The organism is Streptomyces sp. PTL18 (assembly GCF_059510295.1).
In genome coordinates, this window is record NZ_JCAJZO010000011.1 from 1 (window position 1) to 114825 (window position 114825).

The following is a 114825-nucleotide window of genomic DNA, read 5'->3' on the forward strand; positions in this document are numbered from 1 at the left end:
ATGGATCGGGGCCGGGGGGGGCGGTCCGCACCCCCCCCCCGGGCCCGGACGGACGACCGGGTTCGGACGGCTTCCGGTAGGTTCGAAGTATGAAGGCCGTGCTCCACCGAGGACTTGTCGTGGCGCTGGTCGGCCTGCTCCTGTCCGCGTTCACGGTGCTGTCCGCCGGTGCGCCCCGCGCCGAGGCCGCCACGGACGTCTCGGCCATCGCGCAGGCGCTCCGCAGCGGCCCCGTGTACGTCGATCCGGCCGCCTCCGGGCAGCTGTCCGCCGCGGACGCCGACGCGCTCGCCAAGAAGATCGAGGACGCGGGCAAGCCGGTCTTCGTCGTGGTCCTGCCCGCCGGCTACCCGACCCGGAACCTCTTCGTCGACCTGCGCACGGCCACCGGCATCACCGGCCTGTACGGGGTCCGCCTCGGCGACCGCTTCGACGCCCGCGCCGACTCCTCGGTCCTCGGGCACAGCGCCGTGCGGAACCTGGTCACCAGCGTCCAGGGAGAGACCGCCAAGGCCCAGCTGAACGACTTCACCGACCGTGCCCTGGCCAACGTCGGCGGCCACGCCCCGTCGAGCTGGGGCACCTCCGGCAGCAGCCACCGGGTGTCGTCCACCGCGCTGATCACGCTGGCCGTGGTGCTGGTGCTGGTCGGCACCGGCGCCTACGTGCTCGTACGCCGCACCCGGCGCCGGAGCGCGGAGGAGCAGCAGGCGGCTCTGGAGAAGCTGCGGGTCGTGGTGGACGAGGACATCACCGCCTTCGGCGAGGAACTGGACCGCCTCGACTTCCAGCCGGGGGAGCCGGGCGCCGACGACGCGATGCGCAGGGACTACGCACGCGCCCTGGACGCGTACGAGGAGGCGAAGTCGGCCATGGCGGCGGCGCGGCGCCCCGAGGACGTGAAGGCCGTGACCCAGGCCCTGGAGGACGGCCGCTTCTCACTGGCGACGCTCGCCGCCCGCCGCGAGGGCCGGCCGCTGCCCGAGCGCCGGGCGCCCTGCTTCTTCGACCCGCGCCACGGCCCGTCCGTCGCCGACGCGACCTGGACCCCTCCGGGCGGCGCCCCGCGCGAGGTCCCGGTCTGCGCGGCCGACCGGGCCCGTCTGGCCGACGGCCGCGACCCCGTGATCCGCGAGGTGGACACGGAGTACGGCCGCCGCCCCTACTGGGACGCCGGCCCCGCCTACGGCCCCTGGGCGGGCGGCTACTTCGGTGGCGGCATGCTGCCCGGTCTGCTCGTCGGCACGTTGCTGGGCAGCATGATGGCCACCCCGTCGTACGCCGACGACTACGGCACCGGCTTCGGCGACTTCGGCGGATACCAGGGCGGCGACGTCTCGGGCGCCGACTTCGACCCCGGGGACTTCGGCGGCGGCTTCGGCGACGGCGGGGGAGGGGACTTCGGTGGCGGCGGGGACTTCGGCGGAGGCTTCTGACCGTCTGCCCCAGGGCGCACAGGCCGCCTTGTTCCCGCCCTGCGGGCTACGCCTGCTTGATCGCCGAGATGTCGAAGACCAGCTTGACCCTGTCGGAGACCAGGACGCCGCCCGTCTCCAGGGCCGCGTTCCAGGTCAGGCCCCACTCGGAGCGCAGGATCTCCGCCGTGCCCTCGAAACCGACGCGTTCGTTGCCGAACGGGTCCTTGGCAGCGCCGTTGAACTCCAACTCGATGGTGAGCGGCTTGGTGGTGCCGAGGATCGTGAGGTCGCCGGTGATCCGGTAGTCGTCGCCACCGAGCGCCTCCGCGTGGGTGGAACGGAAGGTCATCGCCGGGTGCTCGTCGATCCGGAAGAAGTCGGAGCTCTTGAGGTGGTTGTCGCGGTCGGCGGACCCGGTGTCGATGCTGTCCGTCCTCACGTCGAGGGAGGCCGTGGACTTCGACGGGTCCGAGCCGTCCAGGTGCAGTGTGCCGGTGAAGTCCTTGAAGCTGCCCTTGACGTTGGTGACCATCGCGTGCCGGGCCACGAACCCGATGGTGCTGTGCGCCGGGTCCAGTGTGTACTCACCGGTGAGAGCGGCGAGGTCCGGGTTCACGCCCGCGTCCGGGGCGGTCTCGGTGCTGTTCTTGCGGCTGAAGAGGTTCATGACGTGCTCCTTCGAGGGGACGGGAATGCGCGGTCGCGGGCGGAGGCCGCGGACCCGAAGCTGTTCAATGTTCAACTAGCTCAACGAGGTCGACGGTAGACCTATTCCGTTCAGGTTTCAACATCTTGCGGGGGCGGTGGGGTCCCGAGGAGGTCTCGCCCTGCGGCCGTTCGAGGCGCCCCGTCACTCCGGAGGCGGCATGTGCGAGCCCCCAAGGTGTGATCACTCGCGGGGGCCGCTTTGTGGGGGCCCGACAACGCCGGGGCCGTCCGGGCAGTCAGAACGGCTGCATCCGGGCTCTGTTCTGTTCAGGGTTACCAGGAAAACGGCCTTGAGACTGTACGGAGTCGACGGCGAGCTTTCCTTGGTGGCTTTCGTAAGGTCGCTACATGACCGTTTTGGACGAGGCTGTGGAGTCCGGAGGCGAGCCCGCGGACGCGCGCGGACGGGTCGCCGAACTGCACGAGATCCGCAAGCAGGCCCTCGCGGGACCGAGCGAGAAGGCGACCGAGGCGCAGCACGCCAAGGGCAAGCTGACCGCCCGGGAGCGCATCGAACTGCTTCTGGACCCCGGTTCCTTCCAGGAGGTCGAGCAGCTGCGCCGGCACCGGGCGAGCGGGTTCGGTCTGGAGGCGAAGAAGCCGTACACGGACGGTGTGATCACCGGCTGGGGCACGGTGGAGGGGCGCACGGTCTTCGTCTACGCCCATGACTTCCGCATCTTCGGCGGCGCGCTGGGCGAGGCCCACGCCACGAAGATCCACAAGATCATGGACATGGCCATCGCGGCCGGGGCGCCGCTGGTCTCCCTGAACGACGGCGCGGGCGCCCGTATCCAGGAGGGGGTCTCCGCCCTCGCCGGTTACGGCGGCATCTTCCAGCGCAACACCAAGGCCTCCGGCGTCATCCCGCAGATCTCGGTGATGCTGGGCCCCTGCGCGGGCGGCGCCGCCTACAGCCCCGCGCTGACGGACTTCGTGTTCATGGTCCGCGAGACCTCGCAGATGTTCATCACCGGCCCGGACGTGGTCAAGGCGGTGACCGGCGAGGAGATCACGCAGAACGGCCTCGGCGGCGCGGACGTCCACGCCGAGACGAGCGGTGTCTGCCACTTCGCGTACGACGACGAGGAGACGTGCATCGCCGAGGTGCGCTACCTCCTCTCCCTGCTCCCGCAGAACAACCGGGAGAACCCGCCCCCGGTGGAGTGCGGCGACCCCGTCGACCGCCGCTCGGAGGTCCTCCTGGACCTGGTCCCCGCGGACGGCAACCGGCCGTACGACATGGCGAAGGTGATCGAGGAGATCGTCGACGACGGCGATTACCTCGAGGTCCACGAGCGCTGGGCGCGCAACATCATCTGTGCGCTGGCCCGGCTGGACGGCCAGGTGGTGGGCATCATCGCCAACCAGCCCCAGACCCTCGCCGGTGTACTCGACATCGAAGCCTCTGAAAAAGCTGCGCGTTTTGTGCAGATGTGTGACGCTTTTAACATTCCGTTGGTGACGTTCCTGGACGTTCCCGGGTTCCTTCCGGGTGTCGACCAGGAGCACGGAGGCATCATCCGGCACGGGGCGAAGCTGCTGTACGCGTACTGCAACGCGACCGTGCCGCGGATCTCGCTGATCCTGCGCAAGGCCTACGGAGGTGCGTACATCGTGATGGACAGCCAGTCCATCGGGGCGGACCTCACCTACGCCTGGCCGACCAACGAGATCGCCGTGATGGGCGCGGAGGGCGCGGCCAACGTGATCTTCCGCCGCCAGATCGCCGGTGCGGAGGACCCCGAGGCCATGCGGGCGCGGATGGTCAAGGAGTACAAGTCCGAGCTGATGCACCCGTACTACGCCGCCGAGCGGGGCCTGGTGGACGACGTGATCGACCCGGCCGAGACGCGCGAGGTCCTGATCAGGTCCCTGGCGATGCTGCACGCCAAGCACGCCGACCTGCCCTCCCGCAAGCACGGCAACCCGCCGCAGTAACCGGGCGGACCCACCGCGGCAACCCCGCGGACCCCTCTCTCACGGAGACTGACACCCATGAGCAACCCTGACATCCGCGTCGAGAAGGGCCACGCCGAGCCCGAGGAAGTCGCCGCGATCACGGCCGTCCTCCTGGCCCGCGCGGCGGCTCAGCCCCCCGTCCCCGCCGCGTCCCACCGAGGCCGCGCCAAGGCGGGCTGGCGCCGCCTGGAGCGCGAACCGGGCTTCCGCGCCCCGCACAGCTGGCACGGCTAGGCTGCGCCGCCCCACCGCTCGCGAAGGGTCCCTCCGCTCGGAGGGGCCCTTCTTGCTGCGCGGGCAAAGGTGGGTTCCCGCCGGTTCGGCACCGCCGGACTGGCCGTCGGGGGCGGAAAAGGGTGAGGGCCCCTCCGCAGGAAGGGGCCCGGGGTGCGCTCCTCAAGGGGCGCGGGGGAACCGTCCGACCAGCCAGGTAACGGCCCGCGGACGGAGTGCGGCACAGGGGACGACCCGGTGGCCGCGACCTCGCCTAACGGAGCCGAGCCATCAGCGCGTGCTCCACAAGAGTGATCAGCGCGGACTTCGCGTCAGCGCGATGTCTCGCGTCCGTCGTGATGATCGGCGTGTCCGGCCCGATCTGCAGGGCCTCCCGGACCTCGTCCGGCGTGTACGGCTGCTGGCCGTCGAAGCCGTTCAGCGCGATCACGAACGGCAGGCCGCTGTTCTCGAAGTAGTCGACCGCGGGGAAGCAGTCGGCCAGGCGCCGGGTGTCCACGAGGACGATCGCGCCGATCGCACCGCGGACCAGGTCGTCCCACATGAACCAGAAGCGGTCCTGGCCCGGCGTGCCGAACAGGTAGAGGATCAGGTCCTGGTCGAGGGTGATGCGGCCGAAGTCCATGGCCACCGTGGTGGTGGTCTTGTCCCCGGTGTGGGTGAGGTCGTCGATGCCCGCCGAAGCAGACGTCATGACGGCCTCCGTGCGCAGCGGGTTGATCTCCGAGACGGCGCCGACGAACGTGGTCTTGCCCACGCCGAAGCCGCCCGCCACCACGATCTTCGCGGAGGTGGTGGAGCGGGAAGGACCGCCGCTAGAGCTTGCGAAGTCCACTGAGCACCCTTTCGAGCAGTGTCACGTCTGGCTGGCCGCCGGCGTTCTCGTCGCCGCCGGGCTGATGGATGGCGACCAGGCCCGCCTCCGCCAAGTCGGCGACGAGGATCCTGGCCACGCCGAGAGGGATCGTGAGGAGGGCCGAGATCTCGGCCACCGACTTGATTTCCCGGCACAGGTTGCAGATCCGCTGATGCTCGGGCAGCTGGCCCTGCATCTGGTGCGGTTGCGCGGTGGTGTGCACCAGCGCCTCGATGGCGAGCTGGTAGCGGGGCCTGGTGCGGCCGCCCGTCATGGCGTACGGGCGCACCAGAGGGTTGTTCGAGGACCCGGCGGGCGCCGGCTCGGGGGAGCGGCGCTGCGGTTGCACGGGCTGGATACGCGGTGCCGGCGGCTGGTCGTACGGCGACGGTCCCGGACCCTGGGGCGCGTACGGCTGGCGCCACTGGCCCGGCGCGGAGGGGAAGTCGTACCGGTTCTGGTCACCCTGGCCCTGGCCCTGACCAGGGCCGTAGGACCAGTTGCCGGTGGGCGAACCGCCTGGGGGTGTTGCCACGTTCTCTCCTCCTCCGACTGCGCCGGGCACCCATCCCTGTGGAAGCCGCGTCCCGAAACCTTACGGCCCCGGGACGCTCAAACGCACCGTCCGTCTTCTAGTTGAGAAGGCTCCCCTGGAGCTCCGCACGAAGGTCCGGGGTCAGGACCGTACCGGCACGGTCGACCAGGAGGGCCATCTCGTACCCGATGAGGCCGATGTCCGCCTCCGGGTGTGCGAGAACCGCGAGCGATGAACCGTCGGAAATGGACATGATGAAGAGGAATCCCCGCTCCATCTCCACAACCGTCTGGTTCACGTTGCCGCCCTCGAAGATGCGGGAGGCACCCGCGGTCAGCGAGGTCAGACCGGAGGCGACGGCCGCCAGCTGGTCGGCGCGATCGCGGGGAAAGCCTTCGGACATCGCCAGAAGGAGTCCGTCGGCGGAGACCACCACCGTGTGGGACACCCCGGGGGTGTTGTCCACGAAGTTGGTGATCAACCAGTTCAGGTTCTGTGCCGCCTGGCTCATCGGGCTCACACTAACGCTCCTGGTTGTAGGTGCTGTCAGGACCGAAGCCCTGGCCGTTCGTTTCACTGCCTGCTCGGCGTCCCCGCTGGACGCCTCGGCGCAGGTTGCTCAGCCTGCCCCTGACGTCCTCGGGGGCACGGGAGACCTGGGGGCCTCCCTGCGGGGTCGTCTCCGCGGCGCCCTCGATCAGGTTCGCCTTGGGTACCCGTCGGGGCAGACCGGAAGCGGTGACCCCGCCCGCCTTGGGCTTCCGGAGCTGCGCTGCCTGCTGCCACCGCTCGTCGTTCGCGGAGCGCCAGTCGCCGCCCGTCTCCATGGCCGCCGGCGGATCCTGCGTCACGGGCTGGGGCCGGCCGGCGGTGCCGTTCGCGGTGGGGCCGCGGCGGGGCAGTCCGGCGTCGGTCAGCTCGTGGACGGCGGAGGGGGTCGGTCCCGGACGGTCGAAGCCTACGCGGTCCCGCTCGCCCACGTCACCGGCCTGCGCGGATTCCGGTTCGGGAGCGTACTCGGAGCGGTAGCCGTTCTGGAAGTCGTCCGGCGCCGGCCAGTCGTCGTGGTGCGACGACTCCTCGAAGGACGAGTAGCCCTCCGCCGGGCCGGACCGGTCCGCCGCACGGCTCTCCGGCACCTGCTCCGCATACGCGGGCTCCGGGTAGCCGCCACCGGACGGGAAGCCGTCGTCCTGCGGCAGTCCGCCGTTCTGGGAGAAGTACGGGTCCTGGTACGCCGTCTGCTGGGGCTCCGCGTACGCCGTCTGCTGGTCGTACGCGGCCCGCTGCTCGTCGTACGCGTGCTGTCCGGTGTCGTACCGCGGCTGCCGGTCGTCGTATGCGTGCTGTCCGTCGCCGTACGCGGGCTGCGGGGTGTCGAAGCCGTCCTGGTACGACGGAGCGGACTCGGCGCTCTCCTGCGGATCCTGCTCCCGGTCCGTGCCGTGGACCTGGGCCTCCAGGGCCGCACGGCGCTCCTCGCGCATCAGCGAGCGGCCGACCGGGTCCAACTCCCGGATGTCGTTCGGCACCTCTGTGTAGCGGCTGTCGTCGAAGCCCAGCTCCGCGGCCGTCCGCAGCGGCTGTGCGTCGAAGCTCTCGCCCTGGTAGGGCATCTGCTCCGGGATGATCTGCGAGACGGTGAACTCGTCGCGCTCCAGCGGCTGCTCGCCGCCACCGCCGTGGGTGATGGCGTCGGGAAGCATGACCAGCGAGGTGGTACCGGCCTGCTCGCCCGAGGGGCGCAGCTGGACCCGGATGCCGTGCCGGTCGGACAGCCGGCCGACCACGAACAGGCCCATGCGCTGCGAGATCGCGGCGTCCACGGTCGGCGGGTTGGCCAGCTTGTGGTTGATGTCCGCGAAGTCCTCGGCCGTGAGGCCGATGCCCTTGTCATGGATCTCGATCATGATCCGGCCGTCGGGCAGCCGGGTGGCGGTCACCCGGACCTTGGTCTGCGGCGAGGAGAACGTCGTGGCGTTCTCCAGCAGCTCCGCGAGCAGGTGCACGAGGTCGGTCACGGCGCGGCCGTGGATCTCGGCCTCCGGGACGCCGGAGAGCTCGATGCGCTCGTACTGCTCCACCTCGGAGGAGGCGGCGCGCAGCACGTCGATCAGCGGGACCGGCTGGTCCCAGCGGCGGCCGGGCTCCTCGCCGGCGAGGACGAGGAGGTTCTCGCCGTTGCGGCGCATACGGGTCGCGAGGTGGTCCAGCTTGAACAGGTTCTCCAGCTGGTCCGGGTCGGCCTCGTTGTTCTCCAGTTCGGTGATCAGGGTCAGCTGGCCCTCGATCAGCGACTGGTTGCGGCGCGAGAGGTTGGTGAAGATCGCGTTGATGTTGCCCCGCAGCAGGGCCTGCTCGGCGGCGAGCCGGACGGCCTCGCGGTGGACCTGGTCGAAGGCGCGGGCGACCTCGCCGATCTCGTCCGTGGAGGAGATCGGGATGGGCGCGACCCGGGTGTCGACACGGCCGGGGTCGGTGCGCGAGAGCTGGTCGACCAGCATCGGCAGGCGCTGCTCGGCGACCCCGAAGGCCGCGTTGCGCAGCTGGCGCATCGAGCGGCTCATCTGGCGGGCCATGAGGCCGGCGATGATGAACGCGGCGAGCAGGGCGACGACGACGATCGCGCCGGTGACGAACGCGGACTGCTTGGCGTCGTCGGCGATGGCGGAGGCGTCCGCCACGGCCTTGTCGGCCATGTCCGACTCGATCTGCCGGTACGCGTTGAACTTGAGGGTGTTGACCGCCCACCAGTTCTGCGGCGAGATGCCCTGCTGGGCGAGCGCGGCGCGGGCGGTGGTTTCGGTGGACTGCAGCGAGGCGAGAGCCGAGACCATCTTGGTCGGGTCGGACGGCGGGGGCACGTAGTTGGGGTCCTTGGCCTTGGCCTGCTGGGCCATCGCCGCGCCCTCGGACTGGATCCTCTTCTGGAGGACCGTGAGCTTGTCGGCGTCGCCCTGGGTGCCGCCGCCGATGTACTCCTCGACGGCGATGCCCTCGAGGTAGGCGTACGAGGAGAGCGCGACGCGCTGCTTGGCGAGGCTGGTGTCCGAGGGCCCGGGCTTGATCAGCATGTGCATGCCGATCGAGCGCTCGAGGGACAGGGCGGCCTTGGTCAGCGAGATGGCGTAGACGGTCCGGCCGTAGCTGGTGATGTTGCCGGTGCCCAGACCGAGTTCGTTGGCGAACTCCATCAGCGGGTGCTGGACCTGGACGTAGCCCTCTTCGGTCTGCACGCCGGACAGGGCGGAGGTGTAGGCGGCCTGGCGAAGCCTCGGCAGCTTGGTCTCGGCCTTGCGGAAGATGGAGAGGCGGCGCTCCAGGCCCGACTTGTGGGGCATGTTCCGGGCCGCCTGGTCGAAGGCCTGGGCGGCCTGGTCGGTGGCCTTGCGCACCTGGACGACCGTCGAGTCGTTCTGGCCCTTGCCCTGGAGGAGGGGTGCGGCGCTGACGTCGCGCTCGGTGATGAGTGCGTTGGCGTAGGTCAGGGACGCCTGTACCAGACGGGCCGTGTTCTCCGCGTCCCGGGCCTGCCGCCAGGTGTCGATCGAGCTCTTCACCTGGAAGCCGCCCATCACCAGGCCGACCAGCACGGGTATGAGCAGGATCGCGTTCAGCCTGGTCGGTACGCGCCAGTTGCGCGGGGAGAAGCGGCTGCCACCGGGCGGGAGAGCCGTCGGCTCCTGGCCGGGCACATGTGCGGGTGCCGCTGCGCGCGGCGGCGGGGTGAAGTTGCCCCGTGCCGACGGCTCGGGACCGTTCTTGCTTCGCCTCACTCGACCAACAACCTCTCGGCGACGGCACCTACGTCGTGCCGCGGTGTCTCCAGAGCCCTGTCTGAGACTTGTACGTCCTTGACCAATGGGCAGTTCAGGCATTCCAGCACGTCGGCCTGCGCGATTCCAAACACTCGGAATCCGGGATTCCGAACACCGGATGCCCTAGATAAAACGGTCATAAAGAGCGAGCCCCGCCAAAAGGCGGGGCTTTTGTGAGCGCAGCGATACCGACCGACCGCGCGGTGTGTCGGTACCACCGGATTTCTCTGTCGAAACGTTATGAACACCGGGGCCGACCGTGTCAAAAACCACAGCCGGCACCCGGTGATCCACGGCAACTGCCGTGTGGTGCCGCCGACTTGATCTACCGCAGGCGGGCCATGAGCGCATGTTCCACCAGCGTGATCAGCGCACTCTTCGCGTCCGCCCGGTGCCGGGCGTCCGTCGTGATGATCGGGGTGTCAGGGCCGATCTGCAGAGCTTCGCGCACCTCGTCGGGCGTGTACGGCTGGTGCCCGTCGAAGCCGTTCAGCGCGATCACGAACGGCAGGCCGCTGTTCTCGAAGTAGTCGACCGCGGGGAAGCAGTCGGCCAGGCGCCGGGTGTCCACGAGCACCACCGCGCCGATCGCACCGCGGACCAGGTCGTCCCACATGAACCAGAAGCGGTCCTGGCCCGGCGTGCCGAACAGGTAGAGGATCAGGTCCTGGTCGAGGGTGATGCGGCCGAAGTCCATGGCCACCGTGGTGGTGGTCTTGTCCCCGGTGTGGGTGAGGTCGTCGATGCCCGCGGACGCGGAGGTCATGACGGCCTCCGTGCGCAGCGGGTTGATCTCCGAGACGGCGCCCACGAACGTGGTCTTGCCGACGCCGAAGCCGCCCGCCACCACGATCTTCGCGGAGGTGGTCGCCCGCCCTCCGTCAGAGCTTGCGAAGTCCACTGAGCACCCTTTCGAGCAGTGTCACGTCCGGTGCGCCGCCGTTGCTCTCGTCGCCACCCGGCTGGTGGATCGCGACGAGTCCGGCCTCGGCGAGGTCCGCGACGAGAATCCGGGCCACACCGAGCGGCATGGCCAGCAGCGCCGACACCTCGGCCACCGACTTCACCTCACGGCACAGGTGGCAGATCCGCTGGTGCTCCGGCAGCAGTCCCATCAGCTGAGCCGGGTCGGCCGTGGTGCTGATCAGCGCCTCGATCGCGAGCTGATAGCGCGGCCGGGTCCGGCCGCCCGTCATCGCGTACGGACGGACCAGCGGCTGGTCGCCCTCGTCCCCGTACGGCTCGGCGTACGGATCGTGAGAGGCGGTGGGCGGGGTCATGAATCCTCCGGGCGGGACAGCAAGTCGGTCGGGCTAGCCGTCTGACGGGGCCGGTGGGGGGACTGTGGCGGCCTGACGGTGATTTCGTGAGGTGGGTGGTACCGGGGCCGGTCAGTGGAGAAGACTGCCCTGGAGCTCGGCGCGCAGGTCGGGCGTGAGGACCGCGCCCGCGCGGTCGACCAGCAGCGCCATCTCGTAGCCGACCAGGCCGATGTCGCACTCCGGGTGGGCGAGCACGGCGAGGGACGAGCCGTCCGAGATGGACATCAGGAACAGGAAGCCGCGTTCCATCTCGACGACGGTCTGTGCCACCGTGCCGCCCTCGAAGATCCGGGAGGCTCCCGCTGTCAGCGACGTGAGCCCGGAGGCCACGGCCGCCAGCTGGTCGGCGCGGTCACGAGGGAAGCCCTCGGACAGTGCCAGCAGGAGACCGTCGGCGGACACGACGACGGTGTGGGACACCCCGGGGGTGTTGTCCACGAAGTTGGTGATCAACCAGTTGAGGTTCTGTGCCGCCTGGCTCATCGGACTCAACTAACGCTCCTGCTGGTGAGTGGGGCTGGGGAAGCTGCCGGTCTGGGGGCCGGTACCGGCCTGGCGACCCTGTGCGATGCCCCGTCGGAGATTGGTCAGCCGCCCGCGCACTTCGTCGGGCGCACGCGAGACCTGCGGACCGCTGTGGTGCTGTTGCTGCTGGGCCGTGCCCGGCACGAGGTTCGCGCGCGGGACCCGGCGCGGCAGGCCGGAGGTGGTGACCCCGCCGGAGGCGGGCTGACGCGCGCGCTCGGCCTGGCGGACGAGCTCGTCGTTCGGTGAGGAACGCCAGGCCGACCCGGCCGGACGCTGGGGGCCCGGGGCGGACTGCTGCTGCGCGGCCGGCTGCGGCGCGGGGTCGTTGCCGTGCCGCCGCTCGCGGAACCAGTTGGTCTCGAGCGTGTCGTACAGCGGCGTACGCCCGTCGCCGGGACCCGCTGCCGGCGGCAGGGCCTCGGGGTCCTGGCGACGCTGAGGCTGCTGCTGCTGGGCCGGCGGCCGGGAGGCGCCGTAGGCGTCACCGCCCGGCTGCGGACGCTGGAACTGCCCGGTGGAGGACGGGTCCTGGCGGTTGCCGAAGTCCGGAGCCGCGAACTGGCCGGTTCCGGAGCCGTCGTAGCCCTGCGGGGCGAACTGGCCGGTCCTGGCCGGGTCCTGGGCACGGCCGGGCGCCGGGAAACGGCCCGCGTCCTGACCGTGCCCCGACGTCGGGAACCGGCCCGTGGCGCCCGGGTCGGCGGCGCCGAAGACGTCGGAGCGGACGAACCGCCCGTTGTCCGGCGCACCGGTGCCCGGACGCGGGGCGTTGAAGTCCGGCCGAGGGAAATCGGAGGTGGATCCGGAGCCCTGGCGGTCGTCGATCCGCGGGAACTCCTGGCGGTCGTCCACGCGCGGGATCTCCGCCGTCGCCCCGGGGCCCTGGCGGTCGTCGATCCGCGGCATGGGCGAGGTCGAGGTCAGCGCGTCCGGCTCCTCGTGGCCGCGCGGGGCGTCCAGCGAGGCACGCGGCACCGGCGGCTGCGCGTTCTCGTCGCTCCAGCTCGGCGTGCGCTGCTGCGGGCCGGCACCGGGCAGCTCCGCCCGCGGGCCGCCACGCCCGGGCAGCTGCGGACGGCGACGGCCACCGCGCTCCTTGGGCTGCGGCGACTGCTGCTGAGGCTGCTGCGGCGGTACGGGGGCACTGTCACCGAAGCCGGCCGGGCGCAGGCCCGGGCCGCCGTCGCCGAAGCCGCCCTGCCGGGAACCGGGCTCCTGGAAGGGCTGTGCCGCCTGCGGGCCCTGCGGTCCGCCCTGTCCGAAGCCACCGGCGCCCGCGCCCGCCGGGGCCGGACGGCCCTGCGGGGAGAGGGGGGCCTGCGGTGCTCCGGGACCGCCGGGACGGCCACCGGGGAAGGCACCGGGCAGCGCCGCCCGCGGGCCCTGGCCGGCCTCCACCTGTCCACGCTGCGAGGAGGCGTCGAGCCCCGGGCCCCCGGCGGACCGGTTGCCCTGCTGTGCCTGGCGACGGGCCGCGGCCGCGCCGGCGGCCGCCTGCGCGGCCGCGGGGCCACCGGAGTGCGGGGCGCCCTGGCCCGGCTTGCCCGGGGCCGGCTTCTTGCCGCCCTGGGCGACGTCGACCGGGAGCATGACCAGCGCGGTCGTACCACCGGAGTCGGACGGGCGCAGCTGGATGCGGATGCCGTGGCGCTGCGACAGACGGCCGACCACGAACAGGCCCATGCGGCGGGAGACCGAGACGTCCACGGTGGGCGGCGAGGCGAGCCGCTCGTTGATCGCCGCGAGGTCCTCGGGCGACAGACCGATACCGGTGTCGTGGATCTCGATCAGCACGCGGCCGTCGGGCAGCGCGTGACCGGTGACCTTGACCTTGGTCTGCGGCGAGGAGAACGAGGTGGCGTTCTCGAGCAGCTCGGCGAGCAGGTGCACGAGGTCGTTGACGACCCGGCCGGCGACCTCGGTGGCCGGGACCGCGGCCAGCTCGATGCGCTCGTACTGCTCCACCTCGGACGCGGCGGCGCGGAGCACGTCGACCAGCGGGACCGGGCGGGTCCACCGGCGGCCCGGCTCCTCACCGGCGAGGACGAGGAGGTTCTCACCGTTACGGCGCATACGCGTCGCGAGGTGGTCCAGCTTGAACAGCGAGGACAGCTGGTCCGGGTCGGCCTCGCGGGACTCCAGCTCGGAGATCAGCGACAGCTGGCGCTGGATCAGACCCTGGGAGCGGCGCGAGAGGTTGGTGAACATCGCGTTGACGTTGCCCCGCAGCAGGGCCTGCTCGGCGGCGAGGCGGACCGCCTCGCGGTGCACGTCGTCGAAGGCCGAGGCCACCCGGCCGATCTCGTCCCGGGAGTGCACACCGACCGACTCCACGGACGTGTCGACGTCCTGCGGGTCGGACTCGGACAGCTGCTTGACCAGCTCGGGCAGGCGTTCCTGGGCGACCTTGGTCGCGGTCTCCTGCAGCCGGCGCAGCGAGCGGATCATGGAGCGGGCCACGACGAAGGCGCCGACGAGGGAGACACCGAGGACGAGGAGGATCAGAGCACCGGAGATGATCGCCTCGCGCTGCGAGGCGTTCTTCAGCTCGCGGGCCTTCTGCTCCATCTGCTCCAGGAGCGTGCCCTCGATGCTCTTCATCTGCTGGATCTTCGTCGAGTCGTCGTCGACCCAGTCCTTGTACGAGCGCTTGTCCTGCGACTCCAGGCCGTTGGCGCTCTTCAGCACGCGCCCGGCGTACTGGTCGGCGGCCTCGATGGTCGGACTGCCCTGGTCGATCGGCTTCGTCAGGTCCTCGGCGCCGTCGCCGTAGATGCTGCGGAAGCTGTCCAGCTCGGAGTCCTGGCTCTCCAGGGCCGACAGGGCGTACTGACGGTCGTTCTCGGAGAGCTGGCCGAACGTGGTGTTGCTCGCGGGCAGCGCCGCCGCGATGACCGCGCGCTGCTCGGAGGCGTACTCCTTGGCGGTGGAGAAGGCCGCCAGGGCGCGGGTGCGCTGGATCATCTCCGGGTTGCTGGTGGCTTCCGCCATGTCCTGGGACAGGCTGAGCAGTCCGGTGATCAGGCGGTGGTACGCCTCGACCGTCTGGGTGGAGTTCTTCGGGTCCTTGTAGGCGTTGGCGCGTATCGCGCTCAGGTTGTTCAGCTCGCTCGCGATGCCGACGATGCTGTCGCGCACGCCCGAGAGCTGGCCGTTGCTGGAGGCGTCGCCGATCTCCTGGGTGCCCTCCAGGAAGGCGGTGCGGGCGCGGTTGGTCTTGTCGCGGACGCCCTTGACCGTGTAGTCGGTCGCGCTCGCGCCGTGGGCGAGGGGTCCGGCGGACTGGTCGCGCTCCTCCTGGAGCGCCTCCGCGAGCTGCGTCGCCTGCCTGGTCATGTCCGTCAGCAGCTTCATGTTGTCCAGCTGCTGGATCTGGTCCACGTTCTCGCTGATGCGCAGGGCACCGAGCGAGGTCGCCGCGACGACGGGGAGCGCCAGCAGCGACACCAGACGCGTGGAGATGCGCCAGTTGCGCAGCGCCAGACGTGAACCGGGATCGCCCGGGGGAGTGCTGCTCTTGGGCGCCGGGGACGGAGTGGGCGACGGGCCGGGCGTGGGAGCGCCGGTGCGCCCGGGCCGCTCGGGGCCGCCGGCGGCCGGTGCCGGTCCCTGGTTCTGGGCGTGCTGGGGCGAGGAACCGCGGTCGGTCCCGCCATGCGGCTCCGGCTCCGCCGAAGCGCTGCCATCCCTCTTGAAACGTCCCTGCACTAGCGTCGCAACCTCTGGACCAGGCGTCCCCCCGCGAGCGGTGGGACGGTGTCGGCGTTGTGGGGGGCGCCCTGAATACGCTCCCCGGGTGGTCGTGAGTGACCGGCGCTGGCTCCCCCTTCCCGCCGCTGTTCGGCGCTGCGTCGCGCCCCCTGTGCGCCGGTGCGATCCCGCGGCGGTCCGTGGAATTCCAGCACAGTGCCGGATCTCCAACAAGGCCAAACGGCAGGCGTGTGACCACCGTGACACCTTGTGAGGGGTGCGTCACCAGACGTAGAAAGAGATCTCGTACATAACGGGCGTATGCGGGCGAGGAGTCGACCGGTAAGCGGTGTCCCAGTCGCCATGATCAGGAGCGGAATGCGGGCTTCAGTGGAGCAATGTCCGTTTCGTTGAAGCGCGGTGACGGTGTCGATTGCCCGTTTTGTCTATCGGTAAGTGAGCAAACTCACACGGTGATCAGACCCTCTTCGGGGCTTTGCGCGGGAATTGGATGTTTAGCCTGACGCTTTACAGGGATGGCGAATCCGACAACCCGCGCCCCGACGGCGGCCCTTGTGGCCGCCCGGCGCCCGCAACGACGAGGTCAACGACAACAGTGAAGACCACGATGATGTTCCGCACCATAGCCAACCCGCGGCGGACGACGCTGACGCACATCGCCGACGCCGACGAGCTGCAGGCGCCGGTGACCCCGGAACACTCCGTCGACCTTCCCACCCAGACCGCCAATCCCAAGCGCACCGTCCTCATGGAGGCCCCGGTCCAGGTCTCCGTCGCGCAGTAGTACGCGCGGCGGGCGCCGCCTGCTCAACGGGCGAGGACATCGGGGACACCGGTTTCCGGGCGGCCCGCGGCCTCCTCGGCCGCAGCCCGCCGGGCTCGGTGGCGCACGGGTCCGGTGGTGGGCACGAGGCGTCGTCCCGCCGATCACGCGCCGGGCCCGGTGGCACCCGTGCGGCGCGAGGCGTGCGCCCCTTACCGCGTTAGCCTGGAGCGTCAGACTCCAGCCAGCTCAGTTAAGGGGCGCAAGGATCCCGTGCGCATCGCCAGATTCTCCATCGACGGGAACGTCGCCTTCGGCGCGGTCGAGGGCGGCAAGCCGGACGAGCTCGTCCTCGACATCATCAAGGGCATCCCGTTCGCGGACTTCGAGCTCTCCGGAACCAAGGTCCCGCTGAGCAAGGTGAGGCTGCTGCCGCCGGTGCTCCCCAACAAGGTCGTGGCCTTCGGCCGGAACTACGCCGAACACGCGCGGGAACTGGGCAACGAGGTCCCCGAGGCCCCGTTCGCCTTCTTCAAGCCGTCCACCTCGGTGATCGGCCCCGGCGACGAGATCGCCTACCCGTCCTTCTCCCAGGAGCTGCACCACGAGGCCGAGCTCGCCGTGGTGATCGGCCGCATGTGCCGCGAGGTCCCGCGCGACCGTGTCAAGGACGTGATCCTCGGCTACACCTGCGCCAACGACGTGACCGCGCGCGACGTCCAGCGCCGTGAGAAGCAGTGGGCGCGGGCCAAGGGGTTCGACACCTCCTGCCCGCTCGGCCCCTGGGTGGAGACCGACGTCGACCCGAGCGATCTGACCATCCAGCTCACGGTCAACGGCGAGCAGCGCCAGCTCGGCCGTACGAGCGAGATGATCCACCCGATCGAGGATCTGATCGTGAACATCTCCGAGGCCATGACGCTGCTCCCCGGCGACGTGATCCTCACGGGCACCCCCGCGGGGGTCGGCCCCCTCAACGTCGGCGACGAGGTCGCCGTCACCATCGAAGGCATCGGCACTCTCACCAACAGGGTGATCAAGCGTGGCTAACGCGAACGTCCGCGTACGTTTCTGTCCGTCCCCGACCGGCAACCCCCATGTGGGCCTGGTCCGCACCGCCCTGTTCAACTGGGCGTTCGCCCGCCACACCGGCGGCACGTTCGTCTTCCGCATCGAGGACACGGACGCGGCCCGCGACTCCGAGGAGTCGTACGTCCAGCTTCTGGACTCGCTGCGCTGGCTTGGCTTCGACTGGGACGAGGGCCCGGAGGTCGGCGGCCCGCACGCGCCGTACCGCCAGTCCCAGCGGATGGACCTCTACAAGGACGTCGCCCACAGGCTCCTGGACGGTGGCTACGCCTACCCCTGCTACTGCACGACCGAGGAGCTGGACACCCGCCGTGAGGCCGCCCGCGCCGCCGGGAAGCCGTCCGGGTACGACGGGCACTGCCGCGACCTGGCCGCGGAGCAGGTGGCGGCCTACGAGGCCGAGGGCCGCACGCCGATCGTCCGCTTCCGCATGCCCGACGAGCCGATCACCTTCACCGACCTGGTCCGCGGTGAGCTGACGTTCACACCCGAGAACGTGCCGGACTACGGCATCGTCCGGGCCAACGGCGCCCCCCTGTACACCCTGGTGAACCCGGTCGACGACGCCCTGATGGAGATCACCCACGTCCTGCGCGGCGAGGACCTGCTCTCCTCCACGCCGCGGCAGATCGCCCTGTACAAGGCGCTGATCGAGCTGGGCATCGCCAAGGCCGTGCCCGAGTTCGGCCACCTGCCGTACGTGATGGGCGAGGGCAACAAGAAGCTGTCGAAGCGCGACCCGCAGTCGTCGCTGAACCTCTACCGCGAGCAGGGCTTCCTGCCCGAGGGCCTGCTCAACTACCTCTCCCTGCTGGGCTGGTCGCTCGCGCCCGACCGCGACATCTTCTCGATCGACGAGATGGTCGCCGCCTTCGACATCGCGAACGTGAACCCCAACCCGGCCCGCTTCGACCTGAAGAAGGCCGAGTCGATCAACGCCGACCACATCCGGCTGCTGGACGTGAAGGACTTCACCGAGCGCTGCCGGCCGTGGCTGAAGGCCCCGGTCGCTCCGTGGGCGCCCGAGGACTTCGACGAGGCGAAGTGGCAGGCGATCGCGCCGCACGCGCAGACCCGCGTCAAGGTCCTGTCCGAGATCACGGACAACGTCGACTTCCTGTTCCTCCCGGAGCCGGTGTCCGACGAGGCGAGCTGGACCAAGGCGATGAAGGAGGGCTCGGCCGAACTGCTGGCCACGGCCCGCGCCAAGCTGTTCCAGGCCGACTTCGCCGACGCGGAGTCGCTGAAGGACGCCGTGCTGGCGGCCGGTGAGGAGCACGGCCTCAAGCTCGGCAAGGCCCAGGCCCCGGTCCGCGTGGCCGTCACCGGCCGCACGGTCGGCCTTCCCCTCTTCGAGTCCCTGCAGGTTCTCGGCAAGGAGAAGACGATCGCCCGCATCGACGCGGCGCTGGCGAAGCTCGCGGCCTGACGCCTCCGCGCGTATATAGGGGCGGCCACCCGGTACGGGTGCCGCCCCTCGGCGTGTCCGGGGCCCCGGCGCCGCACGCCGCAGCCCGGGACCCCCGACCGGTCTGCCGGTACCGTCCTGTCATGGCCATCAGAGCTGTCGTATGGGACGTCGACGACACCCTTTTCGACTACACCACCGCCGACCGTGCCGGCATGCGGACGCACCTCACGGCCGAGGACCTGCTGGACGGTTTCGCGACCGTCGAGCAGGCCCTCGGCCGCTGGCGGGAGATCACCGACGCCCAGTGGGCGCGGTACGCGGCCGGGGAGGTCTCCTTCGAGGGGCAGCGCCGCGACCGGGTCCGGGTCTTCCTGGGGAGGGACCTGACCGACGACCAGGCCGACGCCTGGTTCCGGCGCTATCTGGCCCACTACGAGGCCGCCTGGGCGCTCTTCCCGGACGTCCTGCCCGTCCTCGACGTCCTCGCCGCCAGCCACCGACACGCCGTGCTGTCCAACTCCAGCGTCCACGTCCAGGAGCGCAAGCTCCGCGCCCTCGGCGTCCGCGACCGCTTCGAGGCCGTGTTGTGCGCCGCCGAGCTGGGCGTCTCCAAACCGGACGCCCGGGCCTTCCGCGCCGCCTGCGACGCCCTCGGGCTCGCCCCCCACCAGGTGGCGTACGTCGGCGACCATCCGGAGATCGACGGGCGCGGCGCCGCCGAGGCGGGTCTGCTGTCGGTCTGGATCTGCCGAGACACCGCGCTCATCAGCGGCGATGCCACCGACGGCCCCCACCGCATCTCGTCCCTCGCCGAACTCCCCGCCATCCTCCGCGCCGATACCCGTTTTGGAGCGCCGTCCACCTTCAGGTAATGTTCTTCCTGCGCCGCGGGGAGCGGGCCGGAAGGCCGGAACCCTCCAAGCGCAGAACTAGAACAAGATCCCCTCAGGGGCTTGCGTTCCAGTGGCCTATGGTGTAATTGGCAGCACGACTGATTCTGGTTCAGTTAGTCTTGGTTCGAGTCCAGGTAGGCCAGCTCGCAGAGCTCATCTGCACCTGCGGATTCCATCCGCAAGCCCCCGTTGTGTAGCGGCCTAGCACGCTGCCCTCTCAAGGCAGTAGCGCCGGTTCGAATCCGGTCGGGGGTACGGATCCTCTCCAGGATCACATGGGCCCCCGTTGTGTAGCGGCCTAGCACGCCGCCCTCTCAAGGCGGTAGCGCCGGTTCGAATCCGGTCGGGGGTACGGAAAGGTCTAAACCTTTGGTCTATGGTGTAATTGGCAGCACGACTGATTCTGGTTCAGTTAGTCTTGGTTCGAGTCCAGGTAGACCAGCTGATCTGCGGAAACGCATGATCTACGCCCCCGTTGTGTAGCGGCCTAGCACGCCGCCCTCTCAAGGCGGTAGCGCCGGTTCGAATCCGGTCGGGGGTACGCAGTCGGAAGGGCCCTCCCTCGGGAGGGCCCTTCCGCGTCGGGTCATCTCCCCGCCGAAGCGGCGGCGTGACTCCGCCGCCTCCGCCGGCCGACGCGGGCTCAGCAGCACCGGCTCCCACGGCACGGTCAGCGCGACGGCGACCTCCGCCTGCTCGTCCGGCGTCCCGTACCGCTCCATGAGGTCCGGGCCGGTGCCCGCGATCCGCTCCATGGGGCGGGCGTTGGGCTCCAAGTCCTCGACGGTGCAGGGACGGCCGAGGCGGGACAGCGCGGTGAACGCGGTCACCGGCATCCCGTGCGCCGGTCCCGTCGGCACGTCGCCGGCCGGGGCGCCGTACTTCCGGCCGAGCCGCTCCAGGAACTCGTCGGGCGGTGCGGCACCCCGCCCCGGCGGCGGGGTCGCCCTCGTCCGGGGCCGGACCGTGCGGCAGCACCCGTACGGCGGCACCCGGGCGCCCGTTCCCATCCAGCTCCTGGTCCTGCGGGGCGGCGAGCACCTCCCGGGCGGAGGCCACCGGGATCCGGCCGGCACGATGAGGCGATCTTCACGAACATGCCGGCGTACGTGCCTGGCCGAGGCCCGGGGCGTCGTGGCGGCCGGCCGCCGGGGCGAGCGGGCGGCGATCCGGCTCCGGGCTTCCTGATACCTGCCGGGGAGGGCCTGCCGCGGCGTTGAGGCCGGCCCTCTTCCGGTGGTCAGCCCGAGCGGCGCAGAGCCTCGGAGAGGCGGGCGGCTGCGTCGATGACCGCCTGGGCGTGCATACGGCCCGGGTGGCGGGTGAGGCGCTCGATGGGGCCGGAGACGGACACCGCCGCCACCACGCGGTTGGAGGGGCCGCGCACCGGTGCCGAGACGGACGCCACGCCCGGCTCGCGTTCACCGATGGACTGCGCCCAGCCGCGGCGCCGCACGCCCGACAGTGCCGTCGCCGTGAAGCGGGCGCCCTGCAGACCGCGGTGCAGCCGCTCGGGCTCCTCCCACGCCAGCAGGATCTGGGCCGAGGAGCCCGCCTTCATCGTGAGCGTGGAGCCGACCGGCACCGTGTCCCTCAGTCCCGAGAGGCGTTCCGCCGCGGCCACACAGATGCGCATGTCACCCTGGCGCCGGTAGAGCTGCGCGCTCTCGCCCGTGACGTCGCGGAGGTGGGTCAGCACCGGACCCGCCGTCGCCAGCAGTCGGTCCTCGCCCGCCGCCGCGGCCAGCTCGGCCAGCCGGGGACCGAGAATGAAACGGCCCTGCATGTCGCGCGCCACCATGCGGTGGTGTTCAAGCGCCACGGCGAGGCGGTGCGCCGTGGGTCGTGCGAGTCCGGTGGCGCCGACCAGGCCCGCGAGGGTGGCCGGACCGGACTCCAGAGCGCTCAGGACGAGGGCCGCCTTGTCCAGAACGCCGACGCCGCTACTGTTGTCCATGCAACGATACTCACGTCTCACTCTGTGAAACGCAAGTTCAATTTTTCGCGGAACGCGCCACCCTTGATGTCACGGCGGCCCCCAAGACCGACGGGCCCGGCGGTGGACGCCCGGAAAACCAGGGGTACGGGCGCGGCCACTCCCCAAGATCTCTAGTTGGGCCGGTGCAGTCTTCGCCGGCCGGAGGGAAAGCGATGGGTAGGACACTCGCGGAGAAGGTCTGGGACGACCATGTCGTCCGGCGCGCCGAGGGCGAGCCCGACCTCCTCTACATCGATCTGCACCTGCTGCACGAGGTGACCAGCCCGCAGGCCTTCGACGGGCTGCGCAAGAGCGGCCGCCGGGTGCGCAGGCTCGACCTCACCATCGCGACCGAGGACCACAACACCCCCACCCTCGACATCGACAAGCCCGTCGCGGACCCCGTCTCCCGTGCCCAGCTGGAGACGCTGCGCAAGAACTGCGCGGAGTTCGGCGTCCGCCTGCACCCGCTGGGCGACGTCGAGCAGGGTGTGGTGCACGTCGTCGGCCCGCAGCTGGGGCTGACCCAGCCCGGCACGACGGTCGTCTGCGGCGACTCGCACACCTCCACGCACGGCGCCTTCGGCGCGCTGGCGTTCGGCATCGGCACCTCGCAGGTCGAGCATGTGCTGGCCACCCAGACGCTTCCGCTGGCCCGCCCGAGGACCATGGCGATCACGGTCGACGGCGAGCTGCCCGAGGGCGTCACCGCCAAGGACCTGATCCTGGCGATCATCGCGAAGATCGGCACCGGCGGCGGTCAGGGCTACATCCTGGAGTACCGGGGCTCGGCCATCGAGAAGCTCTCGATGGAGGCCCGCATGACCATCTGCAACATGTCGATCGAGGCCGGCGCCCGCGCCGGCATGATCGCTCCCGACGAGACCACCTTCGCCTATCTCAAGGGCCGCCCGCACGCCCCCGAGGGCGCCGACTGGGACGCCGCGGTCGAGTACTGGAAGACGCTGCGGACCGACGACGACGCGGAATTCGACGCCGAGGTCCACATCGACGCCGGCGAGCTCTCGCCGTTCGTCACCTGGGGCACCAACCCGGGCCAGGGAGCGCCGCTTTCGGCCTCCGTCCCCGATCCCGCTTCGTACGAGGACGCTTCGGAGCGCCTGGCCGCCGAAAAGGCGCTGGAGTACATGGGGTTGGAGGCCGGACAGCCGCTGCGCTCCATCACGGTGGACACCGTCTTCGTAGGCTCCTGCACCAACGGCCGTATCGAGGACCTGCGCGCCGCCGCGGACATCCTGCGGGGCCGCAAAGTCGCCGACGGCGTACGGATGCTGGTCGTCCCCGGCTCCGCGCGCGTGGGTCTGCAGGCCGTCTCGGAGGGCCTCGATGTGGTCTTCAAGGAGGCCGGCGCCGAATGGCGGCACGCGGGCTGCTCGATGTGTCTCGGCATGAACCCCGACCAGCTGGCCCCGGGTGAGCGCTCCGCGTCCACCTCCAACCGCAACTTCGAGGGCAGGCAGGGCAAGGGCGGCCGCACCCACCTGGTCTCGCCGCAGGTCGCCGCGTCCACCGCGGTCCTCGGCCACCTCGCCTCCCCGGCCGACCTGTCCGACGCCCCCGCGCCCGCTGGAGTCTGAGAGTCATGGAAGCGTTCACCACCCACACCGGCCGGGCCGTCCCGCTGCGCCGCAGCAACGTCGACACCGACCAGATCATCCCCGCCCACTGGCTCAAGAAGGTCACGCGCGACGGGTTCGAGGACGGGCTGTTCGAGGCCTGGCGCAAGGACCCGGAGTTCGTGCTGAACCGCCCCGAGCGGCAGGGCGCCACGGTGCTGGTCGCCGGCCCCGACTTCGGCACCGGCTCCTCCCGTGAGCACGCCGTCTGGGCGCTGCAGAACTACGGCTTCAAGGCGGTCATCTCCTCCCGCTTCGCTGATATCTTCCGCGGCAACTCGCTCAAGAACGGACTGCTGACGGTCGTCCTCGAGCAGAAGATCGTCGACGCGCTGTGGGAGCTCACGGAGAAGGACCCCACTGCTGAGGTCACTGTGGACCTTGAGGCTCGTGAGGTGCGCGCCGAGGGCATCACCGCCGCCTTCGAACTGGACGAGAACTCCCGCTGGCGGCTGCTGAACGGCCTCGACGACATCTCCATCACGCTGCAGAACGAGGCCGACATCGCCGCGTACGAGTCGCGCCGCGCCTCGTACAAGCCCAAGACCCTGCAGGTCTGACACCTGACCTCGGCGCAAGGCTGATTTCGGCCATCGCAACACCGCTCTGTACCCCCAATCGTGGACGGTTGGGGGTACAGCCGTATCCGGCCCCGGAAGGTCCCGCGGGCCGCCGTCAAGGTCGTCAACTACCGCAGTTACAGAGGTCATTGCCTGGGTACCCGAAACTCGACCCCGCGATGGGCCGCGATGCCCGGACGGCTTCCGGGGCGCGGCAGTTGCCCCCAGCGGGGGCGACAACTCGCCCCAGATGGCACAATCTGTGCATGGACAACGACGGCCAACTCCAGCTCTATACGGCGGTCGCGGGCCAACTCAAGGAAGCGCACGCAAGGGTGCGCACACTGCAAGTCCCGGAGGGCGTACGGATGGCGCTGACCCGGAAGCTGCTGGTCATCACGGCCGCAGCCAAGCACGATCCCGCCGAAGCGGCACGGCGTCTGGAGCGGTTCATGGGCGACCTCGACGAGGAGCGCACCCCCGAAGAGGAAGTCTGAGGCGGCCGAGTCTGTTGCGGCACAAGGGTGATAAGCCCGTTTCGTGTTTGATTTGCGGTATATATCTGCCTAACGTGCGAAAAAGCTTGAACACTTTCGTTCCGGCGATGTCTCCGAAGGGGAAGACGTGAACAAGGCGCAGCTCGTAGAAGCGATTGCCGACAAGTTGGGTGGCCGCCAGCAGGCCGCCGATGCTGTGGATCATGTCCTGGACGCCATCGTCCGCGCCGTCGTCGCGGGCGAGCGGGTCTCGGTCACCGGCTTCGGTTCGTTCGAGAAGGTCGAGCGTCCGGCCCGTTACGCCCGCAACCCCCAGACCGGCGAGAGGGTTCGGGTCAGGAAGACCTCCGTGCCGCGCTTCCGCGCGGGCCAGGGCTTCAAGGACCTGGTGAGCGGCACGAAGAAGCTTCCGCGCGGTGGCGAGGTCGCCGTCAAGAAGGCGCCCAAGGGCAGCCTGTCCGGCGCGCCGCCCACCATCGCCAAGGCTGCCGGCAAGAAGGCCGCCACGAAGAAGACCACGGCGGCGGCGAAGAAGGCCGCGGCCAAGAAGGCCCCCGCCAAGACCACGGCGGCGGCGAAGAAGACCGCGGCCAAGAAGGCCCCCGCCAAGACCACGGCGGCGGCGAAGAAGACGGCGGCCAAGAAGACCACGGCGAAGAAGACCACCACGAAGAAGACGGCGGCCAAGAAGGCCCCGGCCAAGAAGGCCCCGGCCAAGAAGTCGACGGGACGGAAGACCACCGCCAAGAAGACCACCGCCCGCAGGTAACCGGGGCGCACGGGCACTCACGCGCCGGGCCGGGCTCCAGCAGGAGCCCGGCCCGCGGTGTGTTCAGAACGTGTGCAGGGTGACCAGCGTGATCCGGCGGCCCTCGCCCTCCATCTCGACCCGCACCCGCTGCCCGGGGCGCAGCAGCCGCAAGCCGCCCGCGTCGAACGCCGCCGCGTCGAAGGGGACGGGGGTGCCGTCGTCGAGCAGCACCTGCCCGGTGCGGGTGTCGGGATCGTAGGTGTACGCGGTCGCCTGCATGACGGCAGCCTAGCGGCGCCGGTGGGCGGTGAGCCCGGCGGCGGGGGCCGGCGAGGCGGCCCGGAGCCGTGCCCCGGCGACGGCCGGACGCAGGTCGAGGCGGCGTCACGGCCACCCGGAGCGGCACGGCGGCGGTCCGGCCGCGGTGCCCGCCCGGGGAGAGAGGGGGCCGCCGGCTCCTCTCCGGCCCGCCCTCCGCGTCCGTACGGCGCACGAGGTCCGGCCGCGGGCGGCGCACGGTGGCCCCCCGGCACAGGCTCCCGGGGGACCGTCCTGCCGTGAGGCCGTCGAAGGTCCCCGTCAGCCCCCCGGCTGCCCGGTCATCAGCAGCCGGGCCGTCGCCGCCGTCGTGTGCGGGCCCACGCCCAGGGACAGGGCCGCGCGCAGATCGCCGCCCGTGTCCACGTCCTGGCGCACCGAAGGCACCTCGGCGAGCGTGAGTTCCACGGCTCCCGACGCGTGGTGCCGCGCCCGGGAATCGGGGCCGAAGGCCGGCCGCAATTCCGCGCCGGGTGCTGCGGCCAGCAGCGTCGTACCGATTCCGGCGGCGTCCGGCAGAAAAGCGCGCGGGAATTCCGTGGCCGCGTCCAGGACCCGGGTCAGTTCGACGGGCCGCAGCGCCGGGAGATCCGCGTTGAGCGCCGCCACCGCACCGCGCGGACGCAGCGCCCGTACGGCGGCCGCACCGTGCGCCAGCGCGGCGTTCAGCCCGCCCGCCGGCCCCTCCGGCACGATCCGGGCGCCCAGGGCCGCCAGCTCCCGCCCCGCCACCTGGTCGTCCGTGACGACCGCCACATCACGCACCGCGGCACACGCCAGCGCCGCGGCCACCGTGTCCTGCGCGAAGGCGAGCGCCAGCCCCGGCCGCAGCGTGTCCGCGGCGGCGTCCGAGAGTCTGCTCTTGGCCCGCGCCAGGGCCTTGACGGGTACGACCACAGTCCACTGCACGAGCGCTCCGTCCCTGTCCTTGTCGCGTCCATTGTCACCCGGCCCCCTGGAGAACATGTCCGAAGCCCGACGCGGCGCGGTTCGCGGAGACAGGCGGGCGTACGGTGTTCTCGACAGACGGGCGGCCCGGGGCGACACTTGTGCGGCCCACAGCCAAGCGCCAGGCCCCCGTGCCGGGTCCCTAAAGGAAGGTGTCCGCGTGCCCCGCCGCAGAATCGGCTTCTGGTACCGCTTCGCAGCGGTCCTCTGCAAACCGCCACTGGTGGTTCTGCTCAAGCGGGACTGGCGCGGAATGGAGAACATTCCGGCCGAGGGCGGATTTATCACCGTGGTGAACCACAATTCCCATGTGGACCCCTTCGCCTACGCCCACTTCCAGTACAACACCGGGCGCGTTCCCCGATTCCTCGCGAAGAGCGGCCTTTTCAAGAAGGGATTCGTCGGCGCCGCGATGCGCGGCACCGGCCAGATCCCCGTCTACCGCGAGTCCACCGACGCGCTCAGCGCCTTCCGGGCCGCCATCGACGCCGTGGAGCGCGGCGAGTGCGTCGCCTTCTACCCCGAGGGCACCCTCACCCGCGACCCGAACGGCTGGCCCATGACCGGCAAGACCGGCGCCGCCCGCGTCGCCCTGCAGACCAGGTGCCCGGTCATCCCCGTCGCCCAGTGGGGCGCCAACGAGCTGCTCCCGCCCTACGCCAAGAAGCCCGACCTCTTCCCGCGCAAGACGCACCACGTGCTCGCCGGGCCGCCCGTGGACCTCACGCGCTTCTACGGCAAGGAGATGTCCCCCGACCTCCTGAAGGAGGCGACGGAGGTCATCATGGCCGCCATCACCCGCCAGCTGGAGGAGATCCGCGGCGAGAAGGCGCCCGAGAGGCCGTACGACCCGCGCGAGGTGCGCATCGAACAGCGCCGCCGGTCCGCCGCACAGCACAAGGCACGGGAGAAGGAGGGGCAGGGCCAGTGAGCAAGCCGGTCAAGGCGGCCGTGTTCGGAACGGGGTCGTGGGGGACGGCGTTCGGCATGGTGCTCGCCGACGCCGGGTGCGAGGTCACCCTCTGCGCGCGCCGCGCCGAACTCGTCGAGGCGGTCAACTCCACCCGGACGAACCCGGACTACCTGCCGGGTGTGGAACTCCCCGCGAACCTGCGCGCCACCACGGACCCCGCCGAGGCCGCCCGCGACGCGGACTTCGCGATACTCGCGATCCCCTCCCAGACCCTGCGCGGGAACCTCGCCGAATGGGCGCCGCTGTTCGCGCCCCACACGATCCTGGTCTCCCTGATGAAGGGCGTCGAACTCGGCTCCGCCATGCGAATGAGCGAGGTCATCGAGGACGTCGCCAAGGTCGTTCCGGAACGTGTCGCCGTGGTCACCGGGCCCAACCTGGCCCGCGAGATCGCCGCGCGCATGCCCGCCGCCGCCGTGGTCGCCTGCACCGACGAGGCCGTCGCACAGCGGCTGCAGACCGTGTGCCACACGCCGTACTTCCGCCCGTACACCAACACGGACGTCGTCGGCTGCGAACTGGGCGGCGCGGTCAAGAACGTCATCGGCCTGGCGGTCGGCATCGCGGACGGGATGGGTCTCGGCGACAACGCCAAGGGCTCGCTCATCACCCGCGGGCTCGCCGAGACGACCCGGCTCGGTCTCGCCATGGGCGCCGACCCGCTGACGTTCTCGGGCCTGGCCGGACTGGGCGACCTGGTCGCGACCTGCTCCTCGCCGCTGTCGCGCAACCACACCTTCGGCACCAACCTCGGCAAGGGCATGACCCTGGAGGAGACCATCGCGGTCACCCGGCAGACCGCCGAGGGAGTCAAGTCCTGCGAGTCCGTGCTGGATCTGGCCCGCCGGCACGGTGTCGACATGCCGATCACGGAGACGGTCGTCGGCATCGTCCACGAGGGCAAGCCCCCGGTGGTCGCCCTGAAGGAACTGATGTCGCGCAGCGCGAAGCCCGAACGACGCTGAGCGATCCCTCCCCGTTTTTGATCGTTCGCCTGCGGGGCGCACGCTGACCCAGGGCACAACCTACGGGTACTCTCATCGCGATATGAGCACCGAGAACCTCCCCCAGAGCCCTGGGCAGCCACCCCGCAAGCCGCGCGTCGCCGTCGTCTTCGGCGGCCGCAGCTCCGAACACGGGATCTCCGTGGTCACCGCCGGCGCGGTGCTGCGCGCCATCGACCGGACGACGTACGACGTCCTGCCGATCGGTATCACGCAGGACGGCCGTTGGGCGCTCACCGCCGACGAGCCGGAGCGCATGGCGATCACCGACCGCCGTACGCCGAGCGTCGAGGATCTCGCGGAGTCCCAGGAGGGCGGCGTCGTCCTGCCCGTCGACCCGGCGAGCCGCGAAGTCGTCTACAGCGAGCCCGGATCGGTGCCCAAGGCCCTGGGCGAGGTCGACGTGGTCTTCCCCGTGCTGCACGGCCCCTACGGCGAGGACGGTACCCTCCAGGGCCTGCTGGAGCTGTCCGGCGTCCCGTACGTGGGTTCGGGCGTGCTCGCCTCGGCCGTCGGCCAGGACAAGGAGTACATGAAGCGGGTGTTCGTCTCGTTCGGGCTCGAGGTGGGCCCGTACATGGTGATCCGGCCGCGTGAGTGGCGGCACGACGAGTCCGCCGCCCGCAAGAAGATCGTCGACTTCGCCGGCGAACACGGCTGGCCGCTGTTCGTGAAGCCCGCGCGCGCGGGTTCCTCGATCGGCATCACCAAGGTCGAGGACCTCTCCGGCCTCGACGAGGCCATCGCCGAGGCCCAGCGGCACGACCCGAAGATCCTGGTCGAGGCGGCGGTGCGGGGCCGCGAGATCGAGTGCGGCGTGCTGGAGTTCGAGGACGGCCCGCGCGCCTCCGTACCGGCCGAGATCCCGCCGCCGGACACGCACGCCTACTACGACTTCGAGGCGAAGTACATCGACTCCACGCCCGGTGTCGTGCCCGCCCCGCTGACCGGCGAGCAGACCGCCGAGGTGCAGCGCCTCGCGGTGGCGGCGTTCGAGGCCGCGTCCTGCGAGGGGCTGGTCCGCGCGGACTTCTTCCTGACGGAGGAGGGCGAGTTCGTGATCAACGAGATCAACACGATGCCCGGGTTCACACCCATCTCCATGTACCCGCAGATGTGGCAGGCGAGCGGGATCTCCTACCCGGAGCTGGTGGACCGCCTGATCCGGGCGGCGCTGAACCGTCCGACCGGGCTGCGCTGAGAGCAGACCGCACGGCTCAGGAGGCGATCCCCTCGGGGATCGCCTCCTTGATGGCCGGCGCCACGTCGACGAGGGGCGCCACACCCTCGGCGGTACGCGCCTTCGGGATGCTCACCTCGACGTATGCCTGCCGCAGTGTCGTCGTGAACCGGAACGACCCGTCGTTCTCCTTCTGCAGCAGCCAGCCCACCCCGTTCACGTCCGCCCCGTCGGCCTCCGGGTCCGACATCTCCGCGGGCCGGGGCACCCCGCAGCGCAGTATGATCGCCGGGCTTCCCCAGCCCGCCGTCAGCGCGGACCGGGGCTCGGGGTCGTTCCGGCCCTGGCCGCCGACCTTGCGCGGCAGCACCTTGTCCAGGTTCCGGCACAGCTTCGCGACCTTCGCGTCCGGACTGGGAACCGCCGCCGAGGGGTGCGCGTCGCTCGAGGTGCAGCCCACGGCGGCGATCAGCAGGGCGAGGGCGGGCAGAGGGAGCAGCCGGTGACGCAGGATGTTCACCGGGCAAGCGTAGACGGGGGCTACAGATGCACCACCGGGCAGGTCAGGGTGCGGGTGATGCCGTCCACTTGCTGGACCTTCGCGACCACCATGCGGCCGAGTTCGTCGACGGTGTCGGCCTGGGCGCGCACGATGACGTCGTACGGACCTGTCACGTCCTCGGCCTGGAGCACTCCAGGGATCTTGCTGATCGTCTCGGCGACGGTCGACGCCTTGCCGACCTCCGTCTGGATCAGGATGTACGCCTGTACCACGGAACCTCCAGGGCGGCCACGAGGATCATGTGGAGAGAAGGGACGCCACGGTACCGCGTCGCCGCTCGCCGGGGGGAGACCCGCGGCGACTGTGGCGTGAGCGCCGGGCGACACCGGCGACACAGGGTGACGGTCGACACGACCGTACCGGGGACGACGAGGGCTCGCGACCGGGCGCGGAAGGCAAGAGAAGGGGACGTACGACGATGAAGGGCACCGTGGGCGAGCTGGGCGAGTTCGGGCTCATCAGGGAGCTCACCTCCCGGCTCACCACCACCCCGGCGGTCCGGGTCGGCCCCGGCGACGACGCCGCGGTGGTCGCCGCGCCCGACCGCAGGGTGGTGGCGAGCACCGACATCCTGCTGGAGGGCCGGCACTTCCGCCGCGACTGGTCGACGGCGTACGACGTCGGCCGCAAGGCGGCCGCGCAGAACCTCGCGGACATCGCCGCCATGGGCGCCGTGCCGACCGCGCTGCTGCTCGGTCTGGTCGTCCCCGCCGAACTGCCCGCCACCTGGCCGACCGAGATGATGGACGGGCTGCGCGACGAGTGCCAGGTCGCCGGAGCGGCGGTGGTCGGCGGCGACGTCGTCCGCGGCGACAGCATCATGATCTCGATCACCGCGCTCGGCGACCTGCGCAACCACGAGCCGGTCACCCGGGCCGGCGCCCAGCCCGGCGACGTGGTCGCCGTCACCGGCTGGCTCGGCTGGTCCGCGGCCGGGTACGCGGTGCTCTCCCGGGGCTTCCGCTCGCCCCGTGCGTTCGTGGAGGCGCACCGGCGCCCGGAGCCGCCCTACCACGCGGGTCCGGCCGCCGCCGGGCTCGGCGCCACCGCGATGTGCGACGTCAGCGACGGGCTCATCGCCGACCTCGGCCACATCGCGGAGGCGAGCAAGGTGCGGATCGACGTCCGCTCCGGCGCCATCGACATCCCGTCCCAGATGAACGACATCGGGCAGGCCGTGGGCGTGGACCCCCTGCAGTGGGTGCTCACCGGCGGCGAGGACCACGCGATCGTCGCCACCTTCCCGCCGGACGTGAAGCTGCCGGCCCGCTGGAAGGTGATCGGCGAGGTCCTCAACCCGTCGGCGCTGCCCCAGGTGACGGTGGACGGGGCGCCGTGGACCAGCAAGGGGGGCTGGGACCACTTCGCGGACATCGAAGCGTAGACCGGGCCTCACACCGGGTACTCCGGCAGATCGACGGCCGTCGCCGCCTTCTCCGTCAGCCGCCTGAAGAAGCCCGCGAGGAGCCGGGAGCTCAGCAGCCGGTACATCCGGTCCCGGCTGCGGATCCGCCGCTCGGTGGCCGGGGCGAAGAACGGACCCGCGTTTCCGGATATCTTCTGGCAGCCCTTGGCGAAGTCCCGGATCCGCGCCTCGTACGCGGCCAGGGCGGTTCGGTGGTCGCCGCCCGCGAGGGCGAGTTCACCGGCCAGGACGTACGCGCCGACGACCGCCACGCCGGTGCCCATCCCGCCCATCGTGGCGCCGTACCCGGCGTCCCCGAGCAGCGCCACGCGTCCCTTGGTGAGGCGCTCGGCATGGATCTGGGCGATCGCGTCGAAGTACAGGTCGTCGGCGTTCTCGAGGGCCTTGAGGACCGCCGGGGTCTCCCAGCCCATGCCCGCGAACCGCTCGGCGATGATCCGTTTCTGCGCGGCCGTGTCCCGGCGGTCGTAGGCGAGCCGCTCGGAGCGGAAGACCAGCAGAGCGCCCGCGCGGTCCGGATCGCCGTCGTAGTTGCCGATGACGACCGCCCGGCCGGGCTCGCTGTACAGGCGGCCCGTGCGGTCGAGGCCCAGGTGGTTGGGGATCTCGAAGCCGGCCACGTAGTGGTCGAAGAAGCGCAGGTACCGGGACTCGTCGCCGAAGACGAGCCGACGGGTGTGCGAGTGCAGACCGTCGGCGGCGACGACGAGGTCGAAGCGGCGGGGCGCGCCGCGCTCGAAGGTGACGTCGACGCCGTCGGGGGTGTCGGTGAGCGTGGCGATGGAGTCGCCGAACACGTACTCCGCCCGGTCCCTGGTGTGTTCGTACATGATCCGGGCGAGGTCGCCGCGGAAGATCTCCACATCGCCGCTCATCATCTGGGACGGCAGATCGACGCGCGGGTTCCCGTCGGGGCCGACGACGGTCTGGACGCCCATGTGGGTCTGGTGGGCCCGGATGTCGTCCCAGATGCCCATCGCGGTCAGCACCCTGCGGTGCACAGGGCCGCGGAAGTCGACCGCGAAGCCGCCGCCGCGCAGGGCGGGCGCCTTCTCCACGACGGTGACGCGGGCGCCGTACCGGGCGAGGTTCAGCGCGATCGCGGGTCCGGCGACGCTCGCGCCGGAGACGAGGACCTTCAGGTGGCCGAGGCGGTGTGTGTTCGTCATGGCGAGGAGCGTCGCCGGGGCCGCTGACCGGGCCCCTACCGTTCGCTGACCGCCGCTGACCGCAGCCGCCGGCCCTCGTCGAAGGCCTTGCCGTACGCCTGAGGGGACAGCCTCGCGCGGGTGGCCCGGCGGACGTCCTCGACATCGGGGTCGCCCAGCAGCGGTGCGCCCCGCAGGGCCGTGGCCGCGCCGAGGAGCACGGCCGCATGCTCGGGCGACTCGGCGACCGACGCCAACGCCTCGGCGCTCTCCGCGAGTTCCAGCACGCCCGGCTGCCCGGCGGCGAGATCGGCGGCCTGCGCCAGCCAGCCGCGGGCCTCCTCCAGGCCCCCCTCGGCGGCGGCCGTGCGGCCGATGCCGATGAGGATGCGGACGGTCTCCCCGGCGCTGAACCAGTTGGCCGCGCAGGTCTGAAGGGCCTTCTCGTACCGCACGCGCGCGTGCGCCGTGTCGCCGGACCGCCGGGCCAGGTCGCCCAGCCCGCGCCGGGCGCCCGCCACCTTGTCCGGGGCGCCGGCGGAGTGCGCCAGCGCGGCCGACTGCTCGAAATGGGCGGCCGCCTCCGCGAAGTCGCCGCGGTGCAGCAGCACGGTCGCCCGGGAGCGCAGCAGGTCCGCGGTCTCCTCCGGCGCCTGGAGCTCCCGGGCGTGCGCCAAGCCCTCGTCGAACAGTTCCAGGGCCCGCCCGTACTCGCCGCGCCAGTCGGCGAAGGCACCGAGGGGATCGAGGCAGTTGGCCATGCCCCAGCGGTCGCCGGTGGCCCGGAAGCCGGCCAGGGCACGGACGAAGGCGGCCTCCGAGGCGGTTGCACGGCCGGAGAAGAGCGCCTGGTAGGCGAGGCCCAGGTCCAGCACCGCGCGGCCCCAGGGATCGTCGCCGACCTGGACGGCGTGGACTTCCGTGTCGGGGGACAGCAGCGGGCCCCCGGCGAGCGCCCACAGGACCATCGCGGACGGCCGCCGCAGCGGCTTGTCGAGAGCACGCATGATCGTGGACGCCCGCGCGATGCGGTCGGGTTCGGCCGGGTCGTCGCCGCGTCCGGTGATCGTGCTCATCACGCACAGGGCGTACTCCTCGGCCAGCCCCCCGGGCGGTTCGTCACCCGCCGACGCCAGCAGCGCCCGGGCCAGGGGAACCTGCTCGCCGTGCGGGCCGCGCAGCCGGCGGAACCAGGCGAGGTCGGCCATCAGGCGCAGGGCGTCCCCGGGAGCGGTGGACACGAGGTGGCGCAGCGCCGCCTCCAGGTTGCCGTGCTCGGCGGTGAGCAGGGCCAGCCAGGGCAGCTGTTCCCCGCTGCGGAGGTACGGCTCCGCCCGCTCGGCCAGCCGCAGGCAGTACGCGGCGTGCGCCTCCCTGAGCCGCTCCCGCTCTCCGGACCGGTCGAGGTGCTCGGCGGTGAACGCGCGGATGGTCTCCAGCATCCGGTAGCGCCCCTCGGCCACCTCCAGGAACGACTTCTCGGCGAGCGACGCCATGAGGTCCTCCGGAAACGGCACTCCGCACACCGCCTCCACGGCCTCCAGGGTCGCGCCGCCGGAGAACACGGACAGCCGCCGGGCCAGCTCCCGCTCCTCGTCGTCCAGCAGGTCCCAGCTCCACTCCACGACCGCGCGCAGGGTCCGGTGCCGGGGCGCCTTGGTGCGATCGCCCCGGGACAGCAGCCGGAACCGGTCGTCCAGACGGTCGGCCAGCTCCTCCGGGGTCAGCGTGCGCAGCCGGGCCGCGGCCAGCTCGATGGCCAGCGGCAGACCGTCGAGCGCGGCACAGACGTCCGCCACGCGCGCGTGCCCCTCGAAGCCGGGCCGCACCGCCCGGGCCCGGTCCACGAACAGCCGCTCGGCGTGCTCCGGCGGCAGCGGCGGCACCGGGCACAGCACCTCGCCGGTGATGCCCAGCGCCTCCCGTCCGGTGGCCAGGACGCGTACGCCGGGGCAGGCGCCCAGCAGCAGTGCGGCGACGCGTGCGGCCTCCTCGACGAGGTGCTCGCAGTTGTCGAGCACCAGCAGCACCTCACGGTCCTCCAGGGCGGCCAGCAGCCGTTCCGTGGCGTCCACGGCCGGCCCGCGGAAGCCGTCGCGCACACCGAGCGCGGTGAGGACGGCGTACGGGACGGCGGAGCCGTCGGTGAGCGGGGCCAGCTCGACGAAGTGGACGTCGGGGTGTCTGCGCGCCGCCTCCGTGGCCAGCCGCGTCTTGCCGGCGCCGCCCGGGCCGGTCAGCGTGACCAGACGGGTGCCGGGCGCGGTGAGGAGAGCGCGGATGCGGGCGAGCTCCGGGGCGCGGCCGACGAAGCCGGTCAGCTGGGCCGGCAACCGGGGGGCCGGGGAGGGGCCCGTGCCGCGCAGCAGCTCCCGGTGGAGGGCGGACAGTCCGGGCGAGGGGTCGGTGCCGAGTTCGTCGGCGAGCGTGCGACGCGCCTGCTCGTAGACCTTGAGGGCCTCGGCGGGCCGCCCGGCCGCGTGCAGGGCCCGCATCAGCAGCTCGTACAGACGCTCGCTCAGGGGATGCGCGGCGAGCAGGGCACGCAGTTCCGGCACCAGGGCGGAGCCTGCCCCGAGGGCGAGTTCCGCCTCGGCGCGGTCCTGCAGGGCGCCCAGCCGCAGCTCCTCGAGACGGGTGTGCTCGGCCCGCGCTTCGGGAAGGTCGGGGAGCGCCGGGCCGCGCCACAGGGCGAGCGCCTCCCGCAGCGTCGTGGCCGCCGCGCGGTGGTCGCCGACGGCCAGGGCCGCGGAGCCTTCGCGGCTGAGCCGTTCGAAACGGTACGCGTCGACCGTGTCGGGCAGGACGGCGAGACGGTAGCCGGTGGGAGCCGCCTCGATCTCCGCGTGGGAGCCCAGCCGCCTGCGCAGGCGGGAGATCTGCGACTGGAGGGCGTTCGCGGCTCCGGCGGGCGGCTCGTCGCCGTACAGGCCGTCGGTGAGCCGCTCGGTGGACACGGTCCGCCCGGCGCCGAGCAGAAGCAGGGTCAGCAGCGCGCGGGGGCGGGGGCCTCCGGTGTCGAGCGGGGTGCCGTCATCGGTGCGGACGTCGAGGGGGCCGAGGATGCCGAAGCGCATGCGGCGGATTCTGGCAGGCCCTGCCTGCGCGGGCACAGCAAAAAGCCGGCCCATCGGGATGGACCGGCTCAGTGCAGCGAACCACCGGTGGCCGCGCGCTTAACTGGCGTCAGCGCGAGACCTTGCCGGCCTTGATGCACGAGGTGCAAGCGTTCACGCGCTTCGGCGTCCCGCCCACCACGGTACGCACACGCTGGATGTTCGGGTTCCAGCGACGGGACGTACGGCGGTGCGAGTGCGAGATGTTGTTGCCGAAGCCCGGCCCCTTGCCGCAGACGTCGCAGTTGGCAGCCACGGGTCACTCCAAAGACTTCAGATGCACTTACGGTTTGGTCCCGGCATGCCGGGATCGAGATCGCAGGATCTGAGTGGCGCTGCCAGGGGAAACGCCCGACCTGGATCGGGCAACCGGAGCAGCATACATCCGCTGCGCCCGTAGAACGAAACTACCACGGGTCCGCCGGGCCCTGCGCGGCCCTGTGGGACGGCCCGCGCCCGGCCCACGTACCGGACCGGACCCCCCGGGGTCTACGCTGCCTCCACGTCCAGCAGCTGAAGGAGGCGCGGGTGGCGCAGGTGCCGCAGCCCTTGGATGCTCTCGCGGTGCGCACCTGGTGCTCTCTCGCCCTCCAGGCCCTGGGGCGGGCGCGCGAGGAGATCGACGCGATCAACGTCTATCCGGTGGCCGACGGGGACACCGGCACCAACCTGTATCTGACCGTGGAGTCGGCCGCGGCGGCCGTCGAGGCCGTCTTCGCCGGCTACGAGACGGGCGCCGCCGGGGGAGAGGGGCGGCCGGCGCTCGCCGACGCCGTACGGGCCATGGCGCACGGCGCGCTCATCGGGGCCCGCGGCAACTCCGGGACGATCCTCGCGCAGTTGCTGCGCGGCATGGCGCAGGTGCTCGCCGCCGACGGCGAGACGGCCCACGCCGACGCGCAGGGCCTGCGGCTCGCCCTCAGGCAGGCCGCCGACTCCGCGCGCCAGGCCGTCGCTCACCCCGTGGAGGGCACCGTACTGAGCGTCGCCTCGGCCGCCGCGGACGCGGTCACCGGCGCCGAGGGCGACTGCGGCAGCGTGGCACGGGCGGCGTACGAGGGAGCGTGGACCGCCCTGGCGGCGACGCCCGGACAACTGGCGGTCCTGGAGCGCGCCGGAGTCGTCGACGCGGGCGGCCGGGGGCTGGTGGCGGTGCTCGCTGCCCTGGTGGAGACGCTGACCGGCGAGGCGCCCCGGGTGGCCGTGGAGGCGTCGGCCACCGCTTCCGGCGGCCACGCGCGCGTACCGGATGCCAGGATCACCGTGCCCCGCCAGGGCTCCGGGGACTGCTCCGCCGACGGGGGCGGGCCCGCGTACGAGGTGATCTACCTCCTGGAGGCCGGCGACGCGGCCGTGGCGCGGCTGCGGGAGCGGCTCGACGCGCTCGGGGAGTCGCTCGTCGTGGTCGGCGGGGACGGGCTGTGGAACGTCCATGTGCACGCCGACGACCCGGGTGCCGCCGTGGAGGCGGGCATCGAGGCCGGGCGGCCGCACCGGATCCGGATCACCCACTTCGGCTCCGGCGACGCGCACACCGCGGGCGCCGGGCGGCCGCCGCGCGAGCGGGTGCAGCGGGCGGTGGTGGCCGTGGTACCGGGCGAGGGCCTGGCCGGGCTCTACCAGGAGGCCGGGGCGACCACCGTGCTCGCCCGCCCGGGGGAGCCACCGGCGAGCGGGGAGCTGGTGGAGGCGGTGCGGCGGGCGCACGCGCGCGAGGTCGTGCTGCTGCCCAACGACGCCGACCTGCGCCACACGGCGGCAGCCGCGGCCGAGCAGGCCCGCACCGAGGGCGTCCGCGTGGCGCTGATCCCCACCCGGTCCGCGGTGCAGGGCATCGCGGCGCTGGCCGTGCACGAGCCGGAGCGGCGCTTCGACGAGGACGTCGTGGCGATGACGTCGGCGGCCGGGGCCACCCGGTACGCCGAGGTGACCGTGGCGGCGGAGCGGTCCTGGACGATGGCCGGGATCTGCCAGGCCGGGGACGTCCTCGGCCTGATCGACGGCGATGTCGCGGTCATCGGCTCCGACGTCCCGGCGACGGCCGAAACGGTCCTCGACCGCATGCTGGCGGCGGGCGGCGAGATGGTCACCCTGGTCCTGGGCGACGAGGCCCCGGACGCCGTCGCGGAGCACCTTCAGGCGCGGGTGCGCGAGGCGTACCTGGCGGTCGACACGGTGGTGTACCGGGGCGGCCGCCAGGGGCCGCTGCTGCTGATCGGCGTGGAGTGATCCGGAACGCCGCCGGGCGCCCCTCCCCACGGAGGCGGACGCCCGGCGGCGTCCGTCACCGCTGCTGCCGGGTGGCCAGGAGGTCCAGCAGGCGTTCCGCCTCCGCCCGCCGGGCCTCGGCCGTATCGGCGTCGGCGCCCGCGTCCTGGCAGGCCGCCAGCACCGCACGCGCGCGTGCCGACGCCTCGTCCGGGCGCCCGAGGTCGGCCTCCAGCCATCCCGCGGCCAGTTCCGTGCCGGTCCGCGGGCCGAGGGCGCCCGCGCCGAGGGAGGCGAAGGCTGCGATCGCCTCCGTGAAGTGCGTCAGGGCCTCCTCGAACACCGCGTGCGTCGCCTCCTCGTCCGCGCCCTCGCCTGCCGACCGGGCGACCAGCTCGCCCAACTGGCGGTGCGTGTGCCCGAACTCGGTGACGAGCAGGGCCCGCGCGTCGTCGTCCGTCGCGGCGTCCGCCGCGGTGGAGCACTCCCGCGCCGCCTCGGCCATCAGCTCCCGCCCCGCGTCCAGGCCCTTCTCCCCGCCCGCCGCAAGCCACGCGCGGGCCCGCAGCGCGCGCACCAGGCCCGGTGTGTTGCCCAGCTCGCGCCACAGCTCACCGGCGCGCGCGTACGCCCTCTCCGCCTCCGCCGGCAGGTCCGCGCGGCCCAGCGCCTCGGCGGCCAGGTGCGCCAGCACGGCGTGATCCCGCTGGTCCGGCCAGTGCCGCGCGATCTCCGCGGCCCGCAGCCATCGCTCGGCCGCCTCCCGGTGCTCGCCCAGCTGCGTGTGGCAGTCGCCGAGCCACCACCGGGTCTGCACGATCGCCCCGTCACCGTGCGTCTCGGCGGTCAGATCGGGCAGCGCCGACTCCAGCACCTCCGCCGCCTCCGCGAACCGCCCCTGCCGCAGCAGGAGCCCGCCCAGCTGGTGCCGCGCCCACGCGCCCAGCGTCGGGCCCTCGCCCGCCTCGTCGGCCCAGTGCGCCGCTTCCAGGGCGTGCCCGGCGGCCTCCGGGATCCGCTCCGACGCCGCCAGCACCTCCGCCACCTGAAGGTGCAGCTGTGCCTGTCCGACCGGCTCCAGGTGACCCCGGCCGTGCTCCAGCGCCGCACGGGCCGCCCGCTCGGCCGTCTCCGCCTCGCCGAGCTGCCGGGCGACGCCGGCCAGCCGTGCCTCGTACTCCACCGCGAACCACGGCAGGCCCGCCGCCACGTACTCCTCCGCCGCCCGCGCCAGCAGCTCCGCCCCGGCCCGCGGGTCCCCGGCGTGCAGCGCCAGCCCGCCGAGCATGGCCTTGGCCTCGGCGGCCCGCGACGCCAGGTGCCGGTCGGCGGTGTTCGGCCCGGCGAACGCCAGCAGCTCCCTGGCGGCCTCCTCGGCGGCTTCGGCGTCGCCGCCGCCCTCGTGCAGCCGGTTCATCAGGACGCGGGCCCGCCCGACGAGGACGGACGCCGTCTGCCGCACTCCCGTACCACCGGCCTCGAACAGGGCGAGGGCCTCCCCGCGCAGCGCGGTGACCGTCTGAAGCGCCTCGTCCGGCCGGCCCGTCAGGGACCGTACGAAGGCCGCACGCGCGCGTGCCGCCAGCGCCTCACCGGGGTCACCGGCGGCCAGGTACAACCCGGCCGCCCGCTCGAACAGTTCGACGCCGTCCGGGCCCCGGCTCATCGCCTCGTGGTCGACGAGGTCCGCCTGGTCCCGGGGATCCAGCTCCCGGCCCTCGGCGGCGCGCGCCACGGCCGCCCAGGCGTCCATGGCGGCCGGGTCCAGGGCGTCCGCCAGCCGCCGCGCCTCGGCGAGGAGGTCCGCGAGGTCCCGCTCCTCGTCCTGCGGGGCGGGCGGGGGCGGCGCCACCGGCGCCGGGCGCGTCGTGCGCACGCCCAGCGGCAGCCGGTCCACCAGCGGGCGGCGGTCCATGCGCTCCCGGGTGCGCTCGCCGACGTACGGGGTGCCGTTGCGCGCGTCGAACCGGGCGGCCAGCGCGAGCGCCTCACCGCGCGCGTGGGCGGCCAGTTCCCGGGCCGCCCACTCACGTCCCGCCGGGCCGGGCACCACCTGGTCGCCGAGCCCGCGCTCGACCAGCCGGTCCATCAGCAGCGCCACCACGGCGAGGAAGTCCAGCTTGCTGCGCGGCTCCCCGGAGTCCGTGAAGTACGCCGGCCGCTCGGCCAGCAGTTCGAGGCCGCGGGCCTCGTTGCCGGTCAGCGCGCAGAACTCCACATGGTCCGCGTACGAGGACCGCATGCTCTCCATGGCCCGCACCAGCCGCAGCCCGCGCAGGTGGTGCGCCCGTGCCTCGTCCGGACGGCCCAGACGCAGCAGCGGCAGCAGGGAGGAGGCAAGGACGGCGTGCGGTTCGTGCGCGCAGACGTGCTCGCCCCGAAGGACCGGCCGCCACAGCTCCAGCGCCCGCTCGTCCTCGCCCCTGCGGGACTGCCACCAGCCCTGGTCGTGCAGCTCGCACGCGTGGCAGTCGGCCATCGCGTCCCGGTCGGCGGCCAGCCACGCGGCGTACGCACGCTCGGCCCGCCCCAGGTCCCCGATGTGCGCGGCGATGTTGAACTCGGCGCTGCGCACGGCCCGTTCGGAGTACCCGGCCAGCCGGTAGCGGTGCTCCATCTCGCCGAGCCACTTCTCCATGGAGGCGAGCGGGATGTGCGGCTGGCCCAGCATGCCCGACGACATCCACTTGAACACCCAGTGCAGCGAATGGGACTCGTACTCGTCGAAGTCCTCCGGACGCTCGTCCCACATGCGCAGCAGCCGCGCGAACGGGACGAACATCTTGTCCTTCTCGGAGCTGTAGTTGTAGACCTTCAGCTGGTGACCGAGCGCCTCGATCACGGCCAGCGGTACGCCCAGCCTCTCCGCCTCCACCAGCAGCTGCTCCGCACGCGCGTTGCGGGCCGGGCCCTCCGGCTGCTCGTAGTTCTCCGCCATCGCCCGGCGCAGCGAGTCGAAGTCCATGACCTGGCTCATCGGAGGCCGTCCTTGGGCGAGTCGGTGTGGGTGGCCCATTCCAGAAGGCCGATGAAGGCACGGTTCAGCAGCGCGGAGTCCGCGGGCCTGAGCGGCCGCTGGGCCATCAGCAGGGCCTGCCCGTACAGCGACTCCGTCGCGGTGCCGATCAGCTCCGGGTCGCCGAGCGAACTGATCCTGCGGACCAGCGGGTTGAGGTGGTTGAGCACCAGACGCGCGCGTGGAGCGCTGCCCCGCAGCGAGCCCAGGATGCCCGCCCACAGCTCGTCGGACTGCTCCTCGGCCTCCGCCCGCGCCTGCTCGTGGCGCGCCTCACGGTCGTCCAGGTGCAGCGCGGGCACGGACAGCGGGTGGAACGCGCGCAGCACGACATCGCAGCCCAGCGGGTCGAGCCTGGCGCGCGCCGCCGCCAGGAAGGCGGCGAGGGCCAGCTCCTCGGCCGGGTCGACCGCGTCCAGGTGCGCGGTCACCGTGTCCGCGTCCAGTTCGGCGACCGGCGTGCCCGGACGCACCGACGGCAGCGCCTCGATCAGCTCGCTGTCGTAGGTGTAGCCGCCGTTGACCACACCGACGCCCTGCGCGGACGCGATCGGAGCGACCTGGCGGTACTCCTCCACCGTACGCGTGAAGTGCACGACGGGGTGCCGCTGCGCGAACTCCTCCAGGGACAGCCGCCCGTCGGTCGTCTCGAAGGGGAGCCACGGCAGCATCGTGCGCAGCATCTCCTTGTCGTGCCGCGCCAGCGACTTCACGCCCAGGTGGTGCACCGACAGGAAGGCGGCGAGCCGCTCGGGGTCACCGGCGGCCAGAGAGGTCAGCCAGGACCGGATGCGCTCCCCGAGGGCCTCCCGGACGGCGGCGAGCGTCTCGTCCTCGTACAGCGACTCGCGCGACGCCGTGGGCCTCAGGCTGTCCGTGTCGAGCACACAGCGCACGAAGAACGCCCAGTCCGGCAGCAGCTGTTCGGCCCGCTCCGTCAGCAGCATGCCCTTCAGGTGCACCCGGTGACCCGCCCGCTGGGCCGGGCTGACGGCGGTCGGCAGCACGTAGGCCACCCCTCGGACGCCGGCGAGCGGCACGCCCAGGTCGATGGAGTCCAGCGGGGTGAAACCGAACAGGTCGTGACAGTGGCGCGCCAGGGCCACCCTGCGGGTGGCGGGGGAGGGGTGGGCGCGGTCCCAGGGCGCGGGCAGGTCCGTGACCGGCTCGTCGCCGACCCGGACGTCGTACGGCAGCAGCGACCCGAAGTCCCGTGCCAGGGACCGCACCCGGTCCGCGGAGAGCCAGTCGGCGGCACCCGGGCGCGCCACCAGGTGCACGGTGGTGCCGGGTTCGGGCCGCGCCTCGGGCGGCAGCGTGCGCACGACGTACGAACCGTCGTCGGCGGCCGTCCACTCCACGGGCGCCGCGTCCGGTGTGCGGGCGCTGCGGCTGACGACCCGGATGCGCTCGGCGACGACGAAACACGCGAGCAGCCCGATGCCGAACTGCCCGAGGAAGTCGGAGCGCGCCTCCTGCAGGTCGTCGGCGCGTTTGGAGCTGCGCCCGATGGTGGCGAGGAGGTTGTGCACATCGGACTCGGTGAGCCCGATGCCCGAGTCCTCCACGCGCAGCGCGCCGCCGTCCGCGTACAGCCGGACCGTGGCGGGCGCGTCCGGCTGCTCGGCGCGGCGGGCGGTGATCGCGTCCACCGCGTTCTGCAGCAGCTCGCGCAGATAGACCTTGGGGCTGGAGTAGAGGTGATGGGAGAGCAGGTCCACCAGACCGCGCAGGTCGACCTGGAAGGTGTGGGCTGACGTAGGCGACTGTGGGGCCGGTGAGGACTGTGAGGTCTGGGAATCCATCGTCACGGCGCCGCGGGTGGGGGACGTTCGACGGCGCGGGGTCGGGCGGTCCCGGTGGGGCGGTGACCGCGAAGCGAGCCGGGGGTGGGTCATCGTAGGCCCGAAACCACCCCGCTGACCAGCGGTTTTACAACACCTGTGCAGTGTTGTCAGCGGGGTGGTGTGCAATGGATCTCGTGCCCGCACTGGAAGAACCACTGAAACAACCACTGAAGTCAGTGCTCGGCCCCGCCACCGCGAAGGTGATGGCCGAGCATCTCGGCCTGCACACCGTCGGTGACCTCCTCCACCACTACCCGCGCAGATACGAGGAGCGCGGACAGCTCACCCACCTGGCCGACCTCCCCATGGACGAGCACGTCACGGTGGTCGCCCAGGTCGCCGACGCCCGCCTGCACACCTTCGCCTCGGCCAAGGCTCCCCGCGGCAAGGGCCAGCGCCTGGAGGTGACCATCACCGACGGCAGCGGCCGCATCCAACTGGTCTTCTTCGGCAACGGCGTGCACAAGCCCCACAAGGAACTCCTGCCCGGCACCCGCGCGCTGTTCGCCGGCAAGGTCTCGATGTTCAACCGCAGACTCCAACTCGCCCACCCCGCCTACGAACTGCTGCGCGGCGACGACGCGGCCGAGACCGTGGACAGCTGGGCGGGCGCCCTGATCCCGCTCTACCCGGCCACGGCCAAGCTGGAGTCCTGGAAGATCGCCAAAGCGGTGCAGACGGTGCTGCCCAGCGCCCAGGAGGCCGTCGACCCCCTCCCGGAGTCGCTCCGCGCGGGCCGCGGCCTGGTCTCCCTCCCCGAAGCCCTGCTGAAGATCCACCGCCCGCACACGAAGGCGGACATCGCCGACGCCCGCTCCCGTCTGAAGTGGGACGAGGCGTTCGTCCTCCAGGTGGCCCTGGCACGCCGTCGCCACGCGGACACCCAACTCCCGGCGGTGGCCCGCAAGCCGAAGCCGGACGGCCTCCTCGCGGCCTTCGACGCCCGTCTGCCCTTCACCCTCACGGAGGGCCAGCGGAAGGTCTCGAAGGAGATCTTCGACGACCTGGCGACCGAGCACCCGATGCACCGGCTGCTCCAGGGGGAGGTCGGCAGCGGCAAGACCATGGTGGCACTGCGCGCCATGCTCGCCGTCGTGGACGCGGGCGGGCAGGCCGCCATGCTCGCGCCCACCGAGGTGCTCGCCCAGCAGCACCATCGGTCGATCGTGGAGATGATGGGCGAACTGGCCGAGGGGGGGATGCTCGGCGGGGCCGAGCAGGCCACCAAGGTGGTGCTGCTCACCGGCTCCATGGGGGCCGCCGCGCGACGTCGGGCGCTGCTCGACCTGGCCACCGGGGAGGCCGGGATCGTGATCGGCACCCATGCCCTGATCGAGGACAAGGTGCAGTTCCACGATCTGGGGCTGGTGGTGGTGGACGAGCAGCACCGGTTCGGGGTGGAGCAGCGGGACGCACTGCGCGGCAAGGGCAGGCAGCCGCCGCACCTGCTGGTCATGACGGCCACCCCGATTCCCCGGACCGTCGCCATGACCGTCTTCGGCGACCTGGAGACCTCCGTCCTCGACCAGCTTCCGGCCGGTCGGTCGCCGATCGCCAGCCATGTCGTTCCGGCCGCGGACAAGCCGCACTTCCTGGCGCGCGCCTGGGAGCGGGTGCGGGAGGAGGTGGCGGGCGGGCATCAGGCGTACGTCGTGTGTCCCCGGATCGGCGACGAGGAGGACGACCCGAAGAAGGCGAGGAAGTCGCCCGAGGACGAGGCCGAGAAGCGTCCGCCGCTCGCGGTGCTCGACGTCGCGGACCAGCTCGCCAAGGGGCCGCTGGAGGGCCTTCGGGTCGAGGTGCTGCACGGCAGGATGCAGCCGGACGACAAGGACGCGGTGATGCGCCGGTTCGCGGCCGGCGAGGTCGACGTCCTGGTCGCGACGACGGTCATCGAGGTCGGTGTCAACGTCCCGAACGCCACCGTGGTGGTGATCATGGACGCCGACCGCTTCGGGGTCTCACAGCTGCACCAGCTGCGCGGCCGGGTCGGGCGGGGCTCGGCGCCCGGTCTGTGCCTCCTGGTCACCGAGATGCCGGAGGCCGGCGCGGCCCGCCGGCGGCTGAACGCGGTCGCCTCCACACTCGACGGATTCGAACTCTCCCGGCTCGACCTCGAGCAGCGCCGCGAGGGAGACGTCCTCGGCCAGGCCCAGTCCGGCGCCCGCACCAGCTTGCGCATGCTCGCCGTCATTGACGACGAGGAGATCATCGCCCAGGCCCGCGAGGAGGCCGCGGCGGTCGTCGCGGCCGACCCGGACCTGGAACACCTGCCGGGACTGCACACGGCGCTTCAGGCCCTGCTGGACGACGAGAGGGAGCAGTACCTGGAGAAGGGCTGATCCCGTCCGGTCCCGTCACCGGGGCCGGGCAGGCGTGAGGGGCGGGCGCGCCCAGGGCCAGGCGTGGCTGAGAGACTGAAGACGTCACCGCACCAGACGTCACCCACCGCAGACCGACAAGGACCGAAGAGATGACCCGCGTGATCGCCGGTCGCGCCGGCGGGCGCCGCCTCGCCGTTCCCCCCGGACACGGGACCCGCCCCACCTCCGACCGCGCGCGCGAGGGCCTCTTCTCCACCTGGCAGGCCCTCCTCGGCGGCCCGCTGGACGGCGAACGCGTCCTCGACCTGTACGCCGGCTCCGGCGCCGTGGGCCTGGAGGCCCTGTCCCGCGGAGCCGGCCACACCCTCCTGGTGGAGGCCGACGCCCGCGCCGCCCGCACCGTCCGCGAGAACGTCCGGGCGCTCGGTCTGCCCGGCGCCGAAGTCAGGGCGGGCAAAGCGGAACAGGTCATCCGGACATCGGCGCCGGCGGACCCGTACGACATCGTCTTCCTCGATCCGCCGTACGCCGTGTCCGACGACGATCTTCGCGAGATCCTGCTCACACTCCGCTCGGGGGGCTGGCTCGCGGCCGACGTCCTCGTCACCGTGGAGCGCAGCACCAGAGGCGGGGAATTCAGGTGGCCGGACGGCTTCGACGCGATCCGGGCCCGTCGCTACGGCGAGGGAACGTTTTGGTACGGTCGCGCCGCCTCTACGTGCGAAGACGTACGATGACCGGACCGGAGAGCGAGGGATCACAAGTGCGCCGCGCCGTCTGTCCCGGGTCGTTCGACCCGATCACCAACGGACACCTCGACATCATCGCCCGCGCCTCCAGGCTGTACGACGAGGTGTACGTCGCGGTGATGATCAACAAGGCCAAGAAGGGCCTGTTCGAGATCGACGAGCGGATCGACCTGATCCGCCAGGTCACCAGCGAGTTCGGGAACGTGACGGTGGAGGCGTTCCACGGACTGCTCGTCGACTTCTGCAAGCAGCGCGACATCCCCGCGATCGTCAAGGGCCTGCGCGCCGTCAGCGACTTCGACTACGAGCTGCAGATGGCCCAGATGAACAACGGCCTCTCCGGTGTCGAGACCCTCTTCGTCCCCACCAACCCCACCTACAGCTTCCTGTCCTCCTCGCTCGTCAAGGAAGTCGCGGCCTGGGGCGGGGACGTCTCCCACCTGGTCCCCCCGGTCGTCCTCGAAGCCCTCACCCGGCGCCTGAAGAAGGACTGAGCGGTCCCCGGCGGGACCTCCAAGAAATCTGACAGCCCGTCACTCGGTGTCGGGCGGGGCGGCAGTGGCCGTACAGTCGATCCGTCCGTCTCCAACACATCCGTAGAGAGTGGCGAGCACACGGTGGACGTGCAGAAGAAGCTCGACGAGATCGTCGCGGTGGTCTCCAGCGCCCGGTCCATGCCCATGTCGGCGTCGTGCGTGGTCAACCGCGCCCAGCTGCTCTCGATGCTGGAGGAGCTGCGCCAGGCGCTGCCCGACTCGCTGGCCGAGGCCCAGGAGCTCATCGGCGACCGCGAGCAGATGGTCGAACGGGCCCGCCAGGAGGCCGAGCGGATCATCGAGAGCGCCCACGCCCAGCGCGGCTCCCTGATCTCCGACACCGAGGTCGCCCGCCGCTCCCAGGCCGAGGCCGACCGGATCCTCGCCGAGGCACGTCAGGAGGCCGAGGAGATCCGCGCCGAGGCCGACGACTACGTCGACTCCAAGCTCGCCAACTTCGAGGTCGTCCTCACCAAGACCCTCGGCTCGGTCGGCCGCGGCCGCGAGAAGCTCCTCGGCACCGGTCCCGGCCTCGACGAGAACGGCTACGAGGACGAGGACGCCCCCGAGCGCAGCCACGACCCGGAGACCCTGCGCCGCGACGCGGACTCCTACGTGGACGCCAAGCTCGGCGCCTTCGAGGCCGTCCTCGCCAAGACGCTGGAGGCCGTCGGCAAAGGCCGCCAGAAGCTGCACGGCCGGATCGCCACCGACGACCTCGGCGCCCTTGCCGGTGACACCACCACCGTCCAGCACACCAGCGACGCCGACTACCTCGCCGACCTCGCGGCCCTCGCCGACACCCCGGACCCGGCGCCCGCCGTCCCGGCCCAGCAGAGCGAGCCGGCCTACGCGCAGGCGCAGGACCCGTACGGGTACCAGCAGCCCGACCAGTACGGTTACCAGCACACGTACGCCCAGCAGGACGCCTACGGCTACCAGCAGGCCGACCCCTACGCCGCCTACCCCGCCGCGCAGGGCTACGACCAGCAGGTCGCGTACGACCAGGGCCGGAGCGGACAGGGGTACGCGCAGGGGAACGCCCTCGACGAGACCAGTCTCTTCGACACCAGCATGATCAGCGCCGAGCAGCTGCGGGCCTACGAGCAGGAACGCGGCGGTCACTGAGCGCAACCGTCGCAGGCGTCCCAGGACCCCTTCGGCGCACCGGATTGGGCCGAGAGCGGAAGGTCCAGTATCCTGGCTCTTCGGTCGCGCGTACGCACACGCTGTTTCGTAGACGTCCGCGATCAACGCTGCCCGGGAACACCGGAGGGCAGCGTTCCCCCGAGCTCGGAAGACCGAAAGCAGGAATGGCCCTGAACGCCCGCCTCGACCACCGCAACCCCCTCGTGTTCGACACGCACGAGCTGGGTCGGCGGCCTGGTGCGCTGCAGCGCCTGACCCGCACGGTCGACGCCCCCAAGGACTTCGGTATCCGCGGGGTCATCGGAGTGCCGGAAGGCGCCCCGGTGGAGCTCGAGCTCCGGCTGGAGTCGGTCATGGAGGGGGTGCTCGTCACGGGCACCGCCCGTGCCAGGGCCGAGGGGGAGTGCGTAAGGTGTCTGGAGTCGGTCGAGCTGGAGCTCGAAGCGGACTTCCAGGAACTGTTCTCGTACCCTGACGCCGACGACCGGGGCCGCGTGATCGCGGAACCGGGCGACGACGCCGAGGACGACGAGGACAGGTTCTTCCTCGAGGACGGCCTGTTCGACCTCGAACCTCTGCTGCGCGATGCGGTGGTGCTCGCACTGCCGATGCAGCCGGTGTGCCAGGAAGACTGCCCGGGCCTGTGCTCCGCATGCGGGGCGCGGCTCGCGGACGACCCGGACCACCACCATGACGCCGTCGACATCCGTTGGGCGGCACTGCAGGGAGTCGCCGACTCACTCCAGAGTGGCGACAAGGACGACACGAGCGGCGCCGAAGCGGGCGTCGACGAGAAGCAGGAGAAGTAGCCGTGGCTGTTCCGAAGCGGAAGATGTCGCGCAGCAACACGCGCCACCGCCGGTCGCAGTGGAAGGCTGCGGTCCCCACCCTGGTCGCGTGCGAGCGCTGCCACGAGCCCAAGCAGCAGCACATCGCGTGCCCGTCGTGCGGCACCTACAACAAGCGCCAGGTCCTCGAGGTCTGAGCGGCTGGTGAGAGGTCTGATGTCTGACGCCAAGGCGGACCCACACGCCAGGAAGAAGGCGGACAACACAGCCTCGTCCCACACGCTTCTGGAAGGGCGGCTCGGCTACAAGGTCGAGTCCGCCCTTCTGGTGCGTGCGCTGACCCACCGCTCCTACGCGTACGAGAACGGCGGTCTGCCGACGAACGAGCGCCTGGAGTTCCTCGGGGACTCCGTGCTCGGCCTCGTCGTCACCGACACGCTGTACCGCACCCACCCCGACCTGCCCGAGGGCCAGCTGGCCAAGCTGCGGGCCGCGGTGGTCAACTCGCGTGCGCTGGCGGAAGTGGGTCGCGGGCTCGATCTGGGCTCCTTCATCCGGCTCGGCCGGGGTGAAGAGGGCACGGGCGGCCGGGACAAGGCGTCCATCCTCGCCGACACCCTCGAAGCGGTGATCGGTGCTGTGTACCTGGATCAGGGGCTGGACTCGGCGGCGGAGCTGGTGCACCGCCTGTTCGACCCGCTGATCGAGAAGTCCTCGAATCTCGGTGCCGGCCTGGACTGGAAGACCAGCCTCCAGGAGCTGACCGCGACCGAGGGGCTCGGCGTGCCCGAGTACCTGGTCACGGAGACCGGCCCGGACCACGAGAAGACCTTTACTGCTGCCGCCCGCGTCGGAGGCGTCTCGTACGGCACCGGCACCGGCCGCAGCAAGAAGGAGGCGGAGCAGCAGGCCGCGGAGTCGGCCTGGCGTTCCATCCGCGCCGCCGCGGACGCACGCGCGAAGGCGGCGGCCGAGGCGGGGGCCCCCGACGGGGCCGTCGAGTCCGCCGCCACGGCCCCGGCGAGCGACACGGCCACGGCCTGATTCCTTCATCACGGAACCGCCCCGGCACTGCCGGGGCGGTTCCGTTTTCCCGGGCCGCGTCCGCCCGTGTGCGCGCCGCGCCGGTCTTCCGTGCCGGTACCCACCGGCCGCCGCGCGCCTCGTCCCGCCGCTGCGGACGGGGCGTCACCCCTTCCTGGCCAAGAGGTACGCTGCGGACGTCGTCCCCTGCTCACCCCTCCGGAGGAGTCCGTGCCCGAGCTGCCCGAGGTCGAAGTCGTGCGGCGGGGGCTGGGGCGCTGGGTGGCCCACCGGACGGTCGCCGACGTCGAGGTGCTGCACCCGCGGGCCGTACGTCGCCACCCGGCCGGCGGGGACGACTTCGCGCACCGCCTGAAGGGGCAGCGGATCGGCACCCCGAGCCGCCGCGGCAAATACCTCTGGGTCCCCCTCGAGACCACCGGCACGGCGATCCTGGCCCACCTCGGCATGAGCGGTCAGCTTCTCGTCCAGCCGCACGGGGCGCCGGACGAGAAGCACCTCAGGATCCGGTTCCGCTTCGACGACGCCCTCGGCACCGAGCTGCGCTTCGTCGACCAGCGCACCTTCGGCGGCCTCTCGCTGCACGACACCGCCCCCGACGGGCTGCCCGACGTCATCGCGCACATCGCCCGCGACCCGCTCGACCCGCTCTTCGACGACGAGGCCTTCCACCAGGCGCTGCGCCGCAAGCGCACCACCGTCAAACGGGCCCTGCTCGACCAGTCGCTGATCAGCGGCGTCGGCAACATCTACGCCGACGAGGCGCTGTGGCGCTCCCGCATCCACTACGAGCGCCCCACCGCCGGCCTCACCCGCCCCCGTACCGCGGAACTCCTGGGCCACATCAGGGACGTGATGAACGCGGCGCTCGCCGTCGGCGGCACGAGCTTCGACAGCCTCTACGTCAACGTGAACGGGGAGTCGGGCTACTTCGACCGGTCGCTGGACGCGTACGGCCGTGAAGGCGAGCCCTGCCGGCGCTGCACCACGCCCCTGCGCCGCCGCGCCTGGATGAACCGCTCCAGCTACTTCTGCCCGAGCTGTCAGAGGGCGCCGCGCATCTCGTCGTAACGCTCGCGGGCCGCCAGGACGTCGTGCATACGGCCCTCCACGCAGTGGATGAGGGCCAGCAGGCGCTCGGCGACCTCGCGGCCGAGAGGGGTCAGTTCGTAGTCGACCCGGGGCGGGTTGGTGGGCTGGGCCTCGCGGTGCACCAGGCCGTCCCGCTCCAGTGCGTGCAGGGTCTGGGACAGCATCTTCTCGCTGACGCCGTCGACCCGGCGGCGCAGCTCGTTGAAGCGCATCGATCCCTCGTACAGGGCGCCGAGCGTGAGTCCGCCCCAGCGGCCCGTGACGTGCTCCAGAGTGCCGCGGGACGGGCAGGCCTTGGCGAACACGTCGTACGCGAGGTCCTGTTCCCCTGTGCACTCCCCGGTGTGGGTGCTGTTCATGTTCCAAGCGTACGCGAGCACAGCGCTAACCACGAGGTTGCACTAACTATTGGTTAGTGCTTTCCTTTTCTCGCCGCCGGTGAGCTGCGAACCTCTTCGCGGCCGCCGTTTCGTGATGTTCTGAGGAGAGCGAATCGTGACCAGCCCTGTTGTCTCCATCGCCTACCACTCCGGATACGGCCACACCGCCGTCCTCGCCGAGGCCGTACGGGACGGCGCCGCCGAGGCCGGCGCCCAGGCCCACCTGATCAAGGTCGACGAGATCACCGAGGAGCAGTGGGCGGCCCTCGACGCCTCGGACGCGATCGTCTTCGGCTCGCCGACCTACATGGGCACCGCGTCCGGCGCCTTCCACGTCTTCGCCGAGGCCACCTCCAAGCGCTGGTTCGGGCGGGCCTGGCAGGACAAGCTGGCCGCCGGCTTCACCAACTCCGCCTCCAAGAGCGGCGACAAGCTGCACACCCTGCAGTTCTTCCAGATCCTGGCCGCACAGCACGGCATGCACTGGGTCAACCTCGGGCTCCACCCCGGCTGGAACGCCAGCACCGGCTCCGAGAACGACCTCAACCGCCTCGGCGTCTTCGCCGGGGCGGCCGCCCAGACCAACAGCGACGAGGGCCCGGAGGCCGTCCACAAGGCCGACATCGCCACCGCCCGGCACCTCGGCCGCCGCGTCGCGGAGGCGGCACGCGTCTTCACGCTCGGCCGCGCCGCCGCCTGAGCCGACCGCCCGCACGCGACCGTGCCCCCCACCCGGGACGGGTGGGGGGCACGGTCGTACGACTGTGGTGGTGCAGGAGCGCGTCAGTGGCCGAAGAAGTGAAGGGCCGGGTCCCTGACCTGCGGCCGTGTGATTGATCAACGCTGCGACCTGCGACTCGGCTGTCGGCGGTTGTCGGCGTCGGTGGTCGGCGTTGGTTGTCGTTGAGCACCCTCGCACGGCCCGGAGACGGCCCGGGGGACGTCGCGGTGCCCCCTCGATGCGAACCATGGGCACGGCGGTCGTTGAGGTCTGCTGGGCACATCAAACGGGGGCCGGGGGCCGCCTGTGGTCGGAAGGGGTTGCGGTGGTTGCTGTACTTCCCTGCTGTACAGCACTCCGCTGGCGCCGCTTCCGCAGTTCATTCACAGCTGCATGCGCGCTGCCGCGTTGCTGCTCCAAAGGCTCAGGACAGTCCCACTACTACCGCCTGGGTCCGCGTACGGTTCCGTTGCCGTCGTCCTCTGCCGTCAGGATCCGCCGGCTACGGCCGACCGGACATGCGTGATTCGATGACGCCACACTCATCACAGGTCCATTCGGCAACCGATGTGGGTGTGTCGTCAGCGGGCTGACGTTCGATGGCGACCAAGGCGGCGTCGTCGTCGAGCCGGCCGCCGACGTGGTTGAGAAGGTCGCTGCGGAGGTGGTTGAGGAGTGCCGTGGGATGGCGGTGGTTCTGGGGGGTGAGTCGTTTGGCGAGCGGGTAGAACGCGCCGTCGGCATTGCGGGCCTCGATGGCACCGTCGGTGTAGAGGAGGAGGGTGTCTCTGGCCCCCAGGGCGAAGGTGTCGAGGTGGTAGGTGGTTTGCGTCAATGCGCCCAGGCCCAGCGGAGGCGCGGGTTGGCCGGCTTCCAGGCGCACGACGTCGTTCGCGCGTAGCAGTAGCGGTGGGGGGTGTCCGCAGGTGACGCTCCGCACGAGGGGCTCGGCGTCGGGGATTTCGAGGAGGGTGGCGGTGACGAACGCCTCTTCGGTCTGCTCGGGGCACACCGCTTCGGATGCGTTGCTGCGGACACTTGAATCCAGGTAGGCGGCGAGTTCCGGCAGCGTGGTCAGCCGGCGGGCGGCGTCGCGGAACGTGCTGATGGTGTGGGCGGCGGTGCCGACCGCCGGCAGGCCCTTGCCTCGAACATCGCCGATGATCAACCGTGTCCCCGTGGGCGTGCGCACGGCGGCGTAGAGATCTCCGCCGATGCGTGCTTCGTCCTCTGCCGCCAGGTACGTCGAGGCCAGGCGAAGAGGGCCGAGTCGGTGGGGGAGGGGAGGCAGTATGGCGCGTTGCGCGGCCTCGGCGACTGCGCGCAACTGGACCAGCTTCCGCTGTCCGTGTTCCGTCAGGTGCCGGGCGATCGTGATGGCCACCGAGGTCGCAAGGAGGGCAGCCGCCTGTGGTGGGTTCGCCGATTTGTGGACCAGGAAGATGGCTGTCAAAGCCGACACGGCCATGGCGGCGACAAGTGAGGTCACCCGGGAGCTCGCGTACCAGGAAGTCAGTACCGGCACCATGATCAGCAGGTCGGCGAGATGAATTGAGCCAGGCACCTGGAGATCGATGAGTGTGATCGCGAGAATGAGCAGCAAGGCGATGGCCAGCACGGATCGTGGTTGCGGCAAGGTATGCCGGTGAACGAGTGCCGGCCCAGCTCGGTGATCCACCAGGCGTAGGTCCTGCATGCTACGCGGAGCCGTACACGCAGGATTACGGAAAGTGAACGCCAATGTGCTACTCCATTACTAAAAGATCGTATCCTCGATTCTGATCAGAATATCAATGGATATGGGTCATATAGGGCAATGTGGAGCAAGTCACGAACATTGTTGAGGCCTGCGGGGCTTGATCATGGCGACTCTCCGCCGCAGAGCCAGAACATTCGCGGCGCCATCAACCTGCACTCGATGTGCTCAATCGGACCCACGCGCTGTGGAGCGGGCGTGGTCCCAGCTTCCGTCGGCCGCCGGACGAGCGAGCGCAGCGGGCCTTGACGGTCCGCCCGTCACCGCGTCCTTGATCTTCACTGGTTCCATGGGGCCGGCTCTGGACCGGAACCGCTTCAACGACCGCGTGTGGCGGCCGGCACTTCGAACTGCGGGCGTCGAAACGGGTCGGGAGAACGGCATGCACGCGCTGAGGCACTTCTGCGCCTCGGTGCTCCTCGATGCGGGGGAGAGCATCAAAGCCCCATCAAAGCCCTCAGCGAGTACCTGGGCCACCACGAGCCCGGCTTCACGCTTCGCACCTACACGCACCTGATGCCGTCGAGTGGGACCCGGACCCGGGCCGCCGTTGATCACGTCTTCCGGGAGGACGAACCTGCGGGGGGATGACGGCCCAGCGACGGCCCAGGAAGGTTCCCAGGGCTCTGACCTGCGGTTATCTCAGTAGCCGAAGTCCTGCGTCCACCAGGGGCCGCCGGAGCCGAAGTGCACTCCGACGCCCAGCGTCGTGAAGTCGCAGTTCAGTATGTTCGCCCGGTGGCCGGGGCTGTTCATCCAGGCGTCCATGACGTCCTGCGGGGTCGCCTGGCCGCGGGCTATGTTCTCGCCGCCCAGGTCCGTTATGCCGAGTACGGCCGCCCGCTGCCAGGGGTCCTTGCCGTCGGGGTCGGTGTGGTCGAAGAAGTTCCGCGCGGCCATGTCCGCGCTGAACGCCTCCGCCAGCTTGCGCAGCGGGCCGTTCGGGGTCACCGGGGAGCAGCCCACCTTGGCCCGCTCCTGGTTGACCAGCTTGATCACCTCGGCCGCGGCGGCGGCCTCGGAGGTCGCCTTCTGCGACGGGATCGTCACCTGCGGCTTCGCGGGCTGCTGTGACGGCGGCGCGGCCGTCGCCGTGGTTCCCGTCGCCGAGGGGGACGGCGTCCGCGCGGGCTGGGTCGTCGGCGCCGGAGAGGACGCCGAGGGGGTGGAGGGGGTCGCGGTCGTCGCAGGCGTGGGCGAGCGGTCGGCGTCGCGGCTGGTCGAGCTGGACCCGCGGTCGTTCGCGGGACCGCTCGTACCGCCCTGCTGGGTGGCGAAGCCCGACGGCGTGGTGCTGCCGCCGGCCTGCACATCGCCGGGGTCACCGCTCACCGAGAAGTGGTTGCCGCCCGGCAGCACCCCGGCGGCGACCGCCACGGTGCCCAGCGCCACGGCGGCGGAGACGCCCAGCAGGCCCGTGCGCACCGGCGTCGGGGCCTTCTTCCTGCGATGCGATCGGGTCGCGCGCCGCTCGGCCTCCAGGACCGCGGCGAAGCCGTAGAGGTTCTCCGGGCCGTAGCGCTCCGGCGAAGTGGAGTGGCTCTCGGTGACCCTCTTGGCGCGGCCCCCCGTGGCGGCGCGTCCGGCGGCGGAGCGTCGGTGGCGTCCCATTGCTGGCCTTCCTGGTCTTGCGGTCGGCGCAACTCACACGATCGTGTGAGTTTCACGTGAGAGTTATGGGTGGGGACGGTACCGCATCGCGCACGGGGCGGATGTGCCGGGAGGGACATTGGCCGGTTAGCGTGCACCCATGAACGACGACGCACGGCTGGTCGCGTGGGTGCGCGGACGTGTCCAGGGGGTGGGTTTCCGCTGGTTCACCCGGGCCAAGGCGCTGGAGATCGGCGGCCTGAATGGTTTTGCCCTCAATCTGGACGACGGACGGGTCCAGGTGGTGGCCGAGGGGCCACGGAAGGGCTGCGAGGGGCTGCTGGAGTGGCTCCGGGGCGACGACACACCCGGGCGTGTGGACGGAGTCACTGAGATTTGGGACACGCCCCGCGGCGGCTACGACGGCTTCGCGATCCGCTGAGCCGGAGCCCGCGGACCCCCGCTTCTCGGCGGAGGGGCATGCCGACGGCATCTGCCCTGGAGGGAAAGGTGCTGGTGGTTGCCAAGAACCGCTTGCCGTGGCAGGCTCCGCGGGTAAGGATGATCTCCACGCCCGCAGGGCCCCGCAGGAGCCGCAGCGCCGCCCGTTCAGGGCCGCGCCCCCGGGTCGCCCTCCATCGCAGGGCGTGATCGTGTTGACCGTCAAACTTTTTGGTGAGACGCTGAAAGCCCCGCGCACCTTAGCTGTTTGGCATGGAAGAACGGCGTAGAACTCACCATGCCGGGCACCGCGGGTGCGAATCCCTCACGACCCACACCGCATCGGTCGGTCACTCAGTGTGGAGGACCATCCATCATGGCAAAGGCGCTTCTCGGTTACGTCGGCGGCTCCGACCCGCGACTCCTCGCCGAGATGCGACGGCTTCAGCAGCGCGTCCAGGAACTCGAAGCCGAGCTCGTACGAATCCAGGCGGAGAACGACGCGCTGTCTACGGCTACCGCTTCTCACGACAGGCTCATGGAGAGCGTCGACGCACACCAGGCGGAGCCTGCGCTCACCTGATCACTGCATCACGCCACGGCACCAGCAGTGGTCGGGGTGCCCGTACCCACCGCTGGAGTTGTCAGAGTTGCAAGGGACGCTTCGGCGTCCCTTCTTTCTTGCCCCCGCGAACCTCGTCGCCCCCGCGCACCCCTTCGCTGTCTTCAACGGATGATGTGCCCTGCGCGTTCAGGGGTGAAACCGCGGGTTCATGGAGTGAGACAGGGCCGGGCGGTAGAGTCCGGCGGCGTGCACCTCAAGGCCCTGACCCTCCGCGGCTTCAAGTCGTTCGCCTCGGCGACCACGCTCCGGTTCGAGCCGGGGATCACGTGTGTGGTCGGCCCGAACGGCTCGGGCAAGTCCAATGTCGTGGACGCGCTCAGCTGGGTCATGGGCGAGCAGGGAGCCAAGTCGCTGCGCGGCGGCAAGATGGAGGACGTCATCTTCGCCGGTACCACCGGCCGCCCGCCGCTCGGCCGCGCCGAGGTGTCGCTGACCATCGACAACAGCGACGGCGCCCTCCCCATCGAGTACTCAGAGGTCACCATCACGCGGATCATGTTCCGCAACGGCGGCAGCGAGTACCAGATCAACGGCGATACCTGCCGTCTCCTCGACATCCAGGAACTCCTCTCCGACTCCGGCATCGGCCGCGAGATGCACGTGATCGTCGGCCAGGGCCAGCTCGACTCCGTCCTGCACGCCGACCCCATGGGCCGCCGCGCCTTCATCGAGGAGGCCGCGGGCGTCCTCAAACACCGCAAGCGCAAGGAGAAGGCGCTCAGGAAGCTGGACGCCATGCAGGCGAACCTAGCCCGCGTCCAGGACCTCACCGACGAGTTGCGCCGCCAGCTGAAACCGCTGGGCCGGCAGGCGGCGGTGGCCCGCCGGGCGGCCGTGATCCAGGCGGACCTGCGCGATGCCCGGCTGCGCCTGCTCGCCGACGACCTCGTACGGTTCCGGGAGGCCCTCAAGGCCGAGATCGCCGACGAGGCCGCGCTGAAGGAACGCAAGGAGGCCGCCGAGGCCGAGCTGAAGAGGGCCCTGCAGCGCGAGGCGCTCCTGGAGGACGAGGCACGGCAGCTGACGCCGCGTCTGCACCGGGCCCAGCAGACCTGGTACGAGCTCTCGCAGCTGGCGGAGCGGGTGCGCGGCACCGTCTCGCTGGCCGACGCCCGGGTCAAGAGCGCCACCTCCCAGCCGCCGGAGGAGCGGCGCGGACGCGACCCCGAGGACATGGAGCGCGAGGCCGCCCGCATCCGCGAGCAGGAGGCCGAGCTGGAGGCGGCCCTGGAGGCCGCCGAGCGCGCCCTGGAGGACACGGTCGCGCACCGGGCCGAGCTGGAGCGCGAACTGGCGCTCGAGGAACGGCGCCTGAAGGACGTGGCGCGCGCCATCGCGGACCGGCGCGAAGGGCTCGCCCGGCTCAGCGGCCAGGTGGGCGCCGCCCGTTCACGCGCGGCCGCAGCCCAGGCCGAGATCGACCGGCTCGCCGCCTCGCGCGACGAGGCACAGCAGCGCGCCGTCGCCGCCCAGGAGGAGTACGAGGCCCTGAAGGCCGAGGTCGACGGGCTGGACGCGGGCGACGCGGACCTGGCCGAGCGGCACGAGAGGTCCAAGGCCGCGCTCACCGACGCGGAGGCCGCGCTCACGGCCGCACGCGAGGCGGCCACGGCGGCGGAACGGGCGCGCGCCGCGACCCAGGCCCGGCATGACGCCCTGGCCATGGGCCTGCGCCGCAAGGACGGCACCGGCGCCCTGCTGGAGGCGAAGGACCGCCTGGCCGGCCTGCTCGGCCCGGCCGCGGAACTGCTGACGGTGACCCCGGGCCATGAGGTCGCCCTCGCGGCGGCCTTCGGCGCGGCGGCGGACGCCCTGGCGGTGGCGGACCCGGCCTCGGCGGCCGACGCCCTGCGCCTGCTGCGCAAGCAGGACGGGGGACGGGCGGCGCTGCTGGTGGCCGGGGCACCCCAGGAGCCGGCGGCCCCGGACAGCAGCGGCGGTTCCGGTGGGAACCCCTTCGCCGCCGATCTCCTCCGCGGCCCCGCCGACCTCATGCCCGCCGTACGCCGGCTGCTGCGCGGCATCGTCGTCGTGAGCACGTTGGAGGACGCAGAGGAACTGGTCCGGGCACGGCCCGAGCTGACCGCCGTCACCGCCGAGGGCGATCTCCTCGGGGCATACTTCGCGCACGGGGGGTCCGCCGGGGCGCCCAGCCTGCTGGAGGTGCAGGCCTCTGTCGCCGAGGCCGCCGCCGAGCTGGAGGAACTCGCCGTGCGGTACGAGGAGTTGGCCGAGGCGCAGCGACTCGCGGGGGAGCGGCGCACGGAGTGTGCCGCGCTCGTGGAGGAGCTGGGGGAGCGGCGGCGGGCGGCCGAGCGGGAGAAGTCCCAGGTCGCCCAGCAGCTGGGCCGGCTGGCCGGGCAGGCCCGCGGGGCCGCCGGGGAGGCCGAGCGCAGTGCCGCCGCCGCCACGCGCGCCCAGGAGGCGCTCGACAAGGCCCTGCAGGAGGTCGAGGAACTGGCAGAGCGGCTCGCCGTCGCCGAGGAGATGCCGGTCGAGGAGGAGCCCGACACCTCCGTACGCGACCGCCTCGCGGCCGACGGCGCCAACGCGCGGCAGACCGAGATGGAGGCCCGCCTCCAGGTCCGCACCCACGAGGAACGCGTCAAGGGCCTGGCCGGACGCGCCGACTCCCTGGACCGGGCCGCCCGCGCCGAACGCGAGGCACGCGCACGTGCCGAGCAGCGGCGGGCCCGGCTGCGCCATGAGGCGGCCGTCGCGGAGGCCGTCGCCTCCGGTGCCCGGCAGCTCCTCGCCCATGTCGAGGTCTCCCTGAGCCGGGCGGAGGCCGAGCGCGCCGCCGCCGAGGCGGTCAAGGCACGCCGGGAGGAGGAACTGGCGGCGGCCCGCGCACACGGCCGCGACCTCAAGGCCGAACTGGACAAGCTCACCGACTCCGTCCACCGCGGCGAGGTGCTCGGCGCCGAGAAGCGGCTGCGCATAGAGCAGCTGGAGACCAGGGCGCTGGAGGAACTGGGCATCGAGCCGGCGGTCCTGGTCGCCGAGTACGGCCCCGACCAGCTCGTACCGCCCTCCCTGCCCGCCGAGGGCGAAGAGCTGCCCGAGGACCCGGAGCATCCGCGCAACCGGCCGAAGCCGTTCGTGCGCGCCGAGCAGGAGAAGCGGCTCAAGGCCGCCGAACGCGCCTACCAGCAGCTCGGCAAGGTCAACCCGCTCGCCCTGGAGGAGTTCGCCGCGCTGGAGGAGCGCCACAAGTTCCTCAGCGAGCAGCTCGACGACCTCAAGAAGACCCGCGCCGACCTGCTCCAGGTGGTCAAGGAGGTCGACGAGCGCGTCGAGCAGGTGTTCACCGAGGCCTACCGCGACACGGCCCGGGAGTTCGAGGGCGTCTTCGGCCGGCTGTTCCCCGGCGGGGAGGGCCGGCTGGTCCTGACCGACCCGGACAACATGCTCACCACCGGCGTGGACGTCGAGGCGCGGCCCCCGGGCAAGAAGGTCAAGCGGCTCTCGCTGCTCTCCGGCGGCGAGCGGTCGCTGACGGCCGTCGCCCTGCTGGTGTCGATCTTCAAGGCCCGCCCCAGCCCGTTCTACGTGATGGACGAGGTCGAGGCGGCCCTCGACGACACCAACCTGCAGCGGCTGATCCGCATCATGCAGGAGCTGCAGGAGGCCTCGCAGCTGATCGTGATCACGCACCAGAAGCGGACGATGGAGGTCGCCGACGCGCTGTACGGCGTCTCCATGCAGGGCGACGGTGTGTCCAAAGTCATCTCGCAGCGGCTGCGCTAGACGACTGCTCGCTACACCGGTTGCAGCCTGCATGTTTCACAACTTCAACACTTGAACACAACGCTTCGGTCGCATGCCGGAAAGCTCACAGTGACTGCCCTATTGACTTCGAAAGTTGAAGGCATAGTCTCTGCACCGTTGCTTTTACCTTCAGATATGAGTGGCGTTAACGAGTGCTTCCCGGGTACTTGCAACGCCACCCCTACCCGAAAGGGCCCAGCCCACCCCCGGCAGCGCTGCCGGTGGCCCGAGGAGTACACGTTGACCAGCACAGCGCACGCATCCAGGACAGGAGCCGGCACGGCTCACCCCGATCATCTGGGGCACGTCATCTTCATCGCGGCGGCCGCCGCGATGGGCGGCTTCCTCTTCGGCTACGACAGCTCCGTGATCAACGGCGCCGTCGAGGCCATCCGGGACCGCTACGACATCGGCTCCGCAGCGCTGGCGCAGGTCATCGCCGTCGCCCTGATCGGCTGTGCCGTCGGTGCCGCCACCGCCGGTCGCATAGCGGACCGCCTCGGCCGTATCCGGGTGATGCAGATCGCGGCCGTCCTCTTCGTCGCCAGCGCCGTCGGCTCCGCCCTGCCTTTCGCCCTGTGGGACTTCGCCCTGTGGCGCATCATCGGCGGCTTCGCCATCGGCATGGCCTCCGTGATCGGTCCCGCCTACATCGCCGAGGTCGCCCCGCCCGCCTACCGCGGCCGGCTCGGCTCCTTCCAGCAGGCCGCGATCGTCGTCGGCATCGCCGTCTCGCAGCTGGTCAACTGGGGCCTGCTCAACGCCGCCGGCGGCCACCAGCGCGGCAAGCTGATGGGCCTGGAGGCCTGGCAGGTCATGCTCGGCGTCATGGTCGTCCCGGCCCTCCTGTACGGCCTGCTCTCCTTCGCCATCCCCGAGTCCCCCCGCTTCCTGCTCTCCGTCGGCAAGCGGGAGCGCGCGCGGGAGATCCTCGCCGAGGTCGAGGGCCAGGGCGCCGATCTGGACGCCCGCGTGGCCGAGATCGAGCAGGCCATGAAGAGCGAGCACAAGTCCACCTTCAAGGACCTGCTCGGAGGCGGCTTCTTCTTCAAGCCGATCGTCTGGATCGGCATCGGCCTGTCGGTCTTCCAGCAGTTCGTCGGTATCAACGTCGCGTTCTACTACTCCTCGACGCTGTGGCAGTCGGTCGGCGTCGACCCGACGGACTCGTTCTTCTACTCCTTCACCACCTCGATCATCAACATCGTCGGCACCGTGATCGCGATGATCTTCGTGGACCGCATCGGCCGCAGGCCGCTCGCGCTCATCGGATCCGTCGGCATGGCCGTCGGCCTCGCACTGGAGGCCTGGGCGTTCTCGTACCACCTGGTCGACGGCAAGCTGCCCAGCACCCCGGGCTGGGTCGCCCTGATAGCCGCCCACGTGTTCGTCCTCTTCTTCGCCCTGTCCTGGGGTGTGGTCGTCTGGGTCATGCTCGGCGAGATGTTCCCGAACCGGATCCGCGCCGCCGCCCTGGGCGTGGCCGCCGCCGCGCAGTGGATCGCCAACTGGGCCATCACCGCGAGCTTCCCCTCGCTCGCCGACTGGAACCTGTCCGGCACCTACGTGATCTACGCGGCCTTCGCCGCGCTCTCCATCCCGTTCGTCCTGAAGTTCGTGAAGGAGACGAAGGGCAAGGCGCTGGAGGAGATGGGCTGAGCCTGACGGAAAGGCTCCTCGCACTCGAGGAGAAGGGCCAAGTCCCCGCTGCCCCTCTCCTCGGACCCCGTCGCCGCCCGGCTCGGCCACTGCCCGAGCCGGGCGGCGGTCCTCCGCCCGCCACCCCGTACGGAAGGCCGAGCTCTCCAGCCGGGTGAGCACCCGCTCGCGGAACAGCTGCGGGCTGCGTCGGGCCGCGTCCGCGCGGCGCCGACGGCGGCCCGTCGGCCACCGGGACGGTGACCGAGCGCCGTCGGGTCGCACCGAGCACGTTTCAGCGGCGAAGACGAAGGGCGACGGCAGCCGGTTGGTCGCCGTCCCGTGGTGCTCCTCCGTCTGCACCGTGGTGATCCCCGGCCGTCGGCGTACCCGGCCGTCGCCGCGGCCGTGCGGTAGCGGTGCCCCGTGGGGCCGGGGTGGCCCCGGGTTCGACCAGGTCGAACCATACGGCCGCGACGGCCGTGACAAGGTCCCCCTTCGCCTGCGCCGGGCGGGTGTACGGGGGGACGTCAGCCGATGGCCCGTCAGGAGACCAGGGGTGTGGGGCCCCGGAGCCGCCGCCGAACGGGGCGGTGCCCGGTCGCGCATACTGGACCCGTTATGGAAACCGTCATCCTTGCTGTAGTCATCGCCGTGGTCGTGCTCGGCGCGCTCGGCGGGCTCATCGTCGGCAGCCGGCGCCGCAGGCCGCTGCCCCCGGCGCCCCCCAAGACGCCCGACATCACCGCCCCTCCGGTCGAGCCGCACGTCGGCGAAGAGGCCGAGACCCCGCGCGACGAGGATCGCCGGACGATAGAGGAGGTGGATCTTCCGGGCGGTGGGGCTCCCGTCGCCGTCGAGGAGCCGCCCGTCATCGAGGCGCCCCCGATCGAGATCCCGGAGCCCACCGCCGGCCGTCTGGTCCGTCTGCGGGCCCGTCTGTCACGTTCGCAGAATGCGCTCGGCAAGGGGCTCCTCACCCTCCTGTCCCGCGAGCACCTCGACGACGAGACCTGGGAGGAGATCGAGGACACGCTGCTCACCGCCGACGTCGGCGTGCAGCCCACCCAGGAGCTGGTCGAGCGGCTGCGCGAGCGCGTGAAGGTGCTCGGCACCCGCATGCCCCAGGAGCTGCGCGGCCTGCTGCGCGAGGAGCTGCTCACGCTGGTCGGCCCCGAGATGGACCGCACCGTCCACACCGAGCCCGAGACCAGCAAGCCCGGCATCGTGATGGTCGTCGGCGTCAACGGCACCGGCAAGACCACCACCACCGGCAAGCTGGCCCGGGTCCTGGTGGCCGACGGCCGCACCGTCGTCCTCGGCGCCGCCGACACCTTCCGTGCCGCCGCCGCCGACCAGTTGCAGACCTGGGGCGAGCGGGTCGGCGCCTACACCGTGCGCGGGCCGGAGGGCGGCGACCCCGCCTCCGTGGCCTTCGACGCGGTCAAGGAGGGCAAGGAGATGGGCGCCGACGTGGTGCTGATCGACACCGCCGGCCGGCTGCACACCAAGACCGGGCTCATGGACGAGCTGGGCAAGGTCAAGCGCGTCGTGGAGAAGCACGCCCCGCTCGACGAGGTGCTGCTCGTCCTGGACGCCACGACCGGGCAGAACGGTCTCATCCAGGCCCGTGTCTTCGCCGAGGTCGTGGACATCACGGGCATCGTGCTCACCAAGCTCGACGGCACGGCCAAGGGCGGCATCGTGGTGGCGGTCCAGCGGGAGCTGGGGGTGCCGGTGAAGCTGGTCGGTCTCGGCGAGGGTGCGGACGACCTGGCGCCGTTCGAGCCGGAAGCGTTCGTGGATGCGCTTATCGGGGACTGAGCGCGCCGGCGCACGCCGTGCGTGCGGGATCGTACGGAGGAAGGGCCCTGTTCCACGGTGCAACTGGAACGGGGCCCTTCGGTATCGGTGGAGCCGGCCCTTCTCGTGTCGGCCGACCCGGTGCCCACCAGTGCCACGGCAGGCCACGTTTGCCCGTCGAGGAGCGGCGTGCGGTGCGTGCTCTCCAGGGGCACCCCCTGCTCGCAGAGCTCGGGGGAGCCTGCCGGGCGTCGCGACGTGGCGAACGTTGCCTGCCGGGGTGGGCCACAGCACTAGACGCCTGAGCGATGCGCCACATGCGCCAGCGTGCCGATCAGCAGGCGGGCCGCCGGGGGCTTGGTCGCCGAGTCCAGGGCGGGGGAGCGGAGCCAGCGGACCGGGCCCAGGCCGCCGCGGTCCGAGGGCGGGGCCGTGACGTACGCGCCGGGGCCCAGGGCGTGCAGATCCAGGGCGGTGTCGTCCCACGCCATCCGGTACAGCAGCTCGGGCAGCTCGGCGGCGGACCCGGCGGCGACGAAGAAGTGGGCGCGGCCCTCCGGGGTCGCCGTCACCGGGCCGAGCGGCAGGCCCATGCGCTCCAGCCGGACCAGGGCGCGCCGCCCGGCCGCCTCGGCGACCTCGATCACGTCGAACGCCCGGCCGACCGGCAGCATCACCGCGGCGCCCGGTACCTCGGCCCAGGTCTCGGTCACCTCGTCGAGTGTCGCGCCGGCACGCATGACGGGCGCGAAGTCCAGCGGGTGCGCGCCGGGCGCACCGCAGTCCGCCTTCCCGCAGGAGCACTGCCCGGCGACCGCCCGTGCGCCGGGCACCACGTCCCAGCCCCACAGCCCGGTGTACTCGGCCACGGCCGTGCACTCCGACGAGCGGCCCCGGCGCCGCGCACCGGAGCGGATGTCGCGGATGCCCCGCGTGCCGCCGATCGTGAAGCCCATGCCCCCTCCAACGGGTCCAGCGCGCCGGTGGTTACGCCTTGGAAGCGGAACGTGACTTTCTGTTCCCGGTCCTGAGTCGTCTCCACGGGGCCCCGGGCAGCGCCCGGTTGCATCCCGGGGTGGTGCGCGGTCGGTGCGCGCCGCTGAGTGCACGTATCCATCCGCTTCCGGCTGTCATGTGTCAAGTGAATCGTGCGGGGCCCGCCCTTGGTTCATTCGAAGGGGTGGCGAATGGTGGCGTTTCTGTGTACGCCATGGCTGGCCGAGTGATCGTGGGACTACTTTGAGTGCACGGCTCCTGGGGTGTGTGCGCTCGCGGGTATGCCGGAGGCAAGTCGGTTCCCGTCCGACGGGTGAGAACCACCGACGCGAGGCCGTGCGCACCGGCATTCTGGTAGTGCTTGGCGCGCACAGCGACAAGTGGTCTGAGGGATGGGGGCGTTCCAGTGGGCGGCAGTGACGGAAGCGCGACGAACGCCGACAAGCGCCCCAACGAGCTGCTCACCTCGTGGTTCGTGCGCAGCGGCTGGTCGAAGGGCGAGCTGGCGCGCCAAGTGAACCGCAGAGCGCGCCAGTTGGGGGCGAACCACATCTCCACGGACACCTCCCGGGTGCGCCGCTGGCTCGACGGGGAGAACCCGCGCGAGCCGATCCCGCGAATCCTGTCGGAGCTGTTCTCCGAGCGTTTCGGCTGTGTGGTCGCCGTCGAGGACCTCGGGCTGCGCCCCGCACACCAGTCACCCTCCGTGTCCGGGATCGACCTGCCCTGGACGGGCCCGCAGACCGTGGCCATGATCAGCGAGTTCTCGCGCAGCGACCTGATGCTGGCGCGGCGCGGCTTCCTCGGGACCTCGCTGGCCCTGTCCGCGGGCCCGTCCCTCATCGAGCCCGTGCAGCGCTGGCTGGTGCCGAGCCCCGCCTCCCCGCGCGAGGAGCCCCTGACCGCCGCGCCCTCCGGGCGTGCCCGCGGCCGGCTCTCCCAGCCCGAGCTCGACCTCCTCGAGGCCACCACCGTGATGTTCCGCAAGTGGGACGCCCAGTGCGGCGGCGGACTGCGCCGCAAGGCGGTCGTCGGCCAGCTGCACGAGGTGACCGACCTCCTGCAGGAACCGCAGCCCGAGGCCACCACCAGGCGCCTGTTCAAGGTCGCCGCCGAGCTCGCCGAACTGGCCGGCTGGATGAGCTATGACGTCGGACTGCAGCCCACCGCGCAGAAGTACTTCGTGCTCGCCCTGCACGCCGCCAAGGAGGCGGGTGACAAGCCGCTCGGCTCGTACATCCTCTCCAGCATGAGCCGCCAGATGATCCACCTCGGCCGTCCCGAGGACGCCCTGGAGCTCATCCATCTCGCCCAGTACGGCAGCCGCGACTGCGCGAGCCCCCGCACCCAGGCGATGCTGTATGCGATGGAGGCCCGCGCGTACGCGAACATGGGACAACCCGGCAGGTGCAAGCGCGCCGTCCGGATGGCCGAGGACACCTTCGCCGACGCCGAGGACTGGGACCGGCCCGACCCCGACTGGATCCGCTTCTTCTCCGAGGCCGAGCTGTACGCGGAGAACTCCCACTCCTTCCGCGACCTCGCCTATGTCGCGGGCCGCAGCCCCACCTACGCCTCCCTCGCCGAGCCGCTGATGCACAGCGCCGTCGACCGGTTCGCCGCGGATCCCGAGCACCAGCGGTCGTACGCGCTCAACCTGATCGGCATGGCCACCGTGCATCTCCTCCAGCGCGAACCCGAGCAGAGCGCTGTGCTCACCAAGCGGGCCCTGGAGGTCGCCAAAAAGGTGCGCTCGGAACGGGTCAACACTCGTATTCGAAAAACCGTCGACACCGCTGTACGCGATTTCGGTGAGCTCTCGGAGATCGTCGAACTCGCCGATCATCTCGCCGCCCATCTGCCCGAGACCGCCGAAGCGGGCTGACCCCTCGCGGGCCCCGGGATCCAAGGGCCCAAGGACTCCGGCCGCGGCCGCCATCCCAACCGCCCGACTCGGCTCCCCCCATGCCAGGTCATCGGATGGCCGTCGCGGCCGGGCTCTCTTTTGCGCCCGAGTCGGCGCCGCTCTCGCGGAGACGGTTGCTCGCCGTGGGGGCTGAACAATTGATGGTTGCCGGGTGATTCGGCCGATGGTCGTGCTGCCCGCCATCGAAGGTTGCGCCACGATAACGATCAGCGCTGCCGGTATCCGGCAGTTCATCAACGCGTAACACGCCGGGCGCCTTCGTCACTGCGGTGAAACATCGAGGGGCTTCCACCGAAACGGCGCTGCGTCAATCTCGTGGCCCATAACCCCCACGCCCTCATGACCGGACCGCTCTCCGGCTTCGCCCGCACGGGGCCGTACCAACCGACTAGGAGACGCCGATGGCACCAGCCGCCATCACGCTTGCGGCGGACGCACCCAAGCTGTCGTCCGCCAACACAGGTTTCATGCTCATCGCTTCCGCCCTGGTGCTGATCATGACCCCGGGCCTGGCCTTCTTCTACGGAGGCATGGTCCGCGTCAAGAGCACCCTGAACATGCTGATGATGAGCTTCATCAGCATGGGCATCATCACCATTCTGTGGGTGCTCTACGGCTTCTCCCTCGCCTTCGGCACGAGCAACGGCTTCATCGGCTGGGACTCCGACTGGTTCGGCCTCCGCAAGATCGGTCTGACGGAGCTCTGGCCCGGCTACACGATCCCGATCTTCGTGTTCATGGTCTTCCAGATGATGTTCGCGATCATCACGCCGGCCCTGATAAGCGGCGCCCTCGCGGACCGTGTGAAGTTCTCGGCCTGGTCGCTCTTCATCGCGCTGTGGCTCACGGTCGTCTACGTCCCGGTCGCCCACTGGGTCTGGGGTTCCGACGGCTGGGCCTTCAAGCTCGGCGTGATCGACTTCGCGGGTGGAACGGCGGTCCACATCAACGCCGGTGCGGCCGCGCTCGGAGTGATCCTCGTCATCGGCAAGCGCGTCGGCTTCAAGAAGGACCCGATGCGTCCGCACAGCCTTCCGCTGGTCATGCTCGGCGCGGGTCTGCTGTGGTTCGGCTGGTTCGGCTTCAACGCGGGCTCCTGGCTCGGCAACGACGACGGCGTCGGTGCGCTGATGTTCGTCAACACGCAGGTCGCCACAGGTGCCGCCATGCTGGCCTGGCTCGCCTACGAGAAGATCCGCCACGGCGCGTTCACCACGCTGGGAGCGGCCTCCGGCGCGGTCGCCGGTCTGGTCGCGATCACCCCGTCCGGTGGTGCGGTCTCCCCGCTCGGCGCGATCGCCGTCGGTGCCATCGCCGGTGTCGCCTGCGCCGCGGCCGTGGGCCTGAAGTTCAAGTTCGGCTACGACGACTCCCTCGACGTCGTCGGCGTCCACATGGTCGGCGGCATCATCGGCTCCCTGCTGATCGGCTTCTTCGCCACCGGCAAGGGCCAGTCCACCGCCACGGGCGTCTTCTACGGGGACCACAGCTTCACCCAGCTGTGGAAGCAGTGCGCCGGTGTCGGCGCGGTCCTCGCCTACTCCCTGGTCGTCTCCGCGGTCCTCGCCTTCCTCCTCGACAAGACGATCGGCATGCGGGTCACCGAGGACGAGGAGGTCTCGGGCATCGACCAGGCCGAGCACGCCGAGACCGCATACGACTTCAGCGGCGCGGGCGGTGGTGTCATCGGGACCGCGGCCTCGGCCCTGACGGCCACGGAGACCAGGAAGGTGGACGCATGAGGCTCATCACCGCCGTCGTCAAGCCGCACCGGCTCGACGAGATCAAGGAGGCCCTCCAGGCCTTCGGGGTCCACGGACTCACGGTCACGGAAGCGAGCGGCTACGGTCGGCAGCGGGGACACACGGAGGTCTACCGCGGCGCCGAGTACACGGTCGACCTGGTCCCCAAGATCCGTATCGAGGTGCTGGCCGAGGACGACGACGCCGAACAGCTCATCGAGGTGATCGTCAAGGCGGCCCGCACCGGCAAGATCGGTGACGGCAAGGTCTGGTCCATCCCGGTCGAGACGGCCGTACGGGTCCGGACCGGCGAGCGCGGACCCGACGCGCTCTAGGACACGCAACGAACAGGAGTCGCTGGGTGACGAGTACGGACGCACGTACGGAAGCAGAGAGCTCGGGACCCAGCGGCTACGCGGCGGCCCGGCTGAGCCTCCTCACGGAGGGGGCGCAGTCCGGGCCGCCGCGCCGTGCCGCCCTGTCCGACCTGACGGACGGCTGGCTCGCGGAGCTGTTCGCCGCGGGCGCCGAGGGAGTACGGGGCGTGTCCCTGGTCGCCGTCGGAGGGTACGGCCGGGGCGAGCTGTCCCCGCGCAGCGACCTCGACCTGCTCCTGCTCCACGACGGCGGTGACAGCAAGGCCGTCGCCGCCCTCGCCGACCGCATCTGGTACCCCGTGTGGGACCTCGGTCTGGCCCTCGACCACTCCGTGCGCACCCCCGCGGAGGCCCGCAAGACCGCCGGCGAGGACCTCAAGGTACAGCTCGGCCTGCTGGACGCCCGGCACCTGGCGGGCGACCTCGGGCTCACCGCGGGCCTGCGGACGGCCGTGCTGGCCGACTGGCGCAACCAGGCGCCGAAACGTCTCCCCGAACTGCAGGAGCTGTGCGCCGAGCGGGCCGAGCGGCAGGGCGAGCTGCAGTACCTGCTGGAGCCGGACCTCAAGGAGGCCAGGGGCGGACTGCGCGACGCCACGGCCCTGCGGGCGGTCGCCGCCTCCTGGCTCGCGGACGCCCCGCGCGAGGGACTGGCCGACGCCCGGCGCAGGCTCCTCGACGTGCGCGACGCGCTGCATCTGACCACCGGGCGCGCCACCGACCGGCTGGCGCTGCAGGAGCAGGACCAGGTCGCCACCGAGCTGGGCCTGCTGGACGCCGACACCCTGCTGCGGCAGGTGTACGAGGCGGCGCGCGTGATCTCGTACGCCAGTGACGTCACCTGGCGTGAAGTGGGGCGCGTGCTGCGTTCGCGCGCCGTGCGGCCGAGACTGCGCGCCATGCTCGGAGGTGGGAAACCGGTCACCGAGCGATCCCCCCTGGCCGAGGGCGTGGTGGAGCAGGACGGCGAAGTCGTCCTCGCGCGCGCCGCGCGTCCCGAACGCGATCCCGTGCTCCCGCTGCGCGCCGCCGCTGCCGCCGCCCAGGCGGGCCTCCCGCTCTCCCTGCACGCCGTACGGCGCATGGCCGGCTCCGTGCGCCCCCTGCCCACGCCGTGGCCCGCCGAGGCGCGCGAACAGCTCGTGACCCTGCTGGGCTCCGGCCGTCCCACCGTCGAGGTCTGGGAGGCCCTGGAGGCCGAGGGCCTGATCACCCGCCTGCTGCCGGACTGGGAACGGGTGCGCTGCCGCCCGCAGCGCAACGCGGTGCACCTGTGGACCGTCGACCGTCACCTGATCGAGACGGCCGTGCGCGCCTCCGAACTGACCCGCCGCGTGGGCCGCCCCGACCTCCTCCTGGTCGCCGCGCTCCTGCACGACATCGGCAAGGGCTGGCCCGGCGACCACTCCGTCGCCGGCGAGATCATCGCTCGGGACGTGGCCGGGCGCATCGGCTTCGACCGCGACGACGTCGCCGTCCTCGCCACCCTCGTACGCCACCACCTGCTCCTCGTGGAGACCGCGACCCGGCGCGATCTGGAGGACCCGGCCACCGTCCGCTCGGTCGCCGAGGCCGTCGGTTCGCAGAACACGCTGGAACTGCTGCACGCCCTCACCGAGGCCGACGCGCTCGCCACCGGACCCGCGGCCTGGTCGACCTGGCGCAGCGCTCTCGTGACCGACCTGGTGAAACGGGTCTCCGCGGTGCTGGCCGGCGACGAGCCAGCCGACCCCGAGGCCGCCGCGCCCACCGCCGAGCAGGAACGGCTCGCCGTCGAGGCCTACCGCACCGGCGGCCCGGTTCTGGCCCTGCGCGCCCAGACCGAGCCGCCCGCCGAGGAACCGTCCGGCGAACCGGAACCCCTCGGTGTGGAGCTCCTCATCGCCGTACCGGACCAGCCCGGGGTACTGCCCGCCGTGGCCGGCGTGCTCGCCGTGCACCGCCTCACCGTCCGCACCGCCGAGCTGCGCGCCCTGGACCTGCCCGACGGCATGCACGACGGCTCGGTGCTGCTGCTCGACTGGCGGGTCGCGGCGGAGTACGGCTCCCTGCCCCAGGCCGCCCGGCTGCGCGCCGACCTCGTACGGGCCCTGGACGGCTCCCTGGACATCTCGGCCCGCCTGGCGGAACGCGACGCGGCCTACCCGCGCCGCCGGGGCGTGCTGCCCCCGCCGCCGCGCGTGACGGTCGCCTCCGCGGCCTCCCGGCACGCGACGGTGATCGAGGTCCGAGCCCAGGACGCGCCGGGGCTGCTGTTCCGGATCGGGCGGGCGCTGGAGAAGGCGGGGGTGCGGGTGCGCAGCGCCCATGTCTCCACGCTGGGCGCCAACGCCGTGGACGCCTTCTACGTGACGACGGCCACGGGCGCGCCGTTGCCGGGGGAGGAGGCGGTGTCGGTGGCACGGGCGCTGGAGGAGGCGTTGCGGGGGTGACCCGGCGGGCGGGGGCGTTTTCCCCGCAGGGCCGGATACCCTGGAGGGCAGCCCAAGACGACCCCGACCCCGAGGACCGACGCCGCCGTGTTCGACACCCTCTCCGACCGCCTCAGCGCGACTTTCAAAAGCCTCCGCGGGAAAGGCAGGCTCTCCGAGGCGGACATCGACGCCACGGCGCGCGACATCCGCATCGCGCTTCTCGAAGCCGACGTGGCCCTGCCCGTGGTCCGCTCCTTCATCAAGAACGTCAAGGAGCGCGCCCTGGGCGCCGAGGTCTCCCGGGCCCTGAACCCCGCCCAGCAGGTCCTCAAGATCGTCAACGACGAGCTGGTCACGATCCTCGGCGGCGAGACCCGTCGCCTGCGCTTCGCCAAGCAGCCCCCGACCGTGATCATGCTCGCGGGCCTGCAGGGTGCCGGTAAGACCACCCTGGCGGGCAAGCTCGGCACGTGGCTCAAGGAGCAGGGCCACTCCCCGCTCCTGGTCGCCGCCGACCTCCAGCGCCCGAACGCGGTCAACCAGCTCGGCGTCGTCGCCGAGCGCGCCGGTGTCGCCGTCTACGCACCCGAGCCCGGCAACGGCGTCGGCGATCCGGTCAAGGTCGCCAGGGACTCCATCGACTTCGCCCGGCAGAAGCTCCACGACATCGTGATCGTGGACACCGCGGGCCGCCTCGGCATCGACCAGGAGATGATGCAGCAGGCCGCGGACATCCGGGACGCGGTCTCGCCGGACGAGATCCTCTTCGTCGTCGACGCCATGATCGGCCAGGACGCCGTGAACACCGCGGAGGCCTTCCGCGACGGCGTCGGCTTCGACGGCGTGGTGCTCTCCAAGCTCGACGGTGACGCCCGTGGTGGTGCGGCCCTGTCGATCCGCCAGATCACCGGCAAGCCGATCATGTTCGCGTCGAACGGCGAGAAGCTCGACGACTTCGACGCCTTCCACCCGGACCGAATGGCCTCCCGCATCCTCGACATGGGTGACCTGCTCACCCTGATCGAACAGGCGGAGAAGACGTTCAGCCAGGAAGAGGCCGAGAAGATGGCCTCCAAGCTGGCGTCCAAGAAGGGCCAGGACTTCACCCTCGACGACTTCCTGGCCCAGATGGAGCAGGTCAGGAAGATGGGCTCCATCTCCAAGCTGCTCGGCATGCTCCCGGGCATGGGCCAGATCAAGGACCAGATCCAGAACATCGACGAGCGGGACGTCGACCGCACCGCCGCGATCATCAAGTCGATGACCCCGGGCGAGCGCCAGGACCCGACGATCATCAACGGCTCGCGCCGCGCCCGTATCGCCAAGGGTTCCGGCGTCGAGGTCAGCGCGGTGAAGAACCTCGTCGAGCGGTTCTTCGAGGCCCGGAAGATGATGTCCCGCATGGCCCAGGGCGGCGGCATGCCCGGCATGCCGGGGATCCCGGGCATGGGCGGCGGCCCCGGCCGTGCGAAGAAGCAGCAGAAGAAGGCCAAGGGCAAGCAGCGCTCCGGCAACCCGATGAAGCGCAGGCAGCAGGAACAGGAGGAGGCCGCACGCCGCGCCGCCGCGGCGCAGGGCGGGGGCGCCTTCGGCCTGCCGCAGCAGAGCGGTCAGGAGTTCGAACTGCCGGACGAGTTCAAGAAGTTCATGGGCTGACGCCGCTTCGACGCCTACGACACCGGGGCGCCCCTCCGAGGAGGGGCGCCCCCGTGTCGTCCAGGGTTCCGTTCGGATCCTGCCGGGCTCGCGGTCCCTAGGGGACGCGGGCGATCAGGTAGCGGAAGACGTTCGGCATCCACACCGTGCCGTCCGCACGCCGGTGCGGATGCAGCGCCTCCGTCAGCTCCTTGTCGACCTGCTCCTGGTCCGTCGCCTCGATCGCCGCGTCGAACAGCCCCGTCGACAGCATCCCCCGCAGCGCACTGTCCAGGTCGGCGTACCCGAAGGGGCAGGCGACCCGCCCCGATCCGTCCGGCCTGAGCCCGCAGCGCTGCGCGGTCTCCTCCAGGTCGTCGCGCCGGGCCGGCCGCCAACCACCCCCGCCGCGTTCCATGTCGGCCGGTGTGGCGGCGACCCGCAGGACCGACGCCGTGCTGCACCGCTCCGGCGGCCCCCACCCGGCGAGCACCACGGGCGCCCCGTGCTCCGTGAACCGCGCCGCCGCCACCAGCTGTTCCTCAAGGGGTCCGGCGCCACCGGCCGCACAGCCGATCGGCTCGAACGCGGTCACCAGGTTGTACGCCGGCTCATCGGGCCCGGGCGCCACGTCCCTCGGCGAGCCGTCGACGATCCGGGCACCGGCCCACGCGCGCGTCCCCCACGGCGCGGGCCCCAGCCGCTCGCGCGCGAGCGCCAGCCGTTCGCACGCCCCGCAGTCCACGCCGGTGACCGACGCGCCCCGGGAGGCGGCCATCAGCAGGGCCAGCCCCGTACCGCACCCGAGCCCCAGCAACCGCGTCCCCGTACCCACTTCCAGTCGGTCGTAGACGGCCTCGTAGAGCGGCACCAGCATCCGCTCCTGGATCTCCGCCCAGTCACGCGCACGTGCACGCCGGTCCACGCGAGGAACCGCGCCCGCGTGGGAGAGGTGCTGCCGCACGGGCGTAGGTGTCATCGAAAGCGCCCCAATCCGCCAAGAGTTGCCGCTGTCTGTCGATGCCGTCCCCCGTGACGTGCCCTCGCACTCGGCCCCCGTGGCCCCCGTATGGCCTCCGTATGCCAGGAAACTCCGCGCCCGTCGCGGCGTCCAGGGGTCGTGTGGCACTCGGTCCGTGCCGTTCGCCGCGCCCGGCGGCCGGGTACGCATCCCCTGGGCCGCGCCCCGGCGGGCACGGCGAGGCCGGGCCGTCGAGGCCGGTCGAGCACGCGGCGACCGCACGGTGTCCGGTCACAGCGGACGGTCCGGTTCCGGTGCCGACGACGTACCCGGTAACGTCGCCGTCCTCGCGTGCGCTGACTGAGATGAAGGACCGTGGGCCGGAAGCGGCCGAAACGCCTCTTGCGTATCCGGTGACCACAGGGCCCCGGAGTGCCAGGTCCTCCTACGCGCCGGACCGTAGAGGTGGCTACGCACCACCTTGGGATGAGCTGTGAGGCTTCTCCGCAGTTCGGCGCACCCGCCCTCGTCAGGACACATCAGCGGCAACTGACGGGTACGTGCAAATTATTTGGGATGCCCCGGAATAGGAACACGCAGGGCCCCAGGCTCGTTGTCATTACGTGAGCACGACACCACCTGTTCTCGCCGCAGAGCTGGCGCAGGCGTGGGCCGACATTCAGCGGTACCACCCCGAGCTGCCCGATCTTGCCGCGCCCGAGTCACTGATCGGAGAGTCGTCGTCCGCCTGCGGGCACGAACTCTCCTTCGAGCGACTGCTCCATGAGGCAGTCCATGGCATCGCCGCCGCCCGCGGAGTACGCGACACCTCCCGCGCCGGCCGCTACCACAACCGCAGATTCCTCGCGATCGCCGAGGAACTTGGCCTGGACCACCCGGAGGAGCCGCACCCGAGCAGCGGCTTCTCTCTGGTCACGCTCAACCCCGAGGCGAAACGGCGCTACCGCTCGACGATCGAGCGGCTGCAGCGCGCACTCAAGGCCCACTCGCAGGCGACGGCCGCCGACACGGCCCGCACGTTCCGGGGCCCGGCCGCCCGCCACGGCTCCTCCGGAGGCGGCGTCCGCGTCAAGGCGGTCTGCGACTGCGGCCGCAACGTCCGCGTGGTCCCCTCGGTCCTGGCCCAGGCCCCGATCGTGTGCGGCGGCTGCGGAAAGCCGTTCCGCATCCCCGAGCCGGTGGGGGCGGCGGCAAGCTGAGCCGCGGCTGCTCGTGGCGGCCGTACCTCGCTTGCGCACGGACACCCGTGAGCGCCGGGCGGTGTGACCAACGCCCGGGGGACCCCGGCGCCGGGTGTCTCTTCGTCATGCCCGCACGCGTGCGCACCGCCCCCTCGGCCCGATGCGACCCGCAGGGTGTGGCACAATGGCTAGCTGTACTCGACAGCCGCACAGGACCCCTCTCTCCTCCGGCTGACGCGTCCATCGGGCACTCGGGTACCGCAACCCCACGCGGCCACTTCGCCGTGCCCAACCACGTCAAATCCAGGAGAACCCACTCCCGTGGCAGTCAAGATCAAGCTGAAGCGTCTGGGCAAGATCCGTTCGCCTCACTACCGCATCGTCGTCGCCGACTCCCGCACCCGCCGTGACGGCCGGGCGATCGAGGAGATCGGCAAGTACCACCCGACGTACAACCCGTCGGTGATCGAGGTCGACGCCGAGCGCGTGGCGTACTGGCTCGGTGTCGGCGCTCAGCCGACCGAGCCCGTGCTCGCCATCCTCAAGAAGACCGGCGACTGGCAGAAGTTCAAGGGCGAGCCCGCCCCGGCGCCGCTGCTGCAGCCGGAGGCCAAGTCCACGCGTCCGTCGTTCGAGGCCATCAGCGGCGAGGACGAGGGCAAGGGCGAGGCGATCACCCAGAAGAAGAAGGCCGAGAAGAAGGACGAGGCCCCGGCCGAGTCCTCTGCGTCTGAGCCGACCGAGGCCTGAGCATGCTCGAGGAGGCTCTCGAGCACCTCGTGAAGGGCATCGTCGACAACCCCGACGATGTGCAGGTGGCCTCGCGCACCCTGCGTCGCGGGCGTGTGCTCGAGGTCCGGGTGCACCCCGACGACCTCGGCAAGGTGATCGGTCGCAACGGCCGCACCGCACGTGCTCTGCGCACCGTCGTGGGCGCCATCGGTGGCCGCGGCGTCCGGGTCGACCTCGTCGACGTGGACCACGTCCGCTGAACCAACGCAGCACCGGCTCGGGCCGGGGAGGGCCACTGCGCCGTCCCCGGCCCGTAGTCGTATGACAGGAGATCAAGCACAGTGCAGCTGGTAGTCGCACGGATCGGCCGCGCCCACGGGATCAGGGGCGAGGTCACCGTGGAAGTACGTACCGACGAGCCGGAGCTCAGGCTCGCCCCCGGCGCCGTACTGGCCACCGACCCCGCCTCGGCCGGGCCGCTGACCATCGAGACCGGTCGGGTGCACAGCGGCCGCCTGCTCCTGCGCTTCACGGGAGTGGGAGACCGCACCGCCGCGGAGGCGCTGCGCAACATCCTGCTGATCGCCGAGGTCGACCCCGATGAGCTGCCCGAGGGGGAGGACGAGTACTACGACCACCAGCTCATCGACCTGGACGTGGTGACCGAGGACGGCGTCGAGGTCGGCCGTATCACCGAGATCTCGCACCTGCCCACGCAGGACCTGTTCGTGGTCGAGCGCCCCGACGGGACCGAGGTGATGATCCCGTTCGTCCAGGAGATCGTCACCCAGATCGATCTCGAGGAGCAGCGGGCCGTGATCGACCCCCCGCCCGGGCTGATCGACGACCGTGCCGAGATCGCGTCGCCGAGGGACGAGGGTGCATGAGGCTCGACGTCGTCACCATCTTCCCCGAGTACCTGGAACCGCTGAACGTCTCCCTCGTCGGCAAGGCACGCGCGCGTGGACAGCTCGCCCTCCATGTGCACGACCTGCGCTCGTGGACGTACGACCGCCACAACACCGTCGACGACACCCCGTACGGCGGCGGCCCCGGCATGGTCATGAAGACCGAGCCCTGGGGCGAGGCCCTGGACGAGATACTCGCCGACGGCTACGGGACCGGGTCCCACGAGCCCGCGCTCATCGTGCCGACCCCCAGCGGCCGCCCCTTCACCCAGGAACTCGCCGGCGAGCTCTCCGAGCGCCCCTGGCTGATCTTCACGCCCGCCCGCTACGAGGGCATCGACCGCCGTGTCGTCGACGAGTACGCCACCCGGATGCCGGTGTTCGAGGTGTCCATCGGCGACTACGTCCTCGCCGGCGGCGAGGCGGCCGTCCTCGTCATCACCGAGGCGGTGGCCCGGCTGCTGCCCGGCGTCCTCGGCAACGCCGAGTCCCACCGGGACGACTCCTTCGCGCCCGGCGCGATGGCCGGCCTTCTGGAGGGCCCCGTCTACACCAAGCCCCCCGCCTGGCGCGGCCGGGGCATCCCCGACGTGCTGCTCAGCGGCCACCACGGGAAGATCGCCCGCTGGCGCCGCGACCAGGCCCTGAAGCGCACGACGGCCAACCGGCCCGACCTGATCGAACGCTGCGAGCCCTCCGCCTTCGACAAGAAGGACCGCGAGATGCTCTCCATCCTGGGCTGGGCACCGGACCCGGAAGGCGAGCCGTACGGCCGATTTTGGCGCAGGCCGGACGGCGTGGAAGAATAGTCCGCTGTTGTCCGTCGTCCGGCGTGCGCCCCTGCCACAGGGGGACACGACGCCCGCCCCGACGACGACCACACCCTCTTACCGAAAACCTACGTACCGCTGATGACCTGTGGCATCGGCGAAGAAAGCAGACGAAATGTCTCACCTGCTCGACTCCGTCGACGCCGCGTCGCTGCGCAGCGACATCCCGGCCTTCCGCCCCGGTGACACCGTCAACGTCCACGTCCGCGTCATCGAGGGCAACCGCTCCCGCGTGCAGCAGTTCAAGGGCGTCGTGATCCGCCGCCAGGGCTCCGGGGTGCGCGAGACCTTCACGGTCCGCAAGGTCTCCTTCTCCGTCGGCGTCGAGCGCACCTTCCCGGTGCACACCCCGATCGTCGAGAAGATCGAGCTCGTCACCAGGGGTGACGTGCGTCGCGCCAAGCTGTACTACCTGCGCGACCTGCGCGGCAAGGCCGCGAAGATCAAGGAGAAGCGCGAGAACTGAGCGCCTGAGGGAGTTCACAGGGGGGCCGGATAGCATCTGCCCCCGATGGACACCGAAGCACAGCATGTGGAGCGCGACCGCTCCTCCCACCCCACTCGGCCCGAGGAGACCTCGGACACAGGGGGGCCGGAGGAACGGTCGCGCTTCGCGTTGCTGTCCCGGGTGGCCGACTGGCTGCCCGGCGGCCGGATCACCCTCACCGTGCTGGCCTGCCTGCTGTTCGTCCTCGCCCTCGGCACGTTCGTCACACAGCCGTTCGACATTCCGAGCGGTTCCATGGAGCGCGGATTGAGGATCGGGGACCGCGTTCTCGTAAATAAGGTGGCGTACCGTTTCGGATCGGCGCCGCAGCGGGGAGACGTCGTCGTGTTCGACGGCACCGGGTATTTCGGGAACGGCGACTACGTCAAACGGGTAGTAGGTGTAGGGGGAGACCACGTGGTCTGCTGCGACAAGGAGGGGAGGCTCGAGGTGAACGGCCGGTCGGTCGACGAGTCGGCGTTTCTTTACCCCGGCAACAGCCCGTCCGACGTCTCATTCGACGTCGTCGTGCCCGACGGCACGCTCTTCGTCCTCGGCGACCACCGCAGTCACTCCAGCGACTCCCGGGACCACCTCGGCTCGCCGGGCGGCGGCATGGTCCCCGTCGGAGCCGTGATCGGCCGGGCCGACTGGGTGGTCTGGCCCGCCGCGCACGTCCGGCACATCACCCGCCCCGGCGCCTACGCGCGCGTGCCCGGGCCCGGCACGAGCGCCCCGAAGGCGAAGGCGCCGGTGACAGCGGGCGGTGCGCATGGGTAGCCGGGGCAAACCGCGCGGTGTGCCGTCCGACACCGCCGCGCAGAACCTGCTGCCCACCGGCGCGCGCCGCGCCGCCGGCGGGGCCCCCACCGGACGCAGCCGTGCCGAGCGGCGCAAACTCCAGCGCAAGGTGAAACGCAAGAGGAGGCGTTCCGCCGTCAAGGAGATACCGCTCCTCGTCGGTGTCGCCGTCCTCATAGCGCTGGTCCTGAAGACCTTCCTCGTGCAGGCGTTCGTCATCCCGTCGGGCTCCATGGAGAACACGATCCAGATCGGCGACCGGGTCCTCGTCGACAAGCTGACGCCGTGGTTCGGCTCCAAGCCGCATCGTGGTGACGTCGTCGTCTTCCGGGACCCCGGCGACTGGCTCGCCGGGGAGAAGACGCCCAAGAAGAACGACCCCATCGTCGTCAAGCAGGTCAAGGAAGGGCTCACCTGGATCGGGCTGCTGCCGTCCGACAACGACAAGGACCTCATCAAACGGGTCGTCGCGGTCGGCGGGGACACGGTCAAGTGCTGCGACACGCAAGGGCGGGTCACGGTCAACGGCATGCCGCTGAATGAGCCGTACATTCACCCGGGGAACAAACCTTCGGACTTCTCCTTCTCGGAGACCGTGCCACCGGGCCGGCTGTGGGTCATGGGCGACCACCGGGCCAACTCGGCCGACTCCCGCTACCACCGCAACGAGCCGTACGGCGGTACTGTCTCGGAGGAGTCCGTCGTGGGCCGCGCCATGGTTATCGCCTGGCCTGTTGGGCACTGGACCCGACTGAAGGAGCCGGACACTTACGCGTCGGTGCCGAGCGGTGCGAGGAGCGCACTCGGTCCGTCGCATAGGGTGGCCTTCGCGGATCGATACGGATTGATCCCCCTCCCGAGCCCTGCGGAACTGCCGCTCGTTATGGGAGTGGTAGGCCTGCGTCGACAGGGGCGCCGGCGGCGATACGGAGTGAGGAGTGGATGTGGGGGATTTGGCGGTCGGCGCAAGGTCCGGACACGAGGGTCCCGAAGAGCGGCCGGAACGACCCGACGAGTCGGCCGCCCCGGCCGCGGAAGAGCACGTCGACCCCGGGAGTGACTCACCGGCGCACGACGCGCAGGAGAGTCGCGGGCAGGGCGACGGCCAGGGCGACGGCCCCAAGAAGCAGCGCTCCTTCTGGAAGGAACTGCCGCTCCTCATCGGCATCGCGCTGGTGCTCGCGCTGCTGATCAAGACGTTCCTGGTGCAGGCGTTCTCCATCCCCTCGGACTCGATGCAGAACACCCTCCAGCAGGGCGACCGCGTCCTCGTCGACAAGCTGACCCCATGGTTCGGCTCGAAGCCCTCACGAGGCGAGGTAGTGGTCTTCCACGACCCGGACAACTGGCTGGCGGGCGAGCCCACCAGCACACCGAACGCCCTGCAGACGGCGCTGAGCTGGATCGGCCTGATGCCGTCCGCCGAGGAGAAGGATCTCATCAAGCGGGTCGTCGGCGTCGCCGGCGACACCATCGAGTGCAAGAACACCGGACCGCTGCTGGTCAACGGCAAGCCGCTCAACGAGTCGTACGTGTACCAGGGCAACACCCCGTGCAGCGTCGACGACCAGGGCGGCCAGTTCAAGGTCACGGTGCCTCCGGGCAGGATCTGGGTCATGGGCGACCACCGGCAGAACTCGCTCGACTCCCGCTACCACCAGCAGGACAAGTACCGGGGCTTCGTGCCGGTGGGGAACGTCGTGGGCCGCGCCATCGTGATCGCCTGGCCGCCCACCCGCTGGACCACGCTGCCCATCCCGGACACCTACGACCAGGGCCTGAACACCGTGGCTCCCTCGGCCCTCGGCCTGGTCGGCGCCGTACCGCTGGTGATGTGGCGCAGGCGCCGCCGCACGGCGCGCCTTACCGAGGGAAACCGGCGGGTTTCCGGCAGCGGTACCGCCGGGTAGGGTGCCGTCCCAGATCGCCGATCTTCCGCGGCCCGGCTGTGACCGCGGGATCGATTCTCCGACCTGGGGAGCTGTGGGAATGAGCGGGACTGGTCGTGCGGACAAGGGCCGCGGACGGCTCGGCAGCAGGCTGTCGGGACTGGCCGTGGCCCTCGGCTGTGTGCTCTTCCTCGGCGGGTTCGCCTGGGGCGCCGTCGTCTACCAGCCCTACACCGTGCCCACCAACTCCATGTCGCCCACCATCGCCGCCGGTGACCGGGTCCTCGCACAGCGCGTCGACGGCGCCGACGTCCGGCGCGGCGACGTCGTCGTCTTCCGCCAGACCAGCTGGGGCAACATGCCGCTGGTCAAGCGGGTCGTGGCGGTCGGCGGCGACACCGTCGGCTGCTGCACCGACGGTAAGCTGACCGTCAACGGCAAGCAGATCGACGAGCCCTACCTCGCCAAGGGTGAGCCCGCCGAGTTCAAGACGATCCCCACGATCACCGTCCCCAAGGACCGGCTGTTCGTGCTCGGCGACGAGCGCAGCGGCTCCCTGGACTCCTCCGCCCACCTCACGGAGGCCTTCAACGGCACGGTGCCGCGCAATGCGGTGGACGCCCGGGTGGACGCCGTGGTGTGGCCGATGTACGGCATGCTGGCCCGCCCGACGGGCTTCCAGGCACTGGGCCCGATCTCCTCGCCCGGGCCGCTGCGGCTGGTCCTCGGCGTGATCGGGTCGGGCGCGGTGCTGGTGCTGGGAGGCGCGGCCTACGGGCCGATCGCGGGGCGCAGGCGCAGCACCGCGGTGCGCACGGAGCCGGCGCGTGCCCGCTGAGCCCTCCCCGCCCGCGCCCAAAACGCCGGACGAGCCGGGCGCCGCCGGGCCGCGCAGGGTGGCCCGGGTGGTGCTGCTGGACCCCGACGACCGCATCCTGCTGCTGCACGGCCATGAGCCGGAGGACCCGGCGGACGACTGGTGGTTCACTCCCGGCGGCGGCGTCGAGGGCGACGAGTCGCGCGAGCAGGCCGCGCTGCGGGAAGTGGCCGAGGAAACCGGTATCACGGAGGTCGAACTGGGCCCCGTGCTGTGGCGGCGCAGGTGCTCGTTCCCGTTCGCGGGCCGCCGCTGGGACCAGGACGAGTGGTACTACCTGGCCCGTACCACCCAGACGGCCACGGCCGCGCCGAACCTCACGGAACTGGAAAAACGCAGTGTCCTGGGAGCACGGTGGTGGACGTGCGGAGAACTCGCCGAGGCGCATGAGACGGTGTATCCGAAGAGACTCGCCGAGCTGCTGCGCACACTGCTCGACGAAGGTCCTCCCGCCGGACCTGTGACCCTGGACACGGAAATCGTCTAGGGCCTCACAGGAGTGGCGCACAATGGGGGGATCGCACGGCTGAAGGGGAACATGCCATGAGCGCCGAGGACCTCGAGAAGTACGAGACCGAGATGGAGCTCAAGCTCTACCGGGAGTACCGCGATGTCGTCGGTCTGTTCAAATACGTGATCGAGACCGAACGGCGCTTCTACCTCACCAACGACTACGAGATGCAGGTGCACTCGGTCCAGGGCGAGGTGTTCTTCGAGGTGTCCATGGCGGACGCCTGGGTGTGGGACATGTACCGGCCCGCCCGTTTCGTGAAACAGGTACGCGTCCTCACATTCAAGGACGTGAACATCGAGGAGCTGAACAAGAGCGACCTGGAGCTGCCGGGCGGCTGAGCGACACGCCCGGGACATCACCCGTGTGGGTGACGGAGTTCTCCACAACCGCCGAGTAGTCCACCAAGATCCAACCGGTGGAGCCCGACGCGTGACGGTTGGCGCCGGAGGTGGTGCCGACATGAACACACACCAGGCACGCAACGCACTCGGCAGGTACGGAGAGGACCTGGCCGCCCGACGCCTCACCGCGGCCGGGATGACCATCCTGGAGCGCAACTGGCGCGACGGCAGAAGCGGCGAGATCGACATCGTCGCCAGGGACGGCGACGCCCTCGTCGTCTGCGAGGTGAAGACCCGCAGGGGCGGCTCCTTCGAGCACCCGATGGCCGCCGTGACCCCCCAGAAGGCGGCGCGGCTGCGCGACCTCGCCGAACGCTGGATCCAGGCCCACGGCGGCGCCCCACCGGGAGGCGTCCGCATCGACCTGGTCGGCGTCCTGCTCCCCGAGCGCGGCGCACCCGCCGTCCAGCACGCACGGGCGGTGGCCTGAGATGGGCTTCGCGCGCACCTGCTCCGTCACACTCGTCGGCGTCGAAGGCGTGGTCGTCGAGGTCCAGGCCGACCTCGAACCGGGCGTCGCCGCGTTCACCCTCGTGGGCCTGCCCGACAAGAGCCTCACGGAGAGCCGGGACCGGGTCCGGGCCGCCGTGGTCAACTCGGGCGGCGAATGGCCCCAGAAGAAGCTCACCGTCGGACTCAGCCCCGCCTCCGTCCCCAAGGCCGGCAGCGGATTCGACCTCGCCGTCGCCTGCGCGGTGCTCGGCGCCGCCGAACGGATCGACCCCCGGGTCCTCACCGACATCGTCATGATCGGCGAACTGGGCCTGGACGGACGGGTCCGGCCGGTCCGCGGCATCCTGCCCGCGGTCCTGGCCGCCGCGGACGCCGGCTACGAACAGGTGGTCGTGCCGGAATGCGCCGCCGCCGAGGCCTCACTCGTCCCCGGCGTGTCCGTACTCGGCGTCCGCAGCCTGCGGCAACTCATCGCCGTCCTCGCCGATGAGCCCGTACCCGACGAAGAACCGGCCCTGGAAGGCCGACCCGACCCCCTCCACGCGGGCCTGCGCCTACCGGGCACCGGAGCCGCCACCGGGATGCACAGCATGGGTGCCCCGCAGCACGACACCGGCCACGACCTCGCCGACGTCGTCGGCCAGAACTCGGCGCGCACCGCGGTCGAGGTGGCCGCGGCAGGCGGCCACCACCTCTTCCTCGAAGGCCCGCCCGGCGCGGGCAAGACCATGCTCGCGGAACGGCTTCCCGCCATCCTGCCCAGGCTCGGCAGGCAGGAATCGCTGGAAGTCACGGCGGTGCACTCGGTGGCCGGCCTGCTCCCTCCCGGCAATCCCCTGATCGACGTCGCCCCCTACTGCGCCCCGCACCACTCGGCCACCATGCAGGCCCTCGTCGGAGGCGGTCCCGGTGTCGCCCGGCCAGGCGCCGTGTCACTCGCCCACCGAGGCGTGCTCTTCCTCGACGAAACCCCCGAGTTCAGCAGCCACGCCCTGGACGCCCTGCGGCAGCCCCTGGAGTCCGGGCACGTCGTGATCGCCCGCAGCGCCGGCGTCGTACGATTCCCCGCCAAGTTCCTCATGGTGCTCGCCGCCAACCCCTGCCCCTGCGGACGCTTCTCCCAGCGCGACACCCAGTGCGAATGCCCACCCTCGGCGGTCCGCCGCTACCAGGCCCGGCTCTCCGGACCCCTCCTGGACCGGGTCGACCTGCGCGTCGAGATCGACCCCGTCACCCGAGCCGAACTCACCGACCGCGGCGCCCGCGGAGAGAGCACCGCGACCGTCGCCGACCGCGTCCGCGCCGCCAGACAACGAGCCGCAGCCCGCCTGGCCGACACCCCCTGGCGGACCAACAGCGACGTACCGGGGCGCGAACTGCGCAACCGCTGGCACGCCGCACCCGGAGCCATGGACGAGGCCGAGCGCAACCTGGAACGGGGCGTGCTCACCGCCCGGGGGCTCGACCGCGTGCTGCGCGTGGCCTGGACGGTCGCCGACCTCGCGGGCCACAACCGGCCGAACGCCACGGACGTCGCCCTGGCACTGCAACTGCGCACCGGCGTCCCGAGGGGCGTGCCGATGACGATCGGAGCACCCGCATGAGCGAGGACGGCACCCCGGACGCCCAAACCCTCGCCCGGATCTTCCTCACCCGGGTCATCGAACCCGGAGACGAGGCCGCCGGCCGCTGGCTGCGGGAACACGGCCCCGAGGGACTGGCCCGGCGGCTGCGCGAAGGCGGCAGACGACTGCCGGGAGCGACGGAAAAACGGTGGGCAGGACTCCTCGCGCGGGCCGCACGAACCGAGCCGGAACGGGACTGGGCCGCCGCCCGGGAGACGGGCGCGAGATTCGTGTGCCCCGGGACGACCGAGTGGCCCGCCCAACTCGACGACCTCGGAGACGCACGCCCCATCGGGCTGTGGGTGCGCGGGCGGCCCAGCCTGCGCCTGTGGGCCCTGAAGTCCGTCGCCGTCGTCGGCGCCCGCGCCTGCACCGAGTACGGCGCACACATCGCGGCCACCCTCGCCGCCGACCTCGCCGAGCGCGGCTGGGTCGTCGTGTCGGGCGGCGCCTACGGCGTCGACGGCGCCGCCCACCGGGGGGCCCTGGGGACAGGCGGCGCCACCGTCGCCGTCCTGGCCTGCGGCGTCGACCGGCCCTACCCGCGCGGACACAGCCGGCTGATCGACAGGATCGCCGAGCAGGGGCTCGTCGTGGGCGAGCTGCCCCCCGGGGAGCACCCGACACCGAGCCGGTTCCTCGTCCGCAACAGGGTCATCGCGGCACTCACCCGCGGCACCGTCGTCGTCGAGGCCGCCCACCGCAGCGGCTCCCTGGTCACCGCGCGTGCCGCAGCGCGGCTCGGCCGCTTCCTCATGGGCGTCCCCGGACCCGTCACCAGCGCACTCTCGGCCGGCGTGCACGAACTGCTGCGCGGCGAGTCCGAACTCGTCACCGATGCCGCGGACGTCGTGGAACTGGTCGGCGACATGGGCGAACTCGCCCCAGAACGAAGCGGCCCCGTCCTGCCCCGCGACCTGCTGGAACCCGCCGCCCGCCAGGTCCTGGCCGCCCTGCCGGCGCGCGGCACCGCGTCCGCGCACGAGATCGCCCGCGGCGCGCAGACCACCCGGGACGACGCAGTCGGGAGACTGTACGAACTCCGATCACTTGGATTCGTCGAACGACACGGCGACGGCTGGAAGTTGACACGCCAGGCGATCACAGCCGGCCGACAAGATCACCTCCCGTGCTGACCGAGCGTGTGTCGGCCGTCCGGGCGACCCCCGACAGCCTTGGCGTTTCCCACAGTTGACCCTTTCCGGCGATCACGCACGGCTACCGCGGCGGCTGCGGCAACCGCCCCGTACGGCCATTTCGCGCACGGGTGATCCGCTGCCCTTCGCACACTGCGACACCGCAGTCACGCTACGCTCACGAGGTTCCGACTCAGACGAGCCATCTCGGCACCAGACCGACAGCTCACCCAGGTACCACCAGTTCACTGCAGAACGGCACAAGGCGACGAATGCCCCAGCACACCTCCGGGTCCGACCGGGCGGCGCTTCCCCCAGCCGCCCGTGACGGCGGCAACGTGCGCCCGCCCGCTCCCTCGACGCTCGACGAGTTGTGGCGGTCGTACAAGGAGACGGGGGACGAGCGGTTGCGGGAACAGCTGATCCTGCACTACTCACCGTTGGTGAAATACGTGGCCGGCCGGGTGAGCGTCGGCCTGCCGGCCAACGTGGACCAGGCGGACTTCGTGTCATCGGGGGTCTTCGGGCTCATCGACGCGATCGAGAAGTTCGACATCGACCGGGAGATCAAGTTCGAGACGTACGCGATCACCCGGATCCGGGGCGCCATGATCGACGAACTGCGGGCGCTGGACTGGATCCCACGATCGGTCCGGCAGAAGGCACGCAGTGTGGAGCGGGCGTACGCCACCCTGGAGGCGCGCCTGAGGCGGACGCCCACCGAGGCGGAGGTGGCCGCGGAGATGGGCATCGGCGTCGAGGAGCTCCATGCCGTCTTCAGCCAGTTGTCCCTCGCGAACGTGGTGGCCCTGGAAGAACTGCTGCACGTGGGTGGCGAGGACGGCGACGGGCTGAGCTTCATGGACACGCTGGAGGACACCGCCGCCGACAATCCGGTGGAGGTGGCCGAGGACCGGGAGCTGCGGAGGTTCCTGGCGCGCGCCATCAACACGCTGCCCGAGCGCGAGAAGACCGTGGTCACGCTCTACTACTACGAGGGGCTCACGCTGGCCGAGATCGGCAACGTGCTCGGCGTCACCGAGAGCCGGGTCAGCCAGATCCACACGAAGTCGGTCCTGCAGCTGCGGGCCAAACTGGCCGCCTTCGGCCGCTGAGGCGCGATCCCGTCACCGGCCGCGTGTGGCCGGAGCGACTGCCGTCGGTGCCGGTCCGTCCGTACAGTGGGGGACGTGCCAAGGATTCGAGCGGCCTCCGTGGCCGAGCACCGGTCGATGCAGCGAGCCGCCCTGCTGGACGCGGCACGGTCCCTGCTCTCCGAGGGAGGCACGGAGGCGCTGACCTTCCCGGCTCTCGCCGAGCGCACGGGCCTGGCCCGCTCCTCCGTCTACGAGTACTTCCGCTCCCGCGCGGCCGTCGTCGAGGAACTGTGCGCGGTCGACTTCCCCGTGTGGGCGGCGGAGGTCGAGGCGGCGATGGCGGCGGCGGAAGACCCCGAGGCCAAGATCGAGGCCTACGTACGACGGCAGCTCGCGCTCGTGGGAGACCGGCGGCACCGGGCCGTGGTGGCCATCTCGGCCAGCGAACTCGAAGCCGGGGCCCGCGAGAAGATCAGGGCGGCGCACGGCGGGCTCGTCGCGATGATCGTCGAAGCCCTGCGCGACCTGGGCCACCGCGAACCCCGACTCGCCGCGATGCTGCTCCAGGGCGTGGTCGACGCGGCGGTACGGCGCATCGAACTGGGCGCGGCGGAGGAACCGGAGGCGATCACGGAGGTGGCGGTGGGGATGGCGCTGCGCGGCGTCCGGGGCTGATCCCCGCCCCCGCCCCCTCCCCCCTCCCCACCCCGCCCCCGAGCACCAGCCCTCGCCTACGACACAGGCACCGACACAGGCACAGGCACCCCCTCGACCGGCAGCAACCGGGAGGGCCCCGCCCGCAGCAGCCAAGGCGGCAGGAGCGACAGCGGGTCCAGGTATGTGTCCCCTCGGCGCAGGCCCCAGTGCAGGCACGGGCCCGGGCAGTGGGTCGTGGGCGGTTCCAGTGCGCCCAGTACGTCACCCGGGGCCACCTCGTCCCCTTCGCGTACCGACGCGCGTACGGGCTCGTACGTCGTGCGCAGCGGAGGGTCGCCGGTACCCGTCAGGTCGACCGAGACCACGCCCCGTCCCGCCACCCGGCCCGCGAACGTCACCCGCCCGGCGGCGACCGCCCGTACCGGGTCCCCCGCGGCTGCCGCCAGGTCCACGCCCCGGTGGCCCGGGCCGTACGGAGTCGCCGGGGGCTCCCAGCCCCGTACGACCGTGGGGCGCACACCCACCGGCCACAGTCGGCCCACGGCCGGCACCGAGCCGTCCGGGCCCGGCGTGGGCGCCCCCGGTGAACGCCCCCGGGCCGCCGCAGGCGCCGCTGTCGACGGTTCCCGGGCCGGCGGTGGTGCCACGGCCGGAGGCCGCCCGCCCGCCCATGCCGCCGTGGCCGGGATCCCTGCCATGACCAGGAGCAGTGCCGCCGGCCATGTCCGCACGCATCGCTTCGTTCGCATGCGGGTACCGTGCCGGACCCAGGGCGGACCTGCCGGAACCTGTGGACAACTGCCCGGTTGTGGACAGCGGCGTCACCCGCCACCCCGGCGGTCCCGTACACTTCTTGTGGCGATCCGGGTCACCGGGTCGACTTCGCACGCCCCGACACCGGGCCCCCGCGGGCCGGTGTCAGCGCCTCCTCGGTCCTTCGCGGCACGGCGCACGCGGGCGTCAGGGACAACCGAGAAAACACAAGGAGAACGGCCATGGCCGTCGTCACGATGCGGGAGCTGCTGGAGAGCGGCGTCCACTTCGGTCACCAGACCCGTCGCTGGAACCCGAAGATGAAGCGCTTCATCTTCACCGAGCGCAACGGCATCTACATCATCGACCTGCTCCAGTCGCTGTCGTACATCGACCGCGCCTACGAGTTCGTCAAGGAGACCGTCGCCCACGGCGGCACGGTCATGTTCGTCGGCACGAAGAAGCAGGCGCAGGAGGCCATCGCCGAGCAGGCCACCCGCGTCGGCATGCCCTACGTCAACCAGCGCTGGCTGGGCGGCATGCTCACCAACTTCTCGACCGTCTACAAGCGTCTGCAGCGCCTGAAGGAGCTCGAGCAGATCGACTTCGAGGACGTCGCGTCCTCCGGTCTGACCAAGAAGGAGCTCCTGGTCCTCTCCCGCGAGAAGGCCAAGCTGGAGAAGACCCTCGGCGGTATCCGCGAGATGCAGAAGGTGCCGAGCGCCGTCTGGATCGTGGACACCAAGAAGGAGCACATCGCGGTCGGCGAGGCCCGCAAGCTCAACATCCCGGTCGTCGCCATCCTCGACACCAACTGCGACCCCGACGAGGTCGACTACAAGATCCCGGGCAACGACGACGCGATCCGCTCCGTCACCCTGCTCACCCGTGTGATCGCCGACGCGGTCGCCGAGGGCCTCATCGCCCGTTCCGGCGTGGCCGCCGAGGGCAAGGGCGAGAAGGCCGCCGGCGAGCCGCTCGCCGAGTGGGAGCGTGACCTGCTCGAGGGTGAGAAGAAGGCTGAGACCGAGGACGCAGCCCCTGCCGCCGAGGCCGAGAAGCCGGCCGAGGCTCCGGCCGCCGAGGGCGAGCAGGCCTGACCTTCAGGGCCGTTCGGCTGAGATGAGGGCGGGGGGCGCCGTGGGCGCCACCCGCCGTTCACCCGCAGCCCTTAGATCTGCTTCGGGCCGTAGATTCGCACCGGCGGATCTCCACCGGCCGTAGATCTCCGTAGCCCGTAGATCTTCGGCGGCCGCCCGCCCCCGGGTCGGCGGCCGCCGCTTCGAGACTTCGAACTCCGAGAAGAGATTCACGAAAATCATGGCGAACTACACCGCCGCCGACGTCAAGAAGCTCCGTGAGCTCACCGGCGCCGGCATGATGGACTGCAAGAAGGCGCTGGACGAGGCCGAGGGCAACGTCGACAAGGCCGTCGAGGCGCTCCGTATCAAGGGCCAGAAGGGCGTCGCCAAGCGCGAGGGCCGCTCCGCCGAGAACGGCGCCGTGGTCTCCATCCTCGCCGACGACAACTCCTCCGGTGTTCTCGTCGAGCTGAAGTGCGAGACCGACTTCGTCGCCAAGGGCGAGAAGTTCCAGGCCGCCGCCCAGGCGATCGCCGAGCACGTCGCCAAGACCTCCCCGGCCGACCTCGAGGCCCTGCTCGCCTCCGAGATCGAGCCCGGCAAGACCGTGCAGGCGTTCGTCGACGAGGCCAACGCCAACCTCGGCGAGAAGATCGTCCTCGACCGCTTCGCGCAGTTCGCCGACGGCTACGTGACGGCGTACATGCACCGCACGATGCCCGACCTGCCGTACCAGATCGGCGTCCTCGTCGAGCTCGACAAGCCGAACGCCGAGGTCGCCAAGGGCGTCGCCCAGCACATCGCCGCCTTCGCGCCGAAGTACCTCTCCAAGGAGGACGTCCCGGCCGAGGTCGTCGAGTCCGAGCGCCGCATCGCCGAGGAGACCACCCGCGCCGAGGGCAAGCCCGAGGCCGCCCTGCCGAAGATCGTCGAGGGTCGCCTCAACGGCTTCTTCAAGGACGCCACGCTGCTCGGCCAGCCCTACGCGCTGGACAACAAGAAGTCCGTCCAGAAGGTCCTGGAAGAGGCCGGTGTCACCCTGAAGCGCTTCACGCGCATCAAGGTCGGCATCTGAGTCCGGACCGCGATCGACGCGCGACCCCGGTAGGGTCGGAAGCAGTCGTCTGCGCACCCGCGTAGGCCGACCCGCACACGCGTGTGGCGGACGACAGCAGATCTGACGAGGAGGCCATTGCCGCGCATGGGATGCGAAACACGCCCCACCGGCAATGGCCTTCTTCGTATGCGCACCACGAGGAGATCTCCATGACCACCAAGGCCGAGAAGAGCGACGACGGCAAAGTTCGCGGCCGGTTCCTGCTGAAGCTGTCCGGAGAGGCGTTCTCCGGCGGCACCGGACTGGGTGTCGACCCGGACGTGGTGCATGCCATCGCCCGGGAGATCGCGGCCGTGGTGCGCGACGGATCCCAGATCGCCGTCGTCATCGGCGGCGGCAACTTCTTCCGCGGCGCGGAACTCCAGCAGCGCGGTATGGACCGTGCCCGCTCCGACTACATGGGCATGCTCGGCACGGTCATGAACTGCCTCGCCCTGCAGGACTTCCTGGAGAAGGAGGGCATCGACTCGCGCGTGCAGACCGCCATCACCATGGGTCAGGTCGCCGAGCCGTACATCCCGCTGCGCGCCGTGCGCCACCTGGAGAAGGGCCGTGTGGTCATCTTCGGCGCCGGTATGGGCATGCCGTACTTCTCCACCGACACGACCGCCGCCCAGCGGGCCCTCGAGATCGATGCCGAGGCGCTGCTGATGGGTAAGAACGGTGTGGACGGGGTCTACGACTCCGACCCGAAGACCAACCCCGAGGCCGTCAAGTTCGACTCGCTCAGCTACGGGGAGGTCATCACCCGCGACCTGAAGGTCGCCGACATGACCGCGATCACGCTGTGCCGGGACAACAAGCTGCCCATCCTCGTCTTCGAGCTGCTGGCGGAGGGCAATATCGCGCGGGCCGTCAAGGGTGAGAAGATCGGCACACTCGTGGGTGACCAAGGCGGCCGGGAGTGACCGGAGGCAGACCCGTCGGGGGTGGACCCCGTCCGGGCGACGGACCCTGACCGGGGGATGGACAATGTCCTGCCGGTCGGGAACCGTGCAGGAAGAAGACGCGACGCAGCCGGCCGCAGACCGATGAGGACCGTTGCCGGGCCTACTCAAGACACGCAGGAGCAAGTGGTGATCGAAGAGACCCTCCTCGAGGCCGAGGAGAAGATGGAGAAGGCCGTCGTGGTCGCCAAGGAGGACTTCGCCGCGATCCGCACCGGTCGTGCGCACCCGGCGATGTTCAACAAGATCGTGGCCGACTACTACGGTGCACCGACGCCGATCAACCAGCTGGCCTCGTTCTCGGTGCCGGAACCGCGTATGGCCGTGGTGACGCCGTTCGACAAGAGCGCGCTGCGCAACATCGAGCAGGCGATCCGCGACTCCGACCTGGGCGTCAATCCGAGCAATGACGGCAACATCATCCGTGTGGTGTTCCCCGAGCTCACCGAGGAGCGGCGCCGCGAGTACATCAAGGTCGCCAAGGGCAAGGGCGAGGACGCCAAGGTCTCGATCCGCTCCGTCCGCCGCAAGGCCAAGGACGCCATCGACAAGCTCGTCAAGGACGGCGAGGTCGGCGAGGACGAGGGCCGCCGTGCGGAGAAGGAGCTCGACGACACCACCGCGAAGTACGTCGCCCAGGTGGACGAGCTGCTCAAGCACAAGGAAGCAGAGCTGCTCGAGGTCTGATGAACGACTCTTCCTGGGGGGCGCCGCCACAGGCCGGGTACTGGGGGCCCACCGAGCAGGGGCCTGGCCAGGGCGTCGGCCCGGCGGGTCCCGCGTACGATGCGCATGACGCCCAGCAGACTCGCCCCATGCCCATCGTGCCCGAGGTACCCGCGCCCGGCGGAGACCAGGATGACGACCGAGGGGCCGCCGCCCGTCGACGCGGCCCCCTGTTCCGCGACGAGACGCCGCAGGTGCCGTCCCCGTGGACGGCGCCGCAGAATCCGGAGCCCATGCCCGACGTCCCGCAGCCGGCACCCGCACCGCAGAAGAAGAGTGCGGGCCGCGACCTGGGCGCGGCCATAGGGGTCGGCGTCGGGCTCGGCGTCGTGATCGTCGCGTCGTTGTTCATCGTCAAGGCCGTGTTCGTCGGTGTCGTAGCGGTCGCCGTCGTGGTGGGACTGTGGGAGCTGACGAAGCGGCTGGAGGAGCGCAAGGGCATCAAGGCGCCGCTGGTGCCGCTGGCGGTCGGCGGCGCGGCGATGGTCGTCGCCGGGTATGTGCGGGGCGCCGAGGGGGCCTGGGTGGCGATGGCGCTCACCGCGCTGGCGGCCCTGGTCTGGCGTATGACGGAACCGCCGGAGGGCTACCTCCGGGACGTCACGGCAGGCCTGTTCGCCGCCTTCTACGTGCCGTTCCTGGCCACGTTCGTCGCCATGATGCTGACCGCCGGCGACGGCCCGCAGCGGGTGCTGACCTTCCTCTTGCTGACGGTCGTCAGCGACACGGGCGCGTACGCGGTCGGCTGGCGCTTCGGCCGGCACAAGCTCGCCCCCCGTATCAGCCCGGGCAAGACCCGCGAGGGACTCATCGGGGCGGTCGCCTTCGCGATGGGCGCGGGCGCGCTGTGCATGCAGTTCCTGATCGACGGCGGCTCCTGGTGGCAGGGCCTCCTGCTGGGGCTCGCGGTCGCGGCCAGCGCGACCCTCGGCGACCTGGGCGAGTCCATGATCAAGCGGGACCTGGGCATCAAGGACATGGGGACACTGCTGCCGGGTCACGGCGGCATCATGGACCGCCTGGACTCGCTGCTGCCGACGGCGCCGGTGGTGTGGCTGCTGATGGTCCTGTTCGTAGGGTCGTCCTGACCTGCGCCGACCGGGCGCCCGCCCACCGCACGGTGCCAGAGGGGCGCGTCGTCCACAGGGCGGCGGGCCCCTCTGTCCCGTCGCGTCCGTAAGACGCACCCACCTGTGAAGGTCTGCTGATGAAGGGTCGGGTTTTCCGACCAGGCCTTGCGGGCCCCGGTCACGCTGACATAACTACATGCGGCATGAACCTTTTCGGCCGCAGCTCCCCAGCCCGACGCGCGGCGGCTCCCGCCGCACCCGTGGCCTCCGGTGCCCCGCTGAGCCCCGCCGCCCCGGCGCATCGGAGTGCCGGTGTTCGGCCCGATCCCGCCCTGCAGGCGCTCACCGGCGAGTGGATGATCGACCCCGCGCACAGCAGGATCGGGTTCTCCGTGCGGCACGCCATGGTCACGACGGTGCGCGGCGCCTTCACGGAGTACGACAGCCGCCTCTACTTCGACGGCCGCGACCCGGCCCGCTGCCGTGCGGACATCGCGCTGTTCACCGCCAGTGTCGACACCGGCGTCGAGCAACGTGACGCGCACCTGGTCGGCCGCGACTTCCTGGACGCCGCGACCTACCCACGGATGATCTTCACCAGCAGCGCCGTGCACCTCGTGGACGCGGACGTCTACCGCATGACCGGTGACCTCACCATCAAGGACACCACACGTCCCGTCGACCTGGAGCTCACCTACATCGGCCATGTGACGGACCCGTTCGGTTACGAGCGCGTCGGCTTCGACGGCACCACCACCATCAACCGTTCCGACTGGGGCCTGACCTACAACGCCAGACTGGCCGAGGGCGGTGCCATGGTGAGCGAGAAGGTCCGCCTCCAGTTCGACATCGCCGCGATCCGCACCACCCCCACCGGCTGAACGAGCACGGGGCCCGCCCCTGCAGCGGCCCGAGGCGGGTCCTTGCGAGCCTGTGAATCCTCGGTCACGGGCCACACCGGTGGATCTGCGACACTGGGAGGACCATGCCCAAGCCCGGAGAACTCACTTTCGTCGCGCCGCGCGGAGCCAAGACGCCACCGCGGCATCTCGCCGATCTCTCGCCCGCCGAGCGCAAGGAGGCGGTCGCCGCGATCGGCGAGAAGCCGTTCCGCGCCAGGCAGCTCTCGCAGCACTACTTCGCGCGGTTCGCTCACGCGTCGGAGCAGTGGACCGACATCCCGGCGCCCTCTCGCGCCAAGCTGCAGGAGGCACTGCTCCCGGAGCTGATGACGGTCGTGCGGCACCTGTCGACGGACCAGGGCACCACGCGCAAGACGCTGTGGCGGCTGTTCGACGGCACCCTCGTCGAATCCGTGCTCATGCGCTACCCCGACCGGGTCACCATGTGCATCAGCTCGCAGGCGGGCTGCGGCATGAACTGCCCGTTCTGCGCCACCGGTCAGGCGGGCCTGGACCGCAACCTGTCGACCGCCGAGATCGTGCACCAGATCGTGGACGGCATGCGGGCGCTGCGCGACGGCGAGATCCCCGGCGGCCCGGCGCGACTGTCCAACATCGTCTTCATGGGCATGGGCGAGCCACTCGCCAACTACAAGCGCGTCGTGGGTGCGATTCGAGCCCTCACCGATCCCGCGCCGGACGGGTTGGGGCTCTCGCAGCGCGGCATCACCGTGTCGACGGTCGGTCTGGTGCCGGCCGTCAACCGGTTCGCCGACGAGGGCTTCAAATGCCGTCTCGCCATCTCCCTGCACGCCCCGGACGACGAGCTGCGCGACACCCTCGTGCCGGTCAACACGCGGTGGAAGGTGCGCGAGGTCCTCGACGCCGGGTTCGACTACGTCGAGAAGTCCGGGCGCCGGCTGTCCATCGAGTACGCCCTCATCCGGGACATCAACGACCAGGAGTGGCGCGGCGACCTGCTGGGCCGGCTGCTCAAGGGCAAGCCCGTGCACGTCAACCTGATCCCGCTCAACCCCACGCCCGGCTCCAAGTGGACCGCCTCCCGCCCGGAGGACGAGAAGGCGTTCGTCGAGGCGATCGCGGCCCACGGTGTACCGGTGACGATCCGGGACACCCGTGGCCAGGAGATCGACGGGGCGTGCGGTCAGCTCGCCGCGACCGAGCGGTAGTCTGAGGGCTGTTCCGTCAGTACGTACATCTTCATATTCCGACAGGGGAGCGCCACAGCGCTGAGAGTGCGGTATCGACCGCAGACCCTCTGAACCTCGCCCAGGTCATTCTGGGTAGGAAGTTCGGTCTTCACTCGAGCTGTTGCGCCCTGCCCGGGAACCGTCCAAAGGTCCCGGGCAGGGCCGCGTCTCTTCCTGGTCACCCCCAGGAGGAATCCAGTTGAGCATCACCGGTAAGCAGTGGGCGGCCGTCGTCGCCGGGCTGGGCATGGTCACGTTGTCCGCGTGCGGATCGTCCGGTTCCGGCAGCGGGAGCGGAAGCGGCGGCGACTCCAGGACCGTCACCCTCGTCAGCCACGACTCATGGGCCGCCTCCAAGAGCGTCATCGCGGCGTTCGAGAAGGAGTCCGGTTACACCGTCAGGGTCCTCAAGGACGGCGACGCGGGCCAGGCCGTCAACAAGGCGATCCTCACCAAGGGCGACCCGCAGGGCGACGTCTTCTTCGGCGTCGACAACACGCTGCTGTCGCGGGCGCTGGACAACGGTCTGTTCCAGCCGTACGCGGCGAAGGGCCTCGACCAGGTGGGCGCCCCGTACCGGCTGGACGGGGACAAGCACCGGGTCACGCCCATCGACTACGGCGACATCTGCGTCAACTACGACAAGAAGTACTTCGCCGACCACAAACTGACCCCGCCGTCCTCCTTCGACGACCTCATCAAGCCCCAGTACAGGAACCTCCTCGTCACCGAGAACGCCTCCACCTCCTCGCCCGGGCTCGGCTTCCTGCTCGGCACCGCCGCCAAGTACGGCGACACCGGATGGCAGGACTACTGGAAGAAGCTCAAGGCCAACGGTGTGAAGGTGGTCGACGGCTGGGAGCAGGCCTACAACCAGGAGTTCTCCGGCTCCGCCGGCGGAAGGAAGGCCAAGGGGGACCGGCCGCTCGTCGTCTCCTACGCCTCCTCGCCGCCCGCCGAGGTCGTCTACGCCCAGCCGCGCCCGAAGACCGCGCCGACCGGTGTGGCCACCGGCACCTGCTTCCGTCAGATCGAGTTCGCCGGTCTGCTGTCGGGCGCCCACAACACCAAGGGCGGCAAGGCGTTCCTCGACTTCCTGATCACCAGGAGGTTCCAGGAGGACATGCCGCTCAACATGTTCGTCTACCCGGTGGTCAAGGGAGCGAAGGTGCCCGCTGAGTTCACCGAGTACGGACCCGCGGCCCAGGACCCCGAGACCATGGCCCCCACGAAGATCGCAGCCAACCGCGACCAGTGGGTCAAGTCGTGGACGTCGCTCGTACTGAAGTGACGCGGCGCAGGCGGGGGAACGCGACGCGGCTCGGGCTGACGGCCCTGCCCGTCGCGTTCTTCGCCGTCTTCTTCGCCTACCCCGTGGCCGCGATCGTCGCACTCGGTCTGAAGGCCGACGGGGCCTGGCGGCTCGGGCGGATCCTGGACGTGCTCGCCGAGCCGGACATGCGGCACGTGCTGTGGTTCACGACCTGGCAGGCGCTGGCGTCCACCGCCCTGACCCTGCTGATCGCGCTGCCCGGCGCGTACGTCTTCGCGCGGTACGACTTCCCGGGCAGGCAGCTGCTGCGCGCGGTCGTCACCGTCCCGTTCGTGCTGCCGACGGTCGTCGTGGGCACGGCGTTCCTGGCGCTGGTGGGTCGCGGCGGACTCCTCGACGACCTGTGGGGCGTTCGGCTCGACACCACCGTGTGGGCGATCCTGCTCGCCCACGTCTTCTTCAACTACGCCGTCGTCGTCCGCACGGTCGGCGGGCTGTGGGCGCAGCTCGACCCGCGCCAGGAGGAGGCCGCACGCGTGCTGGGCGCCTCCCGGCGCGCGGCCTGGCGGACCGTCACGCTGCCCGCGCTGGCACCGGCGGTGGCCGCCGCCGCGCTGATGGTGTTCCTGTTCACCTTCACCTCCTTCGGTGTGGTGCAGATCCTCGGCGGCCCCACCTTCTCCACCCTCGAGGTGGAGATCTACCGGCAGACCTCGGAGATCTTCGACCTGTCGACCGCGGCCGTGCTGACGGTCGTCCAGTTCCTCGCCGTGGGCGCGGTCCTTCTGGTGCACGGCTGGACCGTGCGCCGCCGCGAGAGCGCGCTGAAGCTGGTCGACGCGTCGCGCACGGCACGCAGGCCGCGTGGGGCCGGTCAGTGGGCGCTGCTCGGCACGGTCCTCGCCACGGTCGCCCTCCTGCTCGTGCTGCCGCTCGCCGTCCTCGTCCAACGCTCGCTCGACGCGCCCGGGTTCGCCTACTACAAGGCGCTGACCCGCAGCGACGACAGCACCTTCCTCGTCCCGCCCGTCGCCGCCGTCGTGAACTCCCTCCAGTACGCCGTCGCCGCCACCCTGATCGCGGTGCTCATCGGATCGCTCGCGGCCGCGGCCCTCGCCCGCAGGGACGCCGGCCGGTTGGTACGGGGCTTCGACGCGCTGCTGATGCTGCCGCTCGGCGTGTCCGCGGTGACCGTCGGCTTCGGGTTCCTCGTCGCGCTCGACAAGCCGCCGCTGGACCTGCGCGGTTCCTGGATCCTGGTGCCGCTCGCGCAGGCGCTGGTGGGCGCCCCCTTCGTGGTGCGCACGATGCTGCCCGTCCTGCGGGCCGTGGACGAACGGCTGCGGGAGGCGGCCGCCGTGCTCGGGGCGTCGCCGTGGCGGGTGTGGCGCGAGGTCGACCTGCCGATCGCGCGGCGGGCGTTGCTCATCGCGGCCGGGTTCGCCTTCGCCGTGTCGCTGGGCGAGTTCGGGGCGACCGTGTTCATCGCGCGACCCGACAACCCGACGCTGCCGGTGGCCGTGGCGCGGCTGCTCGCGCGGCCCGGCGATCTCAACTACGGGCAGGCGATGGCGCTGTCGACGATCCTGATGGTGGTGTGCGCGGTGGCGCTGGGCGTTCTGGAGAGGCTGCGGACCGATCAGGCAGGGGAGTTCTGACGATGCTCAGGCTGGAAGGCGCGACCGTACGCTTCGACGGGCGGGCGGTGCTCGACCGCGTGGAGCTGGAGGTCGCCGAGCACGAGATCGTGTGTGTGCTGGGGCCGAGCGGCAGCGGCAAGTCGACGCTGCTGCGGGCCGTGGCCGGGCTGCAATCCCTCGACGCGGGGCGGGCGTTCCTCGACGGCCGGGACCTGGACGGAGTGCCCGCGCACCGGCGTGGGGTGGGGCTGATGTTCCAGGACCACCAGCTGTTCCCGCAGCGGGACGTGGGCGGCAACGTCGCCTTCGGGCTGCGGATGCGCGGTGCCGCGCGCACCGAACGGGAGGACCGCGTGGGCGAGTTGCTCGACCTCGTGGGGCTGCCCGGTGCGGCGCGCAGGGCAGTGGCCGCGCTGTCCGGCGGTGAGCAGCAGCGCGTCGCGCTCGCCCGGGCCCTCGCGCCCCGGCCACGGCTGCTGATGCTGGACGAGCCGCTGGGTCAGCTCGACCGGTCGCTGCGTGAGCGGCTGGTCGTCGAACTGCGCGACCTGTTCGGACGTCTGGGCACGACCGTGCTCGCCGTCACCCACGACCAGGGCGAGGCCTTCGCGCTCGCCGACCGGGTCGTGGTGATGCGCGAGGGGCGGATCGCCCAGTCCGGTACGCCCCTGGAGGTGTGGCAGCGGCCCGCGAACGAGTTCGTGGCACGCTTCCTCGGCTTCGACAACGTGGCGGAGGCGACCGTCGCCGGCGAGGCCGCGGACACCCCGTGGGGAAAGCTCCCGGTGCCGGAAGGCTCTCCGCAGGGGCCCGGCACACTGCTGGTCCGCCCCGCGGGGGTGCGGCTGACACCCGCCACCGAGGGCCTGCGCTGCACCGTGACCGGCCGCACCTTCCGCGGCACCCACGTCACCGTACGCCTGCAGCCGGAAGACGCCCCCGCCCTGGAGGCGGCCTGCCCGCTGCGGTCGGCTCCGGAGCCCGGGGACGAGGTCGGGGTCGTGTTCGACGCGAGCGACGTCGTCGTGCTCACGGGCCCGTCCTCCTAGGAAACGCGGACGCACGACTTAAGGCGGTCCGCCCCCGGACGGGGACGGACCGCCTGTTCGTGTGCAGCCGGTGACGAGGTGTCAGTTCGTCTTCGACGAGCCGCGGCGGCGCATGCCGAAGAACACCGCGCAGCCGCCGATGACGACCAGGCCGCCGGCGATACCGGCGATCATGGGTGTGCTGGAGCTGGCGCCGGTCTCGGCGAGGTTGGAGCTGCCCGCCGCGGGCGAGGGCGAGTTGTCCACGGTGGTGGCGGGGGCCGTGCTCTCCGCCTGCGACGGCGTGGCCGGCGAGGAGGAGGACGGGGCCGGAGCCGGGGTGTCGGACGGCTTCGGGGTCGCGGAGGCCGGAGGGGTGGTCTCCGGGGCGGCGCAGGCCTTCGACGGCGTGGTCAGGACGTCCAGGTCCTGGTTGAGGATGCCGTCGACGGCGATGTGGACGCGGTACTTGGCGTTGGCGGTCCAGTTCTCGGAGAACGTGACGATCGCGCCGTCCTTGGAGCCGGTGACCAGCTGCTCGCCGACCTTTCTCGCGTCCGCGCCGTTCTCTTCCAGGTAGACGCCGACGGTCGCCTCCTTGCGCGAGGCGTCCTTGTCGGTGACGGTGATGACGCCCTTCCCTCCGTCGCAGGACGCGACGGCCGAGAAGTCACGGATGTTGCAGGCGAGCGCGTTGCCGGCGACGCCGAGCGCGAGCGCGGCGGAGGCCGAGGCGACGCCGAGGACGCGCGCCGTTCGAGCGGTGCGGGAGGATATGGACACGATTGCCCTTCACGGGATGTGCAACTGCGGGGGGTTCGGGGGGTGTTGCACTGTCACCACAACATCCCCGTGAGGCTCACAGGTTTATAAGCGTCAGCTAAGTGCTGTCAACGCCGGTGTCCGGCATGACGGACGTCTTTGCCTGCTCATTAACCGTCCCTGTGTTTGAAATTCGTAGAACTGTTCCGGATTTCCCGCCGGGGCGCCCTCGTCACCTGTGCGCGTTCAGCCCTGCACGGCCGCCGGGTCCATCCACATGACCTCCCAGGTGTGGCCGTCCGGGTCGTCGAAGGCGCGGCCGTACATGTGTCCGTAGTCCTGCGTCTCCCCGGACACCGTGCCCCCCGCGGCGACCGCCCGGTCGACCAACTCGTCGACCTTCTCGCGGCTTTCGGCGCTCAGGCACAGCAGCACCTCGCTGGTCCTGGTGGCGTCCGCGATCTCCTTCTTGGTGAAGCCGGCGTACTGCTGGTGGCTCAGCAGCATCGCGATGATGGTGTCGCTGATCACCACACAGGCGCAGTCGTCCGTCGTGAACTGCGGGTTGATCGTGTAGCCCAGCTCCGTGAAGAACTTCTTCGACGTCTCGAGGTCGGTGACGGGCAGGTTCACGAAGATCATCTGCTGGTACATGGGCGGTCTCTCTTTCGGCGTCGCGGAGGAACCGTACGCAGAGATGGACCGCGCGCCGGCGCCGAACTCATCGCCGGGCGCCGAAAAATCTTCCGGGATCTTCTCAGCCCGTCAGCGGCGACGCCGCCAGCTCCGCGACCGCCCAGGTCACCGGCGTGAACACCACGGCCAGAGCACCCACCCGCAGCAGTGCCGCGGTGCGCAGCACGGTGGCCGGGGCGCCCAGCCGCACCAGCGCGGCGACCGTGTCGGTACGCGCCTGCCTCGCCTCGACGGCGGCCGTCGCCAGCGTCGCGATCGCGCATCCCCCCACCACCACCGCGCCCAGCGTCGTGAGAGGCCCCGGGGACGGGCGCATGCCTGCGTACAGCGCCGCCATCGCGTAGAAGCCCGAGGCCACCGCGCACGCCACCCCCAGCGGCCGGCCGATCCGCCGTGCCTCCTGCTGCAGACCGCGCCCGGCGAGCAACCGCACGGCACCCGGGCGCACCGCCTGCAGCAGCCAGCCGCACAGATGCGTCAGCGCGGGCCCGGCCAGCGCCAGTCCCAGCGCGGTCAGCGCCCATCCCGCGAGCACCGCCACCGGTCCGCCCGCGAGCCCACCGGGCAGGGGCGCACCCGGCATTCCGCCGGGCCTGCCCGCGTGCGTCTCCACGGCCAACCCCCCGGCGAGCGCGGCCACACCCCAGGGCAGGCCCGCGGGGGTGGGCCGGTGGGCGGTGTGCGGCTCCGGCAGCGGATCGCCGGTCGGCACCTCGCCGGAGTCGTCGGCGCCCGGGTCGGCGTCGCCGCCGTGCGGTGGCCGTTCGCCCCGCGGGCGCAGCGCCACCGCGGTCGCCACGGACGCCGTGAACGGCACCAGCGCCAGCAGCGTGAGAGCCGCGGGCACGGGCAGCGGCCGGTCGGCGGCGAGGAGGTCCGCCGCCGCGCCGTCGAACGGCATCCCCGTCGGGTCGCCGCGCAGGTGCAGGAAGGCCAGCAGCGCCAGCAGCGAGCCGAGCGCGGTCGTGAAGGCCGTGGTCGTCGCCGACAGGACCATCAGCCGGGCCGGGCCGAGACCGATCGCCGCCAGACCGGACCGCGGACGGGTCCCCGGGTCCGTGCGGGCGACGGCGAGGGCCAGGTACACGGTGGCCGCGATGGGCGCCAGGCACCAGGCGAGCCGCAGCGCGGAGCCGTCCGCCGCCTCCGGATGCCCGAGCGCGTATCCCAGCGTGCACAGCAGCAGGAAGCCCGTGCCCGCCGAGGCCGCCACGACCAGCAGTCGACGGAACTGGACCAGGGGACGCGCCCCGCGGGCTAGGCGGAGAGCGAGCACGTCTGACGGCCTTCCGTCTCGGACACCGGCGGCAGATGGACGGTGTTGACGCGCCGCCCGTCGAGCAGCGACACCGTCCGGTCGGCGAGGCCCGCGGCCTGGGCGGGGTGCGTGGCGATGACGACGGTGATGCCGTGCGAGCGGGCCGCCGTGGTGAGCGTGCGCAGTACATGGACGCCGTCGGCGTGGTGCAGGGAGGCGGTGGGCTCGTCCGCGAAGAGCACCGTCGGGCAGGTGGCGAGCGCCCGGGCGACGGCGATGCGCTGCCGATGTGCCTGGGTCAGCTCGTGGGGACGCCTGCGGGCGCCGTCGCCGATGTCCAGGCGTTCCAGCCACTCCATGGCGGCGGTCTTGGCTCGTCGGCGGCTGGTGCCGCGCAGCATCAGTGGCAGCGCCGCGTTCTCCCAGGCGTTCAGCTCGGGGACGAGCATCGGTGCCGGGTCGATCCAGCCGAACCGGTCGCGGCGCAGCCTCTCGCGGGTGAGCGGGCCCATGGTGTGCACAGGGGTGCTGTTGAACCAGACCTCGCCGCGCTGGGCGGGCAGCAGTCCCGCCAGACACTGCAGCAGGGTCGTCTTGCCGCTGCCGCGTGGGCCGGTGACGGCGAGGATCTCGCCCTCGCGCACCCCCAGGGAGACCCCGCGCAGCGCGGGTGAGCCGTTGTGCTGGAAGTGCAGGGCGCGTGCCCAGAGCACGTCGTTGTCCGGCGGGGCCACCATCGCGTACCACCTCGGTTCTGATCCGTTTTCCCGTGCCGATCCCCGTCCGGGGGACCCGTTCGGGCGAACGATGGCAAGGGCGATCGGTCACCTCGCACGCTAAGCAGGCGGCACCCGGCAGCGTGGACAGCGAACGGCCCGGGACGCCCGTTTCTCACTCGAACGGGCGCTCCGAGCCGTAGTTGATCATCCGGGAGGACGATCCGTCCGGTGAAACCGACGCAAATGGTCACTGTTCGCCCCCCCGTTGTGTGGGCGGCCGTCTTCCCTGCTAACGTCCGCGTGCCACCCCCCGTGATCGGCCTTCGCATGGCCAGAAGAGGAAACGGTCCTTGAATCGCAAGCAGCGAAAACACCGCCGGTCAAGGGTGCGGGTGGGAATGGCTGCCGGTGGCGCGCTCGCGCTGGCCGCGGTGGGAATCGCGGCCGTGGCGCAGGCCGGCCAGTCGGGTGGCTCACGCCCGGCGGCGGTCGCTCCCAGTGCCCTGCAGAGCGAATTCGCGTCGGCGGCAAGCGAGTTCCACGTGCCGCAGAGCGTGCTGATGGCGGTGGCGTACCAGGAGAGCCGCTGGGACACCCACGCGGGCCGGCCGAGCATGACCGGCAACTTCAATGTCATGGGCCTGACGCAGGTGGCCTCGACCGATGTGCGCCGGCCCTCGCCGAGCGAGCGCATGCGTGAGCTGGACCTGCGCGGCGAGGAGCGCCGGGGCGCCTTCCACCCGTCGAAGCACGTGCTGGCCGCCGTGGGCGCCGTGCGGACCGACGCACCCGCACTGCACACACTGGACCGGGCGGCCAAGCTCCTCGGTGAACCGGCGACATCACTGCGCACCGACATGAGGCAGAGCGTGCGCGGAGGTGCGGCGCTGCTGGCCCAGTACGAGCGCTCGGCGACCGGCGGGCTGCCGAGCGACCCGGCGCAGTGGTACGCGGCGGTGGAACGTTACAGCCAGTCGCCGGACAGCAAGGGCGCGGCGCAGTTCGCGCAGCGCGTCTACGCCCACATGCGTACGGGGATCAGCCGGGTGACCGCCGACGGCCAGCAGGTGACGCTCGAGGCGCGGCCCGGGCTCAGGCCGCACGCGGACACGGCTGCGTACCCGACCACCGGCACCGCGCACACCGGCTACGCCACCGCGACGAGCGCGAGCTACACCACCGCCACGGCCGCCACGGCGACCGACACCCCGACCCCGGAGTGCCCGTCCGCCCTGGCGTGCACCTTCGTACCCGCCGGGTACCAGCAGACCAGCGCCACGGACAAGACGCAGTACGGCAACTACGACATCGCCAACCGGCCCACGGACGGCGACGCCATCAACTACATCGTCATCCACGACACCGAGGGCTCCTACTCCGCCGCGGTCAGCGAGTTCCAGGACCCGACCGCCGGAGCCAGCGCCCACTACGTGATCCGTTCCTCGGACGGACTGGTCACGCAGATGGTGCCCAACGCCGACCTCGCCTGGCACGCGGGCAACTGGTACGTGAACCAGCACGCCATCGGCATCGAGCACGAGGGCTACGCGCTCCAGGGCGGAAGCTGGTACACCGAGTCGGAGTACGAGTCGTCCGCCGCGCTGGTGAAGTACCTCGCGGGCAAGTACGGCATCCCGCTCGACCGCGAGCACATCATCGGCCACGACGACGTCCCGGGCCCGCTCGACGCGTACGTCGCCGGCATGCACTGGGACCCGGGCACCTACTGGGACTGGAACCACTACATGTCCCTGCTCGGCGCTCCGGCGAACAGCAACCCGGCCGGCTCGCCGCTCGTCGCCGGCGAGGTGGTGCGGATCGCGCCGCCGTTCAGCACGTCGTACGAACCGCCCGTCACCGGGCAGTCGGCGCAGCCCGCCGACTTCGTCTATCTGCGCACCGGGCCGTCGAGCAGCTCCTCGCTGATCACGAACCCGTACTTCTCCTCCGGCTCGACCGGCGCCTCCGACTGGAGCGACAAGGCCGTCGCCGGCCAGGACTTCGTGGTGGCCGCGCAACAGGGCGACTGGACCGCGATCTGGTACGGCGGCGTCAAGGCGTGGTTCTACAACCCGCACGGCTCGTACACCGTTCCGGTCTCCGACACCTCCGCGTTCACGGTGGTCACCGCAAAGGACGGGGCCGCCTCGATCCCGGTCTACGGCCGCGCCTACCCGGAGGCGAGCGCGTACCCGAGCGACCTCACCGCGCAGCCGGTGACGCCGCTCACCAAGTACACGATCCCCGCCGGGCAGTCGTACGTCGCCATCGCGAAGGAGACGTCGGGCTACTACCGCTCGACCACGTACGACGGCAGTGCCCCGCACGACCGAACGGTGATCAGCGGTACCACCACCTACTACCCGATCCGCTACAACCACCGCCTGGCGTACCTGAGTTCGGCGGATGTCAAGGTCGTCTCCGCGGTGCCCGGCCCGGCCGCCTCGGCGCGGCAGGACGTCATCGCCCGCGACGGCTCGGGCAATCTGTGGCAGTACCAGGGCACGGGCGTGGCGTCGTCGCCGTTCCTGTCGCGGTACAAGATCGGCTACGGGTGGGGCGGCTACGACGCCATGACGCCGATGTCGGTCTTCCACGCCGACGGCACGGGTGACATGGTCGCCCGTGACGGTTCCGGCAACCTCTGGTACTACCAGGGCAGCGGCAACCCGTCGGCTCCTTTCAAGGGGCGTGTGAAGGCCGGTTACGGATGGGGTGGCTACACCATGCTCGGCATGGGGGACCTGACCGGTGACGGCAAGCCGGACCTGCTGGCCCGTGACTCCTCGGGGAACCTGTACGTCTACCCGGGCACGGGCAGCACGACGTCGCCCTTCGGGCCGCGCATCAAGGCCGGCTGGGGCTGGGGCGGCTACACCATGGTCAACGGCGGCGACCTCACGGGTGACGGCAAGGGGGACCTGCTGGCCCGTGACTCCTCGGGGAACCTGTACGTCTACCCGGGCACCGGCAGCCCCACGTCGCCCTTCGGGCCGCGTGTGAAGGCCGGTTACGGGTGGGGCGGCTACACCATGGTCGGCCCCGGTGACCTTTCCGGTGACGGCAAGCCGGACCTCGTCGCCCGGGACTCCTCCGGGAACCTGTACCTCTACCCCGGCACCGGCAACGCGACGTCGCCGTACGGCTCGCGGAGCAGCATCGGTCCCGGCTGGAACATCTACAACACCATCATCTGACCGGTAGACCGCCGGCCTGACGAAGCCGTGCGCCCCGGGCGGCATGCCGCCCGGGGCGCACAGGGGTCTTCGGAGGGCTACAGCTTGGTCCACGCCTCCGTCAGCGTGGCACGCAGGATCTGCTCGATCTCGTCGAAGGTCTCCTGGTTGGAGATCAGCGGCGGGGCGAGCTGGACGACCGGGTCACCGCGGTCGTCGGCGCGGCAGTACAGGCCGTTGTCGAAGAGCGCCTTGGACAGGAAGCCGTACAGGACGCGCTCGGTCTCCTCCTCGTCGAAGGACTCCTTGGTCGCCTTGTCCTTGACCAGCTCGATGCCGTAGAAGAAGCCGTTGCCGCGGACGTCGCCGACGATCGGCAGGTCGTGCAGCTTCTGCAGCGTGGAGAGGAACGCGGCCTCGTTGTCCAGCACGTGCCGGTTCAGGCCCTCGCGTTCGAACAGGTCCAGGTTGGCCAGGCCCACCGCGGCGGAGACCGGGTGGCCGCCGAAGGTGTAGCCGTGCAGGAAGGTGTTGTCGCCCTTGTAGAAGGGCTCGGCGAGGCGGTCGGAGACGATGCACGCGCCGATCGGGGAGTAGCCCGAGGTCATGCCCTTGGCGCAGGTGATCATGTCCGGGACGTAGCCGAACTTGTCGCAGGCGAACATCGTGCCGAGGCGGCCGAAGGCGCAGATGACCTCGTCCGAGACCAGCAGTACGTCGTACTGGTCGCAGATCTCGCGCACCCGCTGGAAGTAGCCGGGCGGCGGCGGGAAGCAGCCGCCGGCGTTCTGCACCGGCTCCAGGAAGACCGCGGCGACCGTGTCCGGGCCCTCGAAGAGGATCTGCTGCTCGATCTGGTCGGCGGCCCAGCGGCCGAAGGCCTCCGGGTCGTCCCCGAAGATCGGCGCGCGGTAGATGTTGGTGTTGGGGACCTTGTGCGCGCCCGGCACCAGCGGCTCGAACGGGGCCTTCAGGCCCGGCAGGCCCGTGATGGACAGGGCGCCCTGCGGGGTGCCGTGGTAGGCGACCGCGCGGGATATGACCTTGTGCTTGGTGGGCTTGCCGACCAGTTTGAAGTACTGCTTGGCGAGCTTCCAGGCGGTCTCGACCGCCTCGCCGCCGCCCGTGGTGAAGAAGACCTTGTTCAGGTCGCCCGGGGCGTGGTCGGCGAGCCGCTCCGCGAGCTCGACGGCCTTGGGGTGGGCGTAGGACCACACCGGGAAGAACGCCAGTTCCTGCGCCTGCTTGAACGCCGTCTCCGCCAGCTCCGTGCGGCCATGGCCGGCCTGGACCACGAAGAGACCGGCGAGACCGTCGAGGTAGCGCTTGCCCTTGTCGTCGTAGATGTAGGTGCCCTCGCCCCGGACGATGGTGGGGACGGGCGCGTTCTCGTACGAGGACATGCGGGTGAAGTGCATCCACAGGTGGTCGTACGCGGTCTTGCTGAGGTCCTTGGTACTCACGGCTATCGGGTCCTCACGGTTATCGGGTTCCCCACATGTAGGTCTGCTTCTTCAGCTTGAGGTAGACGAAGCTCTCGGTGGAGCGCACTCCGGGGACGGCCCGGATGCGTTTGTTGATGACTTCCAGCAGGTGGTCGTCGTCCTCGCAGACGATCTCCACCAGGAGGTCGAAGGAGCCCGCGGTCATCACGACGTACTCGCATTCGTCCATCGCGGCCAGCGCGTCGGCCGCCGACTCCACGTCGCCCTCGACGTTCACCCCGACCATCGCCTGCCGGCGGAAGCCCACGGTGAGCGGGTCCGTGACGGCGACGATCTGCATCACGCCCTGGTCGAGCAGCTTCTGGACGCGCTGGCGCACCGCCGCCTCGGACAGGCCGACGGCCTTGCCGATCGCGGCGTACGGCCGGCGGCCGTCCTCCTGGAGCTGTTCGATGATGGCGAGGGAGACGGCGTCCAGCTGGGATGTGCCGTTCTTGGACTCGCGGGAGTCTCTCGGGTCTGCGCTTCGACTGGCCACAACCTCACTGTGCACGACGTATCGACAGTTCCGCAAGGCGGGATCGATGAAATTCGTTGTTTTCCTGATGTGAGTCTGCGGATTTCGCAGTACTGGCGCAATCCAGGGTGTTGAAAACGTCGGGCTACGGACTAGGGTGGGTGTCTCAGCGATTGGACACCCGAACTTGGAGGGCCCGCAGTGAGCACCGAGCTGCGTCGTCTGCGCAACTACATCGACGGCGAATTCCGTGACGCCGCCGACGGACGGACCACCCAGGTGGTCAACCCCGCGACCGGTGAGGCGTACGCGACCGCCCCGCTGTCCGGGCAGGCGGACGTCGACGCCGCGATGGCGGCCGCCGCGGCGGCCTTCCCGGGCTGGCGCGACACCACGCCCGCCGAGCGGCAGAAGGCCCTGCTGAAGATCGCTGACGCCTTCGAGGAGCGCGCCGAGGAACTGATCGCGGCCGAGGTCGAGAACACGGGCAAGCCGGTCGGGCTGACCCGGTCGGAGGAGATCCCGCCGATGATCGACCAGATCCGCTTCTTCGCGGGCGCGGCCCGGATGCTCGAGGGCCGTTCGGCCGGCGAGTACATGGAGGGGATGACCTCGATCGTCCGCCGCGAGCCGGTCGGCGTCTGTGCGCAGGTCGCGCCGTGGAACTACCCGATGATGATGGCCGTGTGGAAGTTCGCCCCGGCGATCGCCGCGGGCAACACGGTCGTGCTGAAGCCGTCGGACACCACTCCGGCGTCCACGGTCCTGATCGCCGACATCGTCGGCTCGATCCTGCCCAAGGGCGTCTTCAACGTCATCTGCGGCGACCGCGACACGGGCCGCATGATGGTCGAGCACCCGACCCCGGCGATGGCCTCCATCACCGGCTCGGTCCGCGCGGGCATGTCGGTCGCCGAGTCCGCGTCCAAAGACCTCAAGCGGGTCCACCTGGAGCTGGGCGGCAAGGCGCCGGTCGTCGTCTTCGAGGACACCGACATCGCCAAGGCCGTCGAGGACATCTCGGTGGCGGGCTTCTTCAACGCCGGCCAGGACTGTACGGCAGCGACCCGCGTCCTGGTCCACGAGTCCATCCACGACGAGTTCGTGGCCGCGCTCGCCAAGGCCGCCTCGGAGACCAGGACGGGGCAGCCGGACGACGAGGACGTGCTCTACGGTCCGCTGAACAACCCGAACCAGCTCAAGCAGGTCGCCGGCTTCATCGAGCGCCTCCCCGCCCACGCCAAGGTCGAGGCCGGCGGTCACCAGGTCGGCGACAAGGGCTACTTCTACGCCCCGACCGTCGTCTCGGGCCTCAAGCAGGAGGACGAGATCATCCAGAACGAGGTCTTCGGCCCGGTCATCACCGTGCAGTCCTTCACCGGCGAGGAGCAGGCCGTCGAGTACGCCAACGGCGTCGACTACGCCCTCGCCTCCTCGGTGTGGACCCGGGACCACGCGCGCGCGATGCGCATGTCCAAGGCCCTCGACTTCGGCTGCGTGTGGATCAACACGCACATCCCGCTGGTCGCGGAGATGCCGCACGGCGGCTTCAAGAAGTCCGGCTACGGCAAGGACCTCTCGGCGTACGGCTTCGACGACTACACGCGGATCAAGCACGTGATGACGTCGCTGGACGCGTAGCCCTTTCGGCACCGGCGCGCACACACGGCCCCGGGCGGGACTCCCGTCCGGGGCCGCGGTGCGTCCGGCAGGCCCCGCACCGCGGCCCCTGCCGGTGACCGTCCTCCGGGCCGTCCCCGCAGTGCCCCTCCGTCCGGTGCCGCGTGTGCTCCTCGTCGCCCCGAAAAACTGTTATCCCGGCCCCCGCCGTTCCGTCTCCCTCAGCGCCCCCTGATCCCGACGCGGAGGAGCGCACACGTGAGTCAAGGGCACGGCGACCGTACCGACCCCGCCCGCCCCCTGGGTCACGGCCGTGGCTGAGACTGTACGTCCGCAGGGCGGTACGACGACCAGGGAGAGGACGGACGTGGACACCCGGCAGTGGCGTTCCACCATCGCGGCGGCGCAGGCCGGTGACCGGAATGCGCTGGACGAGCTGGTCGCGGGCTGGCTGCCGCTCGTCTACAACATCGTCGGCCGCGCGCTGAACGGTCATGCCGACGTCGACGACGTCGTGCAGGAGACGATGCTGCGCGCCGTCGGCAACCTCGGTACGCTGCGTGATCCGGACAGTTTCCGCTCCTGGCTGGTCGCCATCGCCATGCGGCAGATTCGGGACCGCGCGCGCCGCCGGACGGCCGAGCCGCTGTCCGGTGACGCGGGGGACCGGGCCGCGGACTTCGCCGAACTCACCGTGCTGCGGCTGCAGCTGGAGGGTCAGCGGCGGGAGGTCGCGGAGGCGGTGCGCTGGCTCGACGACGAGGACCGGCAGCTGCTGTCGCTGTGGTGGCTGGAGGTCGCGGGCGAACTCACCCGCCGCGAGCTGGCCGCCGCCGTCGGCATCAGCCGTCAGCACGCCGCCGTCCGGGTGCAGCGGATGAAGGCGCGCCTGGAGGTGGCGCGCGGCATCGTACGGGCCCTGCAGGGCGACTGCCCCCGGCTGGCCGCCGTCACCGCCCGCTGGGACGGCCGGCCCGGCTCCGTGTGGCGCAAGCGGCTGGCCCGGCACGTCCGCGACTGCCCGGTCTGCGCCGGGACCGAGAAGGCCGTCGTACCCGCCGAACGGCTGCTCGCCGGGATCGCGCTCGTCCCCGTCCCGGCGGGCTTCGCCCTGTCGCTGGCGCTCGGCGGCAAGACCTCCGTGGCGGCCGCCTCCGTCGGCTGGTCCGCCAAGGTGCTCGGCGCGCTCACCAAGCCCGCCGTGGTCGCCACGGCGGGCGCGACGATCGTCGCGGGCGGCGCGTACGTCGTGACCCGGACCCCACCGGCGCCGCCCGCCCCCCGGATCGCGCCCACGGCGGCGAGCACGGCCCGACCGCGCGCACACACCCCGCCGAGCGAACTGCCCTCACCGTCCACGGTGAGCCCCTCACCGCCGACGAAGAAGACGGACCTGTACGGCACGGTCGTCGACTCCGTCGACAGCGCGCCCCCCGCGAACACCCCGCCCGGGGTGCTGCCGCACCGCCCCGAGTCCGGGATCACCAGCAGCGGCGGCCCGAAGGCCGTCCTGCAGCACCGCGGGGACGGCGTCACGCTCACGGGCCGGGGCTATGTCCTGGTGCGGTGGCAGATCTCCCCGAAGAACCGGCCGGGCGCGCTGGTCATGCCCGCCTGGACCGCTCTGAAGGGCAAGCTCTTCCACGTCGCCTCGGGCGGCGGCCGCCGCATGGACGACCCCCTGCCGGGCAGCCCGAACGGATACGCCACCGGGATGGGCGGACCGGCCATCGGGTACGCCCTCCTGCCGGCCGGCGCCCAGCAGATGTGGCAGAACGAGTACTTCTACCTGGACGGCTCCGTCACCCTCACGCAGAACGAACGGGGCTGCGACTACGGCCTGATCGTCTTCCCGTCCAGCTGGGACGAGGCCCACAAGGACATCACGACCGGGCCCGCCCAGGGCGCGATCCGCTACGGCCTGGTCCGCGACGACGGCAAGGACACCGCACCGGTGCCCCAGTACGCCACCCGCTCGTACCCGGCCGACCCGGCGACGGTCCCTCAGCGCTCGCGCGTGTAGCCGTCCGCCGGCCCGCGCAGCGCATGCAGCGTGTCGATGCGGTACGCGCGTGCTGCGCCAGACGGGCTTCGGCGGCACGGCCACGGCCCGTGGCGCATCCCCGAGGTGCGGCCGACGAAGCCGGCGACCACGGCGGTCCGCAACGTCACGGCGGCGGCCGGCCCGGCGCGACGGGCGGGGCTCTCAGTGCCCGCGGACCGCGCGCAGCGCGTCGACGCGGTTCGTCGTGACGGAGTCCACGCCCAGGTCGAGGAGGCGCCGCATCGACCGGCGGGTGTCGGGGGTCCACACGGACAGCAGATGGCCGCCGTCGTGAACCCGGGCCGCCAGGTTCCGGTCCACCAGGCCGAAGCGGTAGTTGAGCCAGCGCGGGCGCAGCGCGTCGAGCAGCGCGGGGCGCGGCGGGGCCAGGGTCGTCCAGGTCAGGGCGATCTCCGCCGCGGGGTCGGCGGCGCGCATCGCCAACATGGTCCCGGCGCCCGCGCAGTAGTACACCCGCTCGGCGGCCCCGCAGTCCCGGACGACGCCGACGACCCGGCGTACGGCTCGGGGCGAGGGGCCGCCCGGCAGGTCGATCAACACCCGGCTGCCGTCGGTCGCCGCGAGCGCGTCCGCCAGCGTCGGCACACCGCCCGCCGTCAGGCCCCGCACCTCGTCCGAGGAGAGCGCCGCCAGCGGGCGGTCCTGCTGCCACAGCCGCTTCAGCGTCCCGTCGTGCAGCAGCACGGGCACGCCGTCCCGGGTGAGCCGTACGTCGATCTCCACCGCGTCCGCGCCACGGTGGAGCGCGGAACGCAGCGAGTCGAGCGTGTTCTCACGGTGGCGGTAGGGGTCGCCGCGATGGGCCACGGCGGTCACGGTACGCATGGGGTTCATTGTGCTGGGCGTCAGGGGGCGAGCCACGCCGAGGTGTAGTCGTCGATCTCGGCCGTCAGCTTCGCCTTGCCGGCCTCGTCCAGGAACGACGCCTCGACCGCGTTCCTGGCGAGGGCGGCCAGACCCGGCTCGTCGAGCTCGAGGAGCCGCGCGGCGACCGCGTACTCGTTGTTGAGGTCGGTGCCGAACATCGGCGGGTCGTCGGAGTTGACGGTGACCAGGACCCCGGCGCGCACGAACTCCTTGATGGGGTGCTCCTCGAGCGAGCGGACCGCGCGCGTGGCGATGTTGGAGGTCGGGCAGACCTCCAGCGGGATGCGGTGCTCCGCGAGGTGGGCCAGCAGCTTCGGGTCACGGGCGGCGCTGGTGCCGTGCCCGATGCGTTCGGCGCGCAGCTCGTTCAGCGCGTCCCAGACCGTCTCGGGCCCGGTGGTCTCGCCCGCGTGCGGCACGGAGTGCAGACCGGCCGCTGTGGCCTGGTCGAAGTGGGGCTTGAACTGGGGCCGCGGTACGCCGATCTCGGGGCCGCCGAGCCCGAACGAGACGAGCCCCTCGGGCCGCAGCCGGTCGTCGGTGGCGAGGCGCACCGTCTCCTCGGCCGAGGTGAGCCCGGCCTCGCCGGGGATGTCGAAGCACCAGCGCAGCACCGTCCCGAGCTCGGCCTCCGCGGCCCTGCGGGCGTCCTCGATGGCGTCCATGAACGCGCGCTCGTCCATGCCGCGGCGGGTGGACGAGTACGGGGTGATGGTCAGCTCCGCGTAACGGACCTGCTGGCGGGCCATGTCACGGGCGATCTCGTACGTCAGCAGGCGGACGTCCTCGGGGGTCCGGATCAGGTCGACGACCGACAGGTACACCTCGACGAAGTGGACGAAGTCGGTGAACGTGAAGTAGTCGGCCAGGGCCTCGGGGTCGGTGGGGACCTTGGAGTCGGGGTGGCGGGCGGCCAGTTCGGAGACGATGCGGGGGGAGGCGGAGCCGACGTGGTGCACGTGCAGTTCGGCCTTGGGCAGCCCGGCGATGAAGGCGTGCAGGTCGCGCACGGCGGGGGTGTCGCGGTGGTCGGTCAAGGTTCCTCCCCGGGAACGGCGTCCCGGCGTCGGGCGGCGGTGGCCCGGTCGGGACGCGGGTGATCGGCTGATCGGTGACGTGCGGGATCATCGTAGGGCGCGGGCCGGGTCGGGGAGACGTGGCCCGTAGCATGACGGCACATTCGACAGAGGGGGACCCACGCATGTCCGATGACGCCCGGCGTCCGGGAGCACCTCAGGACGCGGCACCGGACCCGTGGGCCTCCCCGGGCCCCGGGAGCGGCGGGGCGGGGGGCGGCCAGGCACCGGACGCCTCGGACGGTGCGGGCGGCCGGATGCCGGGTGCCCCCGGCGACCTGCCCTCCGCGGTGCGGCTCGACAAGCCCGCCCGCGACCCGTGGGCACCCCCGGTGGAACCCCAGGGCCCCGGGGCCTCCGGCCAGGGCATCCCCGCCGTGCAGGACCGGCCCGCGGCCGTCCCGCCGCCGGGTCCCGCCCTGCCGGGCATCCCGCCCCAGGCCCCCTGGACCAACCCCTACGCCGCACCGGGCCCCGGCCCGGCAGCTCCCGGCAACCCCTTCGCTCCCGCGCCCCCCGCCCCGGACGAACCCGTGCCGCCGCCCCCCATCGGTCCCGAAGGCCCGGGGCAGATGGCCTACGGCTGTCCCCGGTACCCCGTTCATCCGGGCTACGGAGCGCCCTACGGCCCCCACGGCGCCGCCTACGGCTGGCCCGGTATGCCCCTCCCGCCGAGCAACGGCATGGGGATCGCCTCGCTCGTGCTCGGCGTGATCTCCCTCGTCGTGTTCTGCCTCTGGCCGATCGCCCTGGTCATCGCCGTGCTCGCCGTGATCTTCGGCGTCATCGGCCGCCGCAGGGCGCGCCGGGGCGAGGCGACGAACGCAGGCATGGCCCTGGCCGGCCTCATCTGCGGAGCGGTCGGCTTCGTCCTGAGCGCCGTCCTGATCGTCGTCCTCCTCGCCGTCCCGGACCACAGCAGCGACGATCCGTGGACGGGCACCGACGACGGCTACTCGACCTCACTGGTGACGGGCGCCGCCGGCTGAGCCACCGGACACCCCCCGACCCGCGGCCAGCCGCTCCCGCGCCTCCATCAGCGCGAACCCCAGCAGGTTCGGCCCCCGCCACCGCTGCGGATCCGCCGCCCGTTCGTCGTCCGCCGCGAGCCCGATGCCCCACACCCGGTCCAGCGGGCTCGCCTCGACCAGCACACGTTCCCCGGTGCCCAGCAGGAAGTCCCGCAGCCCGTCGTGCGCGGCGAACTTGTGCACGCTGCCCTCGACCACGATGCCGAACCGCTCGCGCTCCCATATCGCTTCGTCGAAGCCGCGCACCAGGCGTCCCGTCTTCTTCGCGAGCGCGGGCTTTGGCGCCTGAAGCACCTTGTGCTCCGCCTCCGCGTCGCCGAAGAGCCGTGCCTTCGACGCCATCATCCAGTGCTCCGCCGTCGCGTACTCCACGCCGTCCACCGTGAACGGCGACGGCCACCACTGGCTCAGACAGCTCGCCCCGACCCGTCCGTCCGCGCGCGGCCGGTGGCCCCAGAAGTGGAGGTACTTGATCCTCGCCCCCGCGCGGACCTCCCTGATCAGGGCATCCCAAGAACCGGTCTTCTCCATGCCGCCGAGTCTGGCAGGCGCCACTGACATTCCGTCCCCCCTTTACGGGTCACACTCGACACCTGGTCGACAGATTCCGTCGCGTAACCAAAAGGCAACAACGGAATCACTTGTTGGGCCGCCCTCCCTCTGTCAGGATCGGCACTCACATCGAGCCGAAGCTACGCCAGCCCCCGCGCCGCCCGCGGGCCGGCGGCGGAGGAGAGCGACATGCAGAACCCGGGCAACGCCGGCCCCCGCCTGACGGCGCCGGACGATCTACGGGAACGTTTCTCGGACGGTGCCCAGTACATCGCGGGCCGGCCGGCCACGGGCACCTCGGGCCGTACGCACTCGGTGATCGACCCGTCGACCGGTACCGAGGTGTACACCTACGAACTGGCCGGCACCGACGACGTCGACCGCGCCGTGGCCGCCGCCCGCGCCGCCTTCCCCGAGTGGTCCGCCGCGACCCCGGGCGAACGCTCCGACGCACTGCACCGCTTCGCCGCCGTCCTCGCCGACCGCGCCGAGGACTTCGCCCGCATCGAGTCGCTCCAGTGCGGCAAACCGCTGAAGCTGACGCGGGAGTTCGACGTGCCCGGCACGATCGACAACACCGCCTTCTTCGCCGGCGCCGCCCGCCACCTGCAGGGCCAGTCCGCCGGTGAGTACTCCGGCGACCACACCTCCTACATCCGCCGTGAACCCATCGGCGTCATCGGCTCCATCGCGCCCTGGAACTACCCCCTCCAGATGGCCGCCTGGAAGATCCTCCCGGCGATCGCCGCGGGCAACACGATCGTCCTGAAGCCGGCCGAGCCGACCCCGCTGACCTCGCTGCTGTTC

102 protein-coding genes, 5 tRNA genes and 1 pseudogene (1 of these 108 only partly in view) are annotated in these 114825 nt (G+C 71.4%); 74 read left to right on the forward strand and 34 right to left on the reverse strand.

The features are described 5' to 3' along the window. The first annotated feature begins 89 nt into the window (after window positions 1-89). Entirely contained in the window at window positions 90-1436 is a 1347-nt protein-coding gene (locus AC5WS8_RS21505; RefSeq protein ID WP_496105075.1) for a hypothetical protein, read from the forward strand. A 46-nt stretch (window positions 1437-1482) separates the two neighbouring features. Here the strand turns inward: AC5WS8_RS21505 and AC5WS8_RS21510 are convergent, their stop codons facing one another. After that, window positions 1483-2085: a YceI family protein gene (locus tag AC5WS8_RS21510; RefSeq protein ID WP_496105076.1), complete on the reverse strand. Its 603-nt coding sequence runs from the start codon at window positions 2083-2085 to the stop codon at window positions 1483-1485. Window positions 2086-2474: 389 nt separating this feature from the next. On the opposite strand from AC5WS8_RS21510, the gene AC5WS8_RS21515 reads away from it, so the two are divergent. Then, window positions 2475-4067, forward strand: a complete 1593-nt coding sequence (locus AC5WS8_RS21515; protein ID WP_496105077.1) for an acyl-CoA carboxylase subunit beta — start codon at window positions 2475-2477, stop codon at window positions 4065-4067. A gap of 57 nt (window positions 4068-4124) precedes the next feature. Next, entirely contained in the window at window positions 4125-4322 is a 198-nt protein-coding gene (locus AC5WS8_RS21520) for an acyl-CoA carboxylase subunit epsilon (protein WP_496105078.1), read from the forward strand. A 253-nt stretch (window positions 4323-4575) separates the two neighbouring features. Here AC5WS8_RS21520 and AC5WS8_RS21525 read toward each other — a convergent pair whose 3' ends face one another. The 8 genes from AC5WS8_RS21525 to AC5WS8_RS21560 all read right to left on the reverse strand — a co-directional run bounded on the left by AC5WS8_RS21525 (window position 4576) and on the right by AC5WS8_RS21560 (window position 15089). Next, on the reverse strand, window positions 4576-5157 hold the full coding sequence (locus AC5WS8_RS21525; protein WP_014675207.1) for a GTP-binding protein: 582 nt from the start codon (window positions 5155-5157) through the stop codon (window positions 4576-4578). Then, entirely contained in the window at window positions 5138-5713 is a 576-nt protein-coding gene (locus tag AC5WS8_RS21530; RefSeq protein WP_496105079.1) for a DUF742 domain-containing protein, read from the reverse strand. Before AC5WS8_RS21530 ends, AC5WS8_RS21525 begins: the two co-directional genes overlap by 20 nt. A 97-nt stretch (window positions 5714-5810) precedes the next feature. After that, the gene (locus tag AC5WS8_RS21535) at window positions 5811-6224 is read right to left on the reverse strand and encodes a roadblock/LC7 domain-containing protein (RefSeq protein WP_029385896.1); all 414 of its coding nucleotides are present in this window, start codon (window positions 6222-6224) and stop codon (window positions 5811-5813) included. Window positions 6225-6234: 10 nt separating this feature from the next. Then, window positions 6235-9489, reverse strand: a complete 3255-nt coding sequence (locus AC5WS8_RS21540) for a sensor histidine kinase (RefSeq protein WP_496105080.1) — start codon at window positions 9487-9489, stop codon at window positions 6235-6237. 367 nt (window positions 9490-9856) lie between these two features. Next, on the reverse strand, window positions 9857-10432 hold the full coding sequence (locus AC5WS8_RS21545) for a GTP-binding protein (protein ID WP_054219273.1): 576 nt from the start codon (window positions 10430-10432) through the stop codon (window positions 9857-9859). Further along, a complete protein-coding gene (locus AC5WS8_RS21550; RefSeq protein WP_366024938.1) occupies window positions 10413-10811 on the reverse strand; it encodes a DUF742 domain-containing protein in 399 nt (132 codons plus the stop codon). The genes AC5WS8_RS21545 and AC5WS8_RS21550 overlap by 20 nt, the downstream gene beginning before the upstream one ends. A gap of 111 nt (window positions 10812-10922) precedes the next feature. Next, a complete protein-coding gene (locus AC5WS8_RS21555) occupies window positions 10923-11336 on the reverse strand; it encodes a roadblock/LC7 domain-containing protein (protein ID WP_103838061.1) in 414 nt (137 codons plus the stop codon). Window positions 11337-11345: 9 nt separating this feature from the next. Then, window positions 11346-15089, reverse strand: coding sequence for a sensor histidine kinase (locus AC5WS8_RS21560; RefSeq protein ID WP_496105081.1), 3744 nt, complete (start codon window positions 15087-15089; stop codon window positions 11346-11348). A gap of 598 nt (window positions 15090-15687) precedes the next feature. Here AC5WS8_RS21560 and AC5WS8_RS21565 point away from each other — a divergent pair. The 10 genes from AC5WS8_RS21565 to AC5WS8_RS21610 all read left to right on the forward strand — a co-directional run bounded on the left by AC5WS8_RS21565 (window position 15688) and on the right by AC5WS8_RS21610 (window position 20436). Beyond that, entirely contained in the window at window positions 15688-15876 is a 189-nt protein-coding gene (locus tag AC5WS8_RS21565) for a hypothetical protein (RefSeq protein WP_496105082.1), read from the forward strand. Between the two features lie 252 nt (window positions 15877-16128). After that, a complete protein-coding gene (locus AC5WS8_RS21570) occupies window positions 16129-16905 on the forward strand; it encodes a fumarylacetoacetate hydrolase family protein (protein ID WP_496105083.1) in 777 nt (258 codons plus the stop codon). After that, entirely contained in the window at window positions 16898-18373 is a 1476-nt protein-coding gene (gene gltX, locus AC5WS8_RS21575; RefSeq protein WP_496105084.1) for a glutamate--tRNA ligase, read from the forward strand. The genes AC5WS8_RS21570 and gltX overlap by 8 nt, the downstream gene beginning before the upstream one ends. Before the next feature lie 122 nt (window positions 18374-18495). Next, the gene (locus AC5WS8_RS21580; protein ID WP_496105085.1) at window positions 18496-19227 is read left to right on the forward strand and encodes an HAD family hydrolase; all 732 of its coding nucleotides are present in this window, start codon (window positions 18496-18498) and stop codon (window positions 19225-19227) included. 92 nt (window positions 19228-19319) lie between these two features. Further along, window positions 19320-19391, forward strand: a tRNA-Gln gene (locus AC5WS8_RS21585). Window positions 19392-19430: 39 nt separating this feature from the next. Then, window positions 19431-19503, forward strand: a tRNA-Glu gene (locus AC5WS8_RS21590). A gap of 24 nt (window positions 19504-19527) precedes the next feature. Then, window positions 19528-19600 (forward strand) — tRNA-Glu (locus AC5WS8_RS21595). A gap of 18 nt (window positions 19601-19618) precedes the next feature. Next, window positions 19619-19690 (forward strand) — tRNA-Gln (locus tag AC5WS8_RS21600). A 26-nt stretch (window positions 19691-19716) separates the two neighbouring features. After that, window positions 19717-19789, forward strand: a tRNA-Glu gene (locus tag AC5WS8_RS21605). A 179-nt stretch (window positions 19790-19968) separates the two neighbouring features. Further along, the gene (locus tag AC5WS8_RS21610; protein ID WP_496105086.1) at window positions 19969-20436 is read left to right on the forward strand and encodes a hypothetical protein; all 468 of its coding nucleotides are present in this window, start codon (window positions 19969-19971) and stop codon (window positions 20434-20436) included. Window positions 20437-20488: 52 nt separating this feature from the next. On the opposite strand, the gene ndgR is transcribed toward AC5WS8_RS21610, so the two are convergent. Then, window positions 20489-21205 carry an IclR family transcriptional regulator NdgR gene (gene ndgR, locus AC5WS8_RS21615; RefSeq protein ID WP_023546516.1) on the reverse strand — a complete coding sequence of 239 codons (717 nt, stop codon included), beginning with the start codon at window positions 21203-21205 and terminating at the stop codon, window positions 20489-20491. A gap of 194 nt (window positions 21206-21399) precedes the next feature. On the opposite strand from ndgR, the gene leuC reads away from it, so the two are divergent. The 4 genes from leuC (at window position 21400) to AC5WS8_RS21635 (ending at window position 24689) form a co-directional block, all read left to right on the forward strand. Continuing rightward, entirely contained in the window at window positions 21400-22824 is a 1425-nt protein-coding gene (gene leuC / locus AC5WS8_RS21620) for a 3-isopropylmalate dehydratase large subunit (RefSeq protein WP_496105087.1), read from the forward strand. A gap of 5 nt (window positions 22825-22829) precedes the next feature. Then, window positions 22830-23423 carry a 3-isopropylmalate dehydratase small subunit gene (gene leuD, locus AC5WS8_RS21625; protein ID WP_496105088.1) on the forward strand — a complete coding sequence of 198 codons (594 nt, stop codon included), beginning with the start codon at window positions 22830-22832 and terminating at the stop codon, window positions 23421-23423. A 266-nt stretch (window positions 23424-23689) separates the two neighbouring features. Continuing rightward, window positions 23690-23920: an SCO5555 family protein gene (locus AC5WS8_RS21630; RefSeq protein ID WP_496105089.1), complete on the forward strand. Its 231-nt coding sequence runs from the start codon at window positions 23690-23692 to the stop codon at window positions 23918-23920. A 127-nt stretch (window positions 23921-24047) separates the two neighbouring features. Further along, window positions 24048-24689: an HU family DNA-binding protein gene (locus tag AC5WS8_RS21635; RefSeq protein WP_496105090.1), complete on the forward strand. Its 642-nt coding sequence runs from the start codon at window positions 24048-24050 to the stop codon at window positions 24687-24689. Window positions 24690-24752: 63 nt separating this feature from the next. Here the strand turns inward: AC5WS8_RS21635 and AC5WS8_RS21640 are convergent, their stop codons facing one another. Both AC5WS8_RS21640 and cofC read right to left on the reverse strand, forming a co-directional pair. Continuing rightward, on the reverse strand, window positions 24753-24950 hold the full coding sequence (locus tag AC5WS8_RS21640) for a hypothetical protein (protein WP_496105091.1): 198 nt from the start codon (window positions 24948-24950) through the stop codon (window positions 24753-24755). Window positions 24951-25250: 300 nt separating this feature from the next. Further along, on the reverse strand, window positions 25251-25898 hold the full coding sequence (gene cofC / locus AC5WS8_RS21645; protein WP_496105092.1) for a 2-phospho-L-lactate guanylyltransferase: 648 nt from the start codon (window positions 25896-25898) through the stop codon (window positions 25251-25253). 199 nt (window positions 25899-26097) lie between these two features. On the opposite strand from cofC, the gene AC5WS8_RS21650 reads away from it, so the two are divergent. The 3 genes from AC5WS8_RS21650 (at window position 26098) to AC5WS8_RS21660 (ending at window position 29115) form a co-directional block, all read left to right on the forward strand. After that, window positions 26098-26868: a lysophospholipid acyltransferase family protein gene (locus tag AC5WS8_RS21650; RefSeq protein ID WP_496105093.1), complete on the forward strand. Its 771-nt coding sequence runs from the start codon at window positions 26098-26100 to the stop codon at window positions 26866-26868. After that, window positions 26865-27875 carry an NAD(P)H-dependent glycerol-3-phosphate dehydrogenase gene (locus AC5WS8_RS21655; protein WP_496105094.1) on the forward strand — a complete coding sequence of 337 codons (1011 nt, stop codon included), beginning with the start codon at window positions 26865-26867 and terminating at the stop codon, window positions 27873-27875. Before AC5WS8_RS21650 ends, AC5WS8_RS21655 begins: the two co-directional genes overlap by 4 nt. An 82-nt stretch (window positions 27876-27957) precedes the next feature. Next, a complete protein-coding gene (locus AC5WS8_RS21660; RefSeq protein ID WP_496105095.1) occupies window positions 27958-29115 on the forward strand; it encodes a D-alanine--D-alanine ligase family protein in 1158 nt (385 codons plus the stop codon). A 16-nt stretch (window positions 29116-29131) separates the two neighbouring features. Here AC5WS8_RS21660 and AC5WS8_RS21665 read toward each other — a convergent pair whose 3' ends face one another. Together AC5WS8_RS21665 and AC5WS8_RS21670 are read right to left on the reverse strand one after the other, a co-directional pair. Further along, entirely contained in the window at window positions 29132-29614 is a 483-nt protein-coding gene (locus AC5WS8_RS21665; RefSeq protein WP_496105096.1) for a DUF3515 domain-containing protein, read from the reverse strand. Between the two features lie 20 nt (window positions 29615-29634). After that, the gene (locus AC5WS8_RS21670) at window positions 29635-29868 is read right to left on the reverse strand and encodes an Lrp/AsnC family transcriptional regulator (RefSeq protein WP_059252806.1); all 234 of its coding nucleotides are present in this window, start codon (window positions 29866-29868) and stop codon (window positions 29635-29637) included. A 206-nt stretch (window positions 29869-30074) separates the two neighbouring features. On the opposite strand from AC5WS8_RS21670, the gene AC5WS8_RS21675 reads away from it, so the two are divergent. Next, window positions 30075-31040, forward strand: coding sequence for a thiamine-phosphate kinase (locus AC5WS8_RS21675; RefSeq protein ID WP_496105097.1), 966 nt, complete (start codon window positions 30075-30077; stop codon window positions 31038-31040). An 8-nt stretch (window positions 31041-31048) separates the two neighbouring features. Here the strand turns inward: AC5WS8_RS21675 and AC5WS8_RS21680 are convergent, their stop codons facing one another. The 3 genes from AC5WS8_RS21680 to rpmB all read right to left on the reverse strand — a co-directional run bounded on the left by AC5WS8_RS21680 (window position 31049) and on the right by rpmB (window position 35602). Next, window positions 31049-32251: an FAD-dependent monooxygenase gene (locus tag AC5WS8_RS21680; RefSeq protein WP_496105098.1), complete on the reverse strand. Its 1203-nt coding sequence runs from the start codon at window positions 32249-32251 to the stop codon at window positions 31049-31051. A gap of 35 nt (window positions 32252-32286) precedes the next feature. Continuing rightward, entirely contained in the window at window positions 32287-35307 is a 3021-nt protein-coding gene (locus AC5WS8_RS21685) for an AfsR/SARP family transcriptional regulator (protein ID WP_496105099.1), read from the reverse strand. Between the two features lie 109 nt (window positions 35308-35416). Continuing rightward, entirely contained in the window at window positions 35417-35602 is a 186-nt protein-coding gene (rpmB, locus tag AC5WS8_RS21690; protein WP_003993230.1) for a 50S ribosomal protein L28, read from the reverse strand. Between the two features lie 272 nt (window positions 35603-35874). Here rpmB and AC5WS8_RS21695 point away from each other — a divergent pair, with 272 nt between their 5' ends. After that, a complete protein-coding gene (locus AC5WS8_RS21695; protein WP_496105100.1) occupies window positions 35875-37575 on the forward strand; it encodes a DAK2 domain-containing protein in 1701 nt (566 codons plus the stop codon). A gap of 55 nt (window positions 37576-37630) precedes the next feature. Here the strand turns inward: AC5WS8_RS21695 and AC5WS8_RS21700 are convergent, their stop codons facing one another. Together AC5WS8_RS21700 and AC5WS8_RS21705 are read right to left on the reverse strand one after the other, a co-directional pair. Then, complete coding sequence (locus AC5WS8_RS21700) at window positions 37631-40531, reverse strand: tetratricopeptide repeat protein (protein WP_496105101.1); 2901 nt, start codon at window positions 40529-40531, stop codon at window positions 37631-37633. After that, a complete protein-coding gene (locus AC5WS8_RS21705) occupies window positions 40528-42375 on the reverse strand; it encodes an HSP90 family protein (protein ID WP_496105102.1) in 1848 nt (615 codons plus the stop codon). Before AC5WS8_RS21705 ends, AC5WS8_RS21700 begins: the two co-directional genes overlap by 4 nt. A gap of 167 nt (window positions 42376-42542) precedes the next feature. Between AC5WS8_RS21705 and recG the strand changes: the two genes are divergently transcribed. The 8 genes from recG to mutM all read left to right on the forward strand — a co-directional run bounded on the left by recG (window position 42543) and on the right by mutM (window position 50078). Beyond that, window positions 42543-44759, forward strand: coding sequence for an ATP-dependent DNA helicase RecG (recG, locus tag AC5WS8_RS21710; protein WP_496105103.1), 2217 nt, complete (start codon window positions 42543-42545; stop codon window positions 44757-44759). Between the two features lie 131 nt (window positions 44760-44890). Then, window positions 44891-45478, forward strand: coding sequence for a 16S rRNA (guanine(966)-N(2))-methyltransferase RsmD (gene rsmD / locus AC5WS8_RS21715; RefSeq protein WP_496105104.1), 588 nt, complete (start codon window positions 44891-44893; stop codon window positions 45476-45478). Beyond that, complete coding sequence (coaD, locus tag AC5WS8_RS21720; RefSeq protein ID WP_496105105.1) at window positions 45475-45984, forward strand: pantetheine-phosphate adenylyltransferase; 510 nt, start codon at window positions 45475-45477, stop codon at window positions 45982-45984. Before rsmD ends, coaD begins: the two co-directional genes overlap by 4 nt. A 123-nt stretch (window positions 45985-46107) precedes the next feature. Further along, window positions 46108-47154 carry a F0F1 ATP synthase subunit B gene (locus AC5WS8_RS21725; RefSeq protein WP_496105106.1) on the forward strand — a complete coding sequence of 349 codons (1047 nt, stop codon included), beginning with the start codon at window positions 46108-46110 and terminating at the stop codon, window positions 47152-47154. Between the two features lie 185 nt (window positions 47155-47339). Next, entirely contained in the window at window positions 47340-47984 is a 645-nt protein-coding gene (locus AC5WS8_RS21730; RefSeq protein ID WP_496105107.1) for a YceD family protein, read from the forward strand. A 2-nt stretch (window positions 47985-47986) separates the two neighbouring features. After that, entirely contained in the window at window positions 47987-48160 is a 174-nt protein-coding gene (gene rpmF / locus AC5WS8_RS21735; protein WP_003951102.1) for a 50S ribosomal protein L32, read from the forward strand. Window positions 48161-48179: 19 nt separating this feature from the next. Beyond that, window positions 48180-49007, forward strand: coding sequence for a ribonuclease III (gene rnc / locus AC5WS8_RS21740; RefSeq protein ID WP_496105108.1), 828 nt, complete (start codon window positions 48180-48182; stop codon window positions 49005-49007). Between the two features lie 210 nt (window positions 49008-49217). Next, window positions 49218-50078: a bifunctional DNA-formamidopyrimidine glycosylase/DNA-(apurinic or apyrimidinic site) lyase gene (mutM, locus tag AC5WS8_RS21745; RefSeq protein WP_496105109.1), complete on the forward strand. Its 861-nt coding sequence runs from the start codon at window positions 49218-49220 to the stop codon at window positions 50076-50078. On the opposite strand, the gene AC5WS8_RS21750 is transcribed toward mutM, so the two are convergent. Further along, window positions 50051-50458 carry a winged helix-turn-helix transcriptional regulator gene (locus tag AC5WS8_RS21750; RefSeq protein ID WP_496105110.1) on the reverse strand — a complete coding sequence of 136 codons (408 nt, stop codon included), beginning with the start codon at window positions 50456-50458 and terminating at the stop codon, window positions 50051-50053. The two genes, mutM and AC5WS8_RS21750, sit on opposite strands and share 28 nt — an antisense overlap. Window positions 50459-50594: 136 nt before the next feature. Here AC5WS8_RS21750 and AC5WS8_RS21755 point away from each other — a divergent pair, with 136 nt between their 5' ends. Beyond that, complete coding sequence (locus AC5WS8_RS21755) at window positions 50595-51179, forward strand: flavodoxin family protein (RefSeq protein WP_496105111.1); 585 nt, start codon at window positions 50595-50597, stop codon at window positions 51177-51179. A 523-nt stretch (window positions 51180-51702) separates the two neighbouring features. On the opposite strand, the gene AC5WS8_RS21760 is transcribed toward AC5WS8_RS21755, so the two are convergent. After that, a complete protein-coding gene (locus tag AC5WS8_RS21760) occupies window positions 51703-52818 on the reverse strand; it encodes a PP2C family protein-serine/threonine phosphatase (protein WP_496105112.1) in 1116 nt (371 codons plus the stop codon). Between the two features lie 382 nt (window positions 52819-53200). Here AC5WS8_RS21760 and AC5WS8_RS21765 point away from each other — a divergent pair. Beyond that, window positions 53201-53605, forward strand: a pseudogene (locus AC5WS8_RS21765) (tyrosine-type recombinase/integrase); the annotation flags it as partial. On the opposite strand, the gene AC5WS8_RS21770 reads toward AC5WS8_RS21765, so the two are convergent. Further along, a complete protein-coding gene (locus AC5WS8_RS21770; RefSeq protein WP_496105113.1) occupies window positions 53599-54567 on the reverse strand; it encodes a CAP domain-containing protein in 969 nt (322 codons plus the stop codon). The pseudogene AC5WS8_RS21765 and the gene AC5WS8_RS21770 overlap by 7 nt on opposite strands. Window positions 54568-54706: 139 nt before the next feature. Here AC5WS8_RS21770 and AC5WS8_RS21775 point away from each other — a divergent pair, with 139 nt between their 5' ends. The 5 genes from AC5WS8_RS21775 (at window position 54707) to ftsY (ending at window position 62845) form a co-directional block, all read left to right on the forward strand. After that, complete coding sequence (locus AC5WS8_RS21775; protein ID WP_496105114.1) at window positions 54707-54988, forward strand: acylphosphatase; 282 nt, start codon at window positions 54707-54709, stop codon at window positions 54986-54988. Between the two features lie 375 nt (window positions 54989-55363). After that, complete coding sequence (locus AC5WS8_RS21780) at window positions 55364-55570, forward strand: hypothetical protein (protein ID WP_496105115.1); 207 nt, start codon at window positions 55364-55366, stop codon at window positions 55568-55570. A gap of 228 nt (window positions 55571-55798) precedes the next feature. Continuing rightward, window positions 55799-59362, forward strand: coding sequence for a chromosome segregation protein SMC (smc, locus tag AC5WS8_RS21785; protein WP_496105116.1), 3564 nt, complete (start codon window positions 55799-55801; stop codon window positions 59360-59362). Window positions 59363-59623: 261 nt separating this feature from the next. Further along, window positions 59624-61042, forward strand: a complete 1419-nt coding sequence (locus AC5WS8_RS21790; protein ID WP_496105117.1) for a sugar porter family MFS transporter — start codon at window positions 59624-59626, stop codon at window positions 61040-61042. Window positions 61043-61642: 600 nt separating this feature from the next. After that, the gene (gene ftsY, locus AC5WS8_RS21795) at window positions 61643-62845 is read left to right on the forward strand and encodes a signal recognition particle-docking protein FtsY (RefSeq protein WP_496105118.1); all 1203 of its coding nucleotides are present in this window, start codon (window positions 61643-61645) and stop codon (window positions 62843-62845) included. A gap of 272 nt (window positions 62846-63117) precedes the next feature. On the opposite strand, the gene AC5WS8_RS21800 is transcribed toward ftsY, so the two are convergent. After that, complete coding sequence (locus AC5WS8_RS21800; RefSeq protein WP_496105119.1) at window positions 63118-63780, reverse strand: bifunctional DNA primase/polymerase; 663 nt, start codon at window positions 63778-63780, stop codon at window positions 63118-63120. Between the two features lie 446 nt (window positions 63781-64226). Between AC5WS8_RS21800 and nsdA the strand changes: the two genes are divergently transcribed. The 5 genes from nsdA to ffh all read left to right on the forward strand — a co-directional run bounded on the left by nsdA (window position 64227) and on the right by ffh (window position 71936). Beyond that, the gene (nsdA, locus tag AC5WS8_RS21805) at window positions 64227-65705 is read left to right on the forward strand and encodes a transcriptional repressor NsdA (RefSeq protein ID WP_496105120.1); all 1479 of its coding nucleotides are present in this window, start codon (window positions 64227-64229) and stop codon (window positions 65703-65705) included. Window positions 65706-66148: 443 nt separating this feature from the next. Continuing rightward, window positions 66149-67489: an ammonium transporter gene (locus tag AC5WS8_RS21810; RefSeq protein ID WP_496105121.1), complete on the forward strand. Its 1341-nt coding sequence runs from the start codon at window positions 66149-66151 to the stop codon at window positions 67487-67489. Continuing rightward, complete coding sequence (locus tag AC5WS8_RS21815; protein WP_103839971.1) at window positions 67486-67824, forward strand: P-II family nitrogen regulator; 339 nt, start codon at window positions 67486-67488, stop codon at window positions 67822-67824. The genes AC5WS8_RS21810 and AC5WS8_RS21815 overlap by 4 nt, the downstream gene beginning before the upstream one ends. A 26-nt stretch (window positions 67825-67850) precedes the next feature. Continuing rightward, window positions 67851-70298 carry a [protein-PII] uridylyltransferase gene (locus tag AC5WS8_RS21820; RefSeq protein WP_496105122.1) on the forward strand — a complete coding sequence of 816 codons (2448 nt, stop codon included), beginning with the start codon at window positions 67851-67853 and terminating at the stop codon, window positions 70296-70298. Window positions 70299-70385: 87 nt separating this feature from the next. Further along, complete coding sequence (gene ffh, locus AC5WS8_RS21825; RefSeq protein ID WP_496105123.1) at window positions 70386-71936, forward strand: signal recognition particle protein; 1551 nt, start codon at window positions 70386-70388, stop codon at window positions 71934-71936. 97 nt (window positions 71937-72033) lie between these two features. On the opposite strand, the gene AC5WS8_RS21830 is transcribed toward ffh, so the two are convergent. Then, window positions 72034-72894, reverse strand: a complete 861-nt coding sequence (locus AC5WS8_RS21830) for a type 2 periplasmic-binding domain-containing protein (protein ID WP_496105124.1) — start codon at window positions 72892-72894, stop codon at window positions 72034-72036. 605 nt (window positions 72895-73499) lie between these two features. On the opposite strand from AC5WS8_RS21830, the gene AC5WS8_RS21835 reads away from it, so the two are divergent. From AC5WS8_RS21835 to AC5WS8_RS21915, 17 genes are all read left to right on the forward strand, one after another. Next, window positions 73500-74096, forward strand: coding sequence for a hypothetical protein (locus AC5WS8_RS21835; RefSeq protein ID WP_496105125.1), 597 nt, complete (start codon window positions 73500-73502; stop codon window positions 74094-74096). A 303-nt stretch (window positions 74097-74399) separates the two neighbouring features. Then, window positions 74400-74828: a 30S ribosomal protein S16 gene (gene rpsP, locus AC5WS8_RS21840; RefSeq protein ID WP_496105126.1), complete on the forward strand. Its 429-nt coding sequence runs from the start codon at window positions 74400-74402 to the stop codon at window positions 74826-74828. A gap of 2 nt (window positions 74829-74830) precedes the next feature. Then, entirely contained in the window at window positions 74831-75070 is a 240-nt protein-coding gene (locus tag AC5WS8_RS21845) for an RNA-binding protein (RefSeq protein ID WP_007384965.1), read from the forward strand. An 81-nt stretch (window positions 75071-75151) separates the two neighbouring features. Beyond that, window positions 75152-75697 carry a ribosome maturation factor RimM gene (gene rimM, locus AC5WS8_RS21850; RefSeq protein ID WP_496105127.1) on the forward strand — a complete coding sequence of 182 codons (546 nt, stop codon included), beginning with the start codon at window positions 75152-75154 and terminating at the stop codon, window positions 75695-75697. After that, on the forward strand, window positions 75694-76527 hold the full coding sequence (gene trmD / locus AC5WS8_RS21855) for a tRNA (guanosine(37)-N1)-methyltransferase TrmD (protein WP_496105128.1): 834 nt from the start codon (window positions 75694-75696) through the stop codon (window positions 76525-76527). The genes rimM and trmD overlap by 4 nt, the downstream gene beginning before the upstream one ends. A 136-nt stretch (window positions 76528-76663) precedes the next feature. Beyond that, complete coding sequence (rplS, locus tag AC5WS8_RS21860) at window positions 76664-77014, forward strand: 50S ribosomal protein L19 (RefSeq protein ID WP_076091320.1); 351 nt, start codon at window positions 76664-76666, stop codon at window positions 77012-77014. 45 nt (window positions 77015-77059) lie between these two features. After that, on the forward strand, window positions 77060-77815 hold the full coding sequence (lepB, locus tag AC5WS8_RS21865; RefSeq protein WP_496105129.1) for a signal peptidase I: 756 nt from the start codon (window positions 77060-77062) through the stop codon (window positions 77813-77815). Then, window positions 77808-78896, forward strand: coding sequence for a signal peptidase I (lepB, locus tag AC5WS8_RS21870; protein WP_496105130.1), 1089 nt, complete (start codon window positions 77808-77810; stop codon window positions 78894-78896). Before lepB (AC5WS8_RS21865) ends, lepB (AC5WS8_RS21870) begins: the two co-directional genes overlap by 8 nt. Then, a complete protein-coding gene (gene lepB, locus AC5WS8_RS21875; protein ID WP_496105131.1) occupies window positions 78781-79746 on the forward strand; it encodes a signal peptidase I in 966 nt (321 codons plus the stop codon). Before lepB (AC5WS8_RS21870) ends, lepB (AC5WS8_RS21875) begins: the two co-directional genes overlap by 116 nt. A gap of 79 nt (window positions 79747-79825) precedes the next feature. Next, window positions 79826-80563, forward strand: a complete 738-nt coding sequence (gene lepB, locus AC5WS8_RS21880; RefSeq protein WP_496105132.1) for a signal peptidase I — start codon at window positions 79826-79828, stop codon at window positions 80561-80563. Next, complete coding sequence (locus tag AC5WS8_RS21885; RefSeq protein ID WP_496105133.1) at window positions 80553-81089, forward strand: NUDIX hydrolase; 537 nt, start codon at window positions 80553-80555, stop codon at window positions 81087-81089. The genes lepB (AC5WS8_RS21880) and AC5WS8_RS21885 overlap by 11 nt, the downstream gene beginning before the upstream one ends. Window positions 81090-81145: 56 nt before the next feature. Further along, a complete protein-coding gene (locus AC5WS8_RS21890) occupies window positions 81146-81454 on the forward strand; it encodes a DUF2469 domain-containing protein (RefSeq protein WP_003965949.1) in 309 nt (102 codons plus the stop codon). Between the two features lie 91 nt (window positions 81455-81545). After that, entirely contained in the window at window positions 81546-81947 is a 402-nt protein-coding gene (locus AC5WS8_RS21895; protein ID WP_496105134.1) for a YraN family protein, read from the forward strand. A gap of 1 nt (window position 81948) precedes the next feature. Then, window positions 81949-83574 (forward strand): YifB family Mg chelatase-like AAA ATPase, encoded by a 1626-nt coding sequence (locus tag AC5WS8_RS21900; RefSeq protein ID WP_496105135.1) that lies wholly within the window; start codon window positions 81949-81951, stop codon window positions 83572-83574. Next, window positions 83571-84731, forward strand: coding sequence for a DNA-processing protein DprA (gene dprA, locus AC5WS8_RS21905; protein WP_496105136.1), 1161 nt, complete (start codon window positions 83571-83573; stop codon window positions 84729-84731). Before AC5WS8_RS21900 ends, dprA begins: the two co-directional genes overlap by 4 nt. 272 nt (window positions 84732-85003) lie before the next feature. After that, entirely contained in the window at window positions 85004-85846 is an 843-nt protein-coding gene (whiG, locus tag AC5WS8_RS21910; protein ID WP_496105137.1) for an RNA polymerase sigma factor WhiG, read from the forward strand. Window positions 85847-85945: 99 nt separating this feature from the next. Then, complete coding sequence (locus tag AC5WS8_RS21915) at window positions 85946-86503, forward strand: TetR/AcrR family transcriptional regulator (RefSeq protein WP_496105239.1); 558 nt, start codon at window positions 85946-85948, stop codon at window positions 86501-86503. 56 nt (window positions 86504-86559) lie between these two features. Here the strand turns inward: AC5WS8_RS21915 and AC5WS8_RS21920 are convergent, their stop codons facing one another. Next, on the reverse strand, window positions 86560-87183 hold the full coding sequence (locus AC5WS8_RS21920) for a murein hydrolase activator EnvC family protein (RefSeq protein WP_496105240.1): 624 nt from the start codon (window positions 87181-87183) through the stop codon (window positions 86560-86562). A gap of 297 nt (window positions 87184-87480) precedes the next feature. Between AC5WS8_RS21920 and rpsB the strand changes: the two genes are divergently transcribed. The 10 genes from rpsB to AC5WS8_RS21970 all read left to right on the forward strand — a co-directional run bounded on the left by rpsB (window position 87481) and on the right by AC5WS8_RS21970 (window position 98255). After that, a complete protein-coding gene (gene rpsB / locus AC5WS8_RS21925) occupies window positions 87481-88338 on the forward strand; it encodes a 30S ribosomal protein S2 (protein WP_496105138.1) in 858 nt (285 codons plus the stop codon). Between the two features lie 220 nt (window positions 88339-88558). Beyond that, window positions 88559-89395, forward strand: coding sequence for a translation elongation factor Ts (gene tsf, locus AC5WS8_RS21930; RefSeq protein ID WP_496105139.1), 837 nt, complete (start codon window positions 88559-88561; stop codon window positions 89393-89395). Between the two features lie 191 nt (window positions 89396-89586). Next, window positions 89587-90345 carry a UMP kinase gene (gene pyrH / locus AC5WS8_RS21935; protein ID WP_103839950.1) on the forward strand — a complete coding sequence of 253 codons (759 nt, stop codon included), beginning with the start codon at window positions 89587-89589 and terminating at the stop codon, window positions 90343-90345. A gap of 168 nt (window positions 90346-90513) precedes the next feature. Beyond that, window positions 90514-91071, forward strand: a complete 558-nt coding sequence (frr, locus tag AC5WS8_RS21940) for a ribosome recycling factor (protein WP_044388432.1) — start codon at window positions 90514-90516, stop codon at window positions 91069-91071. Then, a complete protein-coding gene (locus AC5WS8_RS21945) occupies window positions 91071-92198 on the forward strand; it encodes a phosphatidate cytidylyltransferase (protein WP_496105140.1) in 1128 nt (375 codons plus the stop codon). Before frr ends, AC5WS8_RS21945 begins: the two co-directional genes overlap by 1 nt. A 185-nt stretch (window positions 92199-92383) precedes the next feature. After that, entirely contained in the window at window positions 92384-93061 is a 678-nt protein-coding gene (locus AC5WS8_RS21950; RefSeq protein WP_496105141.1) for a YceI family protein, read from the forward strand. A 104-nt stretch (window positions 93062-93165) separates the two neighbouring features. Further along, on the forward strand, window positions 93166-94272 hold the full coding sequence (rlmN, locus tag AC5WS8_RS21955; protein ID WP_496105142.1) for a dual-specificity RNA methyltransferase RlmN: 1107 nt from the start codon (window positions 93166-93168) through the stop codon (window positions 94270-94272). Between the two features lie 268 nt (window positions 94273-94540). Further along, complete coding sequence (locus AC5WS8_RS21960; RefSeq protein WP_496105241.1) at window positions 94541-95584, forward strand: thiamine ABC transporter substrate-binding protein; 1044 nt, start codon at window positions 94541-94543, stop codon at window positions 95582-95584. Next, complete coding sequence (locus tag AC5WS8_RS21965) at window positions 95560-97224, forward strand: ABC transporter permease (RefSeq protein WP_496105143.1); 1665 nt, start codon at window positions 95560-95562, stop codon at window positions 97222-97224. The genes AC5WS8_RS21960 and AC5WS8_RS21965 overlap by 25 nt, the downstream gene beginning before the upstream one ends. 2 nt (window positions 97225-97226) lie before the next feature. After that, entirely contained in the window at window positions 97227-98255 is a 1029-nt protein-coding gene (locus AC5WS8_RS21970; RefSeq protein ID WP_496105144.1) for an ABC transporter ATP-binding protein, read from the forward strand. Between the two features lie 81 nt (window positions 98256-98336). On the opposite strand, the gene AC5WS8_RS21975 is transcribed toward AC5WS8_RS21970, so the two are convergent. From AC5WS8_RS21975 to AC5WS8_RS21990, 4 genes are all read right to left on the reverse strand, one after another. Then, window positions 98337-99017, reverse strand: a complete 681-nt coding sequence (locus AC5WS8_RS21975) for an LAETG motif-containing sortase-dependent surface protein (RefSeq protein WP_496105145.1) — start codon at window positions 99015-99017, stop codon at window positions 98337-98339. Between the two features lie 225 nt (window positions 99018-99242). Then, the gene (locus AC5WS8_RS21980) at window positions 99243-99650 is read right to left on the reverse strand and encodes a VOC family protein (protein WP_496105146.1); all 408 of its coding nucleotides are present in this window, start codon (window positions 99648-99650) and stop codon (window positions 99243-99245) included. Between the two features lie 103 nt (window positions 99651-99753). Then, complete coding sequence (locus AC5WS8_RS21985) at window positions 99754-100968, reverse strand: hypothetical protein (protein WP_496105147.1); 1215 nt, start codon at window positions 100966-100968, stop codon at window positions 99754-99756. Next, window positions 100950-101687, reverse strand: a complete 738-nt coding sequence (locus tag AC5WS8_RS21990) for an ABC transporter ATP-binding protein (RefSeq protein WP_496105148.1) — start codon at window positions 101685-101687, stop codon at window positions 100950-100952. Before AC5WS8_RS21990 ends, AC5WS8_RS21985 begins: the two co-directional genes overlap by 19 nt. A gap of 380 nt (window positions 101688-102067) precedes the next feature. Between AC5WS8_RS21990 and AC5WS8_RS21995 the strand changes: the two genes are divergently transcribed. Then, window positions 102068-104866, forward strand: a complete 2799-nt coding sequence (locus AC5WS8_RS21995) for an N-acetylmuramoyl-L-alanine amidase (RefSeq protein WP_496105149.1) — start codon at window positions 102068-102070, stop codon at window positions 104864-104866. A 77-nt stretch (window positions 104867-104943) separates the two neighbouring features. Here AC5WS8_RS21995 and AC5WS8_RS22000 read toward each other — a convergent pair whose 3' ends face one another. Next, entirely contained in the window at window positions 104944-106308 is a 1365-nt protein-coding gene (locus AC5WS8_RS22000; protein ID WP_496105150.1) for an aspartate aminotransferase family protein, read from the reverse strand. A 19-nt stretch (window positions 106309-106327) separates the two neighbouring features. Beyond that, window positions 106328-106843 carry an Lrp/AsnC family transcriptional regulator gene (locus AC5WS8_RS22005; RefSeq protein WP_496105151.1) on the reverse strand — a complete coding sequence of 172 codons (516 nt, stop codon included), beginning with the start codon at window positions 106841-106843 and terminating at the stop codon, window positions 106328-106330. Between the two features lie 165 nt (window positions 106844-107008). Between AC5WS8_RS22005 and AC5WS8_RS22010 the strand changes: the two genes are divergently transcribed. Continuing rightward, window positions 107009-108448: a gamma-aminobutyraldehyde dehydrogenase gene (locus AC5WS8_RS22010; protein WP_496105152.1), complete on the forward strand. Its 1440-nt coding sequence runs from the start codon at window positions 107009-107011 to the stop codon at window positions 108446-108448. 346 nt (window positions 108449-108794) lie between these two features. Next, window positions 108795-110450: an RNA polymerase sigma factor gene (locus AC5WS8_RS22015; RefSeq protein WP_496105242.1), complete on the forward strand. Its 1656-nt coding sequence runs from the start codon at window positions 108795-108797 to the stop codon at window positions 110448-110450. 183 nt (window positions 110451-110633) lie between these two features. Here AC5WS8_RS22015 and AC5WS8_RS22020 read toward each other — a convergent pair whose 3' ends face one another. After that, a complete protein-coding gene (locus tag AC5WS8_RS22020) occupies window positions 110634-111317 on the reverse strand; it encodes a glycerophosphodiester phosphodiesterase (protein WP_496105153.1) in 684 nt (227 codons plus the stop codon). A 20-nt stretch (window positions 111318-111337) separates the two neighbouring features. Further along, the gene (locus AC5WS8_RS22025) at window positions 111338-112396 is read right to left on the reverse strand and encodes an adenosine deaminase (protein WP_496105154.1); all 1059 of its coding nucleotides are present in this window, start codon (window positions 112394-112396) and stop codon (window positions 111338-111340) included. A 164-nt stretch (window positions 112397-112560) separates the two neighbouring features. Between AC5WS8_RS22025 and AC5WS8_RS22030 the strand changes: the two genes are divergently transcribed. After that, a complete protein-coding gene (locus AC5WS8_RS22030) occupies window positions 112561-113424 on the forward strand; it encodes a DUF4190 domain-containing protein (protein ID WP_496105155.1) in 864 nt (287 codons plus the stop codon). Here the strand turns inward: AC5WS8_RS22030 and ybiA are convergent. Then, window positions 113398-114027, reverse strand: a complete 630-nt coding sequence (gene ybiA / locus AC5WS8_RS22035) for a riboflavin biosynthesis intermediates N-glycosidase (RefSeq protein WP_496105156.1) — start codon at window positions 114025-114027, stop codon at window positions 113398-113400. The genes AC5WS8_RS22030 and ybiA overlap by 27 nt on opposite strands. A gap of 180 nt (window positions 114028-114207) precedes the next feature. Here ybiA and AC5WS8_RS22040 point away from each other — a divergent pair, with 180 nt between their 5' ends. Next, a protein-coding gene (locus tag AC5WS8_RS22040; protein WP_496105157.1) for a gamma-aminobutyraldehyde dehydrogenase crosses the window boundary here: on the forward strand, window positions 114208-114825 show its 5' end (the start). 927 nt of this gene lie beyond the right edge of the window; the window shows 618 of its 1545 coding nt (coding positions 1-618); its start codon is at window positions 114208-114210; its stop codon lies off the right edge, out of view.

Bases quoted from the DNA above. Each gene is read 5' to 3' on its own strand.
- AC5WS8_RS21505 (WP_496105075.1), top strand. From the start codon at position 90: ATGAAGGCCGTGCTCCACCGAGGACTTGTCGTGGCGCTGGTCGGCCTG.
- AC5WS8_RS21510 (WP_496105076.1), bottom strand. From the start codon at position 2,085: ATGAACCTCTTCAGCCGCAAGAACAGCACCGAGACCGCCCCGGACGCG.
- AC5WS8_RS21515 (WP_496105077.1), top strand. From the start codon at position 2,475: ATGACCGTTTTGGACGAGGCTGTGGAGTCCGGAGGCGAGCCCGCGGAC.
- AC5WS8_RS21520 (WP_496105078.1), top strand. From the start codon at position 4,125: ATGAGCAACCCTGACATCCGCGTCGAGAAGGGCCACGCCGAGCCCGAG.
- AC5WS8_RS21535 (WP_029385896.1), bottom strand. From the start codon at position 6,224: ATGAGCCAGGCGGCACAGAACCTGAACTGGTTGATCACCAACTTCGTG.
- AC5WS8_RS21550 (WP_366024938.1), bottom strand. From the start codon at position 10,811: ATGACCCCGCCCACCGCCTCTCACGATCCGTACGCCGAGCCGTACGGG.
- AC5WS8_RS21555 (WP_103838061.1), bottom strand. From the start codon at position 11,336: ATGAGCCAGGCGGCACAGAACCTCAACTGGTTGATCACCAACTTCGTG.
- AC5WS8_RS21580 (WP_496105085.1), top strand. From the start codon at position 18,496: ATGGCCATCAGAGCTGTCGTATGGGACGTCGACGACACCCTTTTCGAC.
- AC5WS8_RS21610 (WP_496105086.1), top strand. From the start codon at position 19,969: ATGAGGTCCGGGCCGGTGCCCGCGATCCGCTCCATGGGGCGGGCGTTG.
- ndgR (WP_023546516.1), bottom strand. From the start codon at position 21,205: ATGGACAACAGTAGCGGCGTCGGCGTTCTGGACAAGGCGGCCCTCGTC.
- leuC (WP_496105087.1), top strand. From the start codon at position 21,400: ATGGGTAGGACACTCGCGGAGAAGGTCTGGGACGACCATGTCGTCCGG.
- leuD (WP_496105088.1), top strand. From the start codon at position 22,830: ATGGAAGCGTTCACCACCCACACCGGCCGGGCCGTCCCGCTGCGCCGC.
- AC5WS8_RS21630 (WP_496105089.1), top strand. From the start codon at position 23,690: ATGGACAACGACGGCCAACTCCAGCTCTATACGGCGGTCGCGGGCCAA.
- AC5WS8_RS21640 (WP_496105091.1), bottom strand. From the start codon at position 24,950: ATGCAGGCGACCGCGTACACCTACGATCCCGACACCCGCACCGGGCAG.
- AC5WS8_RS21660 (WP_496105095.1), top strand. From the start codon at position 27,958: ATGAGCACCGAGAACCTCCCCCAGAGCCCTGGGCAGCCACCCCGCAAG.
- AC5WS8_RS21675 (WP_496105097.1), top strand. From the start codon at position 30,075: ATGAAGGGCACCGTGGGCGAGCTGGGCGAGTTCGGGCTCATCAGGGAG.
- AC5WS8_RS21680 (WP_496105098.1), bottom strand. From the start codon at position 32,251: ATGACGAACACACACCGCCTCGGCCACCTGAAGGTCCTCGTCTCCGGC.
- AC5WS8_RS21685 (WP_496105099.1), bottom strand. From the start codon at position 35,307: ATGCGCTTCGGCATCCTCGGCCCCCTCGACGTCCGCACCGATGACGGC.
- AC5WS8_RS21700 (WP_496105101.1), bottom strand. From the start codon at position 40,531: ATGAGCCAGGTCATGGACTTCGACTCGCTGCGCCGGGCGATGGCGGAG.
- AC5WS8_RS21705 (WP_496105102.1), bottom strand. From the start codon at position 42,375: ATGGATTCCCAGACCTCACAGTCCTCACCGGCCCCACAGTCGCCTACG.
- recG (WP_496105103.1), top strand. From the start codon at position 42,543: ATGGATCTCGTGCCCGCACTGGAAGAACCACTGAAACAACCACTGAAG.
- rsmD (WP_496105104.1), top strand. From the start codon at position 44,891: ATGACCCGCGTGATCGCCGGTCGCGCCGGCGGGCGCCGCCTCGCCGTT.
- coaD (WP_496105105.1), top strand. From the start codon at position 45,475: ATGACCGGACCGGAGAGCGAGGGATCACAAGTGCGCCGCGCCGTCTGT.
- AC5WS8_RS21730 (WP_496105107.1), top strand. From the start codon at position 47,340: ATGGCCCTGAACGCCCGCCTCGACCACCGCAACCCCCTCGTGTTCGAC.
- rnc (WP_496105108.1), top strand. From the start codon at position 48,180: ATGTCTGACGCCAAGGCGGACCCACACGCCAGGAAGAAGGCGGACAAC.
- AC5WS8_RS21750 (WP_496105110.1), bottom strand. From the start codon at position 50,458: ATGAACAGCACCCACACCGGGGAGTGCACAGGGGAACAGGACCTCGCG.
- AC5WS8_RS21770 (WP_496105113.1), bottom strand. From the start codon at position 54,567: ATGGGACGCCACCGACGCTCCGCCGCCGGACGCGCCGCCACGGGGGGC.
- AC5WS8_RS21775 (WP_496105114.1), top strand. From the start codon at position 54,707: ATGAACGACGACGCACGGCTGGTCGCGTGGGTGCGCGGACGTGTCCAG.
- AC5WS8_RS21780 (WP_496105115.1), top strand. From the start codon at position 55,364: ATGGCAAAGGCGCTTCTCGGTTACGTCGGCGGCTCCGACCCGCGACTC.
- ftsY (WP_496105118.1), top strand. From the start codon at position 61,643: ATGGAAACCGTCATCCTTGCTGTAGTCATCGCCGTGGTCGTGCTCGGC.
- AC5WS8_RS21800 (WP_496105119.1), bottom strand. From the start codon at position 63,780: ATGGGCTTCACGATCGGCGGCACGCGGGGCATCCGCGACATCCGCTCC.
- AC5WS8_RS21810 (WP_496105121.1), top strand. From the start codon at position 66,149: ATGGCACCAGCCGCCATCACGCTTGCGGCGGACGCACCCAAGCTGTCG.
- AC5WS8_RS21815 (WP_103839971.1), top strand. From the start codon at position 67,486: ATGAGGCTCATCACCGCCGTCGTCAAGCCGCACCGGCTCGACGAGATC.
- AC5WS8_RS21830 (WP_496105124.1), bottom strand. From the start codon at position 72,894: ATGACACCTACGCCCGTGCGGCAGCACCTCTCCCACGCGGGCGCGGTT.
- AC5WS8_RS21845 (WP_007384965.1), top strand. From the start codon at position 74,831: ATGCTCGAGGAGGCTCTCGAGCACCTCGTGAAGGGCATCGTCGACAAC.
- trmD (WP_496105128.1), top strand. From the start codon at position 75,694: ATGAGGCTCGACGTCGTCACCATCTTCCCCGAGTACCTGGAACCGCTG.
- rplS (WP_076091320.1), top strand. From the start codon at position 76,664: ATGTCTCACCTGCTCGACTCCGTCGACGCCGCGTCGCTGCGCAGCGAC.
- lepB (WP_496105129.1), top strand. From the start codon at position 77,060: ATGGACACCGAAGCACAGCATGTGGAGCGCGACCGCTCCTCCCACCCC.
- lepB (WP_496105130.1), top strand. From the start codon at position 77,808: ATGGGTAGCCGGGGCAAACCGCGCGGTGTGCCGTCCGACACCGCCGCG.
- lepB (WP_496105132.1), top strand. From the start codon at position 79,826: ATGAGCGGGACTGGTCGTGCGGACAAGGGCCGCGGACGGCTCGGCAGC.
- AC5WS8_RS21890 (WP_003965949.1), top strand. From the start codon at position 81,146: ATGAGCGCCGAGGACCTCGAGAAGTACGAGACCGAGATGGAGCTCAAG.
- AC5WS8_RS21900 (WP_496105135.1), top strand. From the start codon at position 81,949: ATGGGCTTCGCGCGCACCTGCTCCGTCACACTCGTCGGCGTCGAAGGC.
- dprA (WP_496105136.1), top strand. From the start codon at position 83,571: ATGAGCGAGGACGGCACCCCGGACGCCCAAACCCTCGCCCGGATCTTC.
- whiG (WP_496105137.1), top strand. From the start codon at position 85,004: ATGCCCCAGCACACCTCCGGGTCCGACCGGGCGGCGCTTCCCCCAGCC.
- AC5WS8_RS21920 (WP_496105240.1), bottom strand. From the start codon at position 87,183: ATGGCAGGGATCCCGGCCACGGCGGCATGGGCGGGCGGGCGGCCTCCG.
- rpsB (WP_496105138.1), top strand. From the start codon at position 87,481: ATGGCCGTCGTCACGATGCGGGAGCTGCTGGAGAGCGGCGTCCACTTC.
- tsf (WP_496105139.1), top strand. From the start codon at position 88,559: ATGGCGAACTACACCGCCGCCGACGTCAAGAAGCTCCGTGAGCTCACC.
- pyrH (WP_103839950.1), top strand. From the start codon at position 89,587: ATGACCACCAAGGCCGAGAAGAGCGACGACGGCAAAGTTCGCGGCCGG.
- AC5WS8_RS21945 (WP_496105140.1), top strand. From the start codon at position 91,071: ATGAACGACTCTTCCTGGGGGGCGCCGCCACAGGCCGGGTACTGGGGG.
- AC5WS8_RS21950 (WP_496105141.1), top strand. From the start codon at position 92,384: ATGAACCTTTTCGGCCGCAGCTCCCCAGCCCGACGCGCGGCGGCTCCC.
- rlmN (WP_496105142.1), top strand. From the start codon at position 93,166: ATGCCCAAGCCCGGAGAACTCACTTTCGTCGCGCCGCGCGGAGCCAAG.
- AC5WS8_RS21960 (WP_496105241.1), top strand. From the start codon at position 94,541: ATGGTCACGTTGTCCGCGTGCGGATCGTCCGGTTCCGGCAGCGGGAGC.
- AC5WS8_RS21970 (WP_496105144.1), top strand. From the start codon at position 97,227: ATGCTCAGGCTGGAAGGCGCGACCGTACGCTTCGACGGGCGGGCGGTG.
- AC5WS8_RS21980 (WP_496105146.1), bottom strand. From the start codon at position 99,650: ATGTACCAGCAGATGATCTTCGTGAACCTGCCCGTCACCGACCTCGAG.
- AC5WS8_RS21990 (WP_496105148.1), bottom strand. From the start codon at position 101,687: ATGGTGGCCCCGCCGGACAACGACGTGCTCTGGGCACGCGCCCTGCAC.
- AC5WS8_RS21995 (WP_496105149.1), top strand. From the start codon at position 102,068: ATGGCTGCCGGTGGCGCGCTCGCGCTGGCCGCGGTGGGAATCGCGGCC.
- AC5WS8_RS22020 (WP_496105153.1), bottom strand. From the start codon at position 111,317: ATGCGTACCGTGACCGCCGTGGCCCATCGCGGCGACCCCTACCGCCAC.
- AC5WS8_RS22030 (WP_496105155.1), top strand. From the start codon at position 112,561: ATGTCCGATGACGCCCGGCGTCCGGGAGCACCTCAGGACGCGGCACCG.
- ybiA (WP_496105156.1), bottom strand. From the start codon at position 114,027: ATGTCAGTGGCGCCTGCCAGACTCGGCGGCATGGAGAAGACCGGTTCT.